The organism is Aquimonas voraii (assembly GCF_900101825.1).
Taxonomy (GTDB): domain Bacteria; phylum Pseudomonadota; class Gammaproteobacteria; order Xanthomonadales; family Xanthomonadaceae; genus Aquimonas; species Aquimonas voraii.
The window spans coordinates 56,949-142,575 of the sequence record NZ_FNAG01000008.1 but is presented as its reverse complement, the minus strand read 5'-3'; the positions used below and the strand labels follow the sequence as shown (position 1 = coordinate 142,575).

Genomic DNA, 85,627 nt, shown 5'->3' with positions numbered 1-85,627 from the left:
CAGCGACAAGGAGGGTCCGTGGTCATCCTGCACTCGGACCGGGGCGGGCAATTCATCAGCGGGGACTACCAGAGGTTCCTGGATCAGAACGCCTTGGTGAGCAGCATGAGTGCGGCCGGTCACTGTGCCGACAACGCCGCCTGCGAAGGCTTCTTCGGGCAGCTCGAGCGGGAGCGCGTGCATCACCAGAACTACCGAACCCGTGACGAGGCACGGGTCGATCTGTTCGACTACATCGAGCGGTTCCACAACCCCCGGATGCGACGTAGAGTCGCTCGCCGGGACCGTAGGTTTTCAGCCTTGTTCAAACCGTCCGCGGAAACGGGGTAGAACCCGTGGGCCTTTCAGCCCCATCAAGGCCCAGTTGTCTTGAGGATGCAGGACGATCGCTGGTTCTGCTTCGATCAGCCCCACCTCGACTGGATCATCGGGTATCTGGACCAGCACGGCCTAAGCGACACGTTCCCCCTCGCGATCGAGTAGCGGCTTGCACCTTCGCTCGGGTGCCTTGCGGCTCCTCCTGCGAGGCGCACTACGGGCTGAAGCATCAGCAGATTGAACCCTGCTGATCGGACCAACGTGCTTTCAACACCTCCAGCCGCAGCTGCCCCGACGCCCCCGGCGACACCCGCGCTTCGATGCTTGCCTGCGGATCGCGCTGCGCCCAGCGCGCGGGGTCGGCGGCCTGCACGTAGGCCTCGCGGAAAGGCAGGCCCTCGCGGGCGAGCTCAACAGCGAGGTCGGTGGCGTACATCGAAGGCTCCAGCGCGGCCTGCATGCGCTCTTGCACCCATTCAAGATTGCGCAGCAGATCGGGCAGCAGGGCCAGCGCCGACAGACCGCGGCCGAAGGCGTGCACGATCGCGCCTTTGCTGAACTGCAGGTCGCGGTGATAGCCGGACGGCAGGCTCAGCAGCTGGTCCAGCTCGGTGCGCGCGGCCGAGATCGAGGCGTGCACGGCGCGCATCAGCTCGACCACGTCGGGGTTGCGCTTGTTGGGCATGATCGAGCTGCCGGTGGTGTATTCGGCGGGCAGCTTGACGAAGCCGAACTCGGCGGCGGTGAACAGGGACAGATCCCAGGCCAGACGACGCAGATCCAGCGTGGCCGCGCCCAGCGCTTCGACCGCGGCCAGCTCGAACTTGCCGCGCGAGAGCTGCGCATAGGTGGCCGCCAGCTGCATGCGGCCGAAGCCCAGCGCGGCCGTGGTGTGGTCGCGGTCCAGCGGCAGATTGATGCCGTAGCCGGCGGCGCTGCCCAGCGGGTTGGCGTCGATCAGGGCCAGGGTGTCGCGGGCGCGCTGGGCATTGTCGATGAAGGCTTCGGCCCAGGCCGCCCACCACATCCCGCAGCTCGACACCATGGCGCGCTGCAGATGGGTATAGCCGGGCAGCGGCAGCATCGCTTCGGCCTCGGCGCGCTCAAGCGCCACACCGGCCGTCTCGACACAGAGCCCGTGCAGGCGGCTCAGCCGATCCTTCAGCCACAGGCGTGTAGCGACAAGCACCTGGTCGTTGCGGCTGCGGCCGGTGTGGATGCGCTTGCCGGCGTCGCCCAGCCTTTCAGTCAGCCAGGCCTCGATGGCGCTGTGCATGTCCTCGAAGCGCGCATCGAGCACGAAGGCGCCAGACACAATCGCTGCGTCCAGCGCGCTCAGCTCGCGTTCGATGCCGGCGAGTTCATCGGCACTCAGAATGCCGATGCGCTGCAGGCCCTGCGCGTGCGCGCGGCTGGCGATGATGTCGAAGCGAATGAATTCTCGGTCGAGGATCACGTCCTCGCCGGCCAGGAGGTCCTGGATGCGGGCGTCGACCTTGACGCCCGGCTTCTGCCACAGCAGTCCACTCACGGCAGACGCTCCTGTGCGTTGAGGCCGGCGAGCTCATCGAGGCCAAAGGCGAGATTGAGGTTCTGCAGCGCCTGGCTGGCAGCACCCTTCAACAGATTGTCCAAGGTGGAAACAATCACCACGCGACGGCCGTCGGCGGAGACGGTGAAGCCGCCGATTTCGACGCCGGTCTTGCCGGCGATGCGGCTGACCCAGGGCGCTGCTTCCGTCACACGAACCAGCGGCTCGTTGGCGTAGCGCGCGCGATAGAGATCGATCAGCTCGGCGACGGTGGTGGGCGCTTCCAGATGCAGGTTCACGGTCATGGTGATGCCGCGGAACTGCGGTGCCACGTGCGGCATGAACTCGATGTCCTCGGCCAGCTGCACGCTGACCTCGCGCTCATGGATGTGGCCGGCGAGGCTGTAGGGCATCAGGTTGTCGCGCAGCAGCTCGACATTGTTCTTGTCGGACGGGCTGGTGCCGGCGCCGCTGTAGCCGCTGACACCGAAGCACTGCACCGGCCCGTGGATGCGCCCGGCCAGCGGCGCGATCGCCAGCTGCATCGTCGTGGCATAGCAACCCGGATTGCTGATGCGGCGCTCGCCCGGCGCACGCACGCGGGTCAGCTCGGGCAGGCCGTAGTACCAGCGCGCGTCGAAACGGTAGTCGGCGGAGAGATCAAGGATGACGGGGTCTACGCCCGCCGCATCGACGGCAGCCACGAACTCCGCTGCCTTGCCGTTGGGCAGCGCCAGCACCAATGCATCGGCGTTCGCCTTGGCAGCGGCTTCCGGACCGTGGTTGACGTAGAGCAGCGCGGGATCGACGCCGTCCTCGAAGTCCGCCACGCGCTGGCCCTCGCGCTCGCGCGAGCTGACGAACGCGAGCTCGAAGGCAGGATGATTCTTCAGCAGACGGATCAGCTCGCTGCCGACATAGCCGCGAGCGCCGATCAGGCCGATGCGGATCTTGGAAGTCATGGGGTGCGGTCTCCGGGCATTTGGGCGCGGGAAATGGAAGTGATCATGTCGCCGAACATCACGGCCTCATAGGGTGGCCCCTGGCCCACCGTGGACTTCATGTCTCGACACGGCGCGATCGTGTTCACCCGGTGACGGCTCCGCGCCACGCGCCAAGCGCCACAGCAGATTCGCTCGCACGGGCGGCCACTCCGAATCCAGGATCGAATACACCACGGTGTCGCGCAGGTGGCCGTCCGGCATGCGCATATGCCGGCGCAGCACACCATCCTGCTTCGCGCCGAGGCGCTCGATCGCCGCCCGCGAGCGCAGGTTCTGCGCGTGGGTGCGCAGCTCCACCGCAACACAGCCGAAGCGCTCGAAGGCCTGCTGAAGCAGCAGGAACTTGGCCTCGGTGTTCAGCGCCGTGCGCTGCACGCGCTGGGCGTACCAGGTGTAGCCGATCTCCAACCGCGGCAGGCTCCAGTCGATATGGCAGCAGCGCGTGCTGCCAACGACCTCGCCGTGCGCATCGAGCACCACATAGGCCAGCGCCCTGCCCTGGGCCTGCTCGTCGAGCGCACGCGCGATGTAGGCCTCGACCGTGTCGGCATTCGGCACCGAGGTCACGCGCATATTCCACAGCTCGCCGTCACTGGCCGCGCGCACGAGGTCGCTCGCGTGCGCAGTCGTCAGCGGCTGCAGCTGCACGTGCTCGCCGATCAGCGACAGCGGCGTGGTGATCGGCTGCATCCTCAGCCCTTCAGCGTGGCCGGCCGCGCGCGACAGTGCTCGACCGCGAAGCGGATGTCTTCGAAGGCCTCCAGCCCGTACCAGAACACATTCCAGCGCTCGCCCTTGATGCAGCCGTCGCTCTCGCCGAAATAGAAATCGTTGATGGCGTTCTCGCGCCGCGAGCGCCAGAACAGCTTCGGGTTCTCCGCACGCATCACCTGCCAGGCGGCGCGGCCCAGACCCTCGCCTTGCGCATCGTCGCTGACCGCGAACTTGTCGAGGTGCGGGATCCCGTTCTCGAGGGTCAGGATCAGCGCCGCGCGATAGTGCTCGCTCACGTACACCCGATGCGGTTTGACCGAATCGAAATAGCCCTTGACCAGCTTGCGGCCGAAGCTCGATTCGATCAGCGCCTGCAGGCGCTTCATGTCGAGGCCCTTGAAGTTCTTCTTCGAGTGGATCTTCTCGCCGCGCCGCACCAGCGTGCCCGAGCCGCGGTGGGTGAACAGCTCCTTCGCGAGCTCGTCCGGCTTGGTGATCGACACCGACGAAGAAGGCGGCAGCTGCATCAGCAGGTCGTGGATCTGCTCGATCTTCACCTTCATGCCCGAGTGCAGCCAGTCCTGCTGCATCAGGTGCGCGTACTCGGTGGACAGGTTGATCGAGTCGATCACCCGGCCCTCGCCGTCCAGCAAGCCGCCGGTGCCGGTCAGGAACACGATCTTGTAGGGCTGCAGCTGCTTGACCAGATCATTGGCGGCCCAATCCGCATTCAAGTTGACCATCTGCCCGCCGGCGGTCTCACCCAGGCTGGTGATGACCGGGATCGAACCCGCCTTGATCGCCGCCTGGATGCCTTCGGTGTGCACCGTGGTGACCTTGCCGACCAGGCCGTACTTGCGCTTGTTGAGGAAGTCGGCCTCGAACACGCCGCCGGGGATCGAGGTCGCGCGCACGCCCGCCATCTGCAGGGCTTCGACGAGGCGCAGGTTCTCGCTCATGAACACGCGACGGACGATGCGCAGCACCTCGGGCGTGGTCACCCGCAGGCCGTCGACCGTTTGCTTGGTGATGCCTGCGGCCTTCATTTCCTCGTCGAGCTGCGGGCCGGCCCCATGCAGCACGATCGGGGTTAGCCCCACCTGCTGCAGGAAGGCCAGCGAACTGACCAGCGCCTCCATCTCATCGCGCAGGATCGCGCCGCCGACCTTGACCAGGGCGAAGCGCTCGGCGTCGACCTGCGAAAAGCGTTTCAGGTACTGCTGGATCTCCTTGGCCGAGGCCATGTTGGAGAGCAGGCGGACGATGGTGGGGCGGAGTTCTTTGGCCATGGGGCTTGATGGGTTCTGCGGAGTGGCTATGGGTGCGGGGCCGAACAGAGCGCGGGTGCGCTCGCACGGAGCTGCTTGTCTCCCCTCTCCCCTGGAGGGAGAGGGGTCGGGGGAGAGGGGCTCAGGTCGCGCTGACACGAGCTTTGCGAGCCTTCGGCTCCGTGGAACGTCCGGCTCAGGCGAACAGTCGCAGGTAGGTCTTGGCCACCGCGTCGAGCTGCTCCAACGCCACCCACTCATCGGCCGTATGCGCCCGGGCGATGTCGCCCGGCCCGTACACGATCGCAGTGAGCCCGGCCGCGGAGAACAGCGAGGCTTCGGTCCAGAAGTCCACGGCCGGGCCGACCGGCAGGCCAAGCTCGGCGACCAGCGCTTCGGCGCGGGCGAACTTGTCTGCGGTGTCGCCGCCCGAGGGCAACGAAGGGCCGCGGAAGGTTTCCTCGTAGTGGGCCAGGGCTTCGGCGGCTGCGAAGCCACGGAAAGTGTCGTGCAGGCCGTCGATCGAGTGCGAGGGCAGCGGACGGAAGCCGAAGCGCAGCTCGGCGGCCGGCGCGATCATGTTGGCCTTGATGCCGCCCTCGACGCGGCCGATGTTGAAGCGCAGGCCCTGCAGGCCGCCAAAGCTCTCGCCAGACTGCGTCTGCACGAAGTCCAGCGCGCGCCCGCCGAAGCGGATCGCCTGGTGCAGGGCGCTCTGCTCCATCGCCTGCGCGCCCGAGGCATGACCCGCGGTGCCCTTGAACTTCATCAGCACCGAGCTGATGCCGCGATGCGCCAGCACCGCGCGCGCCTGGGTCGGCTCGGCGACGATGGCCTCGGCGAAGTCGTGTCCCTGGGCAAGGAAGCCGGCGATGCAGCGGGCGTCATTGGCTTCCTCGTCGGTGGTGAACAGGAAGGCCGCATCGCCCCGGGTCTGCTCCGCCGCGGTGATCAGGCAGGCAGCCGCACCCTTGATGTCGCAGGCGCCCAAACCGATTGCACGGTCGGCGCTGACGCGCAGCAGGTGCGGATCGGCGCTCCAGTGCGGCGAGTCCGGCACGGTGTCCATGTGCACGTTGAACACGCGCTTCGGAGTGCCGCGCACCGCCAGCAGGGCGATCGCGCCGGCACCGAAGTCGGTGAGCTGGAAGCGGAAACCCGGCAGCGCGTGCTGCAGGTAGTTGAACATCGAGCGCCCGATCTCACGCGGTGGGTTGCGGGTGTCGAAAGCGACCAGCTTTGCAAGGTGATGGAGGATGCGGTCGAGCATGGATTGGGTCTGCCGTGGCCATACGGGGTGATGGATTGAAGGCTCGGCTTTGCCGGACCCTCTCCCCGACCCCTCTCCCATCCGGGAGAGGGGCTCAACAAGCAACTACTTGTTCACTTCCGCCCAAAGCGTGCTGCTCATGCCGAAGAGCTTGATGAAGCCCTCGGCCTCTTCCACGCCCCAGTCGGCCGACTGCGCGTAGACCGCGCCCTTGGCGTTCAGGATGTGCGGCGAGCTCACGGCCACCGCGTCGACGCGGGCGCCATGCGTTTCCAGCGTCACTTCGCCATTGACCTTGGCCTGCGAGCTGGCGAGGAAGGCCTCCAGGTCGTACTTCAGCGGATCGTGGTAGAAGCCCTCGTAGACCAGCTCCACCCACTTGCGCGCCACCTCGGGCTTGAAGCGGTTCTGCTGCTTGGTCAGCACCGTTTCTTCCAGCGCACGATGGGCGGTGAGCAGGGCGATCAGGCCCGGGGCTTCGAAGATGATCCGGCCCTTCAGGCCGATCGTGGTGTCGCCGGTGTACAGGCCACGACCGACGCCGTACTTCGCGAACTCGGTGTTGAGCCGCGCCAAGAGCGCCGCACCGGCCATGCGCTCGCCGTTGATCGACACCGCCTCGCCGCGCTCGAAGCCGATGCGCAGCTGCAGCGGAGCCGACGGCCAGTCGGCGCGCTTGGCGCAGAGCCCGCGCGCGCCCTCGCCCGGGGCTTCCCACTTGTCGATCTCGCCGCCGGACATGGTCACGCCTAGGAGGTTCTCGTTGATGGTGTAGCTCTTCTGCTTGGCGCGCACTTCGAAACCGCGCGCTTCCAGATAGGCCTGCTCGTAGGCGCGGGTCTGGGTGTGCTCCTTCTGGATCTCGCGGATCGGCGCCACGATCACGAAATCGCCCTGCGCCTTCACCGCCAGATCGAAGCGGACCTGGTCATTGCCCATGCCGGTGCAGCCGTGCGCGATGTGCTTGGTGCCGAGCTCAGCACAGCGCTTCAGCGCCGCGTCGACGATCAGGTAACGGTCGGAGACCAGCAGCGGGTACTGGCCCTGGTAGGCCTCGCCGGCCCAGACGAAGGGTTTGACGAAACCGTCCCAGATCGCCGGGCCACCGTCGACGGTGACATGGCTGGCCGCGCCCAGCTCGACCGCGCGGGCCTCGATGTAGGCGCGCTCCTCGGCATCGACGCCGCCGGTATCGGCGAACACGGTATGCACCTCGTAGCCGCGCTCGCGCAGCCAAGGAATGCAGAAGCTGGTGTCGAGACCGCCGGAGAAGGCAAGCACGATTCTCGTGCCGGGATTCGGGATTGGGGATTCGGGATTCGTTGAAGCGGGCATGCGGCGGTCCTTGGGGAGAGGGCGAGCAAACGAAGCGGATGTTGAAGAGCGATCAAGTCATGCGGGCTCGGACAGTTCAGGGCGCCAAAGCGAAGCAGCTCTAACGAATCCCGAATCCCCAATCCCGAATCCCGTCGCTGCTGCGCTCAGCGCAGCAGCGTGGCCATGATGGCCTTTTGCACATGCAGCCGGTTCTCGGCCTCATTGATGGCGATGCAGGCGGGGCTGTCCATGACCGCATCCGTGGCCTTGACGTTGCGGCGGAGCGGCAGGCAGTGGCTGAACACGCCGTTGTCGGTGAGCGCCATCTTGCGTTCGTCGACGATGAAGTGCTTGTGGGCGTCGCGGATGGGCTTTTCTTCATCCCAGCGGCCGAAGAAGGGGATCGCGCCCCAGCTCTTGGCGTAGACCACATGCGCGCCGGCATAGGCTTCATCCGGATCGTGGCTGACCCGGAAGCTGCCCTTGGCCTCCTCGACGTTGTCGGCCGCCCAGCGCATGTAGCGCTCGTCCAGCAGGTAGTCCGGCGTCGGGCACAGCAGGGTCACGTCCATGCCGAGGCGCGTGGCGATGGTCAGGGCCGAGTTGGCGACCGCGGTGTTGAGCGGCTTGGGGTGGTAGGTCCAGGTCAGCACGTACTTCTTGCCGCGCAGATCGTCGGTGCCGAAGTGCTCGCGCAGGGCCAGCGCATGCGCCAGCTCCTGACAGGGGTGCGTGATCGTCTCCATGTTGATCACCGGCACGGTCGAGTACTTGGCAAACGCCCGCAGCACCTTGTCCTCACGATCGACGGACCAGTCCTGGAACTTCGGGAATGCACGCACGCCGATCAGGTCTACGTAACGGGACAGCACGCGCGCCACCTCGGCGATGTGCTCCTCGGTGTCGCCGTCCATCACGGTGCCGAGATCGAACTCGATCGGCCAGGCGTCCTTGCCGGGCTGCAGCACGACCGCGTGGCCGCCCATCTGGAAGGCGCCCAGCTCGAAACTGGTGCGGGTACGCATTGACGGGTTGAAGAACACCAGCGCGATCGAGCGCCCGCGCATCTGCTCGCCCAGCTTGCTGCGCTTGAATGCGGCCGCTTGTTCGAGCAGACCGTTCAGGCCCTCTCGACTCCAGTCCTGGGTGTTGAGGAAGTGGCTCATCAGCGGTGCGTTCATCCGTGGGTACTCGTCGTCGTGTGGATTTCGTGGGCCAGAAACGCAAAAAGCCCGGCACACAGGCCGGGCTTTCCGTCAAACCAGCGTCGCAAACGCCCGGATCACCCAGCGATGTGGGCTTCCAGTCGGCGCGCGCGCGAGGTCATGCCAGCCGCCATGTAGGCACTGGTCAGGACATCGGCGTCGGCGGGCTTGGCGAACATGGGGGCGGAGAATGGCACAGGGGGCGGGGGCCAGCAAGCCGGCCCCCATGAGACTTTCGACTGAGGCTGCGCTTATTCGACCGGCGTCACGCTGACGCGCACACGCAGGTTGTTGCCGGGGTCGTAGGGCAGGCGCGCGAAGAACACTTCGTCCTTCAGCCGGTACTCGACGTCATAGCCGGACAGGCGACGCTCTTCGCGACTCACCTCGACGACGCGGCAGCGGGTTTCGGTGCCCTCGTAGCGACGCTCGGGGCTGTTGTTGCGATCAACATTGCGGCCGATCGCGCCGCCGGCGATGGCGCCCGCCACGGTGGCGGCACGGCGACCGTCGCCCCCACCCACCTGGTTGCCGACCGCGGCACCCACGATGGCACCAATCACCGTACCGGCGGTACCGGAGTCGCGTTCGCGGTAGACCACGCGCTCGTCCTCGCACTCCTCGCGCGGTTCGGAAAAGCGGATCGTCTCGTAGACCGGTGTCGCGCTCAGCACGGTCGCGTAGGTGTAGCGCACGTTCTCGGCGTTCGGGCCGGGCTGGGCCGCGGCGAATCCGCTGGCCAGCAGGGCGAGGGGCACGAGAGCAAGGCGACGGGATTGCGTCATTGCGGACTCCTGGACGATGCAGCCTCGGCGACCCCGACGACGCGGGACGTTGGGCCAAGGCGGCGCGGCCTGCGCAAGGCGCAGGCCCGGGCGAAATCGGTATCGGTCGGCGTCGCCTTCGGTCTTCACTGCCGGGTCGGCGCCAAGGATGCGCATTCCATCGCGCAGCGTGGACCGGATTCAATCAGTCCGGCGCTGAATCCGGGCTGTAGAAATCCGTTAAGCCCGCAGTGCGCGTTCGCGCCGGACGGTGTAGGCCATGTCGTGCCTGCAGTCCGGGTGCGTGCTTAGGACGCATGCAGACCCGATGCGCCGCGATGCGGAGCCCGGCGGCCAAGCGGCTAAACTGCGCCCCCTATGGACATCCGCCTCTACAACAGCCTGAGCCGCGCGCTCGAGCCCTTCCGCCCGCAGGACCCGAACCGGGTGACGTTCTACGTCTGCGGGCCGACCGTCTACAACTTCGTGCACATCGGCAACGCGCGCGGGCCGGTGGTGTTCGGCATCCTCGCCGACCTGCTGCGCCGGCACTACGGCCAGGTCGTCTACGCCCGCAACATCACCGACGTCGACGACAAGATCAACGCCGCCGCCACGGAACAGGGCGTACCGATCACCGCGATCACCGACCGCTTCGCCCAGGCCTATCGCGAGGACATGGCCGCGTTGGGCGTGGCGCCGCCGGACATCGAGCCGGCCGCCACCGCACACATCCCGCAGATGATCCGCATGATCGAGGCGCTGATCGCCCAGGGCCACGCCTACGCGGCCGAGGGCCACGCCCTGTTCGCGGTCGACAGCTATGCGAAGTACGGCGAGCTGTCCCGCCGCAGCACCGACGAAATGCTGGCGGGCGCCCGCGTCGAGGTCGCGCCCTACAAGCGCGCCCCCGGCGACTTCGTGCTGTGGAAGCCCTCGACCCCCGACCTGCCCGGCTGGGACAGCCCCTGGGGCCGCGGCCGCCCGGGCTGGCACATCGAGTGCTCGGCCATGTGCGAGGCGCATCTGGGCGAGACCATCGACATCCATGCCGGCGGCGTCGACCTGCAGTTCCCCCACCACGAGAACGAGATCGCGCAGAGCGTCTGCGCGCACGGCGGCAAGACCTTCGCCCGCTACTGGCTGCACAACGGCATGCTGACCTTCGACGGCAGCAAGATGTCGAAGTCGGTCGGCAACATCCGCCGCGTGCACGATCTGATCAAGGAACACCCGCCCGAGGCCCTGCGCCTCGCGCTGATGTCGGCGCACTACCGGCAGCCGCTGGACTGGTCGGAGGGCCTGATCGAGCAGAGCGTGCGCACGCTGGATCGTCTCTACGGAACCTTGCGCGATCTGGGCGACGCCGAGTCCAGCGAAGTCGCGATTCCGGAGGCGGTGGAGCAGGCGCTGGCGGATGACCTGAACACCCCGCTGGCGCTGGCGGCGCTTCAGCAGATCGCCGGCGAAGCGCGCAAAGCCGAAGGTGAGGCGCGCAGTGCGCTCAAGTCGCAGCTGCTCGCCGCCGGCCGTGCCCTGGGCCTGCTGCAGCAGGCGCCCGAAGCCTGGTTCGCGCGCGGGGTCAGCGCCGATGACGATGCCCGCATCCAGGCCCTGGTCGAAGAGCGCGTCGCCGCCAAGGCCGCCCGCGACTTCGCCCGCGCCGACGCCATCCGCAAGCAGCTCGCCGACGAGGGCATCGCGCTCGAGGACACGCCGCAGGGCTGCCGCTGGAAGCGGGCCGGATGAGGACGATCCCGTGACTGCCATCAACCGCGAATCGCCGTTTCCGCTGGAGCCGACAGCCGCCGAAGCGCAGGCCGCCATCGCGGAAGAATTCGGGTTCTTCGGCGACTGGTCCGAGCGCTACCAGTACCTGATCGACCTCGGCAAGAAGCTGCCGGCCTTCCCCGAGGAGTGGAAGACCGAAGCCAACCGCCTCACGGCCTGCCAGTCCATGGTCTGGGTGGTGCCGGAGGGCGATGCCGACAAGCTCGTCTTCCACGCCACCAGCGACTCGACGATCGTTTCCGGCCTGATCTATCTGGCCCTGCGCGTCTACTCCGGCCGCAGCGCCGCCGAGATCGCCGCCACCGAGCCCACCTACGTCGCCGACATCGGCCTGGCCAAGCACCTGTCGCCGACCCGCAGCAACGGGCTGGCGGCCCTGCTGGCGGTGATCCGCAAGCGGGCAGAGCAGGCCGTCCAAGGCGGCTGAAGCTCTACCTGCGCTGGCCCCAGCCTGCACACGCCGAGTGGTCGCGAGACGCCTCAGCGCCGCGGCTTCAGCGCGGGATGTGTTGGCGCGAGCTGCTTCGCGAGCTCGGCCTGCAGGCGCGCGATCTCCGCCGCTACCGGCTCGCCTGTGTCGGCGCGCAGCTGCAGATGCTCCAGTGCAATGAGCTGCCGGAGCGGATGCCCCGCCGGCGTTGCCACGATGAGGGCATCCAGGGCCTCGGCCAGCGCGCGGGCAGCCTCGAGTTCGCCGCGCGCATGCTGCAGCGCGACGCCCTCGCGGAGCAGCTCGGCGCGCTGGGCGGGCTGTGCCTCGCGCGACTCGGCGTCCAGTGTGTCGTACAGCGCCTGCGCAGCGCCCCACTGCTGCGCAAGCACATGCACGCGGATCTGCTTGATGCGCGGACGCAGCGCCCGTGCCGACTGGCCGGCCTCAGCGTAGGCCTGCGCGGCGGCGTCGAGCGAGGCGAGCGCTGTGGCGTGTTCGCCCGAAAGGGCCTGCGCCTGCCCGAGCGCATACAGCGCATTGGCGCGCGCCACCGCGTGCAGATTGGGCATGGCCAGCGCCGCCTTGGCCTGCGCGAGCGCGCCCTCGGCATCACCACGCAGGGCCTTGAGCCCGGCGAGGTTGGCGCGGTGCGAACCCAGATTGGGGTGCTCGGGCGCCAACCGCGCATGCAGGGCGATGGCGCGGGTGTAGTCGGCGTCGGCCGCCGCCCAGTCGCCAGCGCGCTGCAGGGCGCCGGCGCGGGAGGCGATCAGGGTGGCGTGGTCGGTGCTGTCGGTGGTGCCCAAGGCTTCATCCAGCGCCATGACTTCGCCGTAGCGCTGCGCCGCTTCGACATCGCGGCCCGAAAGATCGAGCAGCGCGGCCAGGGTGTACAGGGCGCTGGCACGGCGCCAGCGCAGATCGCCGCTGGCGCTCAGAGCATCCAGCTCGGCCAGCGCGCGCTCGGCCAAGGCCAGTTCATCCGTCCGCGCCTCGCCGCGGAACAGGGCGAGGTTGGCGCGGCCGATCAGGCAGTCGACGCGCACCAGCCGGGCGCTGCCCTGCAGCGCCTCAGCCTCGGCGATGGCGTGATCGTAGACAGCGATGGCCTCGCGCTCGCGACCCAACATGGCGAGTGCACTGCCCTGGCGGCAGGCGGCGCGCGCGCGCAGTTCGGGGTCGAGCCCCGTCGACTGGCTGGCAACCCGCTCCAGGAGGGTCAGCGCGCGCGCATGCTCACCGCGGTCCTGCTCGACCGCTGCCAGGCGCACCAGCAGGGCCTGCCCGGCGCGGGCATCGCTGTCGATCAGCCGCAGCGCGGCATCGCGCGCACGGTCCAGCCAGGCGTTGGCGGTCAGCGCCTGCTCAGCGCCGGCTTCGGCAAAAAGACCGGCAAAGGTGTCGACGAGGCGCTCGCCGCGGTCGGCTTCGGCCAGTGCGGCGTCGCGGGCCTGCTCGGCCTGCAGGCGCGCGGCCTCGGCGCTGCGCGCTTCCTCGCGCGCAGCGAGTACGCCGCCCACCAGCGCCAGCACCAGCGCCAGACCGAGGGCAGATTCCAGCGGATGCCGCCGCAGTGCCCGGACCAGGCGCTCGACGCGACCGGGCAGGCGCGCGGCGACGCTGTCGCCGGCCAGCCAGCGTTCGAGATCCAGCGCCAGCGCGTCGGCGCTGGCATAGCGTTGCTGCGGCGCCCGGGCCAGCGCTTTCAGCGCGATCGCATCGAGATCGGCATCGACACCCGTGACGCGTGCGTGCCGGCTCGGCGGCTCCGCATCGCGCTGGCAGACGCGCTCGACCAGCTCGGCCAGGGCGCGGGCGTCGCTGCCGTGCGGCGGTCGCTCGCACAGCGCGAACCACAGCAGCGCGCCCAGTGCGTGGACGTCAGTGCGCACGTCCGTGGGCTCGCCGCGCAGCTGCTCGGGCGCGGCGAACTCCGGCGTCAGCGCGGCCTCGCGGGTGATGCCGGGCTCCGCTTCGAGCAGCTCGCCGATGCCGAAGTCGAGCAGGCGCGGACTGCCGTCCGCCTCGACGCGCACATTGGCGGGCTTCAGATCCCGATGCAGCACGCGCTGGCCGTGGGCATAGGCCACCGCCCGCGCCAGCGCCAGCACCCGCGCCACGCGCTCGCGCAGGCTCGGATTCGCTTCGCTCAGCCACGTATCGAAGGCGCGCCCCTCGACCCACTCGGTGACCAGCCAGGGCCGGCCGTCGGCGCTCATGCCGCCGTCCAGCAGCTGGGCGATGCCCGGATGTCGCAGCCGCGCCAGCAGGGCGCGCTCGCGGGCGATGCTGCGCGCCGCCTGCGGGCGATCCATGCGCAGGAACTTGATCGCTACTGCGCGCTGGAAGGCACCGTCCGCGCGCTCGCCGCGCCAGACCTCGCCCATGCCGCCGCGCCCGACCGCGGCGATCAAGCGCCAGGGCCCGACCCGATCCGGCGCTGCCGCCTCGGGCTCGCGCTCCATCAGGCCCACCGACTGCTCGATCGCGCGCAGCCAGCCGCGCAGGGCTTCGGCCTCGTCGGCGGCCAGATCGACCAGCAGCGATTCGCGTGCGTCGGCCGGCAGATCGAGCAGCGCGTCCAGGCGCTCGGAGAGCGCGGCCCAGCGCGCGGCATCGACGCCGACCGGGCCGCTGGCGCCCGCGTTCATGCCGGCGCGCCGCCCAGAAAACCGAACAGCCAGCCGCGCGCCTTCAGCCAGTCGCGGCGGACGGTGACCTCGTTGACCTGCAGCAGCTCGGCGATCTCGCGATCGGTGAGCCCGGCGAAATAGCGCAGCTGCACCACTTCGGCGGCCCGTGCGCTGACCTTCTCCAGCGCGGCAAGCGCGGCATCGAGCTCGACCAGATCGAGTGCGGCCTCGGCCGGCAGGTCCTCGGCGGCGGACAGGGACAGGGCCAGGGCGCCGCCACCGCGCTTGTCGGCGCGCGCCGCGCGAAAGTGATCGACCAGCACCTGGCGCATGCAGCGCGCGGCAATGCCGAAGAACAGCCGGCGATCCACCTGCTCGGGCAGGCGCGCGCCGGCGAGCTTCAGATAGGCCTCGTTGACCAGGGCGGTGGTGGACAGGGTTTCGCCGGCGCCCATGGACAGGCGCTCGCGGCGGGCGATCCGGCGGAGGTCGCCTTGGGCGGCGGCGATCAGCTGATCGAGCGCGCCCGGCCGGGTCGGGTCAAGCTGGGCCAGCAGGCCCGCCAGACCCGAGCTCAGGCTTTCCCCCAGCTCGCGCGACAGCGCCTCGGCGTCGGCCATTCCCTCGCTCATGGACACGCGCCCCGCGCGCGGAGCGCAGCCGACGCAGCGAGCCTCTCGAAAGCGGGCGATGGGAGCATAGGGTCCGGCCGCGACAGTGTCCGGGGCGGAACTATAGGGCAACACGGATCCAGTCCATCCTGGCCTCGATCCGTGATCGCGAGTCCGGCGCAGGTCCGGACTCGTTTGTGCTGGATCAAGCCCCAACGCGCTCGATCCGCGGGCGCGCCCTCCATGGCGGGCGACAAGGCTGAATGCTTCAGCCTTGCCGCAGGGCCAGCCGGCGGCGCCCGGCAGGGGTGGATGCACGGATTCGCCCCCGCTCTACGCATGGGCTGTCAGGACACTCCCGGAGCCTCCCATGACACGCCTGCGCCCTGCCCTGCCATCCGCCCTCGTTGCGCTGATCCTGCTGCCCGGCGCCAGCCGCGCCGCCGACTGGCTCTGGCCCGACACCGTCTTCGGTGGCCCCTGCGCGGGCAGCCTGCAGGCCTGTATCGACAACGCCGCGGCCGGGGACACCATCCAGATCGTCGGCGACGAGCTGAACAACCCGGATCGCTATACACCGATCGACGAGAACATCGCGATTGTCCGCTCCCTGACCCTGCGCGCCGCGCCGGGCGTCGATGCGGTGTTCGCGCCCGAGCGCAGCTTGCGCGTAGACCTCGGCGCCGGCAGCCACACGGTGCGCCTGTCAGACCTCAGCTTTCGCCGTGGCGGCGTCCTGGTCACCGACGCAAGTACGGTGGCGGGCGGGCTGATCGATCTGCAGCGCCTGCGGGTGCTTGAACTCGGCGCCGCCGGTCAGCAAGCCGGCCAGTGCGGGCTGCAGGTCACGGTCAATGGAAGCGCCGCCCGACAGATCAACGTCGGCGACAGCCTGGTCGCGCGTGGGGCCGCACAGCCCGAACGGCCTTTCAGCGGCATCTGCGTGACCCAGGACGGCGACGGCGCGCTCAACGTCAACCTGTTCCGCAACCGGGTCCTGCCCGGCAGCGGCCGCAGCGCCTTTGGCCTGATCGCCTACAACCTGGCCGGCGGCAGCAGCGCGCGCGCCAGCGCCAACCGCATCTTCGGGCCCCGCGAAGACACCGCGCTGTACCTGTTGAGCCGGGACAGCGGCAGCACCCTGCGCGCCGAGAACAATCTGATCTCGGGCAGCAGCGGCGACCAGTACGCGCTGACTCTCAACGTGCCGGGCGGCACCGGCGTCATCGTCAACAACACGGTGGTGCACGGGCAGCGCGGCGTGGCCGGGGGCGGTCTCGCCAATACGCCCGCCGCCAGCCTGCGCGTTGCCAACAACCTGATCGCCTGGCAGAGCGTCAGCGGTGTGGCCGTGTCGGCAAGCAACAGCAGCAACGCCAACAATCTGCTGTTCGAAACCCTCGCCAATCTCTGGACGCCCGGACCGGGCACGCTCACCGTCGATCCGCGCATCGAGTCCGCGGGCTACCCGCGGCCGCGCTTCGATTCGCCGCTGATCAATGCCGGCAGCGCCGCCGACGCCAGCGGGCTCACCTTCGACGTGGACGGCGAGCGCCGCAGCGCGCTGGGCGCCGTCGACATCGGCGCCTTCGAGGCCAACGGCGAAGGCGCCGCGGTGATCACCGCGACAGCGCAGAACAGCTTCTTCAACGAGGTGTATGTCCAGCCCTTCCCCACCCAGCTTCTGGAGACGGACCACCTCGCCGTCAGCGAGCAGCGCGCGCTGCCCTCGACGCCCGCGCTAGGCCAGCATCTCGGCGTCTACCGCAACCCGCAAAGCGCCAGTGGCTGGTCGATTTTCCATCAGGACAGCAACGTCGACATGGCCCTGGGCCAGCGCTTCCACGTGATCGCGCCGGTCGCCAGCAAGACCGGCTTCTCCCATCTGACCAGCGCCGCCAACAGCAGCGGCGCGCTCTCGCGCATCGAGCACGCCTCGCTCAACGGCCTCAGCTTCGCCATCGCGATCGCCCTGCAGCGCTGGGAGGGCGCGTATCACGATGTGCCGATCGGGCTGGCCTGGACCAGTGCGGGCGGCGGCCGCTGGCAGCTGCGCAACGAAGACGGCAGCGCCATGCCCGCCAGCCTCAGCTTCAATCTGATGGTGGCGCCGCTGCTGTCGCCCAATGCGGCGCGCTTGAGCCCGGGCGGACAAAGCCTGCGCGAACTCCGCATCGAACACCCGCTGCTGGACGACAACGCCTGCGCCGCCCCCGTGGTCGGCCGCGTCGACGATCCGCTGGACGGGCTCACGGTCAACAACCCGCAGCGCTTCAGCCTTGCCTACCGGGCTCCCAGCGGACCCGGCGCGCCCGGCCGCTGGTTCATCGTGGCCGAGGGCAGCGGCACACCGAGCTTTCCGCCCAACGTGGCCTTCAACCTCATCACCGACGGGGCCCAGGCGGAACGCTGCCGCGCGCCGCGTGAGAACGCGATCTTCCGCAACGGCTTCGAAACCGCGGCCCGGTAGTCGACGCCTGCGTCGGGCTCAGGCGGTTTCGGCCGAGCCCGGCGCCGACGCAGGCTGCGCGGCCGCCGCGCTCTTGCCCTCGCCACCGATGTAGGCCGCGAGCAGCACCATCAGCAGGTCGCGCAGGCTGCTGAAACCCAGGCTGTGCGCATAGGTTTCGGGGTCCGGCAGCATCCGGTTGCCGGTCGAGGCCTCGTACCAGTGCTGCAGGGCGTCGGCGCCGATGCCGGCATCGGCCAGCTCAGGGCGCTCGATGCCGAGTTCCTGCAGGCGCTGTTGCTGGGCCTGCACCCGCTCGCGGCCAGCGTCCAGCCGGCCTTCGGCCTTCAGCAGGAGCAGCAGGAAGCCGTCCAGACCAGCCCCGGACTGGGCGATCAGGCGCTCGGCCACCACCTCCAACTGCAGCCAGTGGCGCCAGTCGCCGCTGTCCAGCTCCTGCTCCGCCCGATAGGCATCGAGCGCCGCCTGCCCGGCCAGGCCCTTGCGATCGGCCAGGCGCAAGGCAGCCGCCCGCAGCTCATCGGCAGTGGGCGGAGCCTGGCGCTGCGCCTGCTCGGAGAGCAGCCGCAGCAGCAGGGCTTCGCGCAGCAGTTCGCGCCGGTCCGGCGCCAGCGCGCGCACGTCGCGCAGCAGCGCGTCATGTTTCACAGTCGGCGACTGCCCGCTGTCGGCACTGCGCAGGCGCGGCTCCTGCGAGGCCGCCAGCCCGCGCCAGAAGCGCGTCTGCTCCAGAGCGAACGTGGCCGCGTGCGGACGCGCCGGCGCCGCCAACTCACGCGCGAGGGTGTCCAGCAGCTCGATCGCATCCAGCGCTTTGGCGTCGTCCTCGCGACTGATGCTGCGGATCGCGTCCTCCACCGCTGCGCCGAGCGCCAGCGCGCGCGCATCGGCCAGCAGCTCGGCCCAGCTGCGCTCCCAGTAGGGACGCTGCTTGCTGAGCTCGGCAAGACGCGCGGCCTGTTCCGCCCCCAGCAGGCCCTGGCCCTGCAGGCGCTGCAGCAGGGCGCGGATCGACACCATCGCCGCCGACAGCGGACGGAACGCCGCCTCGGCCGGCGCATGCACTACCGCGACCTCGTCGTCGTCCTCCAGCACGCCATCGCGGAAGGCCTCGAAGATGCGACCAACCCCGCGCATGCCGAAAGCCTGCAGCTCGGCGGCGCGCAGCGCCCCCATGCTGGAGGCGCCGTGCACGTGCACCCCGCGTTCGAGCGCGAACAGGATCTCCTTGTGCCAGACCGCGGGCACCTGCTCGAACACGCCGTCGATCAGGGCGATGTGGTCACCGGGTCGGGCGCGGCTGCGCACCAGCGCATAGACGTCGCCCATCGCCACCGGCGGCAGGTATTCGGCCTGCAGATGGGCGCGGGCGCGTGCCAGCGGCAGGCTGGGACCGAGGAAGACGAAGCAGTTCATGCGGCATCCTCCGCCCGCCAGACCCGCCCCTGGCGGACGCGCCGCCCGCCCAGCAGGACGGTGGGCGCCGCAAGGCCCGGCACCACGGCTTTCACCACCGGCACGCCTAGCTGCGGCTGCGAGAGATCGACCACCAGCGCCTGCCCGAGGCCGACCCGGCGCAAGCCCTCCAGCAGGGCGTCGAGATCCGCGCGGAAGTCACTGCCGGCCTGGCTGCGGCGCTCGGCGAAGCGCCGCTGCGGCGCGCCCTCGGCCATGCGCGCGCGCAGGCTGGCGAGCTCGTCGGGGTGGCCACCACGCCGGTAGTCCTCGGGGAAGATGTCGTCGCGGCTGCCGCTGATGTGGGTCAGGCGGCTTTGCACGGCTTCGGTGATCGCGCGCAGCAGGGCGATCGCCGGATCCAGATGGCAGCCGTAGCCGTTGAAGGCCGGCAGGTGGCGCCAACGCGTCTGCTCGGCGGCGTCGACGATGCAGCAGGCATACACCGGCACGCCGGTGTCGATCGTCAGGTCGAGCAGGCTGAATTGCATGCCCGCCTCGCGCAGGCGCAGCAGCAGGCCGCGGCAGTCGACATCATCGACGCTGTCGGGATCGACCCGCAGCGCGGCCTCGTGGCGGCGCAGGGCATCAGCGCGACGGGCGATGGCGTCGCGCTCGATCAGCTCGGACAGGGCATGGCAGGTCGCCTCCAGCAGGGAGTTGCCGCCGGCCAGACCGTTGCTCGACTGCACGAAGGCGGCGCCAAGCTCACCGCCGGGGCCGACCACATAGGAGGTGCTGACGCAATCCAGCGGCAGCCAGGTGTCGCGCCCGTTGAACAGGTCGAGTCCCTGCACCCAGTCGATCGGCAGGTCGGCGCGCGGCGGCGCGGCCTCGTAGTGGCCGAGCCCGCCGATGTCCGCCACCGCCGCGCCCTGCGCCAGCCGCCGCGCGGATTCGCGGCGCAGCGGCAGCATGATGTGTTCGGCATGCCAGTTCTCGATCGACTCCATGAGCGCCGAGACCTTGGCGCAGTCGTGGCTCAGGCCCTTGCCCTGCGAGGACGACAGCCCGCGCGAATTGGGCCGGATCGCCACCCACACCGGCAGGCCGATGTGGTCGAGGCCGGTGATGTTGGCGAGCCGGGTGATGCCGAGCTCCGGCATCAGCGGGCGCAGCCGCGCCAGGGTCTCCTGCGGTGCGCGCTGGCGCTGGGTGCCCGCGCGATAGCGCTTCTCCGCCGGCGCGCGCAGCGCCTCCGCAAGCGCGCGGCTCATGCCAGCGCACAGCTGCTGGCGGCCGGCATGGCCAGGGCATCGGCGCGCCTCGCGCCGCAGCAGGGACAATCGGGATCGCGGCGGAAGGCGAGCCGGCTGAAGCGCGCGGCCAGCGCGTCGTAGCGCAGGGCGTGGCCGACCAGCGGCTCGCCCACACCGAGGATCAGCTTGATGGCTTCGGTCGCCTGCAGCAGGCCGATGGTGCCGGGCAGCACGCCCAGCACTCCGGCCTCGGCGCAGGAGGGCGCAAGCTCGGGCGGCGGCGGCTCGGGGTAGAGGCAGCGGTAGCAGGGACCGCCCGGCGCGGCGAACACGCTGACCTGGCCATCGAAGCGGTACACCGAGCCGTGCACGAAGGGCAGGCCCAGGGCCACGCAGGTGTCGTTGATGACGTAGCGGGTGGCGAAGTTGTCCGAGCCGTCGACGACCAGGTCGTAGTCGGCGAACAGCGCGCGGGCGTTGTCGCTCGACAGACGCAGCGGATGCAGGCGCAGGCGGATGCCCGGATTGAGCGCCGACAGCCGCGCCTGCGCGCTGTCCAGCTTGGGCCGGCCGACCCAGTCATTGGCGTGCAGCACCTGGCGCTGCAGGTTGCTCTCGTCGACCACGTCGTCGTCGACCAGGCCGAGCGTGCCGACGCCCGCCGCCGCCAAGTACAGGGCGGCCGGCGAACCGAGTCCACCGGCACCGATCAGCAGTACCCGCGCCTGCAGCAGGCGCAGTTGTCCGGCCTCGCCCACCTCGGGGATCGCGAGGTGGCGCTGGTAGCGGCGGCGCTCGGGGGCATCGAGCGTGCGCGGCAGCTCGACGGCCTGACCGGCCTGCTTCCAGGCCTGGATGCCTCCGTCGAGGCTGTGCACCCGCGTGTAGCCCAGCGTCAGCAGGGTTTGCGCGGCGAACAGCGAGCGCGTGCCGGACTCGCAGTACACGACGAGTGCGCGGTCGCGGTCCGGCAGCCGCGATTCGGCGCGCACCTCGAGAAAGCCACGGTCGATGTGCAGGGCGCCGGGCAGGTGGCCCTGCCGCCATTCGTCATCGCTGCGCACGTCGACCAGCAGCGGCGCTTCGCCAAGGGCGCCCAACTCGGCCACGCCGATACGCGGGATCGACTGCTGCAGATGGGCGCGCCACTCGGCCAGGCTGAGCCCGCTGCCGCCTGCCACCGCCGGCAGGATCTCCAGCACGCGGCGCCCTTCGAGCGGCGTGTCCAGACCCGCGTGCATGCGCACGTCCTCGTCGTCGAGGAACAGGTTGACGAAGCGCCGCAGGCGGCCGTCCTCATCGAACAGCTGCGCGGCCAGCCCGGGGTGCTGCTGGACCAGGGCCCGCAGCGCCTCGCCGACGGCGGACGCGCTGACCTCGACTTCCTTGCGGCCCTGGGTGTGGCTGCGCAGCGGGGTGGGTATCAGGACGCGGATCATGCGGATTCCTCGCGGAGTGGATGCGCGCGCCAACCCGCTTCGGTGCAGGCGAAGGCGCCGATGTCGACCGTCCCGGCGGCATCGATGGCGACGATCAGGTGGTGGTAACCCGGCCAGCAGGCTGCGGCCTCGTCCTTGGCGGAAGGCCAGGCGCGTCCACCGGGATGGCTGTGGAAGAAGCCGATCAGCTCCAGCCCGCGGGCCCGTGCCTGCGCGCCGGCCCTCTGCAGGTCGGCGGGCTCCAGGGCGAAGGCGGTGCCGCGATGGCCGGCGGCGACGTTGTCGAGCGCGAGGGCTGCCGCCACCCGCGGTGGCGACGGCGCGGCGTCCTCGCCCAGCAGCACGCCGCAGGCCTCGTAGGGCCAGCGGGCGCGGGCGGCGGCGAGCAGCTCGGCACGGGCCTGCACGGACAGGTGGAGGGCGGGCTCAGGCGGCATCGGCATGCTCCACGAACTGCCCCTTGTCGAGGTAGCAGCGGCGCCGCGCGACGGCGGCGGCGCGCTGGTCGTGGGTCACCATCAGGACGGTCTTGCCGAAGCGCTCGTTGAGCAGGGCCAGAGTCTGCAGCACCTCCTCGGAGGACTTGCGGTCGAGGTTGCCGGTGGGCTCGTCGCAAAGCAGCAGCTTCGAATCGGCGACGATGGCCCGCGCGATCGCCACCCGCTGCTGCTGCCCGCCGGAGAGCTGCGAGGGCAGGCGCGCGGCGCAGTCAGACAGACCCACGAGATCCAGCGCTGCGGCCACCCGGCGACGGCGCTCGGCGGCATCCAACCGGGTCAGCAGCAGGGGCATTTCGATGTTGCGCGCCGCGCTCATCACCGGCAGCAGGTTGTAGGCCTGGAACACGAAGCCGACTGTGCGCGCGCGCCAGGCGGTCAGCTCGCCTGCGCTCATTCGATCGAGCCGCTGGCCGAGGCAGCTGATCTCGCCGCGATCGGGACGGTCGATGCCGGCCAGCAGGTTCAGCAGGGTGGTCTTGCCCGAGCCCGAGGGGCCCATGATGGCGACGAACTCGCCCTCGGCGATGTCGAGGTCGAGCTCGTCCAGAACGCGCACGGGTTCGGTGCCGCGCTGATAGGTGCGGCCGATTCCGCGGAGTCGGAACAGGGGCTCAGCGGACATCGGCCAGGCCCTCGCCGTCGAGGAAGGCGACCTTGACGGCCTTGTCAGGCAGGATCCGCGGATCGCGGTCGAGCAGCTCGATCCGCACGCGCACGGTGCCGCGAGCGCGGTCGGCATTCGGCATCACCTTGTGCACGCGACCGGCGATCGTCCAGCCCGGATGCGCATACAGTTCGGCCTCGACCGCCTGGCCGGGCTGCACCCGAGCGATCATCTGCTCGTTGACGTCGACCACGATTTCCAGGGATTCCATGTCAACGATGGTGCAGATGCCGGTGCGGGTGTAGCCGCCGCCGGCCGCGCTCGGCGCCAGCACCTCGCCGGGCTGCGCGTTCTTCGACACCACCACGCCGGCGAAGGGCGCGCGGATGCTGTGGTCGTCGAGCAGCACCTCGAAGCGCTGCACTTCCAGCGCGGACAGCTGCAGATCGGCGCGGGCCAGGTCGACCTGCGCCCGCGCCGTCGCCAGCGCGGTCGCCGCGCGCTCGATGCTGGCCGCACTGGCATAGCCGTCGCCGCGCAGCGAGCGCTCGCGCTCCAGCGTCTGCCGCGCCTCTTCGGCCTGCGCCTCGCTGCTGCGCAGGCGCGCTTCGGCGGCGCGCCGACGCGCCTGGGCGAGACCCAGCTCCAACCGCGCCTGGGTGTCCTCCAGCCGCGCCAGCACCTGGCCCTGCTCGACCAGGCTGCCCTCCTCGATCGCCACCTCGGTGATCAGGCCGAGCGTGCGCGCGGACACCGTCGCCACCCGCGCCGCGCTGATGTAGCCCGAGGCTTCCAGCCGGGTCGCAGGCAATGCCGGCGGCGGCGCCGACGCAGGGGCGGCCGCCGCGCTCGCGACGGGCGCCGGCACGGACTCGGCATCTTCCGGCCCCAGCAGCAGGTAGCCGAGCACCAGGCCCTGCGCCAGCACCAGCGCGCCAAGCAGCCAGGCCAGGGGCGGCATCGGCGCACGCGCGCTGGCCGCGGCCTGCCCATGGGCGGGCGGGGGTGAGCCCAGCATCCGCTGCAGCAGGGCCTCGCGACGCGCGCGCTCTTCCTGCGATTCCCCGGCGCGTGCGCGCTCATCCATCACTTCGTTCACCATGCGAACTGCCCCCGGATTCCACGCGCGGCGGGCACGATCCCGCCGAGCAAGCCCACCACCATGGCCAGGCCCAGCGCCTGCGCCGCCGCGGCCGCGTCCACCCGCAGCACGTACTGCACATGCGTGTAGCCCTCGCCCAGCGTGTTGGCACCCAAACCATCGATCAGCAGCAGGGCGAGCAGCAGACCCAGCAGCCCACCCAGCGCGCTCAGCAGCAGCGCCTCGCTTAGCACGGCGAGGAAGATCGCCGGCGTGCCGAAGCCCTGCAGGTGGAGGATGCGGATCGAGCGACGCTGTCCGTAGACGCGCGTGCTCATGATGTTGAAGACGCCGGCGATGCAGCCCAGCGCCAGCAGCAGCGACAGCGGCCAGCCGACGTAACGCATCAGGAGGGTGGTGCCCTCGACCTGGTCGCGGTAGCGCTCGCGCTCGGTGCGCACGTCGAGCTCGAGCCGCGGGTCGGCGTCGATGTGGTCCTGCAGGGCGGCGAGGCTACCGGCGTCGCGCAGGTCGAGGCGCACCGACTGCAGCTGGTTCTCGCGCCGATAGGCCGACTGCACGGCGGCCAGCCCCGCCCACAGTTCGGCCTCGAGCGCGGCGCTGTCGAGCGCGAACACGCCGACCACGGTCCAGTCGCGACCGGCCAGACCGAGCCGGTCGCCGAGGCGCACGCCGCCGAGCCGCTGCTGCAGGCTGCGGCCGATGATCAGCTCGTTGCGGCCGTCCTCGTACATGCGCCCTTCGAGCAGCCGGAAGCCGGCGCGCAGGCCCGGCCCGGCGCTGCCGACGCCGCGCAGCAGCATGTTCAGGCGGGCGCCGCTGGCGTCGGTGAACAGACTCACGGTCATCGCGAATTCGGGCGAGAAGGCCACCCCAGCGGCGGCCGGCGCCACCCGCAGCAGCTCGACCTGCTCGCGCGACAGGCGGCTGGTCGACTCCGAGGTCGCCTGGTCCCACAGCACCACCGCGACGGCATCGCTGCCGGCATTGCGCGCGGTGTATTCGAAGCCGCGGGTCATGCCGAGGAAGCCGAGCACCACCAGCATCAGCAGGGTCACGCTGAGCAGGATCGACAGGCTGGCCCAGCGGCTGCGCCAGAGGTTGCCCAGCGCCACCGGCAGCAGCGCCAGGTACTGGCGCAGTGCACCGACGCGCTCAGAGGCCGCCATCTCAGCCCTGCTCCATGGCGAAGGCCTCGACCGGACGCACACGCAGCGCCAGCCAAGCCGGCAGCAGCGCCGCCGCGGCGGCGAGCGCGAGCGCCAGCGCCAGCCCTTCGGCGACCACCGGCAGCGGCATCAGCAGGTCGGGCAGGAACTGCGGTAGCTGGCGGGTGACCACGCGGTTGACGACGGCGCCGAGCGCAAGGCCGAGCGCCGCCCCGGCGACCATCAACACGCCCACCTGGGCGAACACCATCGCAACCACGCGCCGGTCGGAGTAGCCCAGCACCTTGAGCACACCGAGATCGCGGGCGATCTGCCGCATGGCCAGCGCCTGGCTGCTGACCAGCACCAGCATCAGCGATACGAAGGCCACCGCCAGCACCGCGCGGATCATTCCCAGGAAGTCGCCGGACTGCGAGAAGAACTCGAGATGGAAGGCGTGATCGGTGGTGCTGCTGGTCGGTGCGTCGCCATCGGCGAACAGCGCGTCGATGGCCTGCGCCAACGCCGCCGGCGAGGTGCCCGGGGCAGGCGTGACCATGTAGGTGCCGACGGTGTCCTTCCACATCGGCCGCGCTTCGTTGAGGTAGTCGTAGTGGGTGATGATGTAGTTGCGCGCGCCGCCGCTCGACTCGGCCACGAAGGTGCCCGACAGCACATAGGTCCAGGCCGGCTCGCCCGCCGGCGGCGGATACAAGATGCTCTTCAGCGGAATGCTGTCGCCGGGCTTCCAGCCGAAGCGCTCGGCCAGCGCCACGCTGGCCAGCATGCCGTTGCGGCGCTGCAGGAAGTCCGCGCGCGCGGCGGCATCGACGCGCATGTCCGGGTGCTGCTGCAGCCACGACTCGGGCGCCACGGCCAGCGCCATCAGCAGCTCGCGGGCATCTCGGAAATAGGCGCCCTGCCAGGTCGCATGCGCCCAGTGCGCCACGCCCGGCAGGGCGGCGATGCGCTCACCGTGGGCCAGCGGCAGGGTCTGCATCAGGCCGTCGCGGTGGGTCACGATCAGACGCTGTCCGGTCACCGATTCCTCGCCGCTCTGCAGCGAATAGCGGAACGCGCCCAGCACGCCGTAGGCAAGGAAGGCCACGCTCACGCAGGCCAGCAGGGTGAGCGAGCGCAGCCGATGGAAGCGCAGGTAGTCGAGCGCGATCCGCAGGGCCGTCATGCCGGCACTACCTCACCCAATGCAGCGGCCGCGGCCGCCAGCGAACGCGCCAGCGCCAGCTCCTGTGCCGGCTGCAGGCCGAGCCGGTTGTTCAGCATGTGGATCTGCGAGGACAGGATGCTGAAGCGCGCAGCGCGCAGCGCCTCCTCGCCCTCGCAGACCTCGCCGGTGAGCGGCGACACCAGCCCCTGCTGCGCATGCAGCTCGCCGAGCCGGCGATCCAGCCCGGCACAGGCCTCGGCCCAGCGCGCCTGCGCGCTGTCGGCGCGCGCGCCATCGACGCACTCCTCCAGCATCCGGCGCAGCGCGTGCACCTGCGCGGCCGGTGCCGTCTGCGCGGCGAGGCGCTCGTCAAGGGCACGGGTGTCTGCGGAGTAGCCGCGCCAGAACCCGGCATAGCTGGCGCAGAATGCCGCCAGGGCCGACGGCGAAGCCTCGAAGGCGAAGACCGCCTCGGCCATCAGCCGCCAGGCGACCGCAGCGCGCCGCTGCGGATCGCCTCGGGTGGCGCCCAGCACCGCCAGCGCGATCTCACTGCTGCGCGTGAACAGCTGCTCGCAGTGCGTCATCGCGGCGGGTCCGCCGTAGCGGCGGATCTCGGGCTCGTAGGGGAGCTGCACCACCGAGCCTTCCGGATACCAGGGCAGGCTTTCCAGCGGCCGCGGTTCGCCATCCAGCGGGTGGTTCGCGTAGTACTGCTCGGCGCTCAGGGAGAAGCCACTGAGGTAGGCCGGCACGGCGTTCTGCAGGGCGTGGCCGAACTCGCTGCGCAGCGCCGGATCGGCGTCCAACAGGCGCAGGCGCAGATGCGGGCCGCCCTCCCAGTAGCGTACGAAGAACCAGCCGGCGATCCGCCCCTCCGAAAGCAAGGTCGGCAGCCGCGGCTTCAGCCAGTCGAGCAGGAAATCGCTGGCGCGCTCGGGGTCCGCGAGGAATACGTGGAAAGCGGACCAGTGGCGTGCGGTAGCCATCGTCACAGCAGCTCCAGGGCTGGGTTGGCGCTGCGGTTGAAACCGCAGAGCAGGGTGTAGACCAGCGGACCGGGCAGGCCGAGCCGCGCTTCCAGGCGGTGCTCGTGGAGCATGCGCAGCGGCCGCGCGAACAGGCCGAGGGCGGCGGCAGCCAGGCTGAAGTCCTGCGCCAGCGCGCCGGCCGCGAGGTGCCGGCGGCGCAGCGCCGAAGGGCCGGCGGCATACAGCGCGGGCCAGGACTCGGCACAGATCAGCAGGGCGCCGACGAAGCCCGGCAGGTTGTAGCGGAAGTCCGGCCGCGGCAGCGCCGCGCGCAGGGCGGCGATCGCATCGCTGCCGGCGGGCGCAGTGGCCACCGGCTGCGAGTCGAGGTCGTACAGGCCCGGCGCCTGCCCGCTGGCATGCAGCCACAGCCAGTACTGACCCAGCCGCGGCTGCTCGGGCACGGGCATGCGCCGCGCAGTGAGCGCGCGCGCCAGCGCCAGCAGGCGCGGCGAGAAGTCGGCCGCCAGCAGGCGCGGCTGCGGCGCGAAGCCGCCGCGGTCGTTGCCCGAGCCGCGCCGGCGCAGGACCTCGGCGAGGTCGATCGCCAGCCCGTCGATGCCGGCATCGCCCTCGAACGCGGGTGGCGAAGTGGTGGGCGACACCGGCGCCGCTGCCGCGGCGAGCGGCTCAAGCCCGGCGCTGAACGCCTGCGCGAGCTCCTCCAGCCGCGGGAAGCGCCGCGTCAATTCGGCAGTCGGCGCCCGCCCTGCCCTGCGGCATTCGAGCTGCGGCCAGTCCTGCGGGGCGAAGCCCGCGAGCCGCAACCGCACCGCTGCCAGCGGGATTTCGAGGGGCGCGCACAGCGCGCGCGCCTCGATGGGTGCCTCCAGAGGCTGCGGGGCCAGGCCCAGGGCCTCGCCGACCTGGCAGACCTGCGCCTGCGCCATGCCGGCTTCCAGCGCGCACGGAAACGGGCTGAACTCGCCGTACTTGTCGGCAAGGCTCCAGAGCTCGGCGATGCCGAGCAGGAGCAGCTCGTCCTCGCCCAGCTGCTTCCTGAGCGGCTCGCACTCGCCCAGCGATTCCAGCGCGTGGTGCTCGCTGCGGTAGCCCCAGACGCGGGCCTCGCCCCCCCCCAGCAGCAGGTAGCGCAGCGGATAGAGGCAGCGTCCCGAGGGCACGCCGCGATGCACCGCATAGGGGTTCAGCGGCTCGTAGCGCAGCGGCGCGGCGACCCAGCGCAGCAGCCGCGACAGCCGCAGCCGCGGCAAGTCCTCGCCGGGCACGTGGGCGCCTCGCAGATGTTCGCGCAGCGGCAGCAGCCCGCGCGGCAGTGCGGTCGGCAGCAGGCTCAGCCGCGCCGGCTGCACCACCGCCGCCGGCTTCAGGCCGGGCAGCGCGCGCGGGTCCTGGAAGGCCGGCACCCGCAGCGCGTCCAGACGACGATAGCTGCCCAGAGCCCAGGCCCCGGCAGCCGCACGCTGTTCGGCTGTCAGGAATGCGTTCATGGGAAGTTGTGCGGATACGGGTTCAGGCCGCGCGCCGCCAGCGCGGCGGCGTCGATGCCCAGAGCGCCCGCGGCGGCATCGATGCGTCCGCGGCGGATGCGCCGGTACTGATGACCGAAGCTGACCGGCAGGAGGCCCGGCGCCAGCACCTTCACGCAGTGCAGACCCAGGCCCTCGCGCAGTGCCTCGAAGCCCTGGTCGACCACGATCACATCGCTGGCGAAGGCGAGCACGCGCTGGCACAGGGCCTCGAACTCGACGGCGGGATCGCGCTCGACGCTGTCGCACAGCTGCGCCCTGCACTCGGCCAGGCTGCGGCGCGGGCCGCCCTGCAGGAAGTCGAGGCGCGCGAAGCTCTCGGGCAGGCTGTAGAGCAGCACGTGATCGGGCATCTCCTGCACCTGCGCCTCGTCCGCATGCAGCAGGCGCGCGCGCTCGCGCAGCGCCGGCAGGCTGCGCCGGTACACGCCCATCGAGGTGGTCACCTCCACCAGCGCGGCGAAGGCCGCCTGGCCCCAGCGCCGGTGTGCGGCCGAGGCGCAGTAGGACTTCACCGGCGCTTGGTTGGCGGGATCGACGATCATCGCCATCACCGTCGGCCATTCGATGCCGGCGCGCAGGTCGAACAGCTGCACTTCGTAGCCTTCGGCGCGGCTGCGCGCGAGCAGGGCCTGAACGCGAACGTCGTCGATGCTGTCGGCATCGATCCGCGGCGGCGCCCAGCGCCCGTACCAGGTGCAGAAGTAGGCGTCGCGCTCGATCACCTCGGACAGCCCGTAGAGCGCGGCCTCGGCCGGGCTGCCGCCCAGCGCGCAGCCGTTCGAGGTGTCGAACACGAAACGGTTGACCGGCCGGCCCGGCTGGGCGTCCAGCCAGTAGTGCACCAGCTGCAGCGGCACCAGCACCGGCCGGCCCTGGCGCACCGAATGCCCCCAGCACCAGTCGAACTCGAGGTCGTCGCTGTAGGACGTCAGCCGATAGCCCGGCTCGGCCTGCTGCTCGGGCGCATGCAGCACGAACTCGCGCGGATCAATCACCTGCGCGCCGTGGCGCTCGCGCAGTAAGTTCAGGCTGCCACGCTCGACCACGCGGCGCCCGCGCGGCGCGTGGCCGGCATGGCGCTCCAGGGCTTCGAGGAGGGCGACCAGCTCGGAGCGCTCGCGCGATTCGGCGCGGCCGTAGCCGCGTTCGATGGTCTCGGAGCCGGGAATCGGCAGCTCGGACACCGCCATCGGCATCAGCGCCGAACCGAGGTCGCGGTAGAGATGGCGGATCAGGCCCGTGCGGCGATCGACGAAGTGCCGGCGGGCGCGCTGCACATCAAGGCGCGGATTGTCGAGGCGGTCACGGCTGGCGTCGGGGCGCAGGCGGCGCTCGCGGATCCAGTCGGCCAAGGCAGGCGCATCGGCGGGCAGCGGCGCGCAGTAGGGGCAGTCCGAGTGGGCGACGAAACGATGCAGGCGACTGCTGCCGGCATCGAGGTCGAGGCGGAGCACGCTCTGGGCGAAGCCCTCATGGGCGCGGTGGGCGACTGAACCCTCGTCCAGCGCGGCCGACAGCAGGGCCCGCAGCCACAGCCGCTGCGGCGGCGACAACGGGCGCTGCGCGCTGGCGCGCCGACGCTGGCCATTCAGGCCCGCGCTCCAGTGCGGCTGCTGGCGCAGGTTGTTGGCCACGCGCAGGCGCAGGCAGCCGAGGCAGCCGCGCGTGCCCGCCGTGATCCGCGCGCCCAGCCACAGCGCGCCGGGCTCCAGGCCGAGCATCAGCACGCGGGCGCCGGCATCGAGCAGGCGCAGCTGCGCCTGCAGGGCCCGCTCGCTGGCAGCGAGGTCGAACAGCAGCAGCCAGGAACCGGCGCTGCCCGCCAAGGCCGCGTCGTCCAGATCGACCACGCCCGTCCGCTCGCACAGCAGCTCGCCCACCTGTCCGGCGAGATCCAGGCTGGCGCTGTCGCTGGCCAGACGCAGGCTCATGCGGTGGCGACCTCGCGGGCTTCCGCGCAGATCGCATGAAGACCCTCCACCCAGACCGGCAGGCGCAGCGCGCGCAGCCTCAGCGGAGGCGGCGGCGGAACGTCGTCACTGTCGCCCGCGGGCGCCCTGAGGCCCTGCAGCCAGTGCGCCTCGGGTAGCTGGGCCTGCAGCTGCAGGGCACTGCAGGCAGCGCCGACCACCGCGGCGAGTGCGTCCTCGAAGCTGGCTTCGAGCACCCGCGCGATCGCACGGCCTTGGAAGCGGCATTCGAGCAGATGGCAGGGCCAGCCTTCCAGCGCGTAGGCAAGCAGGTCGATGTCATCGCCGGCGTGGAACGCCAGCAGCTGCCGCAGAACATTCAGCCCGGCGTGCTGCAGCGCGACAAGCTCGATCCGGCGCGCGCGTGCGCAGCGCTGGAACAGAGCGTGCCGGCCCAGCGCCTGGGCCACGGCGCGGGCCTCGCAACGCGCGCGCTCGCGGGCCACGGCCACGGTGCTGCCTGGGAGATCCTGCTCGCAGAGCAGGCGCACGGCCTCGCACAGGGCATCGACCCCGGCGACCTCGGCGTCCAGCCCCCAGCCCAAGGCCCACTGCGGCGCGGCCTCGGCGCTTGCGCGCACGCCGATCAGCTCGTGGTGCAGGGGCAGCAGCATGAGCTCGGGCAGGCCGCGCTGGAGGAAGCGCCCGGTCAACTCATCGAACAGCGGGTCGAGCTCGACCCTGAGGCGCTCGTACTCGCCCAGCGGACGATCCGCGGGCAGGCCCAGCCGCGCGGGATAGCGCAGCGCCGCCGCCGGCGCGAAGGAGGCGCGACTGAGGATCGGGTGGACGCTGATCTCCATCCACGGGCTCACCCGCTGCAGCTGACCGGGCTGGACCGCCTCCGACTCGATCGAAAAGCCGCGCTGCAGGGCCGCCTGGGCGGCCAGTGCGCCGGCCACCGCAAGGCTGGCCGGGCTGTGTTCGGCGCTGTCGGCAGGGGCCTGCGGCAGCTGTTCCAGCAGGGCCGCGAGACCGGCCTCGGCATGCTCGGCCTCGGCCACCACGCAGGCCTCGCCGCGCAGCAGGCCGGCGAACACGCAGGGCATCGAGCGGCCCATCGCCGCCGCCAGCCATTGCCGCGCCTGCGCGGGATCCAGGTCATCGCTGGCGATCAACGCCAGTCCAGCACCCTCGGGAAGCTGGGCACCCTGCGCATGGAACTGCAGGCGCTCGGCACCGTCCAGCAGCTCAAGCTCGCCCGTGGTGACGCGGGTGCGCGCCTCGACCGACCGCCAGACATGGACGCGGGCCACACCGCTGGCCAGCAGGGCAGCGCATGCGGCCTTCAGCGCATAGCCCTCGCCGTGCACGGCGACCTCCAGCTGCAGCCAGGCTGGCAGCCGCTCCGCCCACTGCTGCGGCGCGCACTGGTCACGCAGATAGTGCAGAAGCTCGGCCGGCATCGGCGGCGGCGGCGCCTCGTCGAGGTCGAGCAGCATGTCGTGCTCGTCGAGGCCGGCCACCAGCTGGCGCAGCACGCCGCGCAGGCGCTCGGGCATGCGCTCTTCGATCTGCTCCAGGCTCAGGCCCTGCTCCATCAGGGCCAGGCAGCGCTCGACCAGCGGATACACGCCGCCGCCGCGCAGCGTGAAGCGCCGAGCGCCGGCCTCGAACCAGACGCCGTCGTCGGCCTGCTGGAAGTACACGTAGTTCTTCAGCCGCAGCCGGCGGGCCGGCGTCGCCTGGATCCGGGGTGCGCTGTCCATCAGCCGACCTCCAGTTCGGGCAGGCCCATGATCCGGCGCCAGGACACGCCCAGCACGCGCTCGACCGAGAGCGCGACGAGATGGCAGAGGCAGAACTTCTGCATCGGCGAGAGGCCGAGCATCGGCAGCAGCAGATAGAACAGGTTGACGTTGGCCCGATAGGCCATGAACTCGGGCGACTCCTGCACGCGCCGGCCCTCGGCCTCCTCGTAGAAGCGCCGCCCCATCGCCGACATCTCGCGGCTGCGCATGCGCTCGGCGTACTCCGGATCGGCGTTCGGGGCGATCTCCTCGACCAGGCGATCGAAGGTGGCATCGCCCAGCAGCGCTTCGTGGTTGGCATCGACGATTGCCTGCAGCTCGCGGCCGCTCTCGGCACAGGCCGCGGCCCAGCGCGGCATCAGCGCGCGCACGGCCGGGTCCAGCGGCAGCGCCTGCCAGTCGGCGGCCAGCACCGCGCGCAGACAGGCATCGATCTGTGCGCCCAGACGTGCGTCGAGCGCATCGAAGCGCTGACGCAGCGCGCCCTTGGCATCGTGCGCGGCGAAGAAATACTCGGCGTGCGAACGGAAGGACACATAGCCCAAGGCGAGGCCGCCGGCGCCATAGGTCTCGCCAAGCAGGCCCATCATCGCGGCCAGCGCCAGCAGGCAGGCGTCGGCATCGCGATTGCGCGCTTCCAGCAGCTCGAAGGTGAGCGGCAGGGTCGCCGAAAGGAAGTTCTCGCGGGCGCGCACGAAGGCCGGCAGGCGCAACGCTCGACTCGGCTGGTAGACGGCGAGGCCGAGCGTGTTGTTGACCAGCAGCGGCAGGTAGGGGCCGGGCTCGAGCTCGCTCATCCCGGCCTTGCGCGAGAGCTGCAGGTAGGCCGCGCGATCCAGCACGGTGGCGCTCGGATGCGCCTGCAGCCAAGGCAGCAGAATCGAACGCGCGAGCGGCAGCACCTCGCCATGCAGCTGACTGGCGCTGCATTCGACCAGCAGATCGACATGCGGCCCGTACTTCCAATGGACCTGCAGCATCTGCCGGTCTAAGCCCTTGGCCCGCAGCTGCTCGGAGAGCTGGCGCATGGGCCCGGCCACGAGCGCGCGCCGGTCGTCCTCGAACCAGGCCACGCGCAGCACCTGCCAGCGCCGAGCATCCGCGATCTGCGCGCCAGCCGGCCGGGTCAGTTCGAAGTGCAGTTCGGCGGCGTGCGGCGCGCCCGCCACGCGCACGCAGGCATCCTGCGGCCGCGGCAGGGCCTCGGTGACCGTCGCCGGAAAGCGGTTGCGCTTCAGCACGCGCTGCATCAGCCGCACCAGACGCGGGCTACCGAGATCGACATAGACCGGCTTCAGGTCCTTGAAGTCGAAGTTGCTCCAGTCGATGGCGGCGAGATCGACGCCCTCGCCGTCCGGCGTCGCCACCGGCGACAGCCGCAGGTAGATCTCGGCGGGCAGCTGCTGTTCGTGGCGCCAGCGCTGCACCGCAAGGAAGAATTCGGCGGGGCCGAGCTCGGGGTCCGGCAGGTGCGCGGGTGGCAGCAGCCACATCTGCCGAGCCAGCACCAGCGAGCCGAGCCGCAGGCGCGGAAAGCGCACCACCGACTGTGGCCGGATCAGGCCGCGGCGCATCATCGTGCCCATGGTGTGCTGGTTCAGGCCCTCGCTGAACGCCATCGCCAGCACGCGCTGCAGGCGTGGCAGCAGGGCTGGGATCAGGAAGCCCTGGTACCAGACGTCCCAGCGCCGGTCCGCGGCGTCCAGGAAATACAGGCTGTGCGAATCCGCCTCGTAGCGCAGGCGCAGGCCGGCCAGCGGCAGCACCGCGGCCTCGGGATGGCTGGCCGGGAACGGCGGCAGGCCCAGCTCGTGCTCGGTGGTCGGCGGGTGGCGATTGGCGGCGAAGCCGAACACGCCCGGCACCTCGGCGAAGCGAGCGAATCGCGAACCAGCGCGGAGGTAGTCGACCACGTCCGCCAGCTGCTCCGGCGTGGCGGCTTCGAGGAAGCGCGACTGCAGGCTGCCGCGCCCGGAGAACACCTGGTTGACCACCCAACGCGGCGCATCGGCCCGCCGCGGCAGGGGCTGCAACAGCAGACTGTGCGAACAGCCGCGCCGGCGCAGCGCAGGCGGCAGCAGGTCGACCACGGCGCGCAGCTGCTCGGGCTCGAGCACGACCTCGCCGGACTGGCCGAGCGCGCGTTCCATGAGGCTGTCGAAGGCATCGCGCGCGCTGGTGTAGTCGCGGCTGATGGCCGACTCCACCGCCGCCGCGCCGGTGGCATCGGGCGCAGCCATGCCGCCAGGACGGAACACCGCATCGAAGGCTTCCAGCAGGGCCGGGACGTCCTCGCAGATGCCGTCGACGCCGAACCGCGCCACGAAGAAATCCGCCAGCTGGCAGCGCACGACCTGGTTGTAGTCGACCAGCGGCGACAGCGCGAGCAGCAGATCCAGGCTGCCGGCGTCTTCGGCCAGGGCGGCAGGTGCGAGCGGCCGGACCGACTCGGGCAGATAGGCGTTCTCGAAGAACTGCGGCTTGAACAACGCGGGCAGGCGCTCGGCCCCGGTGAGCTCACGCAGGGCCTCGACCCGCTCGCGCACCTCGATCACAACGGCGGCGCGCGCGGCGGGATCGTCATCGACGAAACGCTGCAGGCAGTCGCGCAGGCCCTGCAGGGCCGCGACCAGGGGCGTGCCGAGCGCCGGCGCAAGGCGCTGGGCCAGCGACAGCGCCCAGTCCAGCGCATCGCACTGCTCGCCACCGCCGAGATCGAACTGCAGCAGGCCCAGCCCGTGGACCTTCTGCAGGAAGCCGATCACCGAACCGGCGTCGAGCTTCGGCGCCAGCGCACACATCCCGGCGGCGAGCTCGGCAGCTAGCAGCGGCCGGTCGCCGTGGTCGGCGTAGACCTGGCGCAGGCAGCGCAGCACGCCGTTGTAGGCGAGCTCGGCGGCGGCCTCGCCGGTGCCATAGGTGCGGCCGTTGCCAACATTGCCGGGCGCCGTCGTGCGAAAGCGGGCGCGCTCGCCACGCAGCTCGAACGAGCCATTGAGCCGCAGCGGCAGCACGGCATGCAGTCGACCGAAATCGCCGAGCACCGGCGCCAGCAGGTGCTGCAGCAGGGCAGGCTTGAAATGCAGGCGCGTCGCGGCCACCCGCTGCCAGTACTCAAGCTCGGGATGCGTCGTACCGGCGCTATCCCAAGCGCGCAGCTCCACAGGCGTGAACTGGGTCAGCGGGCTGGTCTTGGAAGCGCTGCGCGCCACGTACTGCAGCAGGGTGTCCTCAAGCTTGCGCAGTTCCTTGGCGCTCAACTCGGGCGCGGCGCCGTGCCCGAACTGGCGCTCGAGCTTGGCATGCAGTTCGGGATTGACATAGGCCAGCGCGTTACGCAGTGCGCCATCGCGCCAGGCTGCCGGCAACGCGCCCGCGCTCTCGCGCAGCTCGCGCTCGTAGCTGGCGACGAGCCCGGACTCCAGCCGATGCAGCTCCAGCAGCTCGGCGTTGAAGCGCTGCAGGGCGTCGAGCGCACCGGCATCGAGCACCTCGGACAGGCTCGCCAGCAAAGTCGGTGCGCAGGGCTTGAGGCGGAACATGCCGCGCTTGGCCGCCAGCACCGCGCGGGAGAGCGCGCGATCCTGCAGTCTCGGCACGGCCGGCTCCAGATGGCGGCAGATCGACTCGGCCGCGGCCTGCAGGCGCAGCCTGAGATCGATCGCGCGCGCGCAGTCCTCGGCCGTGCCGGCACCGCGCACACCGTCCAGCAGCGCCACCGGCGAGCCGGCCACGCGCATGACGTAGAGCGGGTGCAGGAGATCCTGACCAAGCCGCGGCGGGGCGGGTGTCGAAGTGCGGATCGCTTCCATTCGGCGTAGCTCCGCTCAGATCGAGGTGCGGCGCAGCATCACCCGCGCGGCGAAGGCGCAGGCGATGCCGAAGACCACGAGGAAAACCGTGCCGCCCAGCGCCTGCGCGGTGAACAGCTCGTTGCGCCAGGCCAGGCGCTGCAGCTCGACCACGTGGGTCATCGGAATCAGCTGGGACACATAGCCAACCCAGACCGGCAGCTGGTCGAGCGGGATGCTGGCGCCGGAGAGCAGCAGCATCGGCTGGAAGATGAAGATCGCGGCGCTGAAGGCGGTGGCGGTGCTGCGGAAGATCGCCCCCAGCAGGTAGCCCATCGAGAACATGCCGAAGCAGCAGACCACGAGCGCGAGGATGCCCTGCAGGATCGAGCCCGAGGGCAGGCGCCCGAACAGCAGCCAGCCGACCAGGATCATCGACACGTAGCCGATCAGGTAGATGAGGGTGGCGCGCACCACCGTGGCGATGCCGATCGCCGACATGTCGAGCGGGGTCACCAGCAGGCGCCGGAACAAGCCCAGCTCCTTGTAGATGACCAGCGTGGGCCCGATGTTCATGAGCGCGATGTTGAGCAGCACGAGCGCGGCGAAGCTCGGCGTGTACTCGTCGTAATAGGTCGCGGAATGCGCGCCGTAGCGCGCCTCGCCGAACATCATCCCGAAGAACAGGTACATCGCCGCGGGCAGGGCCACGATCAGCATGACCGCGAGCTTCTCGCGGAAGGCGACCTTGAGGTCAAGCAGCAGATAGGCGGCATGGGCGCGGAGCATCAGACGGACTCCTTCTGTTGATGCTGCTTGGCGAACAGGGCGTAGGCATCGTCGAGGTTGCTGGCCTCGCCGAGGCGGCGGGCCGCGTTGATCAGTTCCTGCGCTGTGCCGAAAGCGACCACGCGCCCCTGCGAGATCATCAGAATCTCGTCAGCGAGGGCCTGCGCCTCCTCCATGTAATGGGTCGAGAACAGAATCGTCTTGCCGCGACCGCGCAGGCGCTGGATCAGCTCCCAGAATTCGCGGCGGGTGATCGGATCAAGGCCCACCGTCGGTTCATCCAGGATCACCAGCGCGGGGTCGTTGAGGATGGCGAGCGCAAGCGCGACGCGCTGGCGCTGCCCACCCGAAAGCTGGCCGATCCGGCGATCCAGCAGCGGATGCAGATCGAGCTCCTTGCAGATCACCTCGAAGGGCAGGCTGCGCTGGTACAGACGCGCGAAGAAGTGGAGGTACTCGCGCGGCGTCAGGCGCGGGAACAGCCGCGACTCCTGCAGCTGCACGCCGAGGCGCTCGACATGACCGCGCGGATGCGAACAGACGTCGACACCCAGGACCCGCACCGATCCGGAATCGGGCCGCCGCAGCCCCATCAGGGTCTCGATCAGGGTCGACTTGCCGGCGCCGTTGGGGCCAATCAGGGCGACGCTGCGATGTCCCGAGATCCTGAAACTGACATCCCGCAACGCGCGGATCTCGCCATAGGTCTTGTTGAGGCCTTCGACCTCGATGACGGGGGACGCCTCGAGCTCGGGCTCGAGTGCGGGCTCGCTGTCCGCGGCCTGGGTATCCATGCGTTCACTCCACGAAAGACTCTGGGTGGAAGCGGCACCTGGAGCGATCTCCGTGCCGGTGCCGCTTCCGGGGCTCACACCCGCTTACGGCTGGATGGTGACCGGCGGGCTACCGCCGTTGCCGCCATTGCCGCCGCTGCCGCCGTCGCCGCCGTTGCAGCTGCCGCAGGTCGAGGTCGAGCCGCAGGTCGAGCAGGAATTGCAGGACGAGATGCCGCTGGAAGCGCCGGTCTCCGGCAGCGCCAGCGCGTCCTTCAGGCTGACGACCTCAAGGCCGTCGATGTTCATGCTCTCGACGTCGATGTCGTCGAACCCGATCGCGTTGTTGTTATCCATGTGTTTCTCCGTAGTGATGGATGCCACCGCGTACTCCCCTCCCCCCGGCACCGGGTGGCGTGGCGCCGGGCTCCTCCCTGAGCTGCCTGACTCCTTCCCTGAAACCGCAAAGATTCGAGTTGCGCGGGACCGGGGCTCCGCCACGCGTCGCGGCGCGCGGACGGACCGCGGATTGCCGGGCGCATGCAGCCACGAGGCTGTCGCGCAGCGGCTGGCGTCCGCGCGATGCAGGCAGCGAGGCCCGGTGTCGATGGATTCATTCCCAGTAGCGCATCAGCGCGCGGATGCGCGTGCTCTCGGCGGTCGAGAATCGCGCTTCGCTGAAGCTCGGCGGCCCGTTGGCGCCCATGGCGTCGCGGCTGAAGGCCACGCCTTCGGCCGGCAGCCCGTCCTCGCGCATGCTGACCCGCTGATCACCGTCCTCGTCGTGGAAGACGGCGAAGGCGTAGTCACCGGGTGGCATCGAGTAGCGGAAGATCGCCGTCCCGGCGCGGGCCGGCTGCCACTCGAAACGCCGGCAATGATCCGGAAACGCTTCGCCGCGTTCGCACAGCATGGCGCGCAAGGTGCCGCTGTCATTGCGGATGCCGGTGACGCTGACCTGCAGCTCCACCGGTGGCAGCGGCGCAGATTCGCCGCAGCCCGCCAGCAGGAGCGGCGCGAGCCACAGCGCACGGCGCCAAGCCCAGGCATGGTCCGGACCAGAACGCATGCAATGCGCGCCACGCTGGCCTTTTTCGGGCTGCGGGAAGGCGTCCCGCGCACCGGGCCAAAAAGAACAAAACTGGAACAAACGCTCTCCCCCCCGGGCAACTCTCAGAAAGTCCCGGCTGTGCCCGTGACTTTCGCGCCGGCGGTCCCCCGTGACCGCGCGGCCCCCAACGATTGACCCCAAGCGGACCGCGTGCGCACTCGCCCACCCCAGCGGACGGCCCGGTGCGGCAGAACAGCGATCCCCCTCATGCGCCGAGAGGCGCGAACCCACCCTCCCTGATGGGCCGGCTTTCGGCATCTGACGCGCCGTTCCGCAGATCCTCCGCAGCCGGCGTGTCGCCCCCCCACACTTCCCCAGTGCGAAACAGCGCTAGGCGACGCTAGCCCCGTGGAGACGGCGTCGCAACGAAACCCGGGGTCGAAAACCGGGAACAGGCGGGACGTTTTGGGTACACAGACCCTGCAAAAACGACGAGCGCGTGCTTCACATCACACTCACGGGCTTATGACCTGATCTCCACAAGAAACAGCGCGCCGGCATGAGGTCTGCAGCCATGCCCACAGACGAGCTGGCGCTCTCCCCACTCCAGCGTGACGTTGATCACAGGCAGTGCGTGATACGCCTCAGGGCCTGTCGCGAGATCCGATCAGGGCCTGGGCCGCCTGGCCGTCGAGCGCGAGCCGGGCACCGGCGTAGACGCTGCGGAAGTCCGGCGCGTGGCCGCCGCGGCTGGCAGAGCGACTGCGCTCGGGGGCATAGGCCCAGGCACCGCCGCGCATCACCCGCGACTCACAGGGTCGCGCGGGTTCAGCGTCACCCGGACCATCGCGCCAGCACGAGGCGGTCCACTCCCAGACGTTGCCAAGGGTGTCACGCAAGCCGAGCGCGTTGGCGGGATAGCTGCCGAGCGGAGCGGTGTAGGCGTGACCGTCATGGCAGACGGCCAGCGGGTAGGCCCAGCCGGGCTGCGCCCCGAGCAGGGCGGCGTCGGCATAGTTGCTGCTGGCGCAGCCGGCATCGGGATCCTCGCCCCAAGGCCAGGGGCTGCGCGATCCCGCCCGGATCGCGAACTCGAGCTCGGCCTCGGTCGGCAGCCGCAGCGCAGCCTGCTGGCGCGCATTGCGCCAGTCGAGGTAGGCCATCACGTCGTTCCAGCTGATGCAGACCACCGGATGCATGGGCGTTTGCGGAAAGCCGGGATCTCGCCAGTTCAAGCTGGCCTGCCAGCCGAAGCGGCCATTGGCATCGGGGCCGAAGCAGCCGGCCCGCTGCGCGTCCGAGCGCTCGGCTTCGCTGATGTAGCCGCGGGCTTCGACGAAGGCGCTGAATTCGGCCACGCTGAGCTCATCCACCGCCAGGGCGAAGGGCGCGATCTTGACCGTCGACTGCGCCTCGCTGGGCTGCCGCCCGATCTCGTCCTCCGGGCTGCCCACCGTGATTCGACCTCCCGGCAGCAAACGCATCAATGGACCCGCCTCTCCCGCCCGGAACTCCGCGCCAGCCAGCGGCTCCGGTTGTCCGATCCAGACCCAAGCCCCGAAAGCGGCACCACACACCAGAATCAAGCCCGACAGAACCACGCGCATGTCCGCCATCTCCCTGCGAGGCTCGTCCTGCCTCGTCCCCGACACCGTGCTGGCCTCGCTGAAAGGCCCTCGCCTGCGGACAGCTTCGGAGCGTCCGCCCCCGCGCAAGCGCGAGACAGCGCCTAGTGTCGGGCATCGGCGCAGCGGCAGGGCCTTGTTAGACTGCCGCGCTTCCCCCGCGGCCCTGATTCGACCGGAATGTCCAGCGCAGAGTCCACGCAGCACACCCCGCTGATGCGCCAGTTCTTCGCCGCCAAGGCAGAGCATCCCGATGTGCTGCTGTTCTTCCGCATGGGCGATTTCTACGAGCTGTTCTACGACGACGCCCGCAAGGCCGCGCGCCTGCTCGACATCACCCTGACCCAGCGCGGCAGCTCGGGCGGCGCGCCGATTTCGATGGCCGGCGTACCCGTGCACGCCTACGAGGGCTATCTGGCGCGGCTGGTGGCCTTGGGCGAGTCGGTGGCGATCTGCGAGCAGATCGGCGACCCGGCGTTGGCGAAAGGCCTGGTCGAACGCAAGGTGGTGCGCATCGTCACCCCCGGCACAGTGACTGACGAGGCCCTGCTGCAGGAGCGCCGCGACACCCTGCTGATGGCGGTAGCAAGAGGCAGGAGAGCGATCGGACTGGCCTGGGCCGATCTGGCCGGTGGCCGCTTCAAGGTCAGCGAGGTCGCCGACGAGGACGCCCTGCTCAGCGAGATCGCGCGGCTGGAGCCGGCCGAACTGCTGATCCCCGACGAAGACGGCTGGCCGGAAGCGCTGAATTCACGGACCGGCGCGCGCCGCCGCGCACCCTGGCTGTTCGACGGCGAATCCGCCCAGCGCGCCCTGTGCCGCTTCTTCGGCACCCAGGATCTCGAAGGCTTCGGCGTGCAGAGCCTGCCCGCGGCCATCGCCGCCGCCGGCGCCCTGCTCGGCTATGTCGAGGAAACCCAGAAGCAGAGCCTGCCGCATCTGCAGAGCCTGTCGGCGGAATCCTCGGACGAGACCATCGCCATGAATGCGGCCACGCGTCGTCATCTGGAGCTGGACCAGCACGCCGAAGGCCGCACCCAGCACACCCTGCTGGGCGTGCTCGATTCGACCTGCACGCCGATGGGCGGGCGCCTGCTGCGGCGCTGGCTGCATCGGCCGTTGCGCGACCACGGCATTCTGCGCGCACGCCACGACGCGGTCGGCCTGTTGATCGACACCGGCGCGCACGAGCCGCTGCGCGAAGCCCTGCGCGGCTTCGGCGATGTCGAGCGCATTCTCACCCGCATCGCGCTGAGATCCGCACGCCCGCGCGATCTCTCGACCCTGCGCGATGCCCTGCGCGCGGCGCCTGCCCTGCGCGAACTGCTGGCGCCGCTGGATGCGCCGCGGCTCAATGCGCTGGCCGCCGAGTTGGGCGAGCACGCCGCGGTCACCGACCTGCTGGCGCGCGCGATCCTGCCGCAGCCGCCGGTGCTGATGCGCGACGGCGGCGTGCTCTGCGACGGTTTCGACGCTGAACTGGATCGCCTGCGCCAGCTCAGCACCAACGCCGACCAGTTCCTGCTCGATCTGGAAGCCCGCGAGCGCGAGGCCAGCGGCATCCCGACGCTCAAGGTCGGCTACAACCGCGTGCACGGCTACTACATCGAGATCAGCAAGGCCCAGGCCGAGCGCGCGCCCACGCACTACACGCGCCGACAAACGCTGAGCAATGCCGAGCGCTACATCACCGAAGAACTCAAGGCCTTTGAAGACCAGGTCTTGAGCGCACGCGAGCGCGCCCTGCAGCGCGAGCGCGCGCTGTGGGAAGAGCTGCTGGATGCGCTGAATACCGCACTGCCGCCGCTGAAGCGCTTCGCCGAAGCGGTCTGCGAGATCGACGTGCTCTGCGGGTTTGCCGAGCGTGCCCGCGCGCTGGACTGGAATCGCCCCGAGCTGGTCGACGAGCCCGGCATCGGCATCACCCGCGGCCGCCATCCGGTGGTGGAATCGGTGCTCGATGGCCCCTTCGAACCGAACGATCTGGCCCTGCATCCGGATCGCCGCATGCTGGTCATCACCGGCCCCAACATGGGCGGCAAGTCGACCTACATGCGCCAGGCCGCGCTGATCGTGCTGCTGGCGCATATCGGCAGCTTCGTGCCGGCGGAGACCGCGCGGCTGGGCCCGATCGACCGCATCCTCACCCGCATCGGCGCCGGCGACGATCTGGCCAAGGGCCAGTCGACCTTCATGGTCGAGATGACCGAGACCGCCAGCATCCTGCACAGCGCCACCTCCCACAGCCTGGTGCTGATGGACGAGATCGGCCGCGGCACCTCGACCTTCGATGGCCTCGCACTCGCCCGCGCCTGCGCCATCGCGCTGGCGAAGAACAACCGCGCCTACACCCTGTTCGCAACCCACTACTTCGAGCTGACCAGCCTGCCCAGCGAAGTGCCCGGCATCGCCAACGTGCACCTCGATGCGGTCGAGCACGGCGAGCGCCTGTACTTCATGCACACGGTCAAGGACGGCCCGGCCAACCGCAGCTTCGGCCTGCAGGTGGCGGCGCTCGCAGGCCTGCCCAAGCCGGTGGTGGCGCAGGCGCGCAGGTTCCTCGCCGAACTCGAACGCGGCGGCAGCACCACGCCGCAGCCGCAGCTCTCGCTGTTCGATGCGCCGCCGCTGTCGTCTGTCGAGCCGATGATCGATGAGACCGGGGAAGCGCTGAAGTCGGCGCTGGGCGAGATCGATCCCGACAGCCTGAGCCCGCGCGAAGCGCACGCAGCGCTGTACCGGCTGCGCGAGTTGCTCGGCGACCGATAGCCGCCGGCGTGCCGGCGTCCTGCCCCCACAGGCAACGCCGCTCGGTGCAGAGTGAGCCGCGGTCCCGCGAGGGCCAGAGCGTCCGTGTTTCATCAGTTGCCCGGCGAGAGCCCGGCCGCGATGCCGATTGCCTCGCGGCGAAATCTGTCCCAGGCGCCAATCGTTCACGCATCCAGCGCATCCGCGCATCGGCGATCATTACGGCCCCATTGACCCTTGGACCCCCGCATGAAGCTGCAGATCGCCCTCGAATGGTTCTTGAATCCCGATCACCTGCCGCTGATCGTCGGCATCACCGAAGGCTGGTACGGCGAGGCCGGGCTTGAGGTCGAGCTGGTGCCGCCGGACGACCACTACGACGGTCTGGCCGGGGTCGCCGCGGGCGAAATCGCCTTCGCCTGTAACGAGCCCCTGCACATGGTCGATGCGCATCGCCCCGGCCTGCGCGCGCTGGGCTGCTTTTTCGAAACCGAGGGCGGCATCCTGCTGCACGCTTCGAGCGCGCGGAAACTGCTGGCCGGTGAGCCGATCCGTCTGGCCTCGCCGGTGGCCGGCGGCGTCACCGACACCATCGCGCGGGAAATCCTCAAGGGCTGGGCCGCCAAGCAGGGCACGCACCTTGAGGTCGAGCACATCGCCATCGAGAGCGCCGGCTTCATGCACCTCGAGAACATGCAGGCCGGCTTCGACGGCGCCTGGCTGTGCTTCGCCAACTTCGAGGGCGTCGAGGCGCGGGCCGCTGCGCTCGACCATGTGTTCGTGACCGCGGCGATGGGCGACTTTCCCAATTTCAGCGCGCTCGAGCTGTTTACTCACGCCGGCTTCCTGCACGAACACAGCGACGTGGTGGAGCGCCTGCGCGGCATCATCAGCCGCGGCGCCCAGGCCTGCATCGACGACCCGGCTTTTGCGGCGCGCAGCTGGTACTCCTACAGCGGCAGCGCGCCCGATCCGCTGATGGACGCGATCCTGAAGGACACCTGCCCGCGTCTGGTCGCCCCGCTGGTGCGCGACAGCGAACGCTGGCGGAGGATGTGGTCGGCCTTTGAGGCGCGCGGCCTGTCGGCAGTCGATGCCGCGGGGTATGCGGCTCTGTATGCCTGAGGCCGACCGCGCTGGCGAAAATCTCGCCAGCCCCCAGCAAGTCACTGTCGGCAAAGGCGCTGCGCAGGCACCTCACAGGTCTGCGCACAGGGTTTTCCACAGGACCTGTGGATGACATGGCCTCAAGCCCGGGCGGCATCGACAAGCCGCCACCGCCGTCGCAGCAGGGCGGCAGGCACTCGGTCAGACTCCGCCAGCGCCGCCGATTCGCGGTCTCACGATGGGAGTGGACTTCATGACGCAATCCTTGTCGCTGTTCGAACCGGGCTCCGCCTTCCTCTGCGGCCTGAGCCTGTGTGCCCTGCTTGCCGCTTCAATGTGCGCCAACGCGCAGGCGCCCGCAGCCGATGAAGCGACGCGCATCGCCCGCGCCGCCGAGATCGTGGCGACGCTGGACGTGGTCGCATCGCACTGCCCGCAGATCGAGGTCGATGTCGAACTGCGCGACCAACTGCTGGCCAAGGCCGGGCGCAGCGAGGAGGCGCTGCGCGAGGAGGAGGCCTACCTGCCGCGCCTGCTCCGGTTGAATCCGCTGATCGAGAACTACGACCACCAGACCGGCTGCCGCATGCTCAGCCAGAGCCTCGACGCGGACGCGCCCGGCCTGCTGAAGATGGAGTGAGCCGCGGGCGCCATGAGACGCCCTCGGCCCGGGGTTCTCAGAGCGTGTGAAAAGCCCAGACGCCGTAGCGAGGGCGTCTCTGGGCGTTCGTGGCAAAGCGCGGTGCGCGAACTCAAGGGAGTTGGGTGAACCCAATGACCGCGGAATTCGCGTGGCGCGCTGCCGCCACGGGCGGCCAGAAGCCGCCGCAGTCGACGGATGGTTCTCACATGCGCTCAGTCGGCGCCCGGCCGCAGGCGCAGGGTCAAGCCGCGCAGGAAGTTGCGCAGCAGCTGGTCGCCGCAGGCGCGGAAGTTCTTGTGGCTGCGCTCGCGGAACAGGGCGTTGAGCTCGGGCTTGCCGAGTTCGATGCCGACCGCGCCGAAGATCGCGTGCATGTCGACGTCCTTCAGCTCGAAGGCCACGCGCAGCTTCTTCAGCACCACGTTGTTGTTCATGTGCTTCTCGACCGGCCGCGGGGGCCTGCTGTCATCGCGGCCGCGCAGGTGCACGATCAGGCCATCCAGGAAATGCGCCAGCGTGCTGTCGCCGCATTCACGGAAGCCGAGCTCGCCCTCCTTCTTGGTCAGCGCCTGCACCTCGGCCTTGTCGATCGGAAAGTCGGCGCGGGCGAGCTGGATGATCTCGACGACCTTGGGATCGCTCAGATCCAGCATGTAGCGCACGGCGCGGAGGATGTCGTTGTTGATCACGGCGGACTCGGTTCGGGCCTTCGGGGGCGCGATGCTACGCGGCTTGCGCGACGACCAGGAGACTGCCGTAGCCACGGCAAGGGCAGACGCCCGCGGCTCCAGCCCGCCGCGCCCGCGGTTCCTGACGCATGAGCGCGCTGCACGGGGCCGAGGCCGCGTACCGAAACGGCCTCCGTACCGCCTCTTGCTCCGGGGCCCGCCGCAGCGGATTCGGCAGCTGTCTGCGCCTCGTACCAGCGCCATCGGGCGCCGTGACGGCAGCGCGACCGTGCCCACCTGTCCGATCTGACAGCTTGAAATTCCGCGATCAATCCAAATCACGATGCAAAAATGTGTTGCGTGGCACACTTTTTGCTGCTCCGTGCGCTACCGCCCGCGACGGCGGCCCTGTCGCATGCCGCTGCCCGGAGCCCTTTCTGAAAGCCGCGCCCCATCCCTTGCTGAAGCCTGCCCCGCTGATCCTTGCCTTCAGCTTGGCCAGTCTTGCGGCCGCACTCCCCCTCGCCGCAGCCGCCCAGTCCACAAGTGACGCACTGCGTCACGGAGTGATCGAAAGCGAGGCCCTGATGGCGGCCGCCACTGAATCGCGCCGCAAGGCCGAGTGGCCGCAGGCACTCGATCTGTATGCGCAGGTACTGCAGTTGCGGCCGGGCCATGCGCCGGCGCTGCGCGAGCGCGCTCTGACCCTGCAGCTGCAGGGTGCGGCGCTCGAGGCCTGGCGCCAGTACCGCGCGCAGCCGGCTCTGTTCAGCGCCACCGAGGCCCTGGGCTTCGAGCTCGACGCCCTGGCCCGCCGCCTCAACTGGGCCCAGCTCGAGGCCGATCCGCAGCGGCGTGAGGCCCTGCTGCTGGCGCTGCTCGATGAGTACAGCGCGCTGGAGTCAGGGCCGGCGGCAGCCGATGCCGGCGCCCTGCAGCGCCTGCGCAACGACCGTCTGCTGGTGCTTCAGCTGCTCGGCCGCCACGCCGAAGTGATCGCCCAGTTCGAGCAGCGCGCAGAGCAGGACATCGCCCTGCCCGCTTGGCTGCGCCTGCCGGTCGCCGACTCGCTGATGGCGCAGCGCGAGCCCGCGCGCGCGCAGGCCCTGCTCGAAGCGGTGCTGGCCGACGAGCCGGCCCAGGCCACCGCCCACGTGCTGCTCGCCTATGCCCTGCTGGAGCAGGAAAAGCACGACGAGGCGCGCGACCTGCTGGCGGACTGGCGCAGGGCGCAGCCGCCCTTCGATGCGGAAGGCCGCGCGAACTGGGCGCACGCCGGCGTCGATCTCAACAGCGTGCTGATCGACAACTTCAGCGAACAGATCCATGCCGCACATGCGCGGATCGCCGAACTCAGCGATCTCTCCCCACTCGATGCCGGCCTGCTGGAAGCCCGCGCCGGCATCGAGCGCCGTCGCGGCTGGGCCGAGCAGGCGCTGCTCAGCGCGCGAATGGCGATCACCGAATCGCCCGACTGGGTGCTGCCGCGCGCCGCCGAGATCGAGGCCCTGCTGGATCTGGATCGCGTGCGCGAGGCGCGCACCAAGCTCGACGCCTTCATCGCCACGCACGGCGAGCATCGGCAGGCGCAGGGCGTGCAGCAGCGCTGGCAGCGCCGGCAGGGCGCGCAGTGGAACCTCGAGGCCCTGCGCGCGCGTTCGACCCTGTTGGACGAAGCCAGCAGCGGGCCGCTGGGCCCCGGCGGCAACGCCGAGTTCCGCGCGCTCGCGCACTGGCAGGGCCCGCTGCTCGACGACGCCTGGCGTCTGGGCGCGCTGGCCGGCGTGCACTGGGCGGATTTCCAGGGACAGCGCATCGAGCGCCAGCGCGCCGCGTTCACCCTGAGCCGCCAGCAGGATCGGCTCGGATTCGGCCTGGAGGCCGGCCGCACGTTCGACGACTTCGTGCGCGAGACCACCATGGGCGGCTGGCTGCGCTATCGCCACAGCGATGTCTGGCGCAGCTCGATCGCGCTCTGGCGCCACGCGCCCTTCGCCTCGCTGCAGGCGCGCGCCGCCGGCATCCGCGCCGACGGCATCCAGCTCGGCCTGTCCCGCAGCTCCGATGAGCGCAGCCGCAGCGGCCTCAGCCTGGAGCAGCTGCGCTACGAGGACGGCAACGTGCGAACCAGCGCTTACCTCGCGCATCGCCAGCGGCTGCGCGCGCAGCCGCGCGGCGAGTGGTACACGCGCCTCGGCCTCGGCGCCGGCCGCGCCAGCCGCGAGGACGCGCCGTATTTCAACCCGCGCCGCGACGCCAGCGCCGACGCCGGCCTCACCCTCGACCGCGTGCTGACCCGCGAATACAGCGAGGCCTGGCGCCTGCGCATCGATGTCGATGTCAGCCGCGGCTGGCAGGACGGCTACGGCAGCCACTGGACCCCGGCCATCGAAGTGATGCCGCGCTGGCAGTGGCGCATCGGCCACGAGGCCAGCCTGGGCCTGCGCTGGAGCCGGCCGGTCTACGACGGCCGCCGCGAAGAGCGCTGGGCGCTGGTGCTGCGCATGGGAGGTGGCGAGTGAGCCGCCTGCTCCTGAGCGTTCTGCTGCTGATGCTGTCGGCGCCCGCGTACGCCGAGCTGCGGGTGCTGCGCTTTGCCGACGTGGTGGCCGAGAACCGCAACGCGGGCAACGAGCGTCTGTCGCGCGAGCAGCTGACCGCTCGCTTCGACTGGCTGGCCCATCAGGGCTATCGGCCGGTCAGCCTGCAGCAGGTGCTGGAGGCCCGCAGCGGCGGTGCGCCTCTGCCCGAGCGCGCCCTGCTGCTCAGCTTTGACGGCGCGCATCGCTCGCTGGAAACCGAGGTCTGGCCGCTGCTGCGCGCCTTCGGCTGGCCGGCCGTGGCCGCGGTGCCGACGGCCCGCATCGGCATCGACCGCGATCGTCTCGACTGGGCCGCGCTGAAGCGCATCGCCGAGGAAGGCTCGATCGAATTCATCAGCGCCGGTCACGCACTGGACACGCGCTGGTCGCAGGCTGAGGACACAGCGCCCCTGCCGGCGCGCGCCTGGCGCCGCTTCGACGGCAGTGCGCTGGAGTCCACGGACGCGTACGCAGCGCGTATCGAGGCCGAGCTCAAGGCCAGCGTCGACGCGCTGCAGGCCCAGCTCGCCCATGCACCGCGCGCCATCGCCTGGCCGCAGGGCGCCTGGTCACCGCAGGGCATGCGGCAGGCGAATGCGCTGGGGCTGGCGCTGGGCTTCGACCTGTCGCGTCCGCGGACACGGTCGGACGCCCTGTCCGTGCTGGGCCGCCTCGATGTCGCCAGCGAGGCCAGCCTTGCCGACTTCGTCGCCGAACTCGCGCTGCATCGCACGCGCGCCTTCCGCGCCGTGCAGGTCGACCTCGACTCCGTCTACGACGTCGACCCGGCCCAGCTCGAACGCAATCTCGACGCGCTGGTCGCGCGCATCGACGCGATCGCGCCCACCCATGTCTGGCTGCAGGCCTTTGCCGACCCCGACGGCGACGGCGCCGCCGATGCGCTGTACTTCGGCAACCGCCATCTGCCGGTGCGCGCGGAGCTGTTTCCGCGCGTCGCCGAGCTGCTGCGTCGCAAGACCGGCGTGTCGGTGCACGCCTGGCTGCCGGTGCTGGGCTGGCACTGGCCCGAAGGCGCCGACGCGCCGCGCCGCATCGCGGCCTCGAATGCCGGCGAGATCCCGCGTCTCGACCCGACCGATCCGCGCACGCTGCAGTACGTCGGCGAGCTCTACGCCGATCTCGCCGCGCGCGCGCCGATCGACGGCCTGCTCTTCCACGACGACGCCTTCCTGCGCGAGGACGAGCTGCGCGAGGCGCTGCCCGACGAGGCCCAGCGGGTCAAGGCGCTGATCGACTTCACCCTTGCCCTGGAGGCCGCCGCCGAAGCGGAGCGTCCGCGTCTCGAAACCACCCGCAATCTCTACGCGCGGCCGCTGCTGGAGCCCGAAAGCCGCGCCTGGTTCGCCCAGGACCACGCCTCGATGCTGGCGGCCTACGACCGCGTCGCGCTGATGGCGATGCCGCACATGGAAGGCGCAGCCGACGCAGGCGCTTGGCTGCTCGATCTCGCCGCCCGCGTCGAAACCGCGGACCGCGGCTTCCAGCGCACCGTGTTCGTGCTGCAGGCCCGCGACTGGGCGGCGGATCGCGCGATCGACGATGCCGAGCTGGTCGACCAGGCGCGCCAGCTGCGCGCCCGCGGCGTGCGCCACCTCGCCTACTACCCGGACGACTTCATCAGCGGCCAGCCCGCCCTGCGCGCCGCCCGCGCGGTGGCGAGCGCGCGTCGCTTCCCCTACCTGCGCGACACGGCGGGGAGCAGGCCATGAGCTGGCTGCAGAGTCCCGAGTTCCTGAGCCTGTTCTTCGGCTTCGCCTTCTACTACCCGGCGACCATGTCGATCGTCTGGATGAGCGGCGGGCTCTACTACTTCCTGCGCCGCGAGCGCCACGAGCCGCCGCGCCACCAGCCACCGGAGATGGGCGAGTACCCGTTTGCCAGCCTGTTGGTGCCCTGCCACAACGAGGGCCCCAACTGCGAGGACACGATCTCCGCACTCGCCGCGCAGATCTATCCCGACTTCGAGATCATCGCGATCAACGATGGCTCGACCGACGACACCGCCGAGCACCTGAACCGCCTGACCGCGCGCTTTCCGCGTCTGCGGGTGATCCACCTGAGCCGCAACCTCGGCAAGGCCAACGCCCTGCGCATGGGCACGCTGGCGGCCCGCGGCGAGTACCTGATCTGCGTCGACGGCGACGCCATGCTCGACCCCTGGGCGACCCGCTGGATGGTCTGGCACCTGGCCTCGGGCCCGCGCGTGGGCGCGGTCACCGGCAACCCGCGCATCCGCAACCGCAGCACCCTGCTGGGGCGGCTGCAGGTCGGCGAGTTCAGCTCGATCATCGGCATGATCAAGCGCGCCCAGCGCGTCTACGGCCGCATCTTCACCCTCTCGGGCGTGATCGCCGGCTTCCGCAAGACCGCGCTTGAGCGCATCGGTTTCTGGAACGAAACCATGATCACCGAGGACATCGACATCAGCTGGCGCCTGCAGCTGGATCACTGGGACATCCGCTACGAGCCCAATGCCCTGTGCTGGATCCTGATGCCGGAGACCTACAAGGGCCTGTGGAAACAGCGCCTGCGCTGGGCCCAGGGCGGCGTCGAGGTACTGATGAAGCACGCCGGCAGCCTGCTCAGCTGGCGCAAGCGGCGCATGTGGGGCGTGCTGGCCGAGTACTTCTTCAGCGTGATCTGGGCCTACGTGATGCTGGGCATCCTGATCCTGTGGGCGCTGGGCCTCGTGTTCCCGATGCCGCCGGCGCTGTACGTCGACAGCATCCTGCCGCGTTGGCACGGCATGGTGCTGGCGCTGATCTGCATGAGCCAGTTCGCGGTGTCGATGATCATCGACCGCCGCTACGAGGCTGGCGTCGGCCGCAACTACTTCTGGATGGTCTGGTACCCGATCGCCTACTGGCTGCTCAGCCTGTTCACCACCGTGGTGGCGGTGCCCAAGACCCTGTTTCGGGGCCAACCCAAACGCGCGACCTGGGTCAGCCCGGATCGGGGCGTGCAGTGAGCCGCCCGATGGAAACCCTGAACCCGGCCGCCCAGATCGCGGCCTCGGCCCACCAGGCCAAGCCGAGCGGCCCGCTCATCGTGGTACCGGAGAAGGTCAGCTGGCGCCAGCGCACGCTCTCGCACCTGCTGACCAGCGCCGCCTGGGCCGCCTACTTCTGGCTGATTGCCCCCCTGCTCACCACCCTGGCCTGGGCCCTGGGCCTGCGCTACGCCTGGTTGGAGCTGACCGCACCGCTGCTGACCGGCGACGGCATGCCCGGCCTGCTGCTGCCGATCCTGGGCGGCGGCGGCGTCGCCGTGCTGCTGCTGTGGGCCGAGTTCAACCGCTGGCGCTTCACCGGCGTCGAGCGCCGCAAGACCACCCCGCCGGTCTCCGATGCCGTGGTCGCCGCCGCGCTCGGTGCCCCGCTCTCGCTGCCGCACGAACTGCGCACCAGCTTCGAGACGCTGCCGGTGGTGGTGCTGCAGATGAACGAGCAGGCCGAGCCCGAGGGCTTCGTCGCCACGCTGGAGCCGCCCAAGCCGCTGCGCCGGGTCATGAAGTGAGTCCACAAGGTGGGCCTTGGTCCACCGACGGGCGTGTTGGGTGGGCCCCACCCCGCCCATGGCTGAAATCTCCGACCAACCGGAATCGAAGTCCCGACGATAGGCGCGACGTGTTGACGTCGACATCCCCCCTCGATCGCCCTATGCACCGGGCCAGCGTCAAGCCCATGGTGGGCCAGGTCCCAGCCCATGAAGGGCGGGTTTGCGAACCCGGGACCATCGACACTGGCTGCTGCAGCGCGATCGGCGCGGCAATGGGGCTCCCGCCAGACGGAGCCATCGCCATGTCCAAGCGCACACCGAGCAACCAGGATCCGGAGGGTCTGCGCCTGCCGATCAAGCTGGACAGCGCCAGCAACGGCGAGTTCGTGCCGGTGCCGCTGGCACCGCATCACCTGTATGCGAACCGCCTGGCCCTGGAACAGGCCACGAAACACGCGAGGCGTCTGGGTCTGCGGCGGCGCGAGTTCATGATCTCGGCCTGCGGTGCGGCCAGCACCCTGCTGGCCATGAACGCGGCCTTCGCCGCCACCGGCAAGACCGGCGGCCATTACGCGCTGCCGACCGAGGCCGCGCTCGACGAAGCCGCCGCGCAGTCGGTGCTGGCGGGCAACGAGTTCATCTTCGATGTGCAGGGCCACTTCGTGAACCCGACCGGGGCCTGGACGCGGCGCCTGCCGGAGGGCGCACGCCCGCTGGCCAGCTTCGAGGCGCAGAGCTGCGCCGCGGCCTCGCTGCCGGGCAATCTCGACCGTCTGCAGTGCTTCGGGCCGGATGCCTTCCTGCGCGACATCTTCATGGACTCCGACACCGACCTGATGGTGCTGAGCTTCGTGCCCAGCACCCGCGAGGGCGAGCCGCTGACCATCGAGGAGGCCGCCGCCACCGCGCGCATCGTCGAGACGATGCAGGGCACGCATCGGCTGTTCCTGCACGGTCGCGTCAACCCCAACCAGAAGCACGACATCGAGGACATGGAGCGGCTGGCGCGCGAGTTCGGCATCAGCGCCTGGAAGACCTACACCCAGTGGGGCCCGGACGGCTCGGCCGGCTTCTGGATGGACGACGATGTCGGCCTGGCCATGATCGAGGAAGCGCGCCGACTCGACGTGCGCAATATCGCCATCCACAAGGGCCTGCCGTTTGGCCCGCGCAGCTACGAGCACAGCACCTGCGCCGACATCGGCCGCGTCGCCAAGCGCTATCCCGACGTGAACTTCCTCATCTACCACTCGGGCTTCGTCACCGACAAAGCGGAAGGCCCCTACGACCCGCAGCGCACGGACGGCATCGATGCGCTGATCACCTCGGTGATGGCGGCGGGTCTGGGGCCGGGCAGCAACGTGTACGCGGAGCTGGGCTCGACCTGGCGCTTCCTGATGCGCGATCCGGACTCGGCCGCGCACGCGCTGGGCAAGCTGTTCAAGCACCTTGGCGCCGGCAATGTTCTATGGGGCACCGATTCGATCTGGTACGGCAGCCCGCAGGACCAGATCCAGGCCTTCCGCAGCTTCCAGATCAGCGAGGAGTTCCAAGAGCGCTACGGCTACCCGGCAATCACACCGGAGATGCGCGCGCAGGTGTTCGGGCTCAATGCGCTGAAGATCTACCGCGTGCCACAGGACGTGCTCGATAGGCACATCAAGGGCGACGCCGTGACCGCCGCGCGCGCGAACTACCGCAACGCGCCGGACCCGGCCTTCCGCACCTACGGGCCGAAGACGCGGCGCGAGTTCATGAACTTTCTGGCCTGGGGTGGGTAGCCGCTTTGATCAGCGCGATCCACCGCGACAACGGGGCGCGCGTTTCGCCCCGAGAGCAAGCCTTCAGAGACGCCTGAGCGCCCGCCGCGACTGGCGACGCCACGCGCGTGGCGTGATGCAACCGAGGCGGGCGTCGAGCTGCGGTGGGCCAGGGCCCATCCTATTGACGCGGTTCATAGGGTGGGCCCCGGCCCACCATGGACTCCAGCTTCCCGAGCACCCGGCAAGCACACGCGCGTCGCGCCGCAGCGAGCTGCCGGCGTGTTCCAACGCCGCTCCCGCTACCGCGAGCGCACACGGCGCCGGCGATGCCCGCGACTACTCCCCGCCCCGCCCTGCGACATCGGTGATCTCGCCCAGCGCTTCCAGCACGCTGGTCGCGAACGCGCCGGCCGGCAGGAAGAACGCGATCTCCAAGGTCTGCGCGTCCTCGAAGCGCCACTGGAGCTCGCGCACCGGCAGCCGCAGCGCGCGGCGCTCCTGCTTGAGGTCAACGGATTCCAGTCCCGCGCGCAGCGCCTCGAACTGCGTCGCGCAGTCCGTCTCCAGTTCGGCAAGTCCGCCGGCACAGCGCAGGGCGCCGCTGCCCCACAGCGGCCCGGTCGGATGGATGTCCATGCGCTGCGCGCGCTCGACGAGGTCGGGCGTGATCGGCTCGGGCCCGAACACGCTGTGGCTGCCGTCGAGCATGCAGACCTCGCCCTCGACCAGCCGGTCCCAGTCACCGCGCTGCACGCGCGCAGCGAGCACGGCGTTGAAGATCGCCGAGCGCGCCGACGACAGCAGGATCGAGCGCTCATCGCGGTCGACGCGGCGGCCGGCGAACATCGCTTCCGCGGCCTGCAGGTTGCGGCCGTCGCGACCGAAGCGCTGCGCGCCGAAGTAGTTGGGTACGCCGCGCGCGGCGATGTCGGCGAGGCGCTGTTCGATGGCCTCGCGGGCGCCGTCGACCCCGCGCAGGCGCAAGTGGAAGCGGTTGCCCTTCAGCGCCCCGCGCGGCAGCTTGCGGTTGTGCCAGGCCTGTTCGATCAGCACGGCCTCGGCGTCTTCAAACGCGGTGGCCGGGGCGATGCGCTTGGGCAGGTGCAGGCTGAACCACTGGCGGGTCACCGCGTGGCGATCCTTGAGCCCCGCATAGCCCACGCCCATCGGCGCGATACCGGCCCACTTGGCCAGCTGCTTGGCGATCCAGCCGGTGTTGGCCTGACGTTTCTCGATGCAAACGAACAGGTGCTCACCGCCGCCACCGGGGGCGAAGCCCAGCACCTCGTCGACGCGGAAATCCTCAGGCCGCTCACGGATGCGCGCGCTCAGCACCGCATCGCCCAGCGCACGCGGCCGCTCCGGCACCGCGCTCATGCGCCCGCCTTCTGCAGCAGGGCCACGGCCTGGGCGGCGATGCCTTCCTCGCGACCGGTGAAGCCGAGCTTCTCGCTGGTGGTGGCCTTGACGCTGACGGCATCGGCTTCGATGCCGAGATCCGCCGCCAGGTTCGCGCGCATGGCCTCGATGTGCGGCAGCAGTTTGGGCCGCTCGCAGACCACGACGCTGTCGACATTCACCACTGCCCAGCCGCGCGCCTTCAGCATCGCCCGCACGGCGCGCAGCAGATCGCGGCTGTCCGCGCCCTTCCAGCGGTCGTCGGAGGGCGGGAAATGCTTGCCGATATCGCCCAGCGCCAGCGCGCCGAGCAGGGCATCGCACAGGGCATGGATGAGCACGTCGCCATCGGAGTGGGCGACGAGGCCGCGTCCATGGGCGATGCGCACGCCGCCGAGAGTCACGAACTCGCCGGGGCCGAAGGCGTGGACGTCGTAGCCGGTGCCGATGCGGAACATGGCGGTTTCCTTGGAATGCGGGCGATGCGGGGCGCGGATGGTGGTGCAGGCCGAGCAGCACCGCAAGCGCGGCAGCCCGGCTGAGGCTCAGAACAGGCCAGGCTGCTCGGGTAGGGGTGCCGAACGCGACCTGCGGGGCGAAGCGGGCGGCGCTCGCCCGCGCTCGACTTTCAGCACAGGCGTCTGCAGCGAAAGTGCGAAGGCTTCGGCTTCAAGCAGGGACAGATCCAACCAGTGCCGCGCCTGCTCGTGTGCGACCAGCACCGGCATGCGGTCGTGCACCTCGGCGACCTGCCCGCGCGCATCGCACGTGAGAATCGTGAAGCTCTCGACCGCCGCGTCGCCGCGCTGCCAGCGCTCCCACAGGCCGGCGAACAGCAGGGCCCCGCCGGCTGCGGGCTCGAACAGGTGCGGGACCTTGCGGCCGGCCTCCTCGCGCCACTCGTACCAGCCCGAGGCCGGCACCAGGCAGCGCCGCGTGCGGAAGGCACCGCGGAACACCGGCTTCTCGGCGACGCTTTCAACGCGCGCATTGAAGGACGAGAACTTTGTTGACGAGGTCTCCGACCACGCCGGCACCAAGCCCCAGCGCAGGCGCGCAGCGCGCAGCACGCCCTCGGCATCGGGCCGCAGCACCCAGGCCAGCGCGGTCGGCGCGATGTTGAGCTCGATGCCGGGCGGTGCTTCCGGCTCGATCATCGGCAGCGGCGTCGCCGCGGCATGGACCTCGGCCCAGGTCGTGGCGTTGGTGTAGCGACCGCACATGGCTCGGGTTCGGCAGTGGGCAGGCGACAAGGCTAGCGCGTTGTGGCGTCGGGGCCGAGCGCGGCTGCGGGTGCTGCCTGCGCGGTGCGCAGCGCGCTGGGCATCGAGCGCTGAGCGCTTAGCGCCGTGCCTCGTTACTCGCGCGTCTTCCCTCTTCCCTCTTCCCCCTTCCCCCTTCCCTCTTCCCTCTTCCCGCGCAAGTCGTGCGTCGCGCGTCGTATGGCGTATGGCGTATGGCGTATGGCGTATGGCGTATGGCGTGGCGTGGCGTGGCCTGCGTCCTCGAGTGTGTCTTGGAGTGTGAGGTGTGGTGCGGGCAGCACCCTCGAATCAAGCGCCGCGCTGAAGCCCGCTGCCCTTCTCCCCGCGGGAGACGCTGCCGCGCAGCGCCGGATGAGGGGCCGTTCGGAGCGCCGCGCTCCAACACACCGTCGACTGCGGCACACTGCCTGACCCACGCCACGCAGAGACACACCGCATGCGCAGACTCGGCCTGATCGGCGGCATGAGCTGGGAGTCCACCGCGCTCTACTACCGGGCCCTCAACGAAGGCGTGCGTGCACGTCTGGGTGGGCTGCATTCGGCCGAGCTGCTGCTGCACAGCGTCGACTTCGCCGGCATCGAAGCCCTGCAGCGCACGGGCGACTGGATGCAGGCAGGCGAGGTGCTGGCCGAGGCCGCACTCGGCCTGCAGCGCGCCGGCGCCGAAGGCCTGCTGCTGTGCACCAACACCATGCACAAGGTCGCGCCGGCCATCGAAGCGCGCTGCACCCTGCCCCTTCTGCACATCGCCGATGCCGCTGGGGCGGCCATCCGCGCTGCGGGCCTGCAGCGCGTGGCCCTGCTCGGCACCCGCTTCACCATGCGCGAGGCTTTCTACCGCGAGCGCCTGCACGAGCGCTTCGGGCTCGTGGTTGAGGTGCCGGACGAGGCCGCGCAGGACGGGATCGATCGGGTGATCTTCGATGAGCTGTGCTTGGGCCGCATCGAAGAGAGTTCGCGCGCGCGGTACCGCGAGGTCTGCGCGGATCTTCTGGCTCGCGGCTGCGAGGGCGTGATCCTGGGCTGCACCGAGATCGGTCTTCTGCTGGGGCCCGGCGATGTGCCCGCACCGCTGTTCGATACCGCGGCGCTGCATGTCGAGGCCGCGCTGGACTGGGCCCTGGCCTGACCCACCGCCAAGCGGCGCGGCGCCGTCACGCGCGACGTGCGGCGCGTTGGCGTATCCAATCCGCGACGACTGATCCTGGTGGTTCCTCGCAGCGAAAGCCGCGCGGCGGCCAGAGGTTTCCTCATCGGCGCGCGCGTGCCAGCGCAGGCACGCCCCCGGGCTTAGCGCTGCTCAAGCTCCGCGCGGTTGACCTCGCGCACCAGACGGAAGCCGACATCGTCGTAGCCATGCGCGGGATCCACCGCCGCCTCGCGCTCGCGCTCCGGCTGTTCGGCCTCACGACGCCCAAAGCCCAGCAGAGGTTGGCGCGCGCAGCCATCGGCGCAGGGCGCGCTCCACTCGCGCACCTGGTCCGGGCGGGCGCAAGTCGCCGGCTGGGTCCGACAGGCCTCGGCCGCCGCAGCCACCGGCAGACCCTGCCACTCCTGCGCCACGGGCAGGCGGTAGCGCCGGCCTTCCTGCTGGCCCAGCCACTGCGCGTAGGCCTCGGCATCCGCCAGGCTGACGCAGACCACCGGCTCCGCGGCGGCCTGGTCGAAGCCCGGCGCGTCCCAGCGTCGCTTGCGCAGATTGAAAGCGGCACTGCGGATCTTGCAGCTGGCGGCAGCTCGCCCGGTGGCGGCCACGAAGCGCGCGTAGTCGCTACGGCTGATCGGCTCGACGAAGCCCGCGAGGCCCGGACGCTCGCCCTGCGGCAGGCGCAGCAGCTGCTGGGCGGGGGTGCCCGCGAGCCGCTGGCCGACGCGCGCCTGCACGATCCCCCGCGACCACTCGGGCTCGAGCGCAGCCGCGGCGATCGACAGGGTCTGCGCCTGTGCCCGCGCGGCGCGCAGCGCCTCGACATCGCCGGCCGTGTGTGCGGCGCGCAGGCGCTCGCGCAGCCACTCGCGCGGCGCCTGCTGCAGCGTTTGCCAAGCCTCGCTGTCGGCCAGCGACAGCGCCTGCGCCAGCCGCAGCGCGGCCTCGTGCAGCCGGCGATCGGGTTCGGCCGCGCCGGCAGCGAAACTCTTCTCGACGTAGGGCTGCGCCGCGGCCAGCCAGGCTTCGCCCAGCCGGGAGAGCTCGCGCGCCTCGGCCCCCAGCGCCTGCGCGCGCAGCAGCGATTCGTGGGCATTGGCACCCGGCGGCTGTGTGAGGCGGCGCTGGCGGATCTGCAGCCCGGCGAAATGCAGGGCCTGCTGCACCGGCGGCAGCGCGGCGATGGCGGGATCGATGCCGGCATCCGCGGTCTCGGCCGCCTCCAGCGGCTCGCCGGCGGACAGCTCCGGCAAGCCCTCGACATCGACGGGACCCGCCGACGGCAGGGCGGTCGCCGGCGTCTGCGCGGGCAGCGTCGCGGGTGTGATCTGAGCTTGGGCCGGCGCCTCGCTGCCTGCAGATTCCGGTGCAGGCAGAGCTGCCCGCGTGGGCGTGGCGGCAGGCTCGGCAATCGCCTCGATGGCGTCGACCACCGCCGCGGTACTGCCGCGCTGGTTCCAGGCCTGCCAGGCCACGACCAGGGCCAGCACCAGCACCACGAGGGCGGCACTCGCGACGAACAGCGGGTTGATCGCACGCTTGGGGGCCGCCGGCAGCGCGGCGCGGGGTGCGGTGATGGTCTCGTCCGGCGGCAGTGCGGGCGCACCGGCCTCCAGCCGCGCCTGCTCGATGCGATCGAGCGCGGCCATCATTTCCTGGGCGCTGCCGAAGCGGGCGTCCGGCATCTTCGCCAGGGCGCGGTCGATGAAGGCCTGCCAGTGCGCCTTGTGCGGTGGCAGGCGCGGGATCGGATCGACGGAATGGCGCACCGCCATCTGCAGCGGCCCTTCCGCCTGGAAGGGCAGCTCGCCGATCAACTTGTCGTAGGCCAGCACACCAATGCTGTAGAGGTCGGCCCGGCCGTCGACCTTTTCCCCGCGCGCCTGCTCCGGCGCCATGTGCGTGGCGCTGCCCAGCGCAAAACCGCCGTCGGTGACCCGGCTGCGGTCGCCGCGATGCATGGCGATGCCGAAGTCGGTCAGCAGCGGGCGATCGACGTTGTCGAACAGCACGTTCTCGGACTTGATGTCCCGATGCACCACGCCGCGCTCGTGGGCGTAGTCGAGCCCCCACAGCAGGGCGCGCAGGATGGCGATCAGGCGAGGTTCGTCCTCGGTCAGCTCGCGCTGGCCCAGGTGCCCGCGCGGCAGGAAGGGCATGACGTAGTAGAGCAGGCCGAGTTCGGTGCGGCCGACGTCGTGGATGCTGACGATGGCGGGATGCTGCAGCTTGGCGATGGTGCGTGCCTCGCGCTCGAAGCGCAGCTTGCTGATCTCGTCCTTCAGCGCGGTCGGCGCGATGACCTTGATCGCCACCTGCCGGTCCAAAGACTCCTGCACGCCGAGGTAGACATAGGACATGCCGCCCTGCCCCAGGCGGCGCAGCACGCGGTAGCCGGGGATGTCGGGCATGTAGGCCGACAACAACTCGGACAACTCGTCGGGCGAGAGATCGGGCGTGGGCGTAGGGGTGGCCATGGGAGGCAGTGGACAGACTGGCGGCGAGGATACGCGGGTTGCCGTTGCAAAAGTTCACCGGGCTGCGCAGTTTGGACAGCCGCCCGGGTCCGGCGCCTCGCCCGGCGCCCCACGCACCCGCGCCAGGCCCGGATCACACGCCGGCGTATGGAGCATGGGCGCCAGCCGGCACGGGCGCAGCGCCCCGCCTACAATCTGCGCCCTTTCCACCCACGAGGAACCCCCATGCAGCTCAACGACGTCCGCGCCATCGTCACCGGCGGCGCCAGCGGTCTCGGCCTTGCCGCCGCCCGCCATCTGGCGGCTCAGGGTGCCAGGCTGGCGCTGTTCGATTTGAGCGAAGAGCGCGGCCAGGCCGCGGCCGCCGAACTGGGCGCGCACTTCTTCCGCGCCGATGTCAGCAACGAGGCGGATATCAGCACGCAGGTGGCGGCGGCGCGCGAGGCGCTGGGCGGGCTGAATGCGGCGATCAACTGCGCCGGCATCCTCGGCGCAGGCCGCGTGCTCGGCAAGGACGGTCCGATGCCGCTGTCGCAGTTCGAGACCACGGTGCGGGTCAACCTGATCGGCAGCTTCAACGTCGCCAAGGCGGCCGCTGCGCTGATGCAAACGAACGAGCCCAATGCCGAGGGCGAGCGTGGCGTGATCATCAACACCGCCTCGATCGCCGCCTATGAGGGCCAGATCGGCCAAGCCGCCTACTCGGCCAGCAAGGGCGGCGTGGTCGGCATGACCCTGCCGATGGCACGCGAGTTCGCTCGCGTCGGCATCCGCGTGATGACGGTGGCGCCGGGTGTGTTCCACACGCCGATGGTCGATGGCATGCCGGAGCAGGTCTATGCCTCGCTGTGCGCGCAGGTGCCCTTCCCGTCCCGTCTCGGCCGGCCGGACGAATTCGCCGATGCCATCGCCTTCATCCTGCAGAACAGCTACATGAACGGCTCGGTCATCCGGGTCGATGGGGCGATTCGTCTGGCGCCGAAGTGAGGACACAGATCGCGCTGGGCGCGGGTGGCGCTGTGTGCTCCCCCTCTCCCCAAGCTCTCTCCCGCGAGGGGAGAGGGGCTTCAAGCGGGGCGCTTTTGGAGCGCTGACGGATGCTGCCCCCTCTCCCCAACCCCTCTCCCACAAGGGGAGAGGGGCTTGAAGCTGGGGCGCCTTTGGAGCGTTGAGGGACGCTGCCCCCTCTACCCACCCCCTCTCCCGCGAGAGGAGAGGGGCTTGAGGCTGGGGCGCTTCTGAAGCCCTGCGGGGTCCGCGCTCGACGCGAAGCCAGCGCTGCGCTCAGCTCAACCACAGCCGCGCGTACTGCTGCGGGCTCAGGCCCAGCACGCTGCGGAAGCTGCGGCTGAAGTGGGCGGCGTCGGCGAATCCGGTGTCCGCGGCCAGGTCGGTTAAACGCGGTGCGGGCTGCTGCTGGAGTCGGTGCAGGGCTTCGTGCAGGCGGTAGCGGGCGAGAATCCACTTGGGGCTCGCGCCGACCCAGTCGGCCAGAAGGCGCTGCAGTTGGCGCAGGCTGAGGGCAGCACGTTCCGCCCAGGCATCGGCGCGCAGCAGTTCGCGATCATCGCGCGCGGTGTCGATCAGGACGGCGAGCTGAAGTTGCTCCTGCGCCAGCCTGGGCAGCGCGCGCTCAAGCGTCCCTTCGATCGCGTCGAAGCGCGTGTCCAGACTCCCGCCCGCGAGTTCACCGAACAGGCGCGGGCCCAGTTCACGCGCGAAGGCGAGCGCCGGCAACGCCCTCGCCGGCTGGATCAGATCGCGCAGGCCGGAGACGGGCGCACCCCAGTAGGCGCGGAAGCCTTCGGGACGGAACTTGATGCCCAGCACTTCACCCTGCGGCGCGAGATCGCGCTGCCACAGGCGCTTATGGGGCCCGGTGAGCGTGCTGGTGTCCGCTTCGAAGGTCCAGTGCACGCAGGGGTGGGGCACGGTGGCGACGCGCTGGGCGGCGCCTGCAGGCAGTCGCCACTGCACACACCACAGATGCTCGACAAAGGGCTGCAGGGCAGCTGAGGGCGCCCGCCGCAGATGGGTGAACTCGCCCGGCGGAAGCGGCGTGGCGACCCCGCGCACGGGCCGCAGGCCCAAGCCCCCCGTGGGTTGTCGCGTTTGTTCAAGCGGGTCACGCACGGCTCTGTTTGAATGGCCTCGCTGCATCCCTGCCCTGCCCCGCGCGCTGCGCGCCCTGCCATGGACGATCATCATGCGACAGCCCGATGGCTCCCGCACTTTCTCTGCCGACGATGCCTTCCGCTTCGCCATGCGTGCCTCAGCCCTGGCCGTGATGCTCTGCGCCGGCGCAGCGATGCCCGCACGCGCTGCCGACCGCCCCCTCAAGGATTCCGAAATGAAGACCATCAGCGGCCGCTTCGAAGTGAAGCTGACGCCCGAGCCCGGCGAGCTCGATGCCGAGGGCATCGCAAGTTTCCGATTGGACAAGCGCTACGAAGGGGCGCTGACCGCCGAGGCCAAGGGCCTGATGACGGCGCATCACGCCACCATCGCCGGCTCGGCGGGCTATGTGGCGATCGAGCGCGTGCGCGGCACCTTGGACGGCCGCAGCGGCAGCTTCGTGCTGCAGCACAACGGACTGATGTGGGGAGAGACGCGCCAACTCTCGATCGAGGTGATTCCCGACTCGGCGGAGGGCGAACTCGCCGGCCTGCGCGGACGCATGGGCATCCGCATCGAGGACGGCGCGCACTTCTACGACTTCGAGTACAGCCTGCCGACCCAGTAGGGCGATGGCAACGGGATCGATCGATTGGGGCGGGTCTCGTTCGCAGCCCGCGCCCACCTGTGCTGGGCGAGGAAAGCGAGTCTCCAGAGGATCACTGATCGTCCAGTGCGCCCAGAGTCAGGCACGGCTGCATCGACTTTCGAAGCGTGCCGACTCAGAAGCAGATCGCGTGCAACCCGAATGAACGTTGCCCCGCAAAGAGCCTGCACCCCGCAAATGCTCGGGCGTGCGGCTTGGCCCTGGACTCGGGCTCTCCACCCCTGCCTTTGCAGGAAGACCCTTGGCGCGGGTAACGCATCGGGGAACTCTGCAAGAGCTGCGGATCCGCCGCGGGCTGCCATGGGATTCCGGGAGACGCATCAGACGTCGCCTGACCCGCACCGTGCAACTCCACGGACGCCACCCTGCGAGGGCGGGGGCCTGTGCGTCCGCTTCCGAACACTGGCGTCCGGAAGCGGACGACGCGACAGACGGCATGATCGCAAAGCGGCAGCGGTTGGCTCTCTGTTCGCAGAGGCGGTTTTGCTACACCAAACGACAACAGAGGGCCCTTTGCTGCTCGGTTTTCTTCTCTGCAAGGTGACTTCCACGAGCGCCGAATCTGGAGATCCAGATTTGGCTGGGCGGCGGGAATCACCGCATGGGCACGCTCCTTGCTGAGCACTGCAGAATGAAAGCGGCGCGCATGGAGCGCACCGCCGCCACCGGAACCTGCCCCATGAAAGCCCTTCAGCTCGCCCTGCGTCGCCTGTCGCGAGCGCCCGGATTCAGCCTCGTCGCCCTTGCCAGCCTCGCGGTGTGCTGCGCCGCCAACCTGATGCTCTTCGCCATCGTGCATTCGGTGCTGTTGAAACCGCTGCCTTTTCCCGAGGCTGAGCGCCTGGTGACGGTCTACAACAGCTATCCGAACGCCGGCCTGCCGCGCAATCCAGCCTCGGTGCGCGATTACTTCAGCCGGCGCGAATCCATCCCGGCGTTCAGCGCGGTGTCCAGCTATCGTCCTGGCGTGGAAACGCAGGGCGAGCCGGGTGCCGTCAGCCGCATGGGCGTGCTGTACATCACGCCGGACTTCTTCGACACCCTCGGCGTCGACCTGGCCATGGGGCGGGTCTTCGATGCGGCGGCGATGGAGCCGGGCGGCCCACGGCAGGTCGTCGTCACGCACGCGTTCTGGCGCGATCACCTGCAGGGTGCGGCGCACCCCATAGGTCGCGAGCTGCGTCTTGGCGGCCGTTCGTATCAGATCACTGGCGTGCTGCCCGCGGGCTTCCACTTTCTGTCGCAGCGCGCGGATCTGTTCCTGCCGCTGGTCTCGAACGCGGAGCAGCGGGCGCTGAACGCGCTCCACGGTGTGCACGCGGAGATGATCGCGCGTCTGGCGCCAGGGGCCAGCGTGGAGCAGGCGCTGGCACAGTTGCAGGCGCACTACGAGGCGGATTCCCAGGGCTATCCCTGGGCCGAGCAGGTCGCCGCGGCGGGCTTCCGCCTGCATGTCGCCGGGCTGCATGCCGATCATGTGGCCGCGGTGCGTCCGCTGCTGCTCTGGCTGCAGGCCGGCGCGGGCTGTCTGCTGCTGGTCGGCCTGTTCAATCTGGTCAACCTGCTGCTGGTTCGACACAGCGCACGCACCGCCGAGCAGGCGGTGCAACACGCCTTGGGCGCACGTCAGCGCGATCTGCTCACGCCCATCGCACTCGAGAATCTCCTGCTCTGTGCCGCCGGCATCGGCCCCGGTGTCGTGCTGGCGCGCTTCGGGCTGCTCGCGCTCGCGCATTACGCGGCCGAGGCGCTGCCGCTCGCCGCCGGCGTCGAGGCGTCGTGGCCGGTGATGGCGCTGGCCGGCCTGCTGGTGCCGGTACTGGCCGCGGTGCTGAGCTTGCCGATCGCACTCGCCCAGCGCGGCGCCCTTCGCGGCCGCGCCGCGGCGGCGATGTCCAGCCGCAGCGAGTCACCGCGCGCGCAGCGCCTGCGCCATGGCTTCGGTGCGCTGCAGATCGCGGCCGCCTTCATCCTGCTGACCGGCGCCGCCGCCATGAGCCTCGGTCTGCGCTCGGCGCTGCAGACCGACCCGGGCTTCGATCCGCGCGGCGTGATCGTCGCCGAGCTCTCGCTCCCCGCGTCGCAGTACCCCGATGGCGCCGCGCGCCTGGCCTTCGCCGAACGCCTCGCCGAACGCGCAGGTCCAGGCCTCGATGCGCTCGGCTTCAGCACCAATGTGCCGGTACGCGGACGCAGCGGCGTCAATGACATGCAGTCCCTGCACGTCGTCGGTTTCACGCCGCAGCCGGGCGTCTCGCCGCTGCTGCACTTCCGCTATGGCGTGAACACCGATTACTTCCGCGCCATGGGCATTGACCTGGTGGAAGGGCGCACGCTGAGCGCGGCCGACCTGCGGGGCAGCTCGCGCCATGTCGTGGTTGACGAGGATTTCGCCCGCCAGTACTGGCCGCAGGGCCGGGCAATCGGACAGCGTCTGTTCGATGGACCGGATGCAGGCGCGGCCAGCGAGGCCTTCACCGTGGTCGGCGTGGTGCGCGCGGTCAAGCAGACCGAGCTGGGCGAGGACACGCGCAACGGCGTGGTCTATTTCCCCTACCCCTTCCTGGCCCATGCGGAGGTCTTCGTCTCGGCGCGAACGCGTGGCGATGAACGCAACGGCCTCGCCGCGCTACGTGCCCTGCTGCTGGAGGCGGATCCCACGCTGGCGGCCGATCGCATCGAGCCGATGCAGGCCCGCGTGGAAGCCACCCTGCTGCGCCAATCGCTGCCGGCGGCGCTGGCCTCCTTCTTTTCGCTGGCAGCGCTGGCCCTGGCCGGCCTGGGCTGCTTCGGCGTGTTGAGCTACGGCGTCAGCCTGCGGCGTCGCGAGATCGGGCTGCGGATGGCGGTGGGCGCACGCGGCATCCAGGTGGTTTCGCGCGTGCTGGCGAATGGGCTGCTGCTGCTTGCGGGTGGTGCGCTGTTGGGCACGGCCGTGATCGCCCTCGCAGCCTTCGTGCTGCCGTCCGTGGCGACAGATCTGCCGGCGCCTGCACTGCCTTCGATCGCCTTGAGCCTGGGCCTGTTGGCCGCGGTAAGCCTCATTGCCAGCCTGCTGCCGGCCCTGCGTGCCGCCTCGATTCCGCCCACGCTCGCCCTGCGCGGGCCCTGAGCCGGCCGTGCATCAGCCGGCCTGGATGAAGGCCTCGATGCGCGCACCATCCCAGCGATACAGCAGATGCGGCCCCTGCTTCACCGGGCCGATCAGGTCGGGGTAGAACAGGGCCACGCATTGGCCGCCGGGCTTGCGCACGCTGTCGAAGACGATGCCCTCGCTGCCCTTGTCGCGCAGGCGGGTCGCGAAGGCCTGGCTGATGGCGTAGCTGTACGGGTCGTGCAGGCGCGGCCAGTCGCCGCCTCGCACATCGTGCAGGTCGGCGCGGATGTTGCCCTGGTAGCTGCGCATCTGCAGGTCGATCGGCGGTTCCTTCGAGGCGCGCAGGAAGCGCTCGCGGTGGTAGACGGTTTCGGCAATGGCGGTGGGCAGCTCGCGCGCTGCGTAGTAGGCGCCGAACTTGGCCGTCGAGAAGCGTCCACCGTCAGGATGCACGTGGGTGAAAGCACTCATCACCGGCGTGGTGCCCGGCCCGCTGACCCGTCGCTCGGGCGGGATGCGGCGCAGATGGCCGAGCTGCTCGCGCAGGCGGTCGTTGGTCAGGGCTTCGAGCGCGAACACGGCATCGAGGTCGGCCGGATCGGCGACCGCGTCGAACAGCCCGCGCGGCGGAAAGATCGAGGGCACGATGCGATGGCTGGGCCGCCAGACCACCGCCGCCAAGGGCGGAGTCGCGGGATCGCTGCGCCTCATCCGCCGCGCTCGGCGTCGAGGTACTGGCGCACCCGATACAGGTCGACCACCTGCCCGCCCAGCATGTGCTCCAGCGGTGTTTGCCCGCCGAAGGGCGAGGCGGTGTTCGGCCGCTTGACCCAGGCATCGGCTCGCTCGGGCACTGGCAGCAGCACCTGCAGGGCCTTGTAGATGCCGAGCAGGTAGCTCAGGCGCTCGATCAGATCATGCGGGACGATGCCGATGTCGCCGCGCTTCCAGCGGAAGAAGGTCGAGCGCGCCGGCGAGCCGAGCAGCACCTGTTCCTGCCGCGTGTCCAGGCCCCAGCGCTGGGCGATGTTGAAGAAGGTGCGCAGGCCGGGTCCGGCGAGGTCTTCCAGTGACCGAGCCGATTCCGGCGCGGCGCGGGTTTCCGCGACACGGCTGGGGTTTCTGGAGTGGATAGCGGTCACGGCTTTAGTCTCGATCTGGACTTGAGCGCCAGTCTGATCCTGATCCAAACCCAAGACAAGCCCTGGTCAGAGAGCTGCGCCGCGCCCCCCGCGTTCACCATCGCGAACTCAGGGCAACACCCACTCCGGCCGCACCCAGTGGCAGGTGTAGCCGCTCGGATACTTCTGCAGGTAGTCCTGGTGCTCGGGCTCGGCCTCCCAGAAGGGGCCGGCGGGTTTGACCTCGGTGACGACCTTGCCCGGCCAGCGGCCGGAGGCATCGACGGCGGCGATGGTCTCAAGCGCGATCGCGTGCTGGCGCTCGTCCAGCGGGTAGATGCCCGAGCGGTAGGACAGGCCGCGGTCATTGCCCTGGCGATTGAGCGTGGTCGGGTCGTGGATCTGGAAGAAGAACTCGAGCAGCTGGCGATAGCTGAAGATCGCCGGATCGAACACGATCTCGATGCCCTCAGCGTGCGTGCCATGGTTGCGGTAGGTGGCGTTCGGCACATCGCCGCCGGTGTAGCCGACGCGGGTGCGGATCACCCCGGGCAGGGCGCGGATCAGCTCCTGCATGCCCCAGAAGCAGCCACCCGCGAGGATCGCGGTTTCGGTCGTGGACGTGTTCATGCGTGCTCCTTTGTCAGGGCCACCGCGTTGATGCAATAGCGCAGGCCAGTGGGCGGCGGGCCGTCCGGGAACACGTGCCCCAGGTGGCCATCGCAGACCGCGCACAGGGTTTCGATGCGGTGCATGCCGTGGCTGAGGTCTTCAACGTAGGCGACGACGCCCTCGATCACCGGCGCGGTGAAACTGGGCCAGCCGGAATGGCTTTCGAACTTGCTGCTGGCATCGAACAGCAGGGTGCCGCAGCCGGCACAAGCGTAGCGACCGGGCTCGAACAGGCTGCATATCCCTGACGAGAAAGCGCGCTCGGTACCGTGCTGGCGCAGCACGCGGAACTGCTCGGGCGACAAGCGCTCGCGCCACTCGTCTTCGCTAAGGTCAACGCGACGCGGCGGCGGGGGATTCCCGCGGCGGGCCCAGGTCAGGACCTGGTTCCAGGTAGGTGTGGCAACGGCATTGGACATGGATCGACTCCTGAGCGCCTTTCGATGGAGCGCAAGCCTAAGGAGTGTGCCGCGAGACGACGTGATTGCCCCTCAGGCTGTCCAGCGAACCCCGGCCCCCGCGCGCAGCGCTCGGGCGCTCATCGGCGCACGGACCGGTGGTCCGCAAGCGCGCCGCGTCGCTCCCGAATCCCGGCTCTCAAGCCACGGGTTCGAAATACAGGGCGTTGGCAATCGCCGGGCCGGTATCCAGGTAGTGATCCAGCAGCAGGAAGGCGAACAAGGCCATCAGGTAAACGATGGAATAGTTGAACACCTCCATCGCGAAGCGCTCCGACGGCGGGTTCAGCAGGCGCAGGGCGTAGTACAGGAACACCGCGTTCAGCACCAGCGCGCCCCCCACGTAGAAGCTGCCGCTCATGCCGGTGACCCAGGGCAACAGCGTCGCGGCGATCAGCAACAGGGTGTAGAGCAGCACCTGCACCCGCGTGTACTCGACGCCATGGGTGACCGGCAGCATGGGCACACCCGCCCGCGCGTAGTCGTCGCGGCGGAAGATCGCCAGCGCCCAGAAGTGAGGCGGCGTCCAGATGAAGATGATCAGGAACAGCAGCAGGGCATAGGGATGCACCTCACCCGTGGCCGCGGCCCAGCCGAGCACCGGCGGGGCTGCGCCCGCCGCGCCGCCGATCACGATGTTCTGCGGGGTCGCTCGCTTGAGGTAGGCCGTGTACACCACCGCGTAGCCGATCAGCGAGGCGAAGGTCAGCAGGGCGGTGAGCACGTTGACGAACAGCACCAGCACCAGCATCGAGGCCGCGCCCAGGGCCAGGGCGAAGGCCAGTACCTGCCAGCCCACCAACTCACCCGAAGGCAGCGGGCGGTGCTGGGTGCGCGCCATCACCGCATCGATGCGCTGGTCGATCAGGTGGTTGATCGCCGCCGCCGAGGCCGCCGCCAGCCAGATGCCGAGGTTGCCGAAGATCAAGGCCTGCCAGGGCGGCAGGCCGGGCACGGCCAGCAGCATGCCGACGAAGGCGGTGAACACGATCAGGGCCACGACCTTGGGTTTGGTCAGCGGCCAGTACTGGCGGAAAGCGGAAGTCATGCGGTGCAAAGCCTGAGGCCCGGCCGCCCTGGCTGCAAGCCAAGGCGGGTCCGGGCCGGGTGGAAACAGCAAAACGAGATGTGCAGTTTTCGCCCGGCGCCGCCGCGCGCGGCTCGGGCCTGGCGACTCAAGCGGCCTGCGGCCGCAGGCGGGCGAGCAGGCCCACCAGCAGGAAGAGCAGCATGGCGGCGACCACGTTGTGGGCGGTGGCGACGGGCAGCGGCAGGCCGGCCACGACATTGGTGATGCCCAACAGCACCTGCAGGCCCAGCACCGCCATCAGCCCCCAGCCATAGTTCGGCAGGCCTTCGGCATTCAGTCGGCGCGCCAGCCAGACGAGATAACCGACGACGACCAGCGCGAACATGCGGTGCATCATCTGGATGGCCGTGCGCGCCTCGGGGTCGAGCACACCGCCTTCGTAGTCGACACCGATGCCGCGCCAGAGCACGGCGGCTTCGGCGAAGTCCATCTGCGGCCACCACTGGCCCAGGCAGGTCGGGAAGTCGGTGCCGCAAGCAAGCGCGGCATAGTTGGCCGAAACCCAGCCACCGAGCGCGATCTGTACCGCCACGACGCCCACGCCCAGCCACAGCAGCGGACGGATGCGCAGCGTGGGTAGCTGCGGGATGGCGGCGTTGGTGGACGAGCGCAGCGCCATCCAGCTCAACAGACAGAACATGGTCATGCCGCCCAGCAGGTGCGACATCACCACGATGGGCTTCAACAGCCATGTGACCGTCCACAGGCCGAGCATGGCCTGGAAGATGATGAAGCCCAAGGTGAAGGTGGCGACCCGCGCCATGTCGGAGTTCGACCATCGCCAGGCGCTGGCCATGAGCGCAGCCTCGGCCACGATCACCAGAACCGACGAGGCCACGTAGTACTCGCGGACGTAGAGAAAGATCGCGCCCAGGATCAGAGCGCAGGAAGACAGCAGGATCTTCCAGGCGTGCGGGCGCGTGCGCGTGGCGATCAGAGCCAGCCCGAGTACCAGCAGGCCGAGAATCGCTGCGAGGTGCCGGTGCACCTGCTCCTTCCAGGCCTTCGGCACCTCGACCGGACGCTCGGGGAAGGCCTCGTTGGCGGCCGCGATATGCACTTCATGCTTGGGCCAGGTCAGCTTGCCGTAGCAGACCGGCCAGTCGGGGCAGCCCAGGCCAGCGTGCGACAGACGCACATACGCACCGAAGCCGATCACGCAGATCGCGAGCGCGAGGGTGATCCAGGCGAGCTTGTTGAAGCGGGGGTCGATCATTTACTTCACCAGTCGATCAAGGTCGCGACGCATGCGGTTGGCTTCGAAGCCCGCTGCATAAGTCACAACGAGGAAGCCGTTGTGGTCGATCAGAGCCGCTGCCATGCCGCTGCCGGCCACAGCATCGACCGGGATCTGGCTGCGCAGGGCCTGGGGCAGATCGATCTCGCGCAGACCCGCGAAACGCTCCAGCCCCTCGGGCCAACGCCCCGGCCAGAGCACGTCGAGCTTGTCGGCGCGCCGACCTTCCGAGATCCAGACCTTGTGAATGACATCGGCCTGCGCAAGACACTGGCTGTCGCAGGGCGCCGGCGGCAGCAGCAGCAGATGCCAGCGGCGCGCTTCAGGGTCCCACGGGTAGGCCGCGCCACCCACGGTCTTGAGCGGTATCGCCGACCAGTCCTGCGGCGGCTGCACCAGGGCGCCGTAGTTGCGCGTCTGGCCGGGCTGCCAGCCGCCAAAGCGCAGCACCACGGCGGTGACGAAGGGCGCGCCGAACAAGAGCACGATGAGGATGAGGACCAGCCGCGAACGTTGCTGCGGTGTCATGCGCGACTCCGGAAGAAAAGCAGGAAGGTGATGACCAGCGCGGCGAGCGAAAGCCCCGCCCACTGCAGGGCGTAGCCCTGGTGCTTTGCGGGCGGCAGTGTATTCGGCAGCACGTTCAGATCGCGCGCATGCCCGATCGGCATATCAGGATCGAGGCGCAGGAGACGCGGGACGATCTTGAGATTCAGCTGGCTCGACAGCTCCTCCGCATCGAGGTAGTTGATGAGACTCGGCGATGCAGTGGGCGCAGGATTGGGCGCCAGTCGAATGCCCTGGCCCGGCAGGCCGGTCAGCAGGCCACTCGCCTGGATGCGAGTCGGCAAGTCTGAGAGCGTCGGCAGGCTGCGGTCCGCGGCCATCGCGAGCCAGCCGAGATCCACCAGCAGCCAGCGCTCGGGTTCACCCGGCACGCGCGCCAGCGCGTACTCGCGCAGCCCAACGCGGCCCTCGCGCTGCTGGTTGTCCAGCAACAGCCTCGGTTGCGCACGCAGTTCCAGCAAGGAAGCCACGCGCACTGGCAAGTCGCGCGTTGCGGGGTCGGCCAGCGCCTCCCCGATGTCCCGTGCCGGCGCGCTGCGCGCGACCTCGACGCGGTCCAGCAGAGCTTGCTTTTCGGCCGAGCGCGACCACTGCCAGTTCGCCAGCCCGCAAAACAGCACGGCCAGGCCCAGCCCGAGTGCGGCGAGCAGGTAGTGGCGCAGCGGGCGTGGGCCCGCGCTCACGGCAGGTAGCCGCATGTCGGTGCGATACTGGAAACCGTCATTGCACAGGTGCCAGACATGGAAAAGCTGCTGATCGTCGCCTTCCTCGCGCTCATCCTCTACAACCTTGGCGCGGGCCTCTACTACATGATCGCGGACAAGGGCACGACGCACCGGACGGTGAACGCCCTGACCCGCCGCATCGGGCTGTCCGTGGGCCTGATCGTGCTGGTGCTGATTGGCATCGCCAGCGGCGTGATCCAGCCGCACGGCATCGGCGGCTGATCGGACACTTGCGGCTTAGCGCGGTCGCACGACGGACCTCAGCCACGCTTGTCGCAAGCTTCCGCGTAAAAGCAGCGAGGCCGGCGCATGCCGGCCTCGCGTGTTTTGGGTGATCCAGGCGCTCAGAGCACGTAGACGAACATGAAGAGGATCAGCCAGACGACGTCCACGAAGTGCCAGTACCAGGCCACCGCCTCGAAGGCGAAGTGGTTGTCCTTGGTGAAGTGCCCCTTGGCCACGCGGAACCACATCACCGCGAGCATGATCGCGCCCAAGGTCACGTGCATGCCGTGGAAGCCAGTGAGCATGAAGAAGGTCGAGCCGTAGATGCCCGAGCTCAGCTTCAGGTTCAGATCGCCGTAGGCATGCGCGTACTCGTAGACCTGGAAGTACATGAAGATCGCGCCGAGTACGACCGTGGCCGCGAGCCAGAACAGGATCTTGCCGCGCTCGCCAGCCTTCAGGGCGTGGTGGGCGATGGTCAGGGTCACGCCCGAAGCCAGCAACAGCAGGGTATTGAGCAGCGGGATGCCCCAGGCCGGAATGGTCTGAAAGCTGCCGTTGAGCTCGGCAGGGCCATTGGTTGGCCACGCGGCGTCGAAGGTGCTCCAGAGGAACTCGTGGGTCGCGGCACCGGCGCCCTCGCCGCCCAGCCACGGCACCGAGAACATGCGGGCGTAAAACAGCGCGCCGAAGAAGGCGGCGAAGAACATCACCTCCGAGAAGATGAACCACAGCATGCCCATGCGGAAGCTGCGGTCGACCTGCGAGTTGTACTTGCCGCCCACCGACTCGTTGATCTGGTCGGCGAACCAGCCGCTCAGCATGAACAGGGTGATGGCGAGGCCGGCATAGAACACCCACATGCCCCAGCCAGCGCCATCCATCCAGCTGGCCACGCCGAGCATGGTGGTGAACAGGCCGATGGCGCCTACGATGGGCCAAGGGCTGCTGTGTGGGACGTAGTAGACGTTGGCGTCGTCGTGGGTGTGTGCCATGGAGCTTCCCCGGTGAACGAAAGTTGAAAGTCTAGCAAGACCGGCAGGCCGCGTTCGCGCGCCGGACTCAGTGCATGCCGGCGGCGGCGACGCGCGCGGTGGCGTGCTCGTTGTTGAAGAAGGTGTACGAGAGCGTGAGCGTGGTGATCTCGGGCGGCAGCGCCGGGTCGATCACGAAGCGCACCGGCATCGGGCGCTCCTCGCCGGGATGCAGCAACTGCTCGGTGAAGCAGAAACACTCGGTTTTGTTGAAGAAGATCGAGGCGCGCGAGGGGGCAACGCTGGGAACGGCCTGTCCGACGATCGGCATGCTGTCCATGTTGCGGGCGTGGAAGGTGGCCTCGTACATCTGGCCCGGATGCACCTGCATCTGCAACTGGTCGGAGCGGAAGGCCCAGTTCAGTCGCGAATTGACGCCGGCATCGAACTCAACCGTGACCGTGCGGCTGGTATCGACCTCGTAGCTCGCCACCACGGTCTCACCCGTCGGCGTGCGCTCCAGGGTGATGCCAAACACTTTTTCGCAGGCGATGCGATAGAGGGGCACCAGCGAGAAGGCGAACAAGAAGGTGCAGGCGCAAGCCAGGATGGCGCGGCCGAGGACCTTGCGGGTTTCCGTACGGGCTGGGGCTTCGGTGCTCATCGACCGATCACTCCGGAGAGGACGAAGGCGACGTAGATCAGGACCGCCACCACCGCCATGAAGACCGCCGTGCGGCGGGCAGCGCGGCGCTGCTGGGGCGAGGATTCGGCGGGGGCGACGGGACGCTTCATTCGGGACCTGATGCGGGCCAGGCTGCGCGGCGGTTGCGTCGCCGCGCAGCGCTTGGACGGCTTAGTGGGCGACGTTGCCGTGCGCCAGCTTGCTGTCGTCGATCACCGGCGGAGTGGTGAAGGTGTGGTGCGGGGCCGGGCTGGGCACCGTCCACTCCAGCCCCTTGGCGCCTTCCCACACGCCGGCCGTGGCCTTGGCACCGCCGCGCGCGCAGCTCCACACGATGTAGACGAACAGCAGCTGCGACAGGCCAAAGCCGAAGCCGCCGATCGAGCTGATCATGTTGAAGTCGGCAAAGGCGACGTTGTAATCGGGGATACGGCGCGGCATGCCGGCCAGACCCAGGAAGTGCTGCGGGAAGAACAGCAGGTTGACGAAGATCGTCGACAGCCAGAAATGCCACTTGCCCAGCGTCTCGTTGTACATGTGGCCAGTCCACTTCGGCAGCCAGTAGTAGACCGCCGCCATGATCGAGTAGACCGCGCCGGTCACCAGCACGTAGTGGAAGTGGGCCACTACGAAGTAGGTGTCGTGGTACTGGAAGTCGGCCGGCACGATGGCCAGCATCAGGCCGGAGAAGCCGCCGATGGTGAACATGATGACGAAGCCGATCGCGAACAGCATCGGCGTCTCGAAGGTCATCGAACCCTTCCACATGGTCGACACCCAGTTGAACACCTTCACGCCAGTCGGCACCGCGATCAGCATGGTCGCGTACATGAAGAACAGCTGGCCGCCCAGCGGCATGCCGACCGTGAACATGTGGTGGGCCCACACGATGAAGCTCAGGAAGGCGATCGAGGCGGTCGCGTAGACCATGGCCTGGTAGCCGAACAGCGGCTTGCGGGCAAAGGTGGGGATGATCTCGGAAATGATGCCGAAGGCCGGGAGGATCATGATGTAGACCTCCGGGTGGCCGAAGAACCAGAAGATGTGCTGGTACATCACCGGATCACCGCCGCCAGCCGCATTGAAGAAAGCGGTGCCGAAGAACTTGTCGGTCAGCAGCATGGTGACCGCACCCGCCAGCACCGGCATCACGGCAATCAGCAGGAAGGCGGTGATCAGCCAGGTCCAGACGAACACCGGCATCTTCAGGAGATCCATGCCCGGGGCGCGCATGTTGAGGATGGTCGCGATGATGTTGATCGCGCCCATGATCGAGCTGATGCCCATCAGGTGGATGGCGAAGATGGTGAAGGCGACATTGGTGCCGCCCTGCAGCGACAGCGGCGGATACAGCGTCCAGCCGCCGGCCGGGCCTCCGCCGGGCAGGAGCAGCGGGATCAGCAGCAGCGTGAACGCGAACGGCATGATCCAGAAGGACAGATTGTTCATGCGCGGCAGCGCCATGTCCGGCGCGCCGATCATCAGCGGCACCATCCAGTTGGCCAGGCCGACGAAGGCCGGCATCACCGCGCCGAAGATCATCACCAGCGCGTGCATGGTGGTCATCTGGTTGAAGAATTCCGGATGCACCAGCTGCAGGCCGGGCTGGAACAGCTCGGCGCGGATGACCAGTGCCATCGCTCCGCCGATCAGGAACATCACCAGCGAGAACACCAGGTAGAGGGTACCGATGTCCTTGTGGTTGGTGGTCAGGACCCAGCGGTCCATGAAGCCGGTCGGCTTATGGTCGTGGTGCTCGTCGTGATGCGCTGCGCTTGAAGTCGCCATGATGTGTCCTGCCTCCAACTCAGTTCTGCGCGACGGCGCCCGCCGTCGACGCATTGACCTGGGCCACGCGGGCCGCTTCGCCGCCAGCCTGCTCGGCCGCCAGCCAGCTCTCGAACTCGGCCGGCGTCACCGCCTTGACCACGATCGGCATGAAGCCGTGGTCCTTGCCGCACAACTCGGCGCACTGGCCGCGATAGATGCCCGGGGCGTTGATGCGGGTCCAGTTCTCGTTGACGACGCCGGGGATGGCGTCCTGCTTCCAACCGAACACCGGCACCCACCAGCTGTGGATGACGTCGTCGGCGGTGATCACGAAACGGATTTTGGTGTCGGTCGGCAGCACCAGCGGCTTGTCGACGTCGAGCAAGTAGATGTTGTTGCCCTCGGCATCGGTGACCGTGTCGGGCGTCTGCCCGGAGCCGAGCTGGCGCACGGAGTCGCTGCCGCGGTCGATGCGGCTGACGAAGTTGACGTTGCCGGGCTGGCCCTTGTAGTTGACGATCTCGTAGCGCCACATCCACTGGTAGCCGGTGATCTTCACCGTCATCTCGGAACCGGTGGTGTCTTCCATGCGGAACATGGTCTTGGTCGCCGGCCAGGCCACTGCCACCAGGATCAGCACCGGGATGACCGTCCAGATGATCTCGGCGGTGGTGTTGTGGCTCCAGCCTTCGGCTTTGGCGCCCTTGGACTTGCGGAACTTGACCATGGCGATCGCCATGGCGCCGAAGACAAGGATGCCGATGACCACGCAGATCCACAGCGTGATCATGTGCAGCTTGTAGACCTCGGCCGCGGTGTCGGTGACGCCGGTGGTCATGTTGAGCTGCCAGCGCTCGGGATTGGCGAACGCCATGGCCGAGAACAGCAGGGCCATCAGGCCCGTTCCCAGTTGGCTCCAGTGGATACGCTTCATCAGCATCACCTTGAGTCTTCGGTAAACCTGTAAACCGATTGCGCACGCGCCTGACGCAGGCCGTGCTCCAGATCCTTCGCGAGCTGCTCCCGCTCGGCCTCGCCGAGGAAGCGCCCCACATCCACGCGCCGGCCGCGGCTGGCGAGGTACAGCTGGCCATCCCGGGCCTCGATCCGAACCCAGGGGGTCGGCTCGGACAGCGCCTCGACCAGCTCCGGAACGCGATTCACCGAAACGCGATCGGGGTTGATCGAGATCACCTCGGCACGCTCCGCGCGCCGCCACACCACCCAGAACACCAGGGCCAGAACGCTGAGCTCAGCGACCGCAAACACAGGCGCGAAGACATTGCCCTGGGTCCAGCTGTAGCCGCTGACCAGCACCGACGTAGCCACCACCAGCGCGAAGAACCTTCGCGCCTGACGCAGGTCGAGCGAGCGGTTGGGCTTCAACACCCAGCGCTGCGCGCCCACCTCGCCTTCGGCCTGCATGGTCTCGATCAACCCTGCCTCCTCGGCCGCAGGCCAGCGCTCGACGGTCCATTCAGAACCCGCGAATGATAGGCCCCGGCGGGGCTGCCAGCAATACGAAATGCAGCGTTCGGCATGCCTTACAGGCTGCACGGCGGCGTGTGCAGGGCACGCCAACCGGAGGTGAAGACCGGCCAAACGCATGACCCCGCGCAAGGCGCGGGGTCTTGGACACTGCGTGCTTCGGGCTTCAGCCGGCGCGGGCCTGGGCCTGAGCCATCACCTCGGCAGCACCAGCGCGCAGGCGCTCTGCCTCGGCGGCATCGATGGGGCCGTCCGGACCCTCGTTGAGCATCAACTCACCGGCCTCATTCCAGCCCAGCCAGGTGGTGCGGCCGCGCTGCTCGCGCACGATCACCCACGGGCTACCGTCCTTGAAGGCGTACTTGAGCGAGGCGGTGCCGGCGTCGCCGAAGTCGACCTGCTCGCGAGCAAAGCGCACGCCGGCGTCGGACAGGAAGGCATCCCAGCCCACGGTGACGTCATCGGTGATGCGCTCGCCCGCGATGCGCTTCAGGCCACCAATCGAGCGCTCGAGCGCGGCGAAGTCCTGCTTCATCTTCTCGGTGGGTGCGATCTGGGTGTCGGCCTGCGCGCCACCACGCACCAGCGACAGCGACACGCTGCTGCCGTTGCCCTCGGTCAACACCGGCGCCGGCGCCGCGCTCGAGTACAGCGGAACACCCTGCACCACGAGCGCCGCGAGGACGCCGTAGCGCCCCCCTTCGACAATCTTCGAGGCGTCGTAGGGCAGCGAGAAGCGGTGCGGAAGAATCGACGGCGCAGGGCCGGACACTTCAGCCACGACCGGCGGCACCTGCGAGGGATCGCTCAGGTCGAGCAGACGCACGGACAGTTCGAAGCCGGGCGGCAGCTCGTTCAGCCCCTCGACGATGAGTTCGCCGCTGATCGCTGTATCAAACTGCGGCGTGGCAGCGGGCGCGGCAGCCACAGCCGCCGAAGCGCCCGTCGGGGCCGGAGCAGCCTGCTGGGCAGGCGGAGTCTCGGGCGCGCCACAGGCGGACAACAGAGCGGCGGCCACGGCCAGAGGGATCAGCTTGCGATACATGTGCGGCTCCTGGGGGTCACCGATCGACACGAGGGCGATCGGGATCTGGACGGACTGGGGAGAAAAAGGCCGCGAGTGGGCATCAATGGACTTGACGTCCGCGCGGGGGAGCCCAGCAGGGTAAACCCTTTGAAACCGGGCTCAAAGAGGCCAAAGGATGGGATACGCCAGCGAACGGCGGCGGAAATGCATGACGCATCACGCTACAACCGTGCCGCTTCGCACATGCGCGAGGACGAAAGAGACTCGCTGCTGAACACATCCGCCCAAGACAAGTCGACGGCAAACTGCGGCCAGCCCACTACAATCCCCGCCCCGGCCCCGCCCCTCACGCGGCGCCGCCACCTCAACTTCGGTCAGGAGACGCATGGGCATCGATGGGCTGCTGACGCTGCTTGTGCTCGCCGGTGCCGTGATCCTGTTTGTCACCGAACGGCTGCCGGTGGACGTAGTGGCGATGATCGTCCTCGCCAGCCTGCTGATTCTTGGTCTGGTCACACCGACCCAAGCCCTCAGCGGTTTCAGCAGCGAAGCCACCATCACGGTGGCTGCCATGTTTGTGTTGAGCGCCGCCCTGACCCGCACGGGCGCCCTGCGCGCGGTCGGCGCTGCCTTTGCGCGCATCCGCCAGACCTGGCTGTTCACGCTCACCGTGATGCTGTCACTCGGGGTGATGTCGGCCTTCGTCAACAACACGGCCGCACTGGCCGTATTCCTTCCGGTCGTACTCGGCGTCACTGCCTCGAACGGCTTCTCGGCCTCAAAGGTGCTGATACCGATGTCGTACGCGGCGCAGATGGGTGGGGTCTGCACCCTGATCGGCACATCGACCAACCTGCTGGTCAACTCGCTCGCCAAGGACGCCGGCCTGCCCGGCTTCACCCTGTTCGAGTTCGCGCCGCTCGGGCTGATCACGATGGCGGCTGGACTGGTCTACACCACCATCGCCAGCCACTTCCTCCTGCCCGACCGCCGCGCGCCGCAGCTCACCGAAACCTACGAACTCGGCAAGTACATCTCGGAACTGCGGGTCATGCCGGGCTCGCCGCTGATCGGCCAGAGCGTGGCCGAGGCGCGTCTTGGTGAGCGTTCTGGCGTGTTCGTGCTGGAACTGCTGCGTGGTGAGGAGAAGATCTGGTCGCCGCGCGCGCAGAAGCTGCAGGAAGGCGACATCCTTCTGGCACGCGGTGACTGGAGCAAGCTGAGCGGCCTCAAGGCCAGTGCGCGACTCGAACTGGAGCCTGAGTTCAAGCTGCGTGATGAGCAGTTCCGCGGCGATGACCAGGTCCTTACCGAAGTCATGGTCGCGCCAGGCTCGCGTTTCATCGGCCAGTCACTGCGCGCGCTGGAGTTCAACTGGCATTACAACGCCACCGTGCTCGCCATCCATCGCCGCGGCGAGGTGCTGCGCGAGAAGCTGCGAGATGTGGAGCTGGCGGTCGGTGACATCCTGCTGATGCTCACCAGCCCCAGCGAGATGGCTCACCTGCGCGCCAACCCGAACGTGGTCGTACTGAGTGAGCGCGATGAAGGCCCCGCCTCCAGCCGACGCGCATGGACAGCGGTGGCGATCATGGCCGCCGTGGTGGCGGCTGCGACGCTCGACATTCTGCCGATCGTCGCCGCATCCATTCTCGGCTGCATCGCCCTGGTGGTGTTCCGCTGTCTTGAATCCAAGGAACTCTACGAGTCGATCGACTGGCGCGTGATCATGCTGCTGGCCGGCGTGCTGCCACTGGGCGTGGCCTTGCAGAGCAGCGGCGCCGCGGCCTTTCTCGCCGATCGCACGCTCGACCTTGTCGGTGGCTGGGGACCGATCGCCGCGCTGGCCGTGATCTACCTGATGACCGCGGTGCTGACCGAGTTCATGAGCAACAACGCCTCGGCCGTTCTGCTCACCCCCGTGGCGATCGCGGCGGCGCACAGCATGGACGTCAATCCCTCGGCCTACGTGGTCGCCGTGGCATTCGCGGCCTCCACCGCCTTTGCCACGCCGGTCGGTTACCAGACCAACACCATGGTCTACAGCGCGGGAGGCTATCGGTTCATCGACTTCGTGAGAATCGGCGTGCCGCTCAACCTGCTGTTCTGGGCCATCGCGGTCGCCTTCATCCCGGTGTTCTGGCCGCTGTAACCGCCGCCCACCCCGAGGATTCACCCGCAATTCAAGCGCTGGCCACCAGTCTGCGCGGCGCCGCGAAGGCCTTCACATCCACGTCCACGAGGTTCCCATGCGCTCGACCCTGCTCTTGATGTCCCTGCTTGCCGCACTGCCTGCCGTCGCCGAGGCGCAGGACTGGACCGGCACCGGCGAGTTCGGCCTGGCGGCAGCCCGCGGCAATGCGCGCTCGGAGAACCTGAACGCCAAGCTCGACTTCGTCAACGAAGACGAGCGCTGGAAACACGCGTTCGGCGTCAGCATGCTGCGCGCCAAGGGCGAGATCCGCGGCGATTTCGACGACGACGGTCAGGCCGAGACGCTGTTCGAAACCACCGCCAATCGCTGGTCAGCCCACGCGTCGAGCGCCTTCAAGATGAACGAGCGCGCCTCCTGGATCAGCGCCCTGCGCCATGAGCGCGACGACTTCGGCACCTACGAGCGCCAGAGCACCGTCTCGATCGGCTTCGGCTACACCCTCTACGACACCGAATCCGGACACCTGCGCGCCCAGGTCGGCCCCGGTTATCGCCGCGCCAAGCTCGCATCGACGGGCGCGACCGAGAACAACGCGATCGCCCGCGGCGCGCTCGACTTCCGCCGCGTGCTCACCGACACCACCGAACTCACCAACGTGCTGCTGGTGGAAAGCGGCGAGGACAACACCTTCGCCCAGAACGAGCTGGGCGTAGCCGTCTCGATGACCGAGAAGCTCGCCCTGAAGGCGGGCCTTGAAGCCCGCTACAACAGCGAGACCACTCCGGGCACCAAGAGCACCGACCTGCTGACCACGATCAATCTGGTCTACGCCTTCCGCTGATCGTCACTGCGGCTCCCCGCCCGCCAATCAGGACCTGCGCGGCCGACGAAGCCAGGACTTCGTCGGCCGCGCTTCGTTTGGGGACTCATCGGGTGCGCTCGCCCCGGGCGGCCGACACTCAGGCGCTGGCGAGCAGGCGCTCGGCGCCCTGCGCGCGCAGCGCCTCGGCAGCCTTGAGCCCAAGCGCCGCGGGTGAGTACGACTCACCTTCGACGTCGACCGCCGTGCCTTCGCCACTGTGCGCATCGCCCACCCAGCCGCGCAGACGCAGGCCTTGGCCATGCTCGATGCAGTAGGCCGCGATGGCGGCGTGGCAACTGCCGCCCAGGGCCAGGTTCATCGCCCTCTCGGCGTCCACGCAGCGGCGCGTCGGCGCATGGTCGAGCGGCGCCAGCAGGGCGCGAACCTCCTGCGCATCCTCGCGGCACTCGATCGCGATCGCCCCCTGCGAGGCTGCAGGCAGGAACGCGGGCGGCTCCAGTCGGGCGCGGATGCGTGCATCGAAGCCGAGCCGCTCCAACCCGGCGCAGGCCAGCACGATGGCAGCGTACTCACTGGCATCGAGCTTGGCCAAGCGGGTGTTGACATTGCCACGCAGGTCGACGATGTCGAGGTCAGGCCGCAGCGCCTTCAGCTGCGCGCGACGGCGCAGCGAAGAGGTACCGACACGCGCCCCCTGCGGCAGAGCCTCGATGTCCGTGAAGACGTTGCTGACGAAGGCATCGAAGGGGTTGGCGCGCTCCAGCACGGCGGGCAGCACGAAAGGCCCTTCGAGGGCCATCGGCACATCCTTCAGCGAGTGCACTGCGAGGTCGGCCTCGCCGCGCAGCATCGCCTCTTCAAGTTCCTTGAGGAACAGGCCCTTGCCGCCGATGGCCGACAGCGAGCGATCAAGCACTTCGTCACCGCGGGTGGACAGCGGCACCAGCTGGATGTCCAGGCTGGGATGGAGGATGCGCAGGCGGGCCGCGACGTGTTCGGTCTGCCACAGCGCGAGCGCGCTCTTGCGGGTGGCGATCCGCAGGGTTCGGGTCATAGGTGCTTCAGCTGTTGGCGGATCTGGGGCAGGCAGCGGCGGCTGATCTCAAGTGCGTCCGGGCTGCGCTTGAGCAGGGCATGGACCTGGCCATCGTTGCCGCGACGCAGCTCGCGCAGTTCGCTGCGGGCGACCAGGCAGTTGCGGTGGATGCGCAGAAAACGCTCGGGGAACTCCTGTTCGAGCGCCTTCAGCGAATCCTCGACCAAGTCCTCGCCGCCGAGGTGATGGACAACGACGTACTTCTCCTCGGCCTGCAGGTAGACGATGTCGGACACGGCAATGAGGCGCAGGCTGCCGCGCAGCCGGGCGCAGAGGTGGGTGCGCGCCTGCGTCTTCGGCAGCGCCTGCAGGCGCTCGTTGGCGCGCGCGCGGCCCAGCGCGCGGGCGCGTTCCAGCGCCGCAGCCAGGCGCTCGGCGCGCACGGGTTTCAGCAGATAGTCGATGGCGCGGGCCTCGAAGGCGGCCAGGGCATGCTCGTCATAGGCGGTGCAGAACACCACCGCCGGCGCCGTCGGGTCCGCGGCCAGATGGCGCGCGGCCTCCAGCCCATCCATCACCGGCATGGCGATGTCCATCAACACCACATCAGGGATCAGCCGGGCGCAGGCGTCCAACGCCTCGCGGCCGTCGCCGGCCTCGCCGACCACGCGCACATGGCCGAGCCCAGCGAGCAGGTCGCGCAGGCGCTGGCGGGCGAGGGGCTCGTCATCGACGATCAGGACGTCGAGGACGGCACCGCGGGATTCCGGGGCATCCATAAAGTCACCGCATAGTAGTCGGGGGCCGGCACCACGGTCATCCACGCGGTCGGGCCGAAGAAGTGCTGAAGACGCTGCTCGATGCTCGCCAGGGCGTGCCGATTGCCGCCGCTGGCAGCGCCTTGCGACGGGCAGGGATTGCCGATCTCGACGCGCACACCGCCATCGACGCAGCGAAGTTCGATCAGGACTTCGCCGCCCTGGGGCAGGCGCGCGACACCGTGCAGGATGGCGTTCTCGACCAGCGGCTGCAGCAACAGGCGCGGCAGGCGCAGCGCCTGCGGCCAGCCGGGCTCGAGATCGATGCGCAGACGCAGGCGCTCGCCCAGACGCAGCCGCTCGATGCCAAGGTAGCGGTCGATCAGTTCGAACTCCTCGGCCAGCGACCAGTCGCCCTGCCCTGCCCCCAGGGCGGCGCGGAAGACCTCGGAGAGGTCCTCGATGGCGCGCTCCGCGGTGGCGGGGTCGCGACGCACGAGACTGATGATGCTGTTGAGGCTGTTGAACAGGAAATGCGGCCTGATGCGCGCCTGCAGTGCGCGGACCTCGGCCCGCGCGCTGGCCTGCACCTGCGCCTGCCACAGCTGCTGGACGTAGAAGTAGCGCAGCAGCGCCGCCGACAGCAGGCCCGCCACCGCCGCGCAGGACAGCGCGAACTGCAGGCCGTGACCGGCCGGCACGGTCAGCCCCAGCTTCAGCGTGATGTCGAGCTGATGCACCACGCTGGCGCCGATCAGGCTGGCCAGTGTTGGCACCGACCAGCCAGCGGCGATCGACAGCAGGCGCGGCCGCAGTCGCAGCACCAGCGGGCGCAGCTTGCACAACAGCACGGTCGCCAGCAGGGCAAGCCACTGCGCGAACAGGCTGGCGACGAACAGGCGCGAACCCGCGTCGGCGGGGTCGCCGGCCGCGCCCGGCATGAGCACGGCGGCCAGCACGATGATCTGCGCGGCAACCATCACCACGAACAGGGTGGGCACGCGGCAGAAGTCAGGCAGCCAGTCGTCGAGCGGGGCGCTGTGCATCTGCGGAAGTATGCCTGCCGCCCGCACGCGCACCGCTACCGCTGTTCGCCCAGCAGATGCCGCTCCATCCATCCGGAGAGATCGCGAATTTCCTCGGCGCAGACGCTGTGCGGCATGCCGTAGCTGTGCCAGTCGACCGGATGGCCCCAAGTCTGCAGGCGCTGCCGCGCGGCCAGCCCCAGCATCTGCGGCACGATCGGATCGACGGCGCCGTGGCCCATGAACACCGGCAGACCCGCCTGGATCGGTGCGCGCTGCGCTTCGATATGGGCCGCGATCGGCAGATAGGTCGACAGGGCAACGAGGCCGGCAAGGCGCTCGGGGTGGGTAAGCCCGGCGGCCAAGGCCACCGCCCCGCCCTGCGAGAATCCGGCCAGCAGGATGCGCTGGCTGTCGACACCGCGCTGGCGCTCGCGCGCGATCAGACGCTCGACCGCGGCCACCGAGGCCAGGATGCCGGGCTCGTCCTCGATCGCCATCAGCTCGAGGCCTTGGATGTCGTACCAGCCGCGCATGCGCATGCCGGCGTTCAAGGTGATCGGCCGCACCGGCGCATGCGGAAACACAAAGCGCAGCGGCGGCCAGCCCGCGCGCGTCAGCTCGGGCACGATGGGTTCGAAGTCGTGGCCATCGGCCCCCAGGCCATGCAGCCAGAGCACGCTGTGGCGGGGCTGCTTGCCGGTCTCGATCTCGATGCAGTCCAGCATGGGTGTCTCCATTGGTGGAGCGCGCAGTGTAGGTGCTGGCGCGCAAACGCTGGCGTCTGGAGCGGGCCGCGTGACAGCATCCGCGCCCATGTTCGATGTCGTCGTCCTGTTCTTCCTGCTGGGCCTGGTCGCGCGCCTGGCCAAATCCGACCTGCGCCTGCCGGAAGCGGTCTACGAGGTGCTGTCGATCTATCTGCTGCTGGCGATCGGCCTGAAGGGCGGGATCGAGCTGTCCAAGCACTCGCTCGGCGCACTGCTGCCGCAGGTAGCGGCGACCATGGCGCTGGGCTTCGCGATCCCGCTGCTGCTGTTCCCCGCGCTGCGCCTGCTGCGCTTCGCCAGCGCAGACAGCGCTTCGCTGGCGGCGCACTACGGTTCGGTCAGCGTGGTCACCTTCGCGGTGGCGACGGCCGCGCTGGACCGCGCAGGCGTCGCCTACGAATCGCACGCGGCGCTGTGGGTGGCGGTGATGGAAGCGCCAGCGCTGGTCGCCGGCATCCTGCTGGCGCGGATGTCACGGCTCAAGGACGTGCGCTGGGGCGCGCTTGGCCATGAGGTGCTGTTCGGCAAGTCCGTGCTGCTGCTGGCCGGCGGGCTGGCCATCGGCGCGATTGCCGGCGTCGAGGGCAGCAAGGCCATCGCCCCGGTCTTCATCGATCCCTTCCGCGGCATCCTGGCCCTGTTCCTGCTCGAACTCGGGCTGGTGGCCGGCGGCCGGCTGCGCGAGATCGGGCCCTTCGGGCCGCGACTGCTGTTGATCGGCGCAGGCTTCCCGCCCTTGCTCGCCGTGCTGGGCGCGCTGACGGGCATGACACTGGGCCTGTCGGTCGGCGGCATCGCCATCCTCGCCACGCTGGCAGCGAGCGCCAGCTACATCGCCGCGCCTACCGCCATGCGCATGGCGGTGCCCGAGGCCAATGCGGCGCTGTCGATCACCGCCGCGCTGGGCATCAGTTTCCCGTTCAACGTGATCCTCGGCATTCCCCTCTACCTGAAGCTCGCGCACTGGCTGGGAGGCGCACCCGCATGACCTTGCCCAAACATCCGCGCACCCTGCTGGTCATCATTGCCGAGGCCGCGCTGGAGAAATCGCTGGCGCGCGACGTGCGCCGGCTCGGTGCGCACGGCTACACGGTGTATGACGTGCGCGGCGCCGGCCACAGCGGCATCCGCGAGGGCAGCTGGGAAGCCGACCGCAGCATCGAGATGAAGGTGATCTGCGAAGCCGAGGTCGCCGACCGCATCGCCGCGCACGTGCTGGCCGAGTACGGCGCCAACTTCGGCCTGAGCCTGTTCTTTGCGGCTGTCGACGTGCTGCGGCCCGGCAAGTACTGACACCGCGACCTCTGCCTTCCGCCGGCGTCTTCCCGCGCAACGCGCGGGCGCCAGCGCCTTCGATTCTGCTCGCGCCCCGATGCCGCCGCACCCTCCGTTCACGGGACCGTGGATCGCGACGCCCGCGCGAACACAGGAACCCGCCACAGTTCACGGAAGCCGGCCGCAGCGTTGGGCAAGCTGGGCCGCTTGCGTCACACTTCGTCACATGACCCCCATGAACTCACTGAAATTGCTGCCCGTCCTGCTCGCCCTGCTGCTGGGCGGCTACGCTCAATTGGCGCTGGCGTGGCCGGCCGGCGCGAACGCGGTCT

The 85,627-nt window shown here is 69.7% G+C and carries 75 protein-coding genes (1 of these 75 running past the window's edge); 22 read left to right on the top strand and 53 right to left on the bottom strand.

Features of this window, described 5'->3' with window-relative positions:
- The coding region (locus tag BLP83_RS13175) for an IS3 family transposase (RefSeq protein ID WP_143006676.1) at positions 1-330 on the top strand (330 nt) is incomplete at its 5' end.
- Positions 331-547: 217 nt separating this feature from the next.
- Here the strand turns inward: BLP83_RS13175 and argH are convergent.
- The 8 genes from argH to BLP83_RS13135 form a co-directional block, all read right to left on the bottom strand.
- On the bottom strand, positions 548-1,849 hold the full coding sequence (argH, locus tag BLP83_RS13170; protein WP_091243610.1) for an argininosuccinate lyase: 1,302 nt from the start codon (positions 1,847-1,849) through the stop codon (positions 548-550).
- The gene (gene argC / locus BLP83_RS13165; RefSeq protein ID WP_091243607.1) at positions 1,846-2,811 is read right to left on the bottom strand and encodes an N-acetyl-gamma-glutamyl-phosphate reductase; all 966 of its coding nucleotides are present in this window, start codon (positions 2,809-2,811) and stop codon (positions 1,846-1,848) included. Before argC ends, argH begins: the two co-directional genes overlap by 4 nt.
- 66 nt (positions 2,812-2,877) lie before the next feature.
- Complete coding sequence (locus BLP83_RS13160) at positions 2,878-3,543, bottom strand: GNAT family N-acetyltransferase (protein ID WP_091243606.1); 666 nt, start codon at positions 3,541-3,543, stop codon at positions 2,878-2,880.
- 2 nt (positions 3,544-3,545) lie between these two features.
- Positions 3,546-4,856 carry an acetylglutamate kinase gene (locus BLP83_RS13155; RefSeq protein ID WP_091243603.1) on the bottom strand — a complete coding sequence of 437 codons (1,311 nt, stop codon included), beginning with the start codon at positions 4,854-4,856 and terminating at the stop codon, positions 3,546-3,548.
- A gap of 175 nt (positions 4,857-5,031) precedes the next feature.
- Positions 5,032-6,105 carry an acetylornithine deacetylase gene (locus BLP83_RS13150; protein ID WP_091243601.1) on the bottom strand — a complete coding sequence of 358 codons (1,074 nt, stop codon included), beginning with the start codon at positions 6,103-6,105 and terminating at the stop codon, positions 5,032-5,034.
- 105 nt (positions 6,106-6,210) lie between these two features.
- Positions 6,211-7,440 carry an argininosuccinate synthase gene (locus BLP83_RS13145; RefSeq protein WP_091243598.1) on the bottom strand — a complete coding sequence of 410 codons (1,230 nt, stop codon included), beginning with the start codon at positions 7,438-7,440 and terminating at the stop codon, positions 6,211-6,213.
- 146 nt (positions 7,441-7,586) lie between these two features.
- Positions 7,587-8,603 carry an N-acetylornithine carbamoyltransferase gene (locus BLP83_RS13140; RefSeq protein ID WP_245680041.1) on the bottom strand — a complete coding sequence of 339 codons (1,017 nt, stop codon included), beginning with the start codon at positions 8,601-8,603 and terminating at the stop codon, positions 7,587-7,589.
- A gap of 275 nt (positions 8,604-8,878) precedes the next feature.
- A complete protein-coding gene (locus BLP83_RS13135) occupies positions 8,879-9,412 on the bottom strand; it encodes a glycine zipper 2TM domain-containing protein (protein ID WP_091243623.1) in 534 nt (177 codons plus the stop codon).
- A gap of 357 nt (positions 9,413-9,769) precedes the next feature.
- Here BLP83_RS13135 and cysS point away from each other — a divergent pair, with 357 nt between their 5' ends.
- Positions 9,770-11,140, top strand: coding sequence for a cysteine--tRNA ligase (cysS, locus tag BLP83_RS13130; protein ID WP_091243596.1), 1,371 nt, complete (start codon positions 9,770-9,772; stop codon positions 11,138-11,140).
- Positions 11,141-11,159: 19 nt separating this feature from the next.
- The gene (locus BLP83_RS13125) at positions 11,160-11,609 is read left to right on the top strand and encodes a SufE family protein (protein ID WP_091243621.1); all 450 of its coding nucleotides are present in this window, start codon (positions 11,160-11,162) and stop codon (positions 11,607-11,609) included.
- Positions 11,610-11,662: 53 nt separating this feature from the next.
- Here BLP83_RS13125 and BLP83_RS13120 read toward each other — a convergent pair whose 3' ends face one another.
- Both BLP83_RS13120 and BLP83_RS13115 read right to left on the bottom strand, forming a co-directional pair.
- Positions 11,663-14,266 carry a serine/threonine-protein kinase gene (locus BLP83_RS13120; RefSeq protein WP_091243593.1) on the bottom strand — a complete coding sequence of 868 codons (2,604 nt, stop codon included), beginning with the start codon at positions 14,264-14,266 and terminating at the stop codon, positions 11,663-11,665.
- Positions 14,263-14,880, bottom strand: a complete 618-nt coding sequence (locus BLP83_RS13115) for an ECF-type sigma factor (protein ID WP_091243591.1) — start codon at positions 14,878-14,880, stop codon at positions 14,263-14,265. The genes BLP83_RS13120 and BLP83_RS13115 overlap by 4 nt, the downstream gene beginning before the upstream one ends.
- A 349-nt stretch (positions 14,881-15,229) precedes the next feature.
- Between BLP83_RS13115 and BLP83_RS13110 the strand changes: the two genes are divergently transcribed.
- Complete coding sequence (locus tag BLP83_RS13110) at positions 15,230-17,329, top strand: DUF7452 domain-containing protein (RefSeq protein WP_091243589.1); 2,100 nt, start codon at positions 15,230-15,232, stop codon at positions 17,327-17,329.
- A gap of 18 nt (positions 17,330-17,347) precedes the next feature.
- Here the strand turns inward: BLP83_RS13110 and BLP83_RS13105 are convergent, their stop codons facing one another.
- From BLP83_RS13105 to BLP83_RS13020, 18 genes are all read right to left on the bottom strand, one after another.
- Positions 17,348-18,745, bottom strand: coding sequence for a TfuA-like protein (locus tag BLP83_RS13105; RefSeq protein WP_091243586.1), 1,398 nt, complete (start codon positions 18,743-18,745; stop codon positions 17,348-17,350).
- The gene (locus BLP83_RS13100; protein ID WP_143006675.1) at positions 18,742-20,001 is read right to left on the bottom strand and encodes a YcaO-like family protein; all 1,260 of its coding nucleotides are present in this window, start codon (positions 19,999-20,001) and stop codon (positions 18,742-18,744) included. Before BLP83_RS13100 ends, BLP83_RS13105 begins: the two co-directional genes overlap by 4 nt.
- On the bottom strand, positions 19,998-21,422 hold the full coding sequence (gene moeB, locus BLP83_RS13095; protein ID WP_091243582.1) for a molybdopterin-synthase adenylyltransferase MoeB: 1,425 nt from the start codon (positions 21,420-21,422) through the stop codon (positions 19,998-20,000). Before moeB ends, BLP83_RS13100 begins: the two co-directional genes overlap by 4 nt.
- On the bottom strand, positions 21,419-21,859 hold the full coding sequence (locus tag BLP83_RS13090; protein WP_176764195.1) for a M67 family metallopeptidase: 441 nt from the start codon (positions 21,857-21,859) through the stop codon (positions 21,419-21,421). The genes moeB and BLP83_RS13090 overlap by 4 nt, the downstream gene beginning before the upstream one ends.
- Complete coding sequence (locus tag BLP83_RS13085) at positions 21,849-22,544, bottom strand: ABC transporter ATP-binding protein (protein ID WP_091243578.1); 696 nt, start codon at positions 22,542-22,544, stop codon at positions 21,849-21,851. The genes BLP83_RS13090 and BLP83_RS13085 overlap by 11 nt, the downstream gene beginning before the upstream one ends.
- Positions 22,534-23,628 (bottom strand): efflux RND transporter periplasmic adaptor subunit, encoded by a 1,095-nt coding sequence (locus BLP83_RS13080; RefSeq protein ID WP_091243575.1) that lies wholly within the window; start codon positions 23,626-23,628, stop codon positions 22,534-22,536. The genes BLP83_RS13085 and BLP83_RS13080 overlap by 11 nt, the downstream gene beginning before the upstream one ends.
- A complete protein-coding gene (locus tag BLP83_RS13075) occupies positions 23,622-24,797 on the bottom strand; it encodes an ABC transporter permease (RefSeq protein WP_091243573.1) in 1,176 nt (391 codons plus the stop codon). Before BLP83_RS13075 ends, BLP83_RS13080 begins: the two co-directional genes overlap by 7 nt.
- A 1-nt stretch (position 24,798) precedes the next feature.
- Positions 24,799-25,962 (bottom strand): ABC transporter permease, encoded by a 1,164-nt coding sequence (locus BLP83_RS13070; protein WP_091243570.1) that lies wholly within the window; start codon positions 25,960-25,962, stop codon positions 24,799-24,801.
- Positions 25,959-26,933 carry a thiopeptide-type bacteriocin biosynthesis protein gene (locus BLP83_RS13065; RefSeq protein WP_091243569.1) on the bottom strand — a complete coding sequence of 325 codons (975 nt, stop codon included), beginning with the start codon at positions 26,931-26,933 and terminating at the stop codon, positions 25,959-25,961. The genes BLP83_RS13070 and BLP83_RS13065 overlap by 4 nt, the downstream gene beginning before the upstream one ends.
- 2 nt (positions 26,934-26,935) lie before the next feature.
- On the bottom strand, positions 26,936-28,426 hold the full coding sequence (locus tag BLP83_RS13060) for a hypothetical protein (protein WP_091243567.1): 1,491 nt from the start codon (positions 28,424-28,426) through the stop codon (positions 26,936-26,938).
- Positions 28,423-30,399 (bottom strand): TOMM precursor leader peptide-binding protein, encoded by a 1,977-nt coding sequence (locus tag BLP83_RS13055; RefSeq protein ID WP_091243564.1) that lies wholly within the window; start codon positions 30,397-30,399, stop codon positions 28,423-28,425. The genes BLP83_RS13060 and BLP83_RS13055 overlap by 4 nt, the downstream gene beginning before the upstream one ends.
- The gene (locus BLP83_RS13050; protein ID WP_091243562.1) at positions 30,396-32,147 is read right to left on the bottom strand and encodes a hypothetical protein; all 1,752 of its coding nucleotides are present in this window, start codon (positions 32,145-32,147) and stop codon (positions 30,396-30,398) included. The genes BLP83_RS13055 and BLP83_RS13050 overlap by 4 nt, the downstream gene beginning before the upstream one ends.
- Positions 32,147-36,001, bottom strand: a complete 3,855-nt coding sequence (locus tag BLP83_RS13045; protein WP_091243560.1) for a lantibiotic dehydratase — start codon at positions 35,999-36,001, stop codon at positions 32,147-32,149. Before BLP83_RS13045 ends, BLP83_RS13050 begins: the two co-directional genes overlap by 1 nt.
- Before the next feature lie 15 nt (positions 36,002-36,016).
- Positions 36,017-36,769, bottom strand: coding sequence for an ABC transporter permease (locus BLP83_RS13040; protein ID WP_091243558.1), 753 nt, complete (start codon positions 36,767-36,769; stop codon positions 36,017-36,019).
- Positions 36,769-37,563: an ABC transporter ATP-binding protein gene (locus tag BLP83_RS13035; protein WP_091243556.1), complete on the bottom strand. Its 795-nt coding sequence runs from the start codon at positions 37,561-37,563 to the stop codon at positions 36,769-36,771. The genes BLP83_RS13040 and BLP83_RS13035 overlap by 1 nt, the downstream gene beginning before the upstream one ends.
- Positions 37,564-37,647: 84 nt before the next feature.
- Entirely contained in the window at positions 37,648-37,899 is a 252-nt protein-coding gene (locus tag BLP83_RS13030) for a thiazolylpeptide-type bacteriocin (RefSeq protein ID WP_143006674.1), read from the bottom strand.
- Positions 37,900-38,155: 256 nt separating this feature from the next.
- Positions 38,156-38,611, bottom strand: a complete 456-nt coding sequence (locus BLP83_RS18730) for a DUF2141 domain-containing protein (protein ID WP_176764194.1) — start codon at positions 38,609-38,611, stop codon at positions 38,156-38,158.
- Between the two features lie 626 nt (positions 38,612-39,237).
- On the bottom strand, positions 39,238-40,077 hold the full coding sequence (locus BLP83_RS13020) for a formylglycine-generating enzyme family protein (RefSeq protein ID WP_176764193.1): 840 nt from the start codon (positions 40,075-40,077) through the stop codon (positions 39,238-39,240).
- Between the two features lie 321 nt (positions 40,078-40,398).
- Between BLP83_RS13020 and mutS the strand changes: the two genes are divergently transcribed.
- The 3 genes from mutS to BLP83_RS13005 all read left to right on the top strand — a co-directional run bounded on the left by mutS (position 40,399) and on the right by BLP83_RS13005 (position 44,713).
- Positions 40,399-42,987, top strand: a complete 2,589-nt coding sequence (gene mutS / locus BLP83_RS13015; RefSeq protein ID WP_091243550.1) for a DNA mismatch repair protein MutS — start codon at positions 40,399-40,401, stop codon at positions 42,985-42,987.
- A 228-nt stretch (positions 42,988-43,215) separates the two neighbouring features.
- A complete protein-coding gene (locus BLP83_RS13010) occupies positions 43,216-44,091 on the top strand; it encodes an ABC transporter substrate-binding protein (RefSeq protein ID WP_091243548.1) in 876 nt (291 codons plus the stop codon).
- Positions 44,092-44,326: 235 nt separating this feature from the next.
- Positions 44,327-44,713, top strand: a complete 387-nt coding sequence (locus BLP83_RS13005) for a hypothetical protein (RefSeq protein ID WP_143006673.1) — start codon at positions 44,327-44,329, stop codon at positions 44,711-44,713.
- A gap of 215 nt (positions 44,714-44,928) precedes the next feature.
- Here the strand turns inward: BLP83_RS13005 and BLP83_RS13000 are convergent, their stop codons facing one another.
- Positions 44,929-45,405, bottom strand: coding sequence for a YehS family protein (locus BLP83_RS13000; protein WP_091243543.1), 477 nt, complete (start codon positions 45,403-45,405; stop codon positions 44,929-44,931).
- A 437-nt stretch (positions 45,406-45,842) separates the two neighbouring features.
- On the opposite strand from BLP83_RS13000, the gene BLP83_RS12995 reads away from it, so the two are divergent.
- The 5 genes from BLP83_RS12995 to BLP83_RS12975 all read left to right on the top strand — a co-directional run bounded on the left by BLP83_RS12995 (position 45,843) and on the right by BLP83_RS12975 (position 53,266).
- The gene (locus BLP83_RS12995; RefSeq protein WP_176764192.1) at positions 45,843-47,906 is read left to right on the top strand and encodes a tetratricopeptide repeat protein; all 2,064 of its coding nucleotides are present in this window, start codon (positions 45,843-45,845) and stop codon (positions 47,904-47,906) included.
- Positions 47,903-49,696: a poly-beta-1,6-N-acetyl-D-glucosamine N-deacetylase PgaB gene (gene pgaB / locus BLP83_RS12990; protein ID WP_091243535.1), complete on the top strand. Its 1,794-nt coding sequence runs from the start codon at positions 47,903-47,905 to the stop codon at positions 49,694-49,696. The genes BLP83_RS12995 and pgaB overlap by 4 nt, the downstream gene beginning before the upstream one ends.
- On the top strand, positions 49,693-50,955 hold the full coding sequence (gene pgaC, locus BLP83_RS12985; protein ID WP_091243532.1) for a poly-beta-1,6-N-acetyl-D-glucosamine synthase: 1,263 nt from the start codon (positions 49,693-49,695) through the stop codon (positions 50,953-50,955). Before pgaB ends, pgaC begins: the two co-directional genes overlap by 4 nt.
- A gap of 8 nt (positions 50,956-50,963) precedes the next feature.
- Positions 50,964-51,503 carry a poly-beta-1,6-N-acetyl-D-glucosamine biosynthesis protein PgaD gene (gene pgaD / locus BLP83_RS12980; protein ID WP_091243530.1) on the top strand — a complete coding sequence of 180 codons (540 nt, stop codon included), beginning with the start codon at positions 50,964-50,966 and terminating at the stop codon, positions 51,501-51,503.
- A 284-nt stretch (positions 51,504-51,787) separates the two neighbouring features.
- Positions 51,788-53,266 (top strand): amidohydrolase family protein, encoded by a 1,479-nt coding sequence (locus tag BLP83_RS12975; RefSeq protein WP_091243528.1) that lies wholly within the window; start codon positions 51,788-51,790, stop codon positions 53,264-53,266.
- A gap of 318 nt (positions 53,267-53,584) precedes the next feature.
- On the opposite strand, the gene truD is transcribed toward BLP83_RS12975, so the two are convergent.
- The 3 genes from truD to BLP83_RS12960 all read right to left on the bottom strand — a co-directional run bounded on the left by truD (position 53,585) and on the right by BLP83_RS12960 (position 55,869).
- Complete coding sequence (truD, locus tag BLP83_RS12970; RefSeq protein ID WP_091243525.1) at positions 53,585-54,625, bottom strand: tRNA pseudouridine(13) synthase TruD; 1,041 nt, start codon at positions 54,623-54,625, stop codon at positions 53,585-53,587.
- Positions 54,622-55,104, bottom strand: a complete 483-nt coding sequence (ispF, locus tag BLP83_RS12965) for a 2-C-methyl-D-erythritol 2,4-cyclodiphosphate synthase (protein WP_091243520.1) — start codon at positions 55,102-55,104, stop codon at positions 54,622-54,624. Before ispF ends, truD begins: the two co-directional genes overlap by 4 nt.
- A gap of 87 nt (positions 55,105-55,191) precedes the next feature.
- Complete coding sequence (locus tag BLP83_RS12960; protein ID WP_091243517.1) at positions 55,192-55,869, bottom strand: SOS response-associated peptidase; 678 nt, start codon at positions 55,867-55,869, stop codon at positions 55,192-55,194.
- Between the two features lie 478 nt (positions 55,870-56,347).
- Here BLP83_RS12960 and BLP83_RS12955 point away from each other — a divergent pair, with 478 nt between their 5' ends.
- Entirely contained in the window at positions 56,348-57,040 is a 693-nt protein-coding gene (locus BLP83_RS12955) for an aspartate/glutamate racemase family protein (RefSeq protein WP_091243515.1), read from the top strand.
- 161 nt (positions 57,041-57,201) lie between these two features.
- On the opposite strand, the gene BLP83_RS12950 is transcribed toward BLP83_RS12955, so the two are convergent.
- Entirely contained in the window at positions 57,202-59,535 is a 2,334-nt protein-coding gene (locus BLP83_RS12950; RefSeq protein WP_091243513.1) for a protein kinase domain-containing protein, read from the bottom strand.
- A 225-nt stretch (positions 59,536-59,760) separates the two neighbouring features.
- Here BLP83_RS12950 and BLP83_RS12945 point away from each other — a divergent pair, with 225 nt between their 5' ends.
- Positions 59,761-60,522, top strand: a complete 762-nt coding sequence (locus BLP83_RS12945) for an SDR family oxidoreductase (protein ID WP_091243510.1) — start codon at positions 59,761-59,763, stop codon at positions 60,520-60,522.
- A 297-nt stretch (positions 60,523-60,819) separates the two neighbouring features.
- Here BLP83_RS12945 and BLP83_RS12940 read toward each other — a convergent pair whose 3' ends face one another.
- Positions 60,820-61,611, bottom strand: a complete 792-nt coding sequence (locus BLP83_RS12940; RefSeq protein WP_176764190.1) for a helix-turn-helix domain-containing protein — start codon at positions 61,609-61,611, stop codon at positions 60,820-60,822.
- A gap of 130 nt (positions 61,612-61,741) precedes the next feature.
- Between BLP83_RS12940 and BLP83_RS12935 the strand changes: the two genes are divergently transcribed.
- Positions 61,742-62,278 carry a DUF3224 domain-containing protein gene (locus BLP83_RS12935; RefSeq protein ID WP_218121251.1) on the top strand — a complete coding sequence of 179 codons (537 nt, stop codon included), beginning with the start codon at positions 61,742-61,744 and terminating at the stop codon, positions 62,276-62,278.
- Between the two features lie 718 nt (positions 62,279-62,996).
- Positions 62,997-65,429 carry an ABC transporter permease gene (locus BLP83_RS12930; protein WP_176764189.1) on the top strand — a complete coding sequence of 811 codons (2,433 nt, stop codon included), beginning with the start codon at positions 62,997-62,999 and terminating at the stop codon, positions 65,427-65,429.
- A 12-nt stretch (positions 65,430-65,441) separates the two neighbouring features.
- Here the strand turns inward: BLP83_RS12930 and BLP83_RS12925 are convergent, their stop codons facing one another.
- The 8 genes from BLP83_RS12925 to BLP83_RS12890 form a co-directional block, all read right to left on the bottom strand.
- Positions 65,442-66,125, bottom strand: coding sequence for an RES family NAD+ phosphorylase (locus BLP83_RS12925; protein ID WP_091243501.1), 684 nt, complete (start codon positions 66,123-66,125; stop codon positions 65,442-65,444).
- Positions 66,122-66,556: an MbcA/ParS/Xre antitoxin family protein gene (locus BLP83_RS12920; protein ID WP_245680040.1), complete on the bottom strand. Its 435-nt coding sequence runs from the start codon at positions 66,554-66,556 to the stop codon at positions 66,122-66,124. The genes BLP83_RS12925 and BLP83_RS12920 overlap by 4 nt, the downstream gene beginning before the upstream one ends.
- 108 nt (positions 66,557-66,664) lie before the next feature.
- Positions 66,665-67,165 (bottom strand): peptide-methionine (S)-S-oxide reductase MsrA, encoded by a 501-nt coding sequence (gene msrA / locus BLP83_RS12915; protein ID WP_091243499.1) that lies wholly within the window; start codon positions 67,163-67,165, stop codon positions 66,665-66,667.
- Positions 67,162-67,626: a peptide-methionine (R)-S-oxide reductase MsrB gene (gene msrB, locus BLP83_RS12910; protein WP_091243497.1), complete on the bottom strand. Its 465-nt coding sequence runs from the start codon at positions 67,624-67,626 to the stop codon at positions 67,162-67,164. The genes msrA and msrB overlap by 4 nt, the downstream gene beginning before the upstream one ends.
- A gap of 178 nt (positions 67,627-67,804) precedes the next feature.
- Complete coding sequence (gene cyoE / locus BLP83_RS12905) at positions 67,805-68,713, bottom strand: heme o synthase (RefSeq protein ID WP_091243494.1); 909 nt, start codon at positions 68,711-68,713, stop codon at positions 67,805-67,807.
- A 127-nt stretch (positions 68,714-68,840) separates the two neighbouring features.
- Complete coding sequence (locus tag BLP83_RS12900) at positions 68,841-69,971, bottom strand: COX15/CtaA family protein (RefSeq protein WP_091243492.1); 1,131 nt, start codon at positions 69,969-69,971, stop codon at positions 68,841-68,843.
- Entirely contained in the window at positions 69,972-70,520 is a 549-nt protein-coding gene (locus tag BLP83_RS12895) for a hypothetical protein (protein ID WP_091243489.1), read from the bottom strand. It lies immediately after the preceding gene.
- Positions 70,517-71,242 (bottom strand): SURF1 family protein, encoded by a 726-nt coding sequence (locus BLP83_RS12890; RefSeq protein ID WP_176764188.1) that lies wholly within the window; start codon positions 71,240-71,242, stop codon positions 70,517-70,519. The genes BLP83_RS12895 and BLP83_RS12890 overlap by 4 nt, the downstream gene beginning before the upstream one ends.
- A 57-nt stretch (positions 71,243-71,299) precedes the next feature.
- Here BLP83_RS12890 and BLP83_RS12885 point away from each other — a divergent pair, with 57 nt between their 5' ends.
- The gene (locus tag BLP83_RS12885; protein ID WP_091243485.1) at positions 71,300-71,506 is read left to right on the top strand and encodes a twin transmembrane helix small protein; all 207 of its coding nucleotides are present in this window, start codon (positions 71,300-71,302) and stop codon (positions 71,504-71,506) included.
- Positions 71,507-71,628: 122 nt separating this feature from the next.
- Here BLP83_RS12885 and BLP83_RS12880 read toward each other — a convergent pair whose 3' ends face one another.
- From BLP83_RS12880 to BLP83_RS12855, 7 genes are all read right to left on the bottom strand, one after another.
- On the bottom strand, positions 71,629-72,504 hold the full coding sequence (locus tag BLP83_RS12880; RefSeq protein ID WP_091243483.1) for a cytochrome c oxidase subunit 3: 876 nt from the start codon (positions 72,502-72,504) through the stop codon (positions 71,629-71,631).
- Positions 72,505-72,571: 67 nt separating this feature from the next.
- Positions 72,572-73,147, bottom strand: a complete 576-nt coding sequence (locus BLP83_RS12875; protein ID WP_091243480.1) for a cytochrome c oxidase assembly protein — start codon at positions 73,145-73,147, stop codon at positions 72,572-72,574.
- Positions 73,144-73,278 carry a hypothetical protein gene (locus BLP83_RS19275; protein WP_281187132.1) on the bottom strand — a complete coding sequence of 45 codons (135 nt, stop codon included), beginning with the start codon at positions 73,276-73,278 and terminating at the stop codon, positions 73,144-73,146. Before BLP83_RS19275 ends, BLP83_RS12875 begins: the two co-directional genes overlap by 4 nt.
- A gap of 61 nt (positions 73,279-73,339) precedes the next feature.
- Entirely contained in the window at positions 73,340-74,956 is a 1,617-nt protein-coding gene (gene ctaD, locus BLP83_RS12870) for a cytochrome c oxidase subunit I (RefSeq protein ID WP_091243617.1), read from the bottom strand.
- 19 nt (positions 74,957-74,975) lie between these two features.
- Positions 74,976-75,875 carry a cytochrome c oxidase subunit II gene (gene coxB, locus BLP83_RS12865; RefSeq protein ID WP_425389014.1) on the bottom strand — a complete coding sequence of 300 codons (900 nt, stop codon included), beginning with the start codon at positions 75,873-75,875 and terminating at the stop codon, positions 74,976-74,978.
- A gap of 2 nt (positions 75,876-75,877) precedes the next feature.
- Positions 75,878-76,375 carry a DUF2244 domain-containing protein gene (locus BLP83_RS12860; protein ID WP_176764187.1) on the bottom strand — a complete coding sequence of 166 codons (498 nt, stop codon included), beginning with the start codon at positions 76,373-76,375 and terminating at the stop codon, positions 75,878-75,880.
- A gap of 217 nt (positions 76,376-76,592) precedes the next feature.
- Positions 76,593-77,471: a YbaY family lipoprotein gene (locus BLP83_RS12855; protein WP_091243466.1), complete on the bottom strand. Its 879-nt coding sequence runs from the start codon at positions 77,469-77,471 to the stop codon at positions 76,593-76,595.
- Positions 77,472-77,838: 367 nt separating this feature from the next.
- Between BLP83_RS12855 and BLP83_RS12850 the strand changes: the two genes are divergently transcribed.
- Both BLP83_RS12850 and BLP83_RS12845 read left to right on the top strand, forming a co-directional pair.
- Positions 77,839-79,605: an SLC13 family permease gene (locus BLP83_RS12850; protein ID WP_091243463.1), complete on the top strand. Its 1,767-nt coding sequence runs from the start codon at positions 77,839-77,841 to the stop codon at positions 79,603-79,605.
- 97 nt (positions 79,606-79,702) lie between these two features.
- Complete coding sequence (locus tag BLP83_RS12845) at positions 79,703-80,449, top strand: DUF481 domain-containing protein (RefSeq protein ID WP_091243462.1); 747 nt, start codon at positions 79,703-79,705, stop codon at positions 80,447-80,449.
- A gap of 118 nt (positions 80,450-80,567) precedes the next feature.
- Here BLP83_RS12845 and hemC read toward each other — a convergent pair whose 3' ends face one another.
- From hemC to BLP83_RS12825, 4 genes are read right to left on the bottom strand one after another with little or no spacing between them, the layout of a single operon-like run.
- Positions 80,568-81,485: a hydroxymethylbilane synthase gene (hemC, locus tag BLP83_RS12840; RefSeq protein WP_091243459.1), complete on the bottom strand. Its 918-nt coding sequence runs from the start codon at positions 81,483-81,485 to the stop codon at positions 80,568-80,570.
- Complete coding sequence (locus BLP83_RS12835; RefSeq protein ID WP_091243454.1) at positions 81,482-82,246, bottom strand: LytR/AlgR family response regulator transcription factor; 765 nt, start codon at positions 82,244-82,246, stop codon at positions 81,482-81,484. The genes hemC and BLP83_RS12835 overlap by 4 nt, the downstream gene beginning before the upstream one ends.
- Positions 82,204-83,271 carry a sensor histidine kinase gene (locus BLP83_RS12830; RefSeq protein ID WP_176764186.1) on the bottom strand — a complete coding sequence of 356 codons (1,068 nt, stop codon included), beginning with the start codon at positions 83,269-83,271 and terminating at the stop codon, positions 82,204-82,206. The genes BLP83_RS12835 and BLP83_RS12830 overlap by 43 nt, the downstream gene beginning before the upstream one ends.
- A 35-nt stretch (positions 83,272-83,306) precedes the next feature.
- Positions 83,307-83,978 (bottom strand): alpha/beta hydrolase, encoded by a 672-nt coding sequence (locus tag BLP83_RS12825; RefSeq protein WP_091243449.1) that lies wholly within the window; start codon positions 83,976-83,978, stop codon positions 83,307-83,309.
- Positions 83,979-84,048: 70 nt separating this feature from the next.
- Here BLP83_RS12825 and BLP83_RS12820 point away from each other — a divergent pair, with 70 nt between their 5' ends.
- The 3 genes from BLP83_RS12820 to BLP83_RS12810 form a co-directional block, all read left to right on the top strand.
- Positions 84,049-85,008 carry a sodium-dependent bicarbonate transport family permease gene (locus BLP83_RS12820; RefSeq protein WP_218121250.1) on the top strand — a complete coding sequence of 320 codons (960 nt, stop codon included), beginning with the start codon at positions 84,049-84,051 and terminating at the stop codon, positions 85,006-85,008.
- Positions 85,005-85,313, top strand: coding sequence for a P-II family nitrogen regulator (locus tag BLP83_RS12815; protein ID WP_091243444.1), 309 nt, complete (start codon positions 85,005-85,007; stop codon positions 85,311-85,313). The genes BLP83_RS12820 and BLP83_RS12815 overlap by 4 nt, the downstream gene beginning before the upstream one ends.
- A gap of 232 nt (positions 85,314-85,545) precedes the next feature.
- A protein-coding gene (locus BLP83_RS12810) for a hypothetical protein (protein WP_143006672.1) crosses the window boundary here: on the top strand, positions 85,546-85,627 show its start. It continues 515 nt past the right edge of the window; only the first 82 of its 597 coding nucleotides appear in the window; its start codon is at positions 85,546-85,548; the stop codon falls past the right edge of the window.

Bases quoted from the DNA above. Each gene is read 5' to 3' on its own strand.
- argC (WP_091243607.1), bottom strand. From the start codon at position 2,811: ATGACTTCCAAGATCCGCATCGGCCTGATCGGCGCTCGCGGCTATGTC.
- BLP83_RS13160 (WP_091243606.1), bottom strand. From the start codon at position 3,543: ATGCAGCCGATCACCACGCCGCTGTCGCTGATCGGCGAGCACGTGCAG.
- BLP83_RS13155 (WP_091243603.1), bottom strand. From the start codon at position 4,856: ATGGCCAAAGAACTCCGCCCCACCATCGTCCGCCTGCTCTCCAACATG.
- BLP83_RS13150 (WP_091243601.1), bottom strand. From the start codon at position 6,105: ATGCTCGACCGCATCCTCCATCACCTTGCAAAGCTGGTCGCTTTCGAC.
- BLP83_RS13145 (WP_091243598.1), bottom strand. From the start codon at position 7,440: ATGCCCGCTTCAACGAATCCCGAATCCCCAATCCCGAATCCCGGCACG.
- BLP83_RS13140 (WP_245680041.1), bottom strand. From the start codon at position 8,603: ATGAACGCACCGCTGATGAGCCACTTCCTCAACACCCAGGACTGGAGT.
- BLP83_RS13135 (WP_091243623.1), bottom strand. From the start codon at position 9,412: ATGACGCAATCCCGTCGCCTTGCTCTCGTGCCCCTCGCCCTGCTGGCC.
- cysS (WP_091243596.1), top strand. From the start codon at position 9,770: ATGGACATCCGCCTCTACAACAGCCTGAGCCGCGCGCTCGAGCCCTTC.
- BLP83_RS13120 (WP_091243593.1), bottom strand. From the start codon at position 14,266: ATGAACGCGGGCGCCAGCGGCCCGGTCGGCGTCGATGCCGCGCGCTGG.
- BLP83_RS13115 (WP_091243591.1), bottom strand. From the start codon at position 14,880: ATGAGCGAGGGAATGGCCGACGCCGAGGCGCTGTCGCGCGAGCTGGGG.
- BLP83_RS13110 (WP_091243589.1), top strand. From the start codon at position 15,230: ATGACACGCCTGCGCCCTGCCCTGCCATCCGCCCTCGTTGCGCTGATC.
- BLP83_RS13105 (WP_091243586.1), bottom strand. From the start codon at position 18,745: ATGAACTGCTTCGTCTTCCTCGGTCCCAGCCTGCCGCTGGCACGCGCC.
- BLP83_RS13100 (WP_143006675.1), bottom strand. From the start codon at position 20,001: ATGAGCCGCGCGCTTGCGGAGGCGCTGCGCGCGCCGGCGGAGAAGCGC.
- moeB (WP_091243582.1), bottom strand. From the start codon at position 21,422: ATGATCCGCGTCCTGATACCCACCCCGCTGCGCAGCCACACCCAGGGC.
- BLP83_RS13090 (WP_176764195.1), bottom strand. From the start codon at position 21,859: ATGCCGCCTGAGCCCGCCCTCCACCTGTCCGTGCAGGCCCGTGCCGAG.
- BLP83_RS13085 (WP_091243578.1), bottom strand. From the start codon at position 22,544: ATGTCCGCTGAGCCCCTGTTCCGACTCCGCGGAATCGGCCGCACCTAT.
- BLP83_RS13080 (WP_091243575.1), bottom strand. From the start codon at position 23,628: ATGGTGAACGAAGTGATGGATGAGCGCGCACGCGCCGGGGAATCGCAG.
- BLP83_RS13075 (WP_091243573.1), bottom strand. From the start codon at position 24,797: ATGGCGGCCTCTGAGCGCGTCGGTGCACTGCGCCAGTACCTGGCGCTG.
- BLP83_RS13070 (WP_091243570.1), bottom strand. From the start codon at position 25,962: ATGACGGCCCTGCGGATCGCGCTCGACTACCTGCGCTTCCATCGGCTG.
- BLP83_RS13065 (WP_091243569.1), bottom strand. From the start codon at position 26,933: ATGGCTACCGCACGCCACTGGTCCGCTTTCCACGTATTCCTCGCGGAC.
- BLP83_RS13060 (WP_091243567.1), bottom strand. From the start codon at position 28,426: ATGAACGCATTCCTGACAGCCGAACAGCGTGCGGCTGCCGGGGCCTGG.
- BLP83_RS13055 (WP_091243564.1), bottom strand. From the start codon at position 30,399: ATGAGCCTGCGTCTGGCCAGCGACAGCGCCAGCCTGGATCTCGCCGGA.
- BLP83_RS13050 (WP_091243562.1), bottom strand. From the start codon at position 32,147: ATGGACAGCGCACCCCGGATCCAGGCGACGCCGGCCCGCCGGCTGCGG.
- BLP83_RS13045 (WP_091243560.1), bottom strand. From the start codon at position 36,001: ATGGAAGCGATCCGCACTTCGACACCCGCCCCGCCGCGGCTTGGTCAG.
- BLP83_RS13040 (WP_091243558.1), bottom strand. From the start codon at position 36,769: ATGCTCCGCGCCCATGCCGCCTATCTGCTGCTTGACCTCAAGGTCGCC.
- BLP83_RS13035 (WP_091243556.1), bottom strand. From the start codon at position 37,563: ATGGATACCCAGGCCGCGGACAGCGAGCCCGCACTCGAGCCCGAGCTC.
- BLP83_RS13030 (WP_143006674.1), bottom strand. From the start codon at position 37,899: ATGGATAACAACAACGCGATCGGGTTCGACGACATCGACGTCGAGAGC.
- BLP83_RS18730 (WP_176764194.1), bottom strand. From the start codon at position 38,611: ATGCGTTCTGGTCCGGACCATGCCTGGGCTTGGCGCCGTGCGCTGTGG.
- BLP83_RS13020 (WP_176764193.1), bottom strand. From the start codon at position 40,077: ATGCGTTTGCTGCCGGGAGGTCGAATCACGGTGGGCAGCCCGGAGGAC.
- mutS (WP_091243550.1), top strand. From the start codon at position 40,399: ATGTCCAGCGCAGAGTCCACGCAGCACACCCCGCTGATGCGCCAGTTC.
- BLP83_RS13010 (WP_091243548.1), top strand. From the start codon at position 43,216: ATGAAGCTGCAGATCGCCCTCGAATGGTTCTTGAATCCCGATCACCTG.
- BLP83_RS13005 (WP_143006673.1), top strand. From the start codon at position 44,327: ATGACGCAATCCTTGTCGCTGTTCGAACCGGGCTCCGCCTTCCTCTGC.
- pgaC (WP_091243532.1), top strand. From the start codon at position 49,693: ATGAGCTGGCTGCAGAGTCCCGAGTTCCTGAGCCTGTTCTTCGGCTTC.
- pgaD (WP_091243530.1), top strand. From the start codon at position 50,964: ATGGAAACCCTGAACCCGGCCGCCCAGATCGCGGCCTCGGCCCACCAG.
- BLP83_RS12975 (WP_091243528.1), top strand. From the start codon at position 51,788: ATGTCCAAGCGCACACCGAGCAACCAGGATCCGGAGGGTCTGCGCCTG.
- truD (WP_091243525.1), bottom strand. From the start codon at position 54,625: ATGAGCGCGGTGCCGGAGCGGCCGCGTGCGCTGGGCGATGCGGTGCTG.
- ispF (WP_091243520.1), bottom strand. From the start codon at position 55,104: ATGTTCCGCATCGGCACCGGCTACGACGTCCACGCCTTCGGCCCCGGC.
- BLP83_RS12960 (WP_091243517.1), bottom strand. From the start codon at position 55,869: ATGTGCGGTCGCTACACCAACGCCACGACCTGGGCCGAGGTCCATGCC.
- BLP83_RS12955 (WP_091243515.1), top strand. From the start codon at position 56,348: ATGCGCAGACTCGGCCTGATCGGCGGCATGAGCTGGGAGTCCACCGCG.
- BLP83_RS12950 (WP_091243513.1), bottom strand. From the start codon at position 59,535: ATGGCCACCCCTACGCCCACGCCCGATCTCTCGCCCGACGAGTTGTCC.
- BLP83_RS12945 (WP_091243510.1), top strand. From the start codon at position 59,761: ATGCAGCTCAACGACGTCCGCGCCATCGTCACCGGCGGCGCCAGCGGT.
- BLP83_RS12935 (WP_218121251.1), top strand. From the start codon at position 61,742: ATGCGACAGCCCGATGGCTCCCGCACTTTCTCTGCCGACGATGCCTTC.
- BLP83_RS12930 (WP_176764189.1), top strand. From the start codon at position 62,997: ATGAAAGCCCTTCAGCTCGCCCTGCGTCGCCTGTCGCGAGCGCCCGGA.
- BLP83_RS12925 (WP_091243501.1), bottom strand. From the start codon at position 66,125: ATGAGGCGCAGCGATCCCGCGACTCCGCCCTTGGCGGCGGTGGTCTGG.
- msrA (WP_091243499.1), bottom strand. From the start codon at position 67,165: ATGAACACGTCCACGACCGAAACCGCGATCCTCGCGGGTGGCTGCTTC.
- msrB (WP_091243497.1), bottom strand. From the start codon at position 67,626: ATGTCCAATGCCGTTGCCACACCTACCTGGAACCAGGTCCTGACCTGG.
- cyoE (WP_091243494.1), bottom strand. From the start codon at position 68,713: ATGACTTCCGCTTTCCGCCAGTACTGGCCGCTGACCAAACCCAAGGTC.
- BLP83_RS12900 (WP_091243492.1), bottom strand. From the start codon at position 69,971: ATGATCGACCCCCGCTTCAACAAGCTCGCCTGGATCACCCTCGCGCTC.
- BLP83_RS12895 (WP_091243489.1), bottom strand. From the start codon at position 70,520: ATGACACCGCAGCAACGTTCGCGGCTGGTCCTCATCCTCATCGTGCTC.
- BLP83_RS12885 (WP_091243485.1), top strand. From the start codon at position 71,300: ATGGAAAAGCTGCTGATCGTCGCCTTCCTCGCGCTCATCCTCTACAAC.
- BLP83_RS12880 (WP_091243483.1), bottom strand. From the start codon at position 72,504: ATGGCACACACCCACGACGACGCCAACGTCTACTACGTCCCACACAGC.
- BLP83_RS12875 (WP_091243480.1), bottom strand. From the start codon at position 73,147: ATGAGCACCGAAGCCCCAGCCCGTACGGAAACCCGCAAGGTCCTCGGC.
- BLP83_RS19275 (WP_281187132.1), bottom strand. From the start codon at position 73,278: ATGAAGCGTCCCGTCGCCCCCGCCGAATCCTCGCCCCAGCAGCGCCGC.
- ctaD (WP_091243617.1), bottom strand. From the start codon at position 74,956: ATGGCGACTTCAAGCGCAGCGCATCACGACGAGCACCACGACCATAAG.
- BLP83_RS12855 (WP_091243466.1), bottom strand. From the start codon at position 77,471: ATGTATCGCAAGCTGATCCCTCTGGCCGTGGCCGCCGCTCTGTTGTCC.
- BLP83_RS12850 (WP_091243463.1), top strand. From the start codon at position 77,839: ATGGGCATCGATGGGCTGCTGACGCTGCTTGTGCTCGCCGGTGCCGTG.
- BLP83_RS12845 (WP_091243462.1), top strand. From the start codon at position 79,703: ATGCGCTCGACCCTGCTCTTGATGTCCCTGCTTGCCGCACTGCCTGCC.
- hemC (WP_091243459.1), bottom strand. From the start codon at position 81,485: ATGACCCGAACCCTGCGGATCGCCACCCGCAAGAGCGCGCTCGCGCTG.
- BLP83_RS12835 (WP_091243454.1), bottom strand. From the start codon at position 82,246: ATGGATGCCCCGGAATCCCGCGGTGCCGTCCTCGACGTCCTGATCGTC.
- BLP83_RS12830 (WP_176764186.1), bottom strand. From the start codon at position 83,271: ATGCACAGCGCCCCGCTCGACGACTGGCTGCCTGACTTCTGCCGCGTG.
- BLP83_RS12825 (WP_091243449.1), bottom strand. From the start codon at position 83,978: ATGCTGGACTGCATCGAGATCGAGACCGGCAAGCAGCCCCGCCACAGC.
- BLP83_RS12815 (WP_091243444.1), top strand. From the start codon at position 85,005: ATGACCTTGCCCAAACATCCGCGCACCCTGCTGGTCATCATTGCCGAG.